Raw genomic sequence first — 103,438 nt, forward strand, 5'->3', positions numbered from 1 at the left:
CCTAACGCGCCGCCGACGGCCGTTCGGCGATGCGGTCGCGCCAGGCCTGCAGATTGGCCATGCCTTCGGCGCCCGGCTTGAACTTCATCAGCCCGCGCGCGAATTCAAGTGCGCACCAGGCGGTGATGTCGGCCACCGTGAAGCGCTCGCCGGCCACGAACGGGCGGTTGGCCAGTTCGCCGTCGAGCCAGCGCGCATGCTCGCGCATCTTCTCTCCCTGCGAGGCGCCGAACTCGGGGAACTGCGGCTGCTCCAGCATGGCCAGCCCCGGGTGCGTATGGCGCACGCAGTTGGCGATGCCCAGCAGCAGATGGAGCTCCACCCGGCGGTCGGCCATCTCGATAAAGGCGCGCTCCTCGAAACCATCGCCCATCAGGTTCGGCTCGGGATGCAGGCCTTCCAGATAGGTGCAGATGGCGCGCGTTTCGGTCAGCACGCGGCCGTCGTCGAGTTCCAGCGCGGGCACGCGCGCCAGTGGATTCTTGGCGACGAAGCTCTCGCTCTTGTGTTCATTGGTGCCCAGGTCGATCATCACCGGTTCGATTCCGGTGATGCCTTTTTCGGCGATGAACATGGTCACGCGGCGCGGATTGGGTGCGAAGTTGCTGATGTAGAGTTTCATGACATCCTTGCAGAAGGTTAGTTGTTGCGCGACTGGCCGGTTTCGAGCATGGTGCGCGCGGCGGCCGAGAATTTGGCCGCTTCCTCGTCGCTCGCGCTGGTCAGGTCGCGCGGCGATGGCGGCATCTGCAGGCCCTTTTCCACCGCCGGCCGGGCGCGGATGGCGTCGATCCAGCGTTTCAGGTGCGGCAATTCCTCGATCGAGACGCCCGACCACTTGTGCGTGCGCACCCAGGCCCAGTTGGCGATATCGGCAATCGAGTAGTCGCCGGCCAAGAATTCATGATCGCGCAGACGGCCGTCGAGCACGCGGAACAGGCGCCGGCTCTCGCCCTGGTAGCGGTCGATCGCAGGCTGGATCTTTTCCGGGAAGTAGCGGTAGAACACGTTGGCTTGCCCCATCATCGGACCGATGCCGCCCATCTGGAACATCAGCCACTGCATCACCTGCGAGCGGCCCTTGGCGTCCAGGGGCATCAGCTGGCCCGTCTTTTCCGCCAGGTAGACCAGGATGGCGCCCGACTCGAACACCGCGAAGTTATCTTCGGCGCGGTCGACAATCGCCGGAATGCGCCCGTTCGGATTGATCGCGAGGAACCAGTCTTCCTTTTGCTGGTTCTGGTGCAGGTCGAGCGTGTGCAGGGTGTACGGCAAGGCCAGTTCTTCGAGCGCGATGGAGACTTTGTGGCCGTTCGGCGTGGGCGCCGAATAGAGGTCGATCATGGCATTCCTTTCCGGTTGGATGACGAAAGAGCAAGGCGCATCATAGCGTCAATCTGGCGTGCCCGCACGCGCTGTGCCACAATCGCCGGATGACCCGCCACCGCCCTCTTCCCGCCCTGCTGCGCGCCCAGCTTTATCAACATCTGGCGGCGATGGAAAAGGCCGGCCTGCCGCCCGACCGGGCGTACGCGCTGCTCGACCTCGGCGCGGCGGGACGCGAACGCGTGGCCGCATTTCGCACACTGGCGGCGCGCCGCAGCGACCCCGCCACCGCGGGCCTGGCCAGTGGCCTGTTCACCGTTTTCGAGGCGCGCCTGGTGCGCGCCGCGCTGGCCGCCGGCAGCCCGCTGGCGACGTTTCAAAGGCTGGCCGATTTTCATGCCACCAGGGCGCAGCAACTGGCCACGCTGCGTTCGCGCATGGTGCTGCCGGTCGCGATCCTGGCCATCGCCCTGTTCGTGCAGCCGCTGCCGGCGCTGGTAAGCGGCGCGCTGTCGGCGGGCGGCTACCTGTGGCGCGTGCTTGCGCCGCTACTGGTGCTGGGCGGCGCGGCGCTGCTGGCGGCACGCGCCTTCGCCTGGTTCGGCTCGGGCAGCGAGACGCCGGCGCGCGCCGGCATCGAAGACGCCCTGCTGGCGCTACCGGTATTCGGCCCGATGCACTTGCGCCGCAATATGCGCGACTTTATCGACAGCCTCGCGCTGCTGCTGGATGCCGGCCTGCCGCTGTTCGATGCCCTGCCCGAGGCCCTGGCCACGGTCGAGAACCGCATCGTGCGCGCCGACCTGGCGGCCATGGAACCGGCCCTCAAGTCGGGGGCCACGCTGGCGCAGGCAATCGGCGCCCTGCGCCTGCCCGATACCGGCCAGCTGCACGCGCTGGTGCTGACGGGCGAACAAAGCGGCACCCTGCCCGCCATGCTGCGCCGGCACGCCGCCAGCGAGACCGAGTCGATCAACCGCTTCCAGCTCGACATGATGGCCTGGCTGCCGCGCGTGTTCTACGCGCTCGTGGCGCTGTGGATGGCGCTGGCGATCCTCGGCAGTTCGGTGAGCACGGTAGTGCCATCCTGAACCGCACCCTGCGCTGTTCCGTGCCACAATCGACCCTATGAAACCAATCCGAACTTACCTCCCGCTGCTGGTCCTCGTCGCCGGCTGCGCCACCACGCCACCGCCGGTGCCCACGCCCGCCGACAGCACGTTCGCCTGGTACCAGGATGCGGCGCGCGCGCAGCAGGTGCTGCGCATCGATACGGCCAAATCGCTCATTACCGTGACGGTGCGGCGCGGGGGCACGTTTGCGCGCATGGGGCACGACCACGTCATCGCCAGCCGCAGTATCGAAGGTTTCGTCGCGCCGGACGCCGGCCGCGCCGACTTTCGCTTCCGGCTGGACCAGATGACCGTCGACGAGACGGCATTGCGCACCAAGGCGGGCCTGACCACCCAGCCCGACGACGAGGCGATTGCCGGCACCCGTACCAACATGCTCACGCGCGTGCTGGAAGCGGAGCGCTATCCGCTGGTGACCCTGCATGCCGAACGCGCCGCCGGCAAAGGCGACACGCTGCGCCTGACCGTCAACCTGCATGGCGTGTCGCGCACGGTGGAAGTGCCGGCCACCATTGAGCGCAGCAACGGTGGCGTCACCGCGAGCGGCGCGCTGACGCTGCTCCAGAGCGACTTCGGCATCACGCCGATGTCGGTGATGGGCGGCGCCCTGACGGTGCAGGATCCGATGGAACTGGCGTTTCGGATCGTGGCGGCGCCGCTGCCACGTTAAGGGCCACCGGGTTGGCCGGGTCGGCGCTCCACTCGTACCAGCCGCCATCGTAGACGCTGATGCGCTCCCAGCCCATCAGCCACGCATAAAAGAACGCCAGCGAAGCGCGCCAGCCGGTGCCGCAGTAGAAGGCGTTGTGGCGGCCGGGATGGATGCCGCCCAGGCGCCACTGTTCGGCGATGGTGCCGCCATCGAGCATGCGCCCGTCCGCGTGCTGGAAATGGCTCATGCTGTTCACGTCGCCCTCGCGCCCCGCCCTGCCCCACAGCGCGCCGGCGATCTCGCCGCGCGCCTCGATGTAGCTGTAGCCCGAGGTGGCGCCCGTAAATTCGCTCCAGGTACGGATGCTGACCAGGGCCGCGTCGGGCCGCGTCAATAGCTGACGGGCCCGGGCCGTATCGGTGAGGTAGTCGGGACGGCCGGGGAACGGCGCGCCGAAGCTGCGCGCGGCCACGGCCACCCGGCCCGGGCCGGCGACCGGCGGCAGGCCGGCCGCGCACCAGCCGGCAAAGCCGCCGTCGAGCATGCGCACGTCAAGCACGCCCGCGTACAGCATCAGGTGCGCCGCGCGCGCCGCTGCCAGCGCGTTGCGTCCGTAGACGATGACGGTGGTGTCGTGGGCGATGCCGTGCTCCAGCAGGACCTGCAGCAGGATGGCATCGTCGACCTTATTGAACAGGGGCGGCGCTTCCAGCACCCGCGTGTCGAGCCAGGCGGCGCCGTCGATGTGGGCCGCCTCGAATGCGGCAGCGCCGGCGCAGCCCACTTCCAGCAGGCGCACGGCGCCGTCCCGCGCGAGCAGCGCCAGCTCGCCGGGCGCAACCAGCTGGCGCGCGCGCACCAACACTGTGCGGGCGGCGGCGACGGGTTGGCAGGTGGGCTGGCGGGCATTCACGGCGGACTCTTCAGGGAGCAAACCCGCTATTTTAAAGGGTCGCCGGGGCGGCAGATCAAAACAGCCCGGCCGCACATGCATCGAACACGGCAATTCGTGCTTTATTACTCATATATGATCTGCTATAACAGGCATGCATCAGGGTCCAGAATGCCACGGCGGGAGCCGCACAGTCCCGCTCAATTTTTCAAGGTGCAGTTCGATGAACCCTCTTCTTGCCAATCGCGACGAGCGCGGCATCACCTTGCTGGTGCTGAGCTTTGCCGGACTGCTTTTCGTCGGCATCATCGCCAATCTCGTGTTCGAGCTGGTGCAGGCGCGCAATCACGTCATCACCGAGAAAAGCAACAGCGCCCGCGTGCTCGTCAAGCTGCTCGAGGAGCAGGCCGTCGACAGCGTGTTCGCGGTCGACCTGGCCATGCAGACCACCATCAAGGCGGTGCAGATGGTGCCGCGCGGGCCGGCCGACAGCGCGCGCCTGGTCAATGAACTGCTCGACAGCAGCATCGACAACCTGCCGTTCATCCGCGCCATCTGGCTGCTCGATGCCGATGGCAATATGATTCACGACAGCCAGAAATTGCCGGGAGCCTACAACCTGGCGGAGCGCGCGTATTTCAAGATTCATCGCGATCATCCCGACCATGGCATGCACATCGAGGGGCCGATCATCAGCAAGCTGGGCGTGCCCTTCATCAGCTTCAGCCGCCGCATCAACCGGCGCGACGGCAGTTTTGGCGGGGTCATCGTGGCCGCGCTCGAACCGAAGTACCTGCGCCGCTTTTACGACTCGGTCAAGGTCGGCAAGGATGGGATGGTGGCCCTGGTGCGCACCGACGGCATGCTGATGCTGCGCGTGCCCGCTGCCAACATGGTTGAAGGCAAGCGCTTCACGTTTTTCCCCAATTTCCAGGCGACCCCGGCCCCGCCCGACGCCGGCAGCTATACCGCCGACAGCAGCATCGACCAGATCCGCCGCCTGTATTTCTACCAGCGCGTCAGCGGCCGCCCGCTGGCGGTGGTGGTCGGCCTGGGCGAAAAGGAATTGCTGGCCGACTGGTACGGCATGGCGCGCGCCTACATCGCCGTCTCGCTGGGGTTTCTGATGCTGCTCGGTGGCCTGAGCTTCCTGGCCCTGCGCGAACTGCACAAGCGCTATGGCTTGAACCAGGCGCTGCACAACAGCGACGATGCGCTCAAGGCGGCGCAGCAGCTGGCGCTGATCGGCAGCTGGCGGCTCGACCTGGTGGCGCGCCACGGCCAGTGGTCGCAGCAGATGTACCGGCTGCTCGGGCTGGCGCCGGCGGACCAGCCGCCCCCGCTCGACGTTTTCTTGCAGCGAATTCATCCGGACGACCGCCATCTGGTCGAATCCGCGGTGCGCCATGGCATGAACTGGTCGGGCGAACTGCGCAGCAATCCGGCGCTCGGCCCGCAACGCTATTTTCATTCGCGCAGCACGGGCGTGCATGACGCGACCGGCAATGTGACGGCGCTGATGGGCACCCTGCAGGACGTCACCGAGCGGCGCCAGGCCGACGAAAAGCTGGAGCTGGCCGCGCGCGTGTTCGCCTGCACGCGCGATGGCATCGTGGTCACCGACGCGGCCAGCACCATCGTGGCGGTGAACGCGGCGTTCGAGCGCATCACCCAGTACAGCGAGGCCGACGTGCTGGGACGCAATATCCGCGTGCTGCGCTCGAACGTGCACGATATCGATTTCTACCGGCAACTATGGGACACGATCGCGCGCGACGGCCACTGGCGCGGAGAAATCTGGAACCGGCGCAAGAATGGCGAAGTGTTTCCCGAGTGGCTGACGGTGAGCGCGGTGTCGAGCCCGGAGCACGGCACGGCCGGCTATGTCGGCGTGTTCACCGACCTGAGCGACATTACCCAAGCCAATGAACAGCTGCAATTTCTGGTCAACCACGATCCGCTCACGCGCCTGCCGAACCGCTCGCTCCTGAACGACCGGCTGGAGCAGGCGATCGAGACGGCGCACCAGGGGCAGCGCGCGATTGCCGTGCTGCTGCTCAATATCGACCGCTTGCAGCGCGTCAACGACAGCATCGGCCACGATGCCGGCGACCTGCTGCTGCGCGAAATGGCCCAGCGCCTGCTGCTGCGCCTGCATCCGGGCGACACCCTGGCGCGCATCGGCAGCGATGAATTCGTGCTGGTGCTCTCGCACGTGGACGACAACGACGACATCAACGCCACTGCCCAGCAGATGCTCGACGCAGTCGCCGCGCCCTGCCAGTTGCTGGGGCACGAGGTGGTGGTCACCGGCAGCGTGGGAATCGCGCTGTTTCCGCTCGATGGCGTCACCGCGGGCGACCTGATCAGGAATGCGGACACGGCCCTGTCGCACGTCAAGAACAGCGGCCGCAACAGCTTCCGTTATTTCACCTCAGAAATGAACACGCGCGCGCTGCACTGGATGGCGCTGGAGCACCGTTTGCGCAACGCGCTGGGCCGCGCGGAATTTTCGCTGTTCTACCAGCCGCAGGTACGCCTTGCCGACAAGCAGGTGTGTGGCGCGGAAGCGCTGATCCGCTGGCGCAGCGCCGAACTGGGCATGATTTCGCCGGCCGAATTCATTCCCCTGGCAGAAGACTCGGGCCTGATCATCGAGATCGGCGAATGGGTCATCCGCACCGCCTGCACCCAGAACAAGGCGTGGCAGGATGCCGGCCTGCGCGCGCTGCCGGTGGCGGTGAACGTGTCGGCGCACCAGATCACAGCCGGCACCTTGCCCGCGATCGTGAAAAGCGCCCTGTCCGATAGCGGCATGGAGGCGCGCTTTTTGGCCATCGAACTGACCGAAAGCGTGCTGATGCAGGAAGCGGAGCTGGCGATGGCGCAGATCGCCGAGCTGCGCGGGATGGGCGTGGCGGTGGCGCTGGACGATTTCGGCACCGGGTATTCGTCGCTCAGCTACCTGAGCCGCTTTGCGCTGGACAAGCTGAAAATCGACCAGAGTTTCGTGCGCAATATTACCGATGACGCCAAGAGCGCGGCGATCGCCAAGGCCACGATTGCGCTAGCGCATGGCCTTGGGATCACGGTGGTGGCGGAGGGAGTGGAAACCCGCGAACAGCTCGACTATCTCGACGGCGCGGGCTGCGATGAGGTGCAGGGATATTTTTTCAGCCGCCCGGTGCCGGCCGACGAATTCGTCGCCCTGCTGGTGGCGGGCGGTACGCCTTCGGATTAATTCTGCCGCGCGATGTAGCTTCTGACAGCGGCCTCCGCTTCGCCCAATGAGCTCGCTTCGATGGTGCGCTGGAGCAGGATGGCGGTGCTGATCTCGCCGGCGGCAATCTTGGCCAGGACTTTCGGATGGATGTCGTCATCACCGGACCCGGCGCCCGGAATTGAGCTGAGCATGCGCTCGAGCCGCTTGAGCCTCCTGAACTGTTCGTCCTGCTTCAGATACATCATGTACAGCCCGCACATGCACATGAGGAACATCGTTAAAGCCAGGTCTTGTGATTCCATGCTGATTCTCCGGTGTGAGTGGAACGACAATTAAGTTGCCGTAATCACAGTAAATCAAGGCACCCGCGAGGACCAGCCAAACGGCCGCATTCAGTGACAACCGTCAACAGCGTTAGGGCCGGGCAACTATGTGATCCTTGCGACACCTCCGCGCAAGCGCTGGCCGCGAGCATGAATATGTCGGCTGCGAATGCCGGCACCGGACTGGGCGCCCTGTTCGGCGGCGCGCCGATCGCGCGCCAGCCAATCTCGCGCCCGCAGGCCGGCGGCAATGTGTAAGATAAGGCCATCGCCATGTGGAGGGGACGCATGATCTGATCGGACCGATGGAAGGAGCGACTTTGTCAATGATGCAGGAAACACGTGCCTGGGTGCGCATGCCATCGGGCCGCCGTCTCGACCTGCTCAACCCCACGCCGTTCGACTGGGACGACGCCGATCTGGCCATCGGACTGGCCCGCACCTACCGCTGGGGCGGGCATTCGGTGTGGCCGCTGCCGCTGTCGGTGGCCCAGCATTCGATTGCCGTCATGCAGTTGAGAAAAAACGCAGCGCGCGGGCCGCTCGATCCGCTCACCGAGCTGCGCGAGCTGCTGCACGATGCCGAGGAAGGCTTGCTGGGATTTGACGCCATTTCAGTCATCAAGCCCTTTCTCGGCGATGCCTTCCGCAGCCTGACCCTGCGCCTGGAACAAGCCATCTTCCTGCGTTACGGCCTGCCCGGCTGGACTGCGGCGCAACATGCCTCCCACAAGCGCGCCGACCGCCTGGCCGCCGCCAGCGAAGCGGTGCATGTTGCCGGCTGGACCAGGGATGAGGTGAGAAATACCCTGAAAATTTCCACCAAGCCCCAGATCGACGATCCCCTGTTTCCCCTTTACGGCGGCACGCCGTGGGAACCCTGGGCGCCCGAGCTGGCATGCGCGCGCTTTCTCGATGAGCTGAACCGGCTCAAGGCCAGCCTCTGAACGCCAGCGCGCCAGCTTGCCCCTGCCTCGCCTAAGCCACGGATTTCACAGGTTTTTTGAGGATATCCACAAGAAGTGTGGATAACATTGTGGATAAGCCCCGGCGGGCGCCGCTTAACGCCCGGTTTTAAGCGGGTTTCAACAAAATGCCCGTTCCGCAGGCAAAAAATTAATCGAATAAAATCAGGAACTTAAAACACCCCATGCCGCCCTCGCAAACTGTCCATGTGGCAAATTCCTACATGCAGGCAAAACGGGGGATAACTCGTGTGGTCTTTGACAAAGCGCGCCGGCTGGCTTAGTGTGGAGCCATGTCCGCTTCCTCTTCCGACAACATCCAGAATGGCGACCTGATCATCGAGGACGACGACCCGTCCGACCGGTCCGCATCGCCGGCGCCGGAACCTCCTCCCTGGCGTATCCTGATCGTCGATGACGATGTCGACGTGCACGTGGTGACCAAGTTCGCCCTCAGCAATGCCCAATTTCAGGGACGGCGCCTGAGCTTCCTGCACGCCTACAGCGGCAAGGAAGCGCTCGACGCCCTGCGCGCCACGCAAGACATCGCGCTGGTGCTGCTCGACGTCATCATGGAGACGGAAGATGCCGGCCTGCGGGTGGCGCGCCAGATCCGCGAAGACCTGCACAACGAGCTCGTACGCATCGTCCTGCGCACCGGGCAGCCGGGCCAGGCGCTGGAACACAGCATCATTTGCGACTATGACATCAACGACTTCTGGTGCAAGGCCGACCTGACCACGCGCAAGCTGTTCACCACGGTCATTGCCTCGCTGCGCGCATATGCCAGCCTGCAGGCGGCAGCGGCCGAGCGCGCAGCGATGGCTGCCGAACTCGACAAAGCGCGCCAGGTGCAGGCGCTGCTCGGCCGGCAGGCGCTGGTGCTCAAGCTCGACCCCAAAGGGCACATCATCGAGGCCAGCGACCGCCTGTGCGAACTGACCGGCAGGCGCCGCGACGCACTCATCGGGCGCGACCTGCACGCCTTGCATACCGGCACGTTCCCAGAGGCGCTGGTGGACGACATCAAGCTGTCCCTGGCGCGCGATGGTGCGTGGTCGGGTGACATCCAGACCCGGGCGGCCGACGGCAGCGCCCTGCACTTGCGCTGCGCCCTGCTGGCGCTGAGCGAACCGGGCGGCGCGCCGTACGAGTACCTGGCAGTGGCCACGCTGTTCGAGCCTGCCTCCACGCCAGGCGCGTGATGACGGGCCCCGGGCGCGAACGGCTGAGCGCCGGCTCCTGGGGCTCTCAGGCGCTCAGGTTCTCCGGCTCTTAACTACTTCCACGCATTGCGCGCCCGCTCGCGCACCAGCATGCGCACGCTGTCGGGCATCGGTTTGCGGCTCTGCCGGGTGTCGGCCGTCATCCACACCGTTTCCTCGAAGTGCTTGAGCATGGCCGGGCTGATGAAGCGCGTGCGCGCCGCGTACACATGGCGGTCGCCCATCTGCGCCTGCTGCTTGATGAAAAACCGGTTCGGCACCACCAGGTGAAGATGCTCCTTGGCGCGCGTCATGGCCACGTACAGCAGGCGGCGCTCCTCCTCGATATCGGCGGCGTTGCCGGTACTCATGTCTGACGGGATGCAACCATCCACCACGTTCAGCACATGCACCGATGTCCATTCCTGTCCCTTGGAGGAATGGATGGTCGAAAGAATCAGGTAATCCTCGTCCAGAAGGGGCGGTCCGGCCCGGTCGCTGGTCGCTTCGGGCGGGTCGAGCGTGATTTCGGCCAGAAACGTTTCGCGCGAGCCATGACCGCCCGCCAGGCGCGCCAGCTGTTCCACGTCGGCCACGCGCACCTGGGCGTCGTCATGCATGCGTTCGAGGTGCGGCAGGTACCAGTTCTTGACCAGCTCGATATCGGCCGGCCAGCGCAGCCCTGGCGCGCGCAGGGCGCGAAACAGCGCGACAAACTGCTCCCACTCGCCGCCGCTCCTGGCGGGCGCGGCAAATTGCTCGACCGCGCGCAGCGGCTCGGCCGCCTCGCCGACCGCGTCCAGCAGCCGGGTGGCGGTGGCGGCGCCGATGCCCGGCACCAGTTGCACCACGCGGAAACCGGCCACCCTGCCGCTTGGATTCTGGGCAAAGCGCAGCACCGCCAGCACATCCTTGATATGGGATGCTTCCAGGAACTTGAGGCCGCCGAATTTGACGAAGGGGATGTTGCGGCGCATCAGTTCCAGCTCCAGCGCGGCGCTGTGGCTGGCCGCGCGGAACAGCACCGCCTGCGCCTTGAGCGCCATGCCGGTTTCGCGCTGCTCCAGGATGCGCTTGCAGACCCAGCGGGCCTGCTCGGCCTCGTCGGGAATGAGCACCAGTTGCGGCCGGACAGTCGACACCTTGTCGGTCCACAAGGTCTTGGCGTGGCGCTCGAGCGCGGCACCGATCACGGCGTTGGAGGCATCCAGGATCGGCTGGGTCGAGCGGTAGTTGCGGTCCAGGGTGACGATGCAGGCTTCCTGCGCGAACTGTTTCGGAAAATCGAGAATATTGCGCACCGTGGCGCCGCGGAAAGAATAGATCGATTGGGCATCGTCGCCGACCACCATCACGCCTTCGCCGCCCGGCTTCATGCCCATCAGGATCGCGGCCTGCAGGCGGTTGGTGTCCTGGTACTCATCGACAAGGACATGGTCGAACAGGCCGCCGAGGTGGGCGCCGAGGTCGGGATCGGCCGCCATCTCGGCCCAAAACAGCAGAAGATCGTCGTAATCGAGCACGTTCTGCTCCTGCTTGGCGTCGACATAGGCGCCGAACAGGGTCTTGAGCTGGGATTCCCATTCACTGCACCAGGGAAAGGTACTCTGGAGCACCAGCGCCAGCGTGTCGCGGCTGTTGACCACGCGCGAGTAGATTGCCAGGCAGGTTCCCTTGAGGGGAAAGCGTTTTTCGGTCTGGGTCAGGCCGATCTCGTGGCGCACCATGCCCATCAGGTCTTCGGCGTCGCCGCGGTCGTGGATGGTGAACGATTCTTCGAGGCCGATGCGGCCGGCGTAATCGCGCAGCAGGCGCGCGCCGATGCTGTGGAAGGTGCCGGCCCACGGCAGGCTGGCCGGTGGCTGGCCGCCGCGCACACCCATGATCCGGTGCAGTACCTTGCTGGCGCGCTGCGTCATTTCGGTGGCGGCGCGGCGCGAAAACGTGAGCAGCAGGATGCGCTGGGGATCGGCGCCGCTCATGATCAGGCGCGCCACGCGGTGCGCCAGCGTATTGGTCTTGCCGGAGCCGGCGCCGGCGATCACCAGCAGGGGCCGCGCGCTGCCCGCGGCTACGCCAATGTCATGCTCGACGGCAGCGCGCTGCGCGGGATTGAGGCTGGCGAAGGGATCGTCGGAGGAAGCGGCAAGAGGAACAGCGGTCATATCGGGCAATCAAACTGGGGTTGACATGACTGTACATTTATCCAGTATTATTGCGCAAGTAAAAAACTTGGCGCTTTCCTGACGCGCCACCGGTGCCCGCTTCATGCCAGCCATGATAGCGGCGGTCAAAAATCGCCTTATGCGCGCTAAGTAGCCGTTTCTAAAGTACTTTTTGGGATATCCACAATCGCTGTGGATAACTTTGTGGATAATCCCCTCTTGACAGTCCGCAAGCGTGTAACGATGCGGGTTTCAACAAAATGCTCATTCGTGAGGCAGAAATTATGCCTATATAAATCAAGCACTTACAAAGTCAATGGAGAAGGCGGTAAAAAATATTAAGAAATTTCCTACAAGATTTTTTTGTGCATAACCGCCTGTTTTGCACGCAGCGGGAACGGGGTGGTTCGATAACATTCTGATATGCCTGCAGCATCGGTCGCGCACCTTGCCCGGCCCTGCGTCACCACCCGGCACCACTCAGTGAGCGAGCGCCCCGCGCCGGCGCTGCGGTTCCAGCAAAACCCGTTCGATCACATCGGGGGCAATATTCTGCGCTTTGAGATACTCGATGGCAGACATCGTATTGCTGCTTTCCTGGACCGAAATGGCATGGTCGACGATGTCGCGCTGGCGCAAGTCGTGGCGTTGGTAAGGCGGTTCAGCCAGGGCGAGACCGCCGCTGTCAGGGCGTTGCTGTCGATTCATGTTGTGATTTCCTTACAGGCAGTCAGAAACGTTGCAAAGGGAACCCAGTACTGCCTAAGGAGTATCCCTCAATAAAGATCAAAGTCAATGTCAAGGTTCCATCGAAACGGCAAAAAATATGCGTGAGGCATAGTTCTATCGGTGCCATTTTTTCCGTCGGCAACGCAGCGCCCGCCCATGACGACGCGGCCTACAATGCGGCACGGGCGTAGGCACGGGCGTAGGCACGGGCATAGGCCACGCGCCTGTGCGCATATCTCACCATGCCGACCGAGGACATCATGACAATTCCAACTGAAAAGATTACGACGGAACCCACGCTCAACCCGGGTGACGAAGCCGAACCGGGTACGCCAGGCGCGGCCGAGGATATCTGCGACGCCTGCAGCGGCAAGGGCAAGCTGGCCGACGGCAGCGCCTGCACCGAATGCGGCGGCACGGGCCGCGTGATGCGCGGCATCGGCGGCGGCTGAGCCCGCATGGACAGGCGGGCGGGCCGGCGCGATAATGCGGCATGACCGATCCGTCCCTCCCCGCCCGTCCGCGCCCGCAATCGCTGACCGACCTGTTTGTTTCATTTACCTGGCTGGCGCTGCAGGGCTTCGGCGGGGTGCTCGCGGTCGTTCAGCGCGAAATTGTTGAGCGCAAGCAATGGCTGACGCATGATGAATTCCTGGAAGACTGGGCCGTCGCCCAGATCATGCCAGGGCCGAACGTGGTCAACCTGTCGATGATGATCGGCGGGCGCTATTTCGGCCTGGCCGGTGCGCTCTCGGCGCTGGCCGGCATGCTGGCCCTGCCGCTGGTGCTGGTGCTGCTGCTGGCCCTGGTCCATGCGCGCTTGATCGATCATCCGGGCGTGGCAGGCGCTCTGCGCGGCATGGCGGCGGTATCGGCCGGCATGATCGGCGCCACCGGCCTGAAACTGTCGCTGGCGCTGTCCAGGAACCCGATGCCGCAGCTGTGGTGCTGGGCCCTGTGCGTCACCGGCTTCGTGCTGGTGGCGCTGCTGCGGGTGCCGCTGGTGTACGTCCTGTTCGGCGTGGGCGGACTGGCCTGCTTCCTCACCTACCGGCGCCTGCGGCCATGAGCGCGCCGCACATCGTGCTGAGCTGGAGCGACTGGTTCAGCCTGTTCGGCCACTACCTGATGCTGTCGCTGATGTCGGTCGGCGGCGCGATCTCGACCACCTCCGACATGCATCGCTATCTGGTGGAGCAGCACCACTGGCTGACCCAGGCGCAGTTCAATAACGCCATTGCGCTGGCCCAGGCCGCGCCGGGGCCGAACGTGCTGTTCGTTGCGCTGATGGGCTGGCAGGTCGGCATGAACGCCGGCAGCACCGGCGCCGCCTTCCTGGGCGTGGCGGTGACCATGTTCGGCATTTTGATTCCCTCGACCGTGCTGACCTGGTTCGCCGCGCAATGGGGCCATCGCAACCGCGATTTGCGCGCCGTGCGCGCCTTCAAGCAAGGCATGGCGCCGGTCGTCATCGCCCTGCTGCTGTCGACCAGCTGGATCCTGGGCAGCGCGAGCCAGCGACTGGCCACCGACTGGCCGCTGTGGCTGCTGACGGTGGCAAGCGGCCTGCTGATCTGGCGTACCAAACTCCATTTGCTGTGGATACTGGCCGGCGGCGCCCTGCTCGGCTGGCTGCAACTGGTTTAGTATTACGCGACAAGGCATACTTGCGCCATCACTCACTACGTGGACGGACCGATGCTCGAACTTTTATCAGAACACGCCTGTTTCGGCGGTGTACAACGCTTTTATCGCCATGCCTCGACGGCCACCGGCCTGCCAATGCGCTTTTCCGCCTTCATCCCGGCCGTGCCCTCCGGCCAGACGCTGCCGGCGCTGTTTTACCTGGCGGGACTGACCTGCACCGAAGAGACTTTCCCGACCAAGGCCGGGGCCCAGCGCGCGGCGGCGCGCGAAGGCCTGATCCTGATCGCTCCGGACACGAGCCCGCGCGGCGCCAATATCGACGGCGAAACCGATGCCTGGGACTTCGGCGCCGGTGCGGGCTTTTATCTGGACGCAACCGAAGCGCCATGGAGCAAGCATTACCGCATGTTCAGCTACCTGCTCGAACTGCACGCGCTGGTGCTGGCCGAACTGCCCGTCAACGCCGCCAGGGTCGGCATTTTCGGACACTCGATGGGCGGCCACGGCGCCCTGGTCACGGCCCTGAAACGCCCCGACCTGTTCCGTTCGGTATCCGCCTTTGCCCCGATTGCCGCCCCTGCCCGCTGCCCGTGGGGAGAAAAAGCGTTCAGCGGCTACCTCGGCACCGACCGCGAAACCTGGAAGCAATACGACGCAAGCGAACTGATGCTGACTATGCAAGCGCCCTTCCCCGGCGGCATCCTGATCGACCAGGGCCTGGCCGACAAGTTCCTGGAGCAGCAGCTGTATCCGGAAGCCTTTGAAGCGGCTTGCGCCAAAGCGCGCCAGCCGCTCGAACTGCGCCGCCATGCCGGATACGACCACGGCTATTACTTCATTTCCACCTTCATGGACGACCATCTGCGCTTTCATCGGGCGCAACTGGGCTAAGGCCCGCCACAGCCGGCGCGCGGCCGCGCGATCATGGTCAGATCGTGCCCGCCGCCGGGCTGCTGCGTCCTGCATTGATGCGCGACCAGGAGCGCACCCGTACCGACAGGCACACCAGCAGCACACCGCTGATGAGCGCATATACCCCGATGAAGGTGGCCAGCACGACCGCGCCGGCCCCGAGCGGAAACAGCAATACGATCAGGCCGAACACGATCGACGCCACGCCGCTGACCAGCAACAGCCACTCGCCGCGGAGGAACTTGCGCACGCGGATGGCGATGACGATATCGAGCACGCCGCTGACGAGGGCATTGGCGCCCATCAGGAGGATCAAGGTCAGCAGGGTGATCGCCGGATTGAACGTGGCAAGCACGCCGACGGCCAGGCTGACCACGCCAAACAGCATCAGCATCCACCAGTGCGGATCGTCCCTGCGGTTCCTGACGGCCCCGAAAATCCAGACTGCGCCACCGAACAGCGCAAACGCGGCAAACAAGGCCGCAAGAGTCAGCAGCGTGACGGCCGGCCACGCAATGGCAAGCACGCCGAACACAATGGCGATGGCGCCGCGCGCGGCAAGCAACCACCAGTTCCGCAGAAGCGTTTCGTTCATGGCATCTTTCCTCCCTGCTGAATCAGACAGCGGGCGCGCCGTTTTGATCGGCGCGCAGGCGCCAGGCCTGTGATAGATCAATCGTGCGTCGAAAAGACAGCGCAAATACGCTGCGGCGGCATGTGCCGTTTGCGATCCGCCACGCCCATGCAATTGGCCATAAGTATTTGACAAAAATTGTGCAACCGAAGCGCACTTCGCCTGTCGAAGCTACATGGCTATCCACCGACAATTCAAGAACCGCGTGCATGCTGGCAAGCTTCTGGCGCTGGCACTGGCGCCGTATGCCGGCCGTCCTGATGCGCTGGTGCTTGCCTTGCCGCGCGGCGGCGTTCCGGTCGGCTTCGCCATCGCCAGGGCGCTCGGGCTGGCGCTCGACGTGCTGCTCGTTCGCAAGCTCGGCCTGCCCGGCCACGAAGAATTCGCCATGGGCGCGATCGCCGGCGGCGGCGTGCGCGTGCTCAACATGGCGGCCATCCGCGAACACCGCATCGGCCGCGAACAGATCGATGACGCATGCGCGCGCGAAGAGCGCGAGATTGCGCGGCGCGAGCGCCAGTACCGGGGCGCCCGCGCCGAGCCCGGGCTTGCGGGCCGCACCGCCATCCTCGTCGATGACGGCCTGGCCACCGGCTCGACCATGTGCGCGGCCGTGCGCGCGGCGCGCGAGCGCGGGGCGGCGCGCATCGTCGTCGCGGTGCCGGTTGGCGCGCCGGACAGCTGCGCGGCGCTTGCCGCGCAGGTCGACGAACTGGTCTGCCTGAGCCAGCCGGCGAACTTCGGCGCGGTCGGCCGGTGGTACCGGCAATTCGAGCAAACCGGTGACGAGGAAGTACAGGACCTGCTGGCCATCGCCTGGCGCGACCAGACGAGCGCGCGCACCATTCATCCACCAATGCAAGCGAACGGAGACAATCATGAAACACATGCCCGAACACGATCTTCACCTCGGTAAATGGCTGGGCGGGGCAGCGCTCGGCGCGCTCGCCATGTACATGATGGACCCGGACCGGGGCGGCTTGCGGCGCGCCCGGTCCGGGGAACGGCTGCGCGAGCTCGGCCACCAGAGCAGCGACATGCTCGGAAAGGTCGTGCATGACGTGGGCGAGCGCATCGGCGCCAACCCATCCGCTTCAAACCTGCTGGCGTCCGCTGGCCGGCAGGCGACCGACGTTGGGGAGCGTCGCTCGTCGCCGGTACGGTCGCTGTGGCCTTCGGCGCCACGCAATGCCGCCATGATGGGCGGCGGCACCCTTGGCCTGGCCAGCATGATGACCCGGCGCCTGCCGCTCGCCGCGCTCATGGGCGTCGCTGGCGTGGCATTGCTGATGCGCTCCGTCAGCAACGGCGCCCTGCCCGGCCTGGCCCGCCACCAGGGCCGGGGCGGCACCACGGAAATCGAAAAGACCATCCGCATCGACGCCGCGCCCGAGCAGGTGTTCGACCTGTGGGCCAACGATGAGAATTTCCCGCGCTTCATGGCCAACGTGATCGAGGTGCGCGACCTCGGCAACCGCCGCTCGCACTGGGTCGTCAAGGGACCGGCTGGCAGCGAATTCGGCTTTGATGCCGTGCTGACCGAGCAGATCCGCCCGCGCCGGCTGGCGTGGCGCAGCGAGCCGGGGGCGGAAGTCGAGCAATCGGGATCGGTCCGCTTTGAACCGTCGCGTGGCGGCACGCTGGCCACGGTCAAGCTGTGTTACCGCCCCCCGGCCGGCGCCGTGGGCGAGGCGGTAGCGACACTGTTCGGCGCCCACCCGGAACACGAACTTGAGGAAGACCTGGAGCGCATGAAGAAGCTGCTTGAGGGCACGCCGCCCCAGAAGGGAGAACAGACGAGCGAAAACAAGATGTTTCAATAGTGCACAAACCCTGATCGTTTAACGCTGCGCACCCGCCAATTGATCAGGATCGCGCGCGCCAAAGCCGGCCAGGATGGCCGATGCGCGCGCCGCTGTTGCCGGGTCGGCGGCGTCGACTATCAACACGCATTGCCCACGTTGCACGGGCCTTGCATAGTTGCGCTCGTAGACATGCTCCTCGCTTTCGATCGGCGTATTGCCCACCAAAAAATTGCCTTCCACCGGCCCCGCTTCGTCGTTATGCACCTTGAGCTCAAGGGCATCCGAACCGAAGCCGTCGGCGAGCAAGGCAGCGTGTGCCTGCTCCGCCTTCTCGAACTCATCAAACACTCCCAATACCGCATGATTGATCATTCCGTTTTCCTTCGCCTGGCTGTTCATCGGAATTCGACCGGCGCGGGGCCGAACAGTTCAGTGCAGGCCCGCCACCGGCGCTTCAGCCATCGCCGCCACCGGACCCGGCGCGCTGGCGGCGCCGCCCAGCGAGCCAACCAGCAGATTGAGTTCCTCGTCGACGATAAAGCCGGCGGCCGACGAGACCGTCAGCAGAATGTCCGGCGCCATCGACGACGCAATCACGAACCCTTGCACATAATCGACCCCGATATCGGCCAGCGTTTGCACGGTGGCGCCGTCCTCGGCCCATTCGGCAATCGTCTTCATGCCCAGGTTGACCGCCAGCTTCACGATGGCTTCGACAATAGCCACGTCGGCCGGATGCGCATTCATGTTGACGATAAAATTACCGTCGATCTTGAGTATGTCCGCCGGCAATTCCTTCAGATAAGAGAAGGAAGTATAGCCCGCGCCGAAATCGTCGAGCGCCACCTTGACGCCGAAATTGCGCACCTGGTCGATGAAGCGCCGCGTGTTGTTCAGGTCGTGCAAGGCGACGCTTTCGGTAATCTCCATGCACAGCCGGCTGGCCGCGTCGCGATGGCGGCGCAGGATATCGATGGTGTCCTGGATGAAGCGTTCGTCGTTGAGCGAGGCGCCGGACAAATTCATGCACACGAACTGGGTATTGACCAGCATGTCGGCGTGGCGCTCGATCCAGCTCAGCGTGGTCGAGAGCACCCAGCGGTCGATCACGCCCATGCGCCCGCTCTTTTCGGCGGCGGCGATGATCGGCCCGGCGGCCAGCAGGCTGCCGTCCGCTTCGCGCATGCGCAGCAAGACCTCGAAGTTCATCGAATCGTACGGCATTTTCAGCGACATGATCGGCTGCATTTCGAGCACCATGCAGGCAGTCACGTCGTTGGCCGAGAGGCGCTCGACCAGGTCCAGCTCGGCGGTGCGTTCGTTAAAGGCGGTGGAATCGCGCTCGTACACGACCAGCCCGTCGCGGTGCCCGGTCTTGGCTTCGCGGCAGGCGCGGTCGGCGGTCGACACCGCATCCTTCATCTGCATGCCGGGCTGCACTTCGATCAGCCCGATCGAGCCGCGCACGTGGAACGCCTTGTCGCCGACGCGGTAGGGCGTGTTGCCGATGCGCCCGACCAGGCAGCGGCAAATCAGCGCCGCCACCCGGATCGAGGTTTCCGGCATGATGATCACGAATTCGTCACCGCCCACGCGGCCGACCTGTTGTTCCCCGCTGAGCACGGCGCCGATCCGTTCGCATACTTGCTTGAGGACTTCATCGCCCGCGCTGTGGCCGAACAGGTCGTTGATCAGCTTGAAACGGTCCAGGTCGAGGTAGGCCAGGGTCAGCGGCTTCATGGACGCGTTCTCGAACACGCGCTCGATGCCGCGCCGGTTGAAGACCTTGGTCAGCGCATCGTTATTGGCCATGAAGCGCAATTGCTCGGTGGCTTTGTGCTGCTCGGTCGTATCCTGCAACACGCCTTCGATCTTGCCGCGCGCCAGGGTCGCGCGGACCACGAAGCAATGCGAGCCGTCGCGGTTTTCGATGCGCAGTTCGGCGTCGGCCCGGTCCTGCACCAGTGCGAACAATGTGCCCCAGACGCCATCGGCGAAGAAGTGCTGGAAGTTCATGCCGCCAGTGACGGGGCCGTCCGCGCCGACCATCCGCTGCAAGGCCGGGTTGGCACTGAGGAACTTCCCCTCCAGGTCCAGCGTGAACAGTCCGACCGGCATCGCCTCGTAGGCGTGCCGCAGTTCGGCCTGCGCCGCGATGCGCTGTTCGGTTTCCTGGCGCATCTGTTCGGCCACCGCCAGCGCCGCCAGCAGGCTGGACGCGAGCGCGGCCGTGACACTGTTGACCATGCCGGCCAGGTCGCGAACGCCGAGCGCGGCCGCAATCACTTCCACCAGCCCGGACATCATCGTGACCGCGAACGAGGCCGCGAACCAGAACGCCACCCGCGTATGCGAGCGGGACTGCGATGGCGATTGCGACATCAGGCTGACCAGCCCGAGCGTCATCAAGACCAGACCGTAGGCAACAAAGCCCCACATCACGGGCAGGAAAATATGGTACGGCAAGAGCACCGAGAGCGCCAGCAGCGGCAGGCAGCACCATTCGGCAAAGCGCAGCGGCGCACGGTAGCGCGTGGCGGCCAGACGTTCGCGGAACAGGGTCTGGTACAGGGTCAGGGTCGAGACCGCATACAGGGCAATCGTCAGCGCCCGCGACGGCAGCAGCCAGCGCTCCGGCACGATCTGGCCCAGCCACTGGATATCCCAGCCGGCCGAGAGCGCCCCCATGCGCAGGTTCAGGATCAGCCAGCCGGCCAGCAGCACGTACAGGGCCTGGCGGTTGATCAGGGCCGTGGTCAGCACGAACAAGGTCAGCACGATCATGCCGCCGTCGAGCAGGCCGGACTTGCGGTGGTACTGCTGCACCGCCACGGCGAGTTCGCCGGCCTGCCATTGCGTGGCCGACAGGCGTGCCGGGCCGATGAGCACGCTGCGGCAGAGCAGGAGCGCGGGCACGCCTGCCTGCGATGGCGCGGACTGCGCCTGGGGAAGTGCTTGTGCCTGCGTGAGCGGCGGCGCCAGGGTCAGCGCAAACCCCGCCATCAGCGGCGCCATCGCACCGGCCGAGACGGCGCGGCTGGAACTTCCCAGCGGGAGCAAGGTGTCGCTGTCCCAACAAGCAATCTCGACCATATGACGCGAAGGAAATTCGATCACGGTGCCGGCCTGCGCAGCGGGCGCCATGCTGAACCAGAGCGGATCGGGCGACATGCGCGTTTCGCGATAGGCAACTTCCGGCAATCCGGCCAGTTGCGCGCGCATCTGTGCGGGCGTGACCTCCGCCCCATCGTGCGCCATGACGCGGAACGGCAACGGCTGGCCGGCAGTTGCCCGGTATTGGTTGTTCCAGAACGCCAGCGCCACGATCGAGAGCAGCGCAATGCCCAGCGGAACGAGATAAAAGGAGAGCAGGCGCAACAGCGCTTCGAGAGCGCGCTGTACGCTGTCGGGCAGCATGCGGGACGAAGAAGTCGACGTTGACATGAGCGGCATCCGGCTACACAACTGGCGCCGCCATTCGTTTGCTGTTAGGCGGCAATCATGTCAAAGCATACATCGTAACTGTCCCGCCGTCCCGCTTGATTTCCTACGCGGCGAGCCCAACAACAACAGCGCCCGACGCCTGCTGACCGCGCGGCAAGCCATGTTTCCAGGCAGCAGGCGCCTGGCGGCCGAGATCGATGTCCGGATGGCGCGTATTGCAAAAGAAATCGAGCAAGGGATGGCGCGCCGCTTCCCAGCGCTCCTGGCCGCTGGCGATGTCGAAGTACATGATGCGATGCGGCAGGTTGCCCACATGGCGCAGGGTCACGGGGTCGCGGCTGGCGAACACATCGGTGAACAGCAGTTGCTCGTACTGGCGGTCGATCGGCGCGCGGCCGCTGACGACGGCCGTGTCGACCCCGGTCTGTTCGCAATGCTCGAAGCAGGCCTTGATCAGGGCCAGCTTGACCTGGCGGCCGATGCGTCCTTCCACGATGCCGAGCCGGGTCACCTCGGCCAGGCGCTGGGTGGCCAGCCATAGCGGCAGATCGACCGACGATTCCAGATGCAGCGGCTGGCGAAAATTGGTCTGGATGCGCGTGCTGCCGAGCGCGCTGCCATCAGCCTTCGATTCGGCCAGCAGGATCACGGTGTCGCCATCGTAGTCGGCCGCTTCGGGCTGCTCCAGCGAGCGCGCGAAATCCGGCAGGTGGCGGGCATAGGCCGCGTGACGCACGGCCACCGCCTTGCGCAGGTCAGCCTCGGTGCGCACCGGGCGCACGGTAAACGGCAGCAGTTCGATCGCGACCGGGGCACCGACTCCGGCGCGGCTGAAGATGGAATTGGCTACCGGCTGACGGGTATTGTTGAAAACGATATTGGCCATGGTCGTGCTCCTCATTCTTGTGGGAATCGATTGATTCTCTAAGGCAATTATCAGAGTTATCATCGGATTCAAAGCTGGAAGAAGAGCCATCTTTACATCACTGTTTACGAGAAGCATTGCTTCAAATCAACATGCAACTGGCCGTACAAGGCCGACACCCTGTATACTCTGGCCCTTTCAAGCCAAAACAGGACATTTCCTATGAGCGCACTTCCACCCTGCCCTAAATGCAATTCAGAATTTACTTACGAAGATGGCAGCAATCTGGTCTGCCCGGAGTGCGCCCACGAATGGAACGCCCAGGAAGGTGCAACGGCGGCCGGTGACGGCCCCAAGGTTTATCGCGATGCGGCGGGAAATGTGTTGCAGGACGGCGACACTGTCACCGTGATCAAGGATTTGAAGCTCAAGGGATCGGGCGGCACCGTCAAGATGGGCACCAAGGTCAAGAACATCCGCCTGGTCGACAGCGACCACGACATCGACTGCAAGATCGACGGTTTCGGCGCGATGAGCCTGAAGTCCGAGTTCGTCAAGAAAGTGTAATCAGTCGCCGTCCATGACATCGGCGATATCGTCCTGGATGCGATAGCCGCACATATCGTCATGGCCGCAGTCGCTACGCCGGCGGCGATTGGAGCGGTAAATCAGCAGGATGCCGCTCGCTATCAGCACCGCGCCGCCCGCTTGCCACATCCATCCGGGACGGTCGAACGTCAGCAGCACGATGAGCAGGCCGGCGATGCTGATCAGATAACCGGACCATTCCATGATGGCGACCTTGTTCATGCGACGCTCAGCATCAGAATCAAGCCGATATACAGCAGGCACACCACCACCGCCCCGGCCAGGGTGCCGAATCCAGCGTGGCCGATGGCGAATACCAGCGCGAACATGAGCGCCATGAACGACAGCGAGTACAGGGAAAACACCGCGTGGTCATACATTGTCACGCCACGCCGCCAGAAAAACAGCAGCCACAGGAACGGCAGCGAGATCGGCACCAGCAAGAAGGAAAACTTGGCGCCGCTACTCTTGAGCTTATACAAGGTCAACTCGGGATTGTCGGCCGCGTGCTCGATGGCGGCATTGACCGATGGCCAACTGGTTTCCACCTTGAACTTGTCTGACTTCAAGGTCACGCCACCCACCCGCGCGACGACGCCGGTTTTATCGAACTCGATCAGGGCATTCTCGGCGCTGGCCAGGTCGGCCGTGGCTTCCGCCAGCGCGTCCTTGCCCGGCTGGCCGGCATCGACCGTGCGCAGCGTTGCGCGCGCCGCCTCCACATCGCGCATGAGCTCTGCGCGTACCTGTGCCTTCGCTTCCGGCGAGCCGGACAGGTTCAGGTCCGACTTGCCGCTGGTCAGGGACGCAACGAAGAACAGAAAAAACACCAGGAACAGGAACAAGGCCAGCGGCGACACGAAGCGGGTGCGCTGGCCATCGATGTAGCGCCGCGTGAGCTGGCCCGGCCGGGCGACCAGCATGGGAATGGTGCGCCAGCCCTTGGCGTCGAAGTGCAGGATGCCGTGCAGTACCTCTTCGCCGAGATGCAGCAGCGACTTGTGAACGTGCGCGTGCTGCCCGCACTGATGGCAAAACGCGCCCGCCAGCGTCGCGTTGCAGTTGGCGCAGCTTGTCGCGTGTTCCTGAGCACCGTGCGCGGGCATGTGCACGCCATCCACCTCGCGCGCCACCAGCGGCGCTGCGGCCAATCCCCCCGCCGCTTCCAGTTCCATCGCCATCGTTGTGTTCCCGCAGATAAGATTGTTTTATGCGGGCAATAATATCATTCTCATCATAGCCTTGGACAACAATTTCAGGCAGCTTCGCGTGCCCAGGTTTGGATTAGCAAGACTTTGATTTCCGGCACACAGGAACCGCAATTGCCGCCGGCTTTCAGGCAGGCCGTCACTTCCGGCACCGTCTTCAGGTCGTGCGTGACGATGGCATCGCAAATCGTATTGCGGCCCACCCCGAAGCAGGAACATACGGTCGGCCCGGTGTCAAGCCGCATGCCCAGCGCCTGCCCGGCCAGCAGGCCGGCGCGGTCGAGCTGCGTCAGGGACTCGCTGGCGAACAGGCTGGCCAGCCAGGTGCGTGCCGGCAGGTCGGTACGCGGCGACAGGAAGATGCACTGTTCGATGCGCTCTCCCACCACGTGCACGGCGCGGTAGACGCCATCGCTGGCGTCCTCGTAGTCGAGCCAGTCGGCGTCATCGGTGACGCCGAGCAGCGCACGCGCCCATGCGGCCCGGTCGCGCAACTGGCCGCGCCCCGCCATTTCGTAGCGCGCAAAGCCGCGTCCCTGCACACGCGTCCAGTGCGCGACCTGGTCGAGCGCCAGTTCGCTGCGGCTGAGGACAAACGCATGCCACGCCACCCCGAAGCGCTCCACCTGCACCGGCGTGTGCTTGAATTCCGGCTCGCCCGACACCGGATCGACCACAGGGTTGACCACGGTGCCAACGCGCGCGTCGGACGCCGTCTGGCCGTTCCAGTGAATCGGCACGAACACCGACCCGCGCGCGATGCCGCCGCCGTGCTGCACCCGCGCCACCATGGCGCCCCACTGGCTCGATACGCGCGCCAGTTCCCCTTCGCGCACGCCGTACAGCAGCGCGTCTTGCGGATGCATGTCGATGAAGGCTTCGGCCGTGTGATCGGCCAGGCGCGGGGCGCGGCCGGTGCGGCTCATGGTGTGCCACTGGTCGCGCACGCGTCCCGTGTTGAGCACCAGCGGATACTCGGGATCGACCGGGTTGGCCGGTGCGCGCGGCGCCGTGGCGATGAAGCGCGCCTTGCCGTCGGCGTGGGCGAAGCGGCGGTCCGCGAACAGGCGCGCACTGCCTTCCAGGACGCCGTCGGCGCCGCGCCGCACCGGCCACTGCACCGATTCCAGTTTGTCGTATTCCGGTGCCTGCAGGCCGCACAGGCCGGACAGATTAAGCACGCGCCGCTGCGCGCCTTCGTTGCGGAACACGGTCAGGCGCGCATGTTCGTCGAATACCTCGTGCGCGCTGGCGAAATCGAAACCGTCGAAGCCCAGCCGCCGCGCCACCTCCGCCAGGATGCGCCAGTCGGCGCGCGCTTCGCCCGGCGCCGGCAGGAACGCGCGCTGGCGCGAAATCAGGCGCTCGGAATTGGTGACCGTGCCATCCTTTTCACCCCAGCCCAGTGCCGGCAGCAGCACGTCGGCAAAGGCATTCGTGTCGGTGTTCGCGATAATATCGGACACCACCACCAGCTCGCATTTTTCCAGCGCGCGCTGCACCTGGTTCGCGTCCGGCATGCTCACCATCGGATTGGTGGCGATGACCCACACCGCCTTGACGGTGCCCTCCTCGATCGCCTTGAACAGGTCGACCGCCTTCAGCCCTCCCTTGGCCGCGATGCGCGGCGACGACCAGAAGGTTTGCACGGTGTCGCGGTGCTGGGGATTGTCCAGGTCCATGTGCGCGGCCAGCATGTTGGCCAGGCCGCCCACTTCGCGCCCGCCCATCGCATTCGGCTGGCCGGTGATCGAAAACGGCCCCATGCCCGGCTGTCCGATGCGGCCCGTGAGCAGGTGGCAGTTGATGATGCTGTTGACTTTATCGGTGCCCGCCGACGACTGGTTCACGCCTTGCGAGAACGCCGTGATGACTTTCGTGGTCGCCGCGAAGCCGCCATAAAACGCCATCAGGTCGTCGGGATCGATGCGGCAGTGGCGCGCCACCGCCAGCGGATCGGCGCAATCGACTTGCGCCGCATCGAGCGCCTGTTGCAGGCCGTTGGTGTGGGCCTCGATGAAGGCGGCGTCCTGCACGCCGGTGCGCGCCAGGTAGCTGAGCAAGCCGTTGAACAGCCACACATCGGTACCGGGTTTCACCGGCAGGTGCAGGTCGGCCAGCTCGCAGGTGGCGGTGCGGCGCGGATCGATGACGACGATCCGTACTTCCGGGCGCGCTTCCTTGAGACGCGCGATGCGCTGGAACAGGATCGGATGGCACCACGCCGTGTTCGAGCCGACCAGCACCACCATGTCGGCCAGGTCGAAGTCTTCGTAGCAGCCGGGCACCAGGTCGGCCCCGAAGGCCCGCTTGTGGCCCGCCACGGCCGACGACATGCACAGGCGCGAATTGGTGTCGATGTTGGCGCTGCCGATATACCCTTTCATCAGCTTGTTGGCCACGTAGTAGTCTTCGGTCAGCAGCTGGCCGGACACATACAGCGCCACCGCATCGGGACCGTGTTCGTCGATGATGGCGCGCAGGCCGCCGGCGACGCGCTCGAGCGCTTCGTCCCAGGATGCCTGGCGCAGCACACCGTCTTCACGCACAGCCGGATGCAGCAGGCGGCCTTCAAGACCGATGGTTTCGCCCAGCGCCGCCCCCTTCACGCACAGGCGGCCCCGGTTGGCCGGGTGGCTGGCGTCGCCCGCGATGGCGATGGCGCCGTCGGGCAAGGGCGTGGCGGTCACGCCGCAGCCCACGCCGCAATAAGGACAGGTGCTGCGCACCGCGAGTGGAATAGGTCCGCCCGGGAAAGGTGAGAGGTTCAAGTCAGGCTCCGTGTCAGGCGGCTTGGGCGCACAGGGCTTCGCCGAACAGCAGGCGACTGCGCATGGCCGATATGTCGGTGCGGTTCTGGATCAGGCCGAAGTACCACGGGCCATCCTGCACGTCGCCGTACAGGACCGCGCCCGCGATGCGGTTCCCGGCCAGCACCAGGCGTTTGTAGATGCCGCGGCGCGGATCGCGCAGCACCAGGTCTTCGCTGCCCTCGCCGCCGATAAAGTCGCCCACCGAATACAGGTCGACGCCGGTCACTTTCAGCTTGGTGGGCGTGGCCTGCTGCACGTAGCGGCGGTGGCCGCTGCGCGCCAGGTGCGCGCCGCAGACCTTGGCCTGGTCCCAGATCGGGGCCACCAGGCCAAAGGTGGCGCTGCGGTGCTGCACGCACTCGCCCACGGCGTAGATGCGTGGATCGTACGTCTGCAAGGTGTCGTCGACGACGATGGCGCGCTCGCAGTGCAGGCCGGCCGATTGGGCCAGTTCGATATTCGGGCGCACGCCGGCCGCCATGACAACCAGGTCGGCCGGGATTTCGTTGCCATCCTTGAAGCGCACTGCCTTGACGCGAACGTCGCCCACGATCTCGCTGGTGTGCGCTTCAAGCAGGAAGCGCAAGCCTTTCAGTTCCAGCGCGGACTTGAGCAGCAGCGCGGCCGGCTTGTCGAGCTGCTGGTTCATCAGGCTGTCCATCACATGCACCACGGTGACCTGCATCCCGCGCCGCAGCAGCCCGTTGGCCGCCTCCAGCCCGAGCAGGCCGCCGCCGATGACGACCGCGTGGCCGCCGCTGCGGGCCGCTTCGAGCATCGTATCGACATCCTGGATGTCGCGAAAGCCGATCACCCCGGCCAGTTTGTGGCCGGGCACCGGCACGATGAACGGCTTGGAGCCGGTGGCCAGCAGCAGCCGGTCGTACCAGACTTCGCGCCCCGACTGCGAACGTACCATGCGCTTGCGGCGGTCGATGTGCACCACCGGATCGCCCGCATGCAGGGTGATACCGTTGGCGGCATACCATTCGCGCGTGTGCAGCATGATGTCGTCGATGTTCTTTTCGCCGGCCAGCAGCGGCGAAAGCAGGATGCGGTTGTAATTACCGTGCGGCTCGGCGCCGAACACCGTGATGTCGTACAGCTCCGGCGCCAGCTTGAGCATTTCCTCGACCGTGCGCATGCCGGCCATGCCATTGCCGATGACGACCAGCGATTGCCTGGCGACGGATGCTGTCGTGACCTTTGTCATGCGCAGACCCACACCTTGCCGTCCTCGACCCGCGCGCGGTAGCTGGGCACCGAGTGCTCCGGCGCTTCCAGGCATTCGCCGGTGAACAGGTCGAAGTGCTGTTTATAGATGGGCGACGCCACCACGATGCGGTCGCCCAGGCTGCCCACCAGCCCGCGCGAGAGCACCGACACGCCGCTGTTCGGATCGTAGTTCCCGATCGCGAACACGCGTTCTTCGGCGTCGAGCACGTGGAATACGGCGACCTGCTCGCCTTTCAAGAGTGCGCACACGCCGGTGTTGGGGACGATCTCGTCGAGCGAGCAAACGGCGGTCCAGTTGGTCAGTTCGATATCGCGGTGCATGAGCTTCTCCTTAGGCGGTTTTGACGATGAGTGGAATGACGCGCTTGCGTTCCTCGATCGTGGCCGGACGAATCTGGCCGCGCTCGGGCATGAAGACCACGTTCTGGTCGGCCTGGTCGCTGTTGACGAAATGGCGGAAGCGCTGGCGCGTGGCCGGATCGTTCACGGCATTCTTCCACTCGCAGGCGTAGGTGTCGACCACGTGCTGCATGTCGGCTTCCAGTTCGGCGGCCAGGTGCAGCTTGTCGTCGATGACGACCGATTTCAGGTAATCGAGGCCGCCTTCGAGATTGTCGCGCCATACGCTGGTGCGCTGCAGGCGGTCGGCCGTACGTACATAAAACATCAAAAAGCGGTCGATGTAGCGCACCACGGTTTCCTGGTCCAGGTCCGATGCAATCAGTTCCGCGTGGCGCGGCTTCATGCCGCCGTTCCCGCACACGTACAGGTTCCAGCCTTTTTCGGTGGCGATCAGGCCCACGTCCTTGCCCTGCGCTTCGGCGCATTCGCGGGTGCAGCCGGATACGCCGAACTTGATCTTGTGCGGCGTGCGCAAGCCCTTGTAGCGGTTTTCCAGCTCGATCGCGAAACCGACGCTGTCGGCCACGCCGTAGCGGCACCAGGTCGAGCCGACGCACGATTTGACGGTGCGCAGCGACTTGCCATACGCATGGCCCGACTCGAAACCGGCATCGATCAGCTCTTCCCAGATCAGCGGCAGCTGCTCGACGCGCGCGCCGAACAGGTCGACCCGCTGGCCGCCGGTGATTTTCGTGTACAAGCCATATTTTTTGGCCACCATGCCGACCGCGATCAGGCCATCGGCCGTCACTTCCCCGCCCGGCATGCGCGGCACCACCGAATAGGTGCCATCCTTCTGGATGTTACCGAGGAAGTAGTCGTTCGAATCCTGCAGGCTGGCGTGTTCGGGTTTGAGCACGAAGTCGTTCCAGGTCGAGGCCAGCACGTTGGCGGCCACCGGTTTGCAGATGTCGCAGCCGCGGCCCGTGCCATGCTGCGCCAGCAAGTGCTCGAAGGACGTGATCTTGCCGACCTTGACCAGGTGGTAGATTTCCTGGCGCGAGTACGGAAAATGTTCGCAGACGTGGTTGTTGACGGCCATGCCCTGCTTTTTCATTTCCGCCTTCATCACCTGCGTGACCAGCGCCACGCAGCCGCCGCAGGTGGAGCCGGCCTTGGTGCAGCCTTTCAGCGCGCCGATGGTGGTGGCGCCGCCGCAGACGGCGGCACACAGGTCGCCCTTGGAGACGTCGTTGCAGGAGCAGATCTGGGCCGTGTCGGGCAAGGCATCCACGCCCAGGCCTGGACGCGCCTTGCCGTCGCTTTGCGGCAGGATGAGGAATTCCGGCGACTCGGGCAGCTCGATTTTATTCAACATCATCTGCAGCAGGGTGCCGTATTCGCTGGCGTCGCCCACCATCACGCCGCCGAGCAGGAATTTGCCGCAGTCGGAAACGACGATCTTCTTGTACACCTGTTTGCGTTCGTCGGTGAACTGGTAGGAGCGGCTGCCCGGGCTGGCCGCGTGCGGATCGCCGATGCTGGCCACGTCCACGCCCATCAGTTTGAGCTTGGTGCTCATGTCGGCGCCGGTGAAGGCGGCGGCCTGTTCGCCCAGCAGGTGGCGCGCGGCCACGCGGGCCATGTCGTAGCCCGGCGCCACGAGGCCGAACAGCTGGCCGTTCCACAGCGCGCACTCGCCGATGGCGTAGACGTCCGGGTCCGAGGTCAGGCAGCTGTTATCGATGGCGATGCCGCCGCGCGCGCCGATCGTCAGGCCGCACAGGCGCGCCAGGTCGTCGCGCGGGCGAATCCCCGCAGAGAACACGATCATGTCGGTGTCCAGATGGCTGCCGTCGGCAAAGCGCATGCGGTGCGTGCCCTCTTCGCCGTCGACGATTTCCAGCGTGTTCTTCTGGGTGTGGACGGTCACGCCAAGGTCTTCGATTTTTGCGCGCAGCACGCGCGCGCCGCCATCATCGACCTGCACTGCCATCAGGCGCGGCGCGAATTCCACCACGTGGGTCTGCAGCTGCATGTCGCGCAGGGCCTTGGCGCACTCCAGGCCAAGCAGGCCGCCGCCGATCACCACGCCGGTTTTCGAGCGCTTGCCGCATTCGAGCATCGCTTCAAGGTCTTCGATGGTGCGGTAGACGAAGCAGTCCTTGCGGTCCTTGCCGGCCAGCGGCGGCACGAACGGATACGAGCCGGTGGCGAACACCAGTTTGTCGTAGGCCAGCACTTCGCCGCTGCCGACGGTCACGGTTCTGGCTTCGCGGTCGACGGCGACGGCTTTCGCGTTCAGCTTGAGCAGCATATTGCCGCCCTCGAAGAAGCCGGCCGGCACCAGCGACAGGTCGTCGGCCGATTTACCGGAGAAAAATTCCGACAGGTGCACGCGGTCGTAGGCGGCGCGCGGCTCTTCGCACAGAACCGTCACTTCCAGCCCTGGCGCGGCGGTGGCGCCGAGCGACTCGAGGAATTTGTGGCCTACCATGCCGTGGCCGATGACGATGATTTTCATGCTGGCTCTCCTTACGCAACAGCGTTGTTGACGGCGACCGGACGGTCGTCCACGGCGGCGGTGAGCCTGACCGCGATGGCGCACAGCGCCGACAGCAGCACCAGGCCACTGAGGATGGTGAGGGTTTGGGCGATGTCGCCGGTGCCTTTCATGAGAAAGCCCGCGGCGACCGCGCCCACGTTGCCGCCGGCGCCGATGATGCCGGCCACGCCGCCCAGCGCCTTGCTGTCGATGAAGGGCACCAGCGCGTAGGTGGCGCCGCAAGCCATGTGGGTGAACAGGCCGAACACCAGCATGGCGATCACCGCGAAGACAACGCCGTCGGCCTTGGCGAACCACAGCAGGCCGGCGCCTTCGCCGATCATCAGCACGAACAGCAGCGTGACGCGGCTGTTGATGGTGCCGCGCATCGCCATCTTGTCCGATACCCAGCCGCCGAGGGCACGGGCAAACAGCGCCAGCAGGCCGAAGCTGCCGGCGGCCATGCCGGCTTCCTTCAGGCTCAGTTTGAAATGGTCGACGTAGTACACGGCGGCGATGTTGTGGATGAAGATCTCGATGCCGAAGCAGGCGCCGTAGGTGACGAACAGCAGCCACACGCGGTGGTTGGTGCTGGCGGCCTTGAAGCTCTCCCAGCCGCCTTTTTTTCCACCTTCGATGGCGATACCGGCGGCGCGCATGTCGTCGTAGTTACCTTGCGGGCAATCCTGGGTGAATTTCCAGTACAAGCCAGCCATGACGACCATCAGCACGCCCGGCACCAGCAGGGCCACGCGCCAGCCGAGGGCTTCGCTCACGCCCAGCATCAGCAGCGCGCCGACCAGCAGTGGCATCAGCGCCTGCGCCGCGCCGCCGCCGGCATTGCCCCAGCCGGCGGCAGCCGCGTTGGCGGTGCCGACCACCTTGGGGCCGAACATGACGGAGGTGTGGTACTGGGTGATGACGAAGCTCGCGCCCACTGCGCCGATGCCGAGGCGGAAAAACAGGAAGCTTTCGTAGCTTTGCGACGCAGCCACGCCGAGGACGGGGATGGCGCCGAGCAGCAGCAGGCCGGTGTAGGCCTTGCGCGGGCCGAAGCGGTCGCACATGGGGCCGACGACCAGGCGGACCAGGATCGTGATGGCGACGGCGGCGATGTTGATGTTGGCGACCTGTGCGAGGGTCAGGCCGAATTCGCCTTTGATGATGGGCATCAGCGGCGCGCAGGCGAACCAGGCGAAGAAGCAGACGAAGAAAGCCATCCAGGTCAGGTGGAAGGCGCGCATCTGCGGTGTGCTGATACTGAAAAGTTCGATGGTGTTTGCTTTGGTGGCCATTGTTTATCCCGTTAAAAACAAAAAGGCGTCCGGCCAGACCCGGTTGTCAAAACCAGGCTGGACGGACGCCGTTGTCCTGCCGATCCGTCGTTAGATCAGCGCAAGTTGTTCAGGGGATCGCCATTGATCCGATAGGTACTGTTTAGCAAACGCCGTGCCAGGGTGGGTGCGGGGCGGGATGGGAGGGCTGAGGCGGGAAAAAGAGGCGAACGCTACATTGCGGTGCACAAATGCCCGAAAATGATGCGTGGGAGCGTGCGGCGCCTTGCTCCTGCTTTGTCGTTACGCCGGGGCGGGGAAAATAGGCCCTACCCCAGCTCAATCGAAAACGACTGCGCATACCCCCGCGGATCGCTGCCATCCCACGCCACGCCGTCAATCAGCGTGGAACTGCGCATCGGCGACGATGGCACCGAAGTGCCGGTCATCTCCGCCGCGCCGCGGTACAAATCGATCCGGTTGACCGCCTGCGCCTGCCCCAGATAATCGGGCTCGTCCCTGAGCAAGCCCCAGCGCCGCTGCTGCGTCATGAACCACATCCCATCGGACAGATACGGGAAATTGACCTCGCCGTCGCCATGAAAACTCAGCGCCTTTTCATCGGTCCACTGGCTGCCCGTACCGTTGTCATACCGCCCCACCAGGCGCGCCGCGATGGCTTCCCGGCCCGTATTCAGATACGCCGACCCGGCCAGCACCGTCGCCGTGTGCTGCTTGTTGGCCGTTGACGCCTCGATCCAGCGGCTGGCGTCGAGCACCGCCGCAATCATCGCGCGGCAAGTGCCCGGATCGCTCGCGGCAAACGCCGCCGTCGTTCCCAGCACCTTGCCCGGATGATCGGGCCAGATCTGCTGGCTGGTTACCGCCGTCACCCCCACGCCGTCATCGATGGCGCGCTGTCCCCACGGCTCGCCGGCGCAGAAACCATCGATCATCCCGGCGCGCAGGCTGCCCACCATCTGGGCCGGCGGCACCGTCAGCGCGCGCGCGTGGCGCAGCGGGTCGATCCCGTGCGCCGCCAGCCAGTAATACAGCAGCATTGCGTGATTGCCGGTCGGGAAAGTGTGGGCGAAGGCATAGCCGCGCGGCGCCTCCCGCATGTGCCGCGCCAGGCTCGGTCCATCCACCGCGCCCTGCTCCGCCAGCGCGCGCGACAAGGTCACGGCCTGGCCGTTACGGCTCAGGTTCATCAGCACGGCCATCGCCTGCTGCTGGCAGCCGATGCCCAACTGCACCCCGTACATCAGCCCGTACAGCACGTGGGCGGCGTCGAGCGCGCCCGAGCCCAGCTTGTCGCGCACGTTCGCCCACGAGGTTTCGCGGCTGAGCACGATCCTGATGCCATATTGGCGGTCGAAACCGCATTCGGCCGCCATCACCAGCGAGGCGCAGTCGGTCAGCGGCATGAAGCCGATCCTGACCGTGCGCAATTGCTTCACATTTATCTCTGCCATACAACTCCTTGCTTTCCTGTCGCTACGCGGCGACTCAACCGAGCAGATCCTCGACATCGAGGATGCGCTGGGCAATCTCCGCCAGCTTCAAATTCTTGTTCATCGCCATGCTGCGCAGTTTCTGATACGCCTGGTCTTCGGTCAGCCGGTGATGGGTCATCAGGATGCCCTTGGCGCGGTCGATTACCTTGCGTTCGGCCAGCTTGTGGCGCGTCTCGCTCAGCTCGGCCAGCAGCTTCTGCTCCTGGCGAAAGCGCGCCAGCGCCACGTTCAGCACCGGTTTGATGCGCTCGGACTGCAGGCCGGCCACGATGTAGGCCGACACGCCCGCGGCCATGGCCGCGTCCATGCTGCTGGTGGTGTCGTCCTCGGTGAACAGCACAATCGGGCGGCGCTCGTCGCGGGTGGCGATGACGATGTGTTCGAGCACGTCGCGCGCATCCGATTCGGCATCGATGATGATCATGTCGGGTTGAAGTTGAGCGATCCTTTCGGGTAAATAGATATCGGCGGGTAGCGAAGCGACGATGTCGTAGCCCGATTCGAGCAGGCCGATGCGCAGCGCGTTGCCGCGCATGACCTGGACGGCCAGGGCGGCATCGTGCTCGCCGCCTTCCGGTACGATCGTATTGACGACGACGATGCGCAGCTTGCGTGGGGGGTGCGCGGGGGTTTTGGACATGTTGTTGGTTGAGAGTGAGGCCATATCCTTACAAGACAAGCAAGATATGCGCCAACACGAGATGCCGCGCCAGGGCCACCTTGAACGGGATGGACGAGCGGGAACAGTTGCGCTTTCTCGCCAGGCTGGGATACATTGCTGTTTTTATACCTGAAAGTCGACCATGCGCATGCGCTCTTCCCTCCTTGGCGGCCTGTTCCTGACCGCCGCCCTGCTGGCGCCCGGCCTGGCTGTGGCCGACCCGACCATCATCTATCTGGTGCGGCATGGCGAAAAGGCAGCGGTCGAGAAAGATCCGGAGCTGACCGCCCAGGGCAAGGCGCGCGCACGCAATATCGCCGCCACCCTCAAGTCGACCGGCATCGCGCATATTTACAGCAGCACGGCGCAGCGTACGCGCCAGACCGCCCAGCCGCTCGCCACCGACTTGGGATTACAGGTGCAGGTGTATGACCCCGCGCAGAGCGCCAAATTGGTCGCGCAGGTCAAGGCGGCGGGCGGTACGGCCTTGGTGGTGGGCCATTCGAATACCGTGCCCGAACTGGTGCGCTTGTTCGGCGGCAAATCGGGGAGCGATATCGGGGATGATGAATTCGACCGGCTGTATCAGCTCATCGTCGACAAGGATGGCAGCGTGACGACGGTGTTGCTGCATTCCGTGGCGCCCTGAGGGATGGAACCGCGCTGCCGTTAGCGGATGCGAGCATGACCGCGCGTTCCGGGTGGCGCTTCCAGCGTCGCGTGGCGGCGACAGCCAGCGAGATGCGCCTTGCACCGGGACCGGCGCCACCAACCCGCTTATTTTCCGGCACGCGAGCAGTCTGAGCGCTTGAGCGGGATTGCCAGCTTCTTCTGCCGTTCCGGTTAATGCGCGCTAACGTAGCCGGGCGGCTCGCTCGGCGCCTGGCTCAGGAGCGTCTTCATCATCGCCGCCTCCTGCACCGGACTGCGGCCGAAAAAGCGCTTGAATTCGCGGCTGAACTGCGAACTGCTTTCGTAGCCGACCCGGTTCGAGGCGGACGAGGCACTCATCCCCTCCTGCACCATCAACAGCCTTGCCTTGTGCAGGCGCGTGCTCTTGAGATACTGGATCGGCGAGGTGTGTGTCACCGCCTTGAAGTTGGCGTGGAAGGCCGCCACGCTCATGCCGGCCTCGTGCGCCAGCGTAGGCACGTCCAGCTCGCCGCTGAAACCCGCATGGATGCGGCGCAGCGCCTTGCCGATCTTGCCGAACTGGCTGTGCTGGGTCAAGGCCGCACGCACGGCGCCGCCCTGCTCGCCGGTCAGGACCCGATACAGAAGTTCGCGCAGGATGCCCGGCCCCAGTACGCGCGCTTCCACCGGGCACAACAGCACTTCGAGCAGGCGCAGCACGGCGTCACCCATGGCGTCGTCCATGGCGGTCGAGCACATGCTCACCGGCGTGCTGTGGGCTGACGGCGCGGAACCGAGCGCCAGCGCGAGCTCGGCAGCGACCGCGAGGTCGATATGCATCTTGAGCGCCAGCAGCGGCTCGGCTTCGCTGGCGTCGGTCTCGCTCTCGAAAGGCAATGGCACCGACAGCACCAGAAACTGCTGGGCATCGTAAATGAAGCTTTGCTCGCCCAGATACCCCCGCTTGCGGCCCTGGCAGACGATCACGATGCATGGCTCGTACAGCACCGGTACGCGCGCCACGGCCCGGTTCGCGCGCATGAAGCGCACATCGTCGAGCGCGGACGCGGTGTAACCCTCGGATGGCGCCAGCCTGCCCAGCAAGGCGATCATGCGGTCTTGTCTGCTCGGCGGCGTTGGCATCGGCTCCTCTGTGGCGGGTTTGTCAGCCGTCAGTGTAAGCCGCGAAACGCCTGCGCGCCAAGATCGAATCCTCGCGCAGGCTTGCCTGATTCTCTTGCGACGCCGCCAGTGCGCATGCCAATGCAGCAAGTTGGCCCACGCCAGCGGCAGCACGGATGCGGCCCTCGCCCGCGCCTCGGCAGTTCTTCACCCCCTGCCTCACCGCCAGCGCTATTGGCGGGATCGGGACGGCGTGGTCCGGCTTCCTGCCGCCCGCGTCTAGTGGGCCATCCACAGCGGCAATGTCGATGACCGGAGCAAGGTCCTGGTTGCGCCGCCAAGCAAGACTTCGCGAAAGCGCGAGCGGCCGTAAGCGCCCATTACAATCAGGTCGGCGCCCGTCTCGCCCGCCACCGCCAGGAGCGCCCGCCCCGGGTCCACGTGACTGTCGACGTCACGCACCTTGACCCGGATGGCGTGCCGCGCCAGATAAGCGGCAAGGTCGGCGCCCGGCATCGCGCCGTGCACGTCGCCCTGCGCCCGCGCATCGACCACCACGATGTCGACCTGACGCGCGCGTTGCATCAGTGGTATCGCACTGGTGATCGCACGGCTGGCCGGGGCACTGCCGTTCCAGCCGACCACAATCCGCTGCCCCAGGGGCAGCCCCGATGGCGGGCCCTGCGCCGCCGCGGGCACCACCAGCACCGGTTTGGCGGAGTTGAGCAGGAGGTACTCGGGAAAATCGGCGCGCATGCCCGGCAAGGGATGCACGGCATCGTGCTGCCCGATCACGACCAGATCGCAATAGCGCGCCTGCAGACTCATGCCCAGCCCGATTTCTTCCTCCAGCCGGCGCCGTTCGACCGACAGCACGCCCAGCGCGCTAGCCCGCTGCTCAAAGGCATCGAGCGCGCTGTCGGCCAGGCGGCGCAACTCGGTCAGCGGGGCCTGCATGGGCGGCAGGCTGGGATCGAGCCCGCTCAGCGCGAGCAGGCGCGGCGGCAGGTTGGTCAGCGCGCTGCCGATCAGATGCGCATTGTGCTCGATAGCCAGCCGGGCTGCGGCGTCAATACGCACAGCGGCCTGAGGCGACTCGTCGACATGCACCACGATCGTTTTGTACTCCATGTTGGCCTCCTTTTTGACTCCGTCGCGAACGGTCGCGTCCGACAGGCAGCGCATCACCCAGCGCGCCGCAAATCCCGCAACGGTACCGAGCGTGCGCGACGCCTCGAATAGACGAACTCCTGCCGCACCGGGCAAGCACCGCACAAACCAGACTAGCCTTGTGCGCTCACCTCAATTTGCGCCATGTCAAACGCGTTCATACGATTAAACGGAACTTATCCGGGTCCGCGCAACACGCGACGGGCCGTCAGAACACATGTCGCACGCCCAGGTTGAAGGCGCTGTCGCCGCTGCCGGGATCCGTGTTGTTACCGACGGTGTAGCCAGCGCCGCGCTTGTTCTTGATGCGCGCATACGCCGTGTACAGGCTGGTGCGCCGCGACAGCGCATGGCTCGCGCCCACGCCCCACTGGTGCGCATCCTGGTTATAGGCCGTCCTGTCGTTCTTGCGGATATACGATGCCATCAGCGTGGTCATGCCGAATGGGACCGAGGCTCCCAGCAGCATGTCGCGGCTGTCGGTCGAGGCGGTGGGACGCACGCCCCCGTACGGATTGCCGCTATTGGGCAGCAGCGCGCTGTTGGTGCCCTTGTCCACGCCATACGCCGCGTAAGCGCGGGCGACGCCAAAGTCGTAGTTAGCCGCCAGCAGCGTGTTGCGCCCGATGTCGCGGTCGGCGGCAGGCAGCGGCGGCACGGCAGCCGCGCCGGCAGCCGCGGTGACGTCATTGTTGCGGTGGTTGTAGGCCAGGCGCGCATTGAGCCCGCCCTGGCTGTAACCGAGCGACACGCCGAACTGGCGTCCCGCCGTGCTGCTGCCGGGCTGCTCGCCAAGCGCGTAGGACACCTCCCCCGTCATGCCCATGATTTCCGGCATCGAATAGACGATGGCGTTGCTGGTGCGCGTGTTCTGGCCGCCGGCCGGGAACAGGTTCTTGGCAGTGCCCGCGTAGCCGCCGCCGAACGGGTCCGCCACGCCGGTCAGCGCATTATAGTAAGGCGTGTACTGGCGCCCCAGGGTCAGCCCGCCATACTCCCGATGACGCGCCCCCACGTAAGCCTGGCGGTGGAACAGCGCCCCGGCCGCCTCCTGCTCTCCGGTATCGATACGCGCGCCCGCTTCCAGCAGGAAGTTGGCGCTCCAGCCGTACCCCAGGTCTTCCGATCCGCGGAACCCGATGCGTGTCGCCGAGCCGACGCCGCTGCCGACCCGCGTGAGGTTGCCGCCGGCGCCGCCCTGCTCGCGCACGAGGCCGGCGTCGACAACGCCATAGATGGTTACGGAGGACTGCGCACAGGCCCAGCCGCTTAGCGAACCAAGCACGGCTGCTACTGCAAATGAGATGGATAGTTTCATTATCTGCTTCCCTGGTTGATGCTGCGTTTCTCCCGCCATGGCGGCGCCACCGGCAACAAACTCGTCTGCATGAACGATGCCGGCACGGTAAGATCGCCGTCATGGATAATTTAAGTCACTCGTTGGTTGGACTGGCCGTCGGCGAACTGGTTCACCGTACTTTGCCGGCCGAAGCCGATCCGGCCCGCCAGCGCACCCGGCGCCGCCTGATGCTCGTTTCGTGCTGGGCCGCCAGCAATTTTCCCGACCTCGACCTGGTGCTCACCGGGCTCTTGCCCCAGCCGCTGGGCTACCTGCTGCATCACCGCGGCCACACCCACACGCTGCTGTACGAAGTGCCGCAGGCGCTGCTGCTGATCGCGCTGCTGTGGATGCTGTGGCCCGGCGCGCGCACCCTGCTGCGCGCCAGCAAACCGGCCCGCGCCGGCCTGCTCGCGGCCGTCGGCGCCGGCTTCCTGCTGCATCTGGGAATGGATGCGCTGAACTCGTACGGCGTGCATCCGTTTTATCCGTTCGATGCGCGCTGGTTCTACGGCGACGCGGTCTTCATCCTCGAACCGGTGTTCTGGGTGGCCGGCGCCGTGCCGCTGGCGATGACATTGGGCAGCCGCGTCTGGCGTGGGCTGCTGCCGGGCGCTCTGGCCGCCGTGCTCGGCTACTTCACCATGCGCGGTTATCTGCACTGGGGTTCGCTCACGGCCCTGCTGGCATTCGGCGCCGTGCTCGCCATGCTGCAGCAGCGCGCCGGCAAGAGCGGCAAGCTGGCCTTGTGCGCCGCGCTGCTGGGCGGCGTCGGCTTCGTGGCGATCCAGGGTGCGGCGATGCAGCGTGGCAAAACCATCGTGGCCGACCACCTGCGCCAGCTCGATCCGGCCAGCACCCTGCTCGACACCGCCATGACAGCCTTTCCCGCCAACCCGGCATGCTGGATTTTCGTGTCGGCCGAGCGGGACGCCGTCGCCGGCACTTACCGGCTGCGGCGCGGCATGGTCAGCGTGGCGCCGAACGTGCTCGCGCTCGATGCCTGTCCCGCCGCGCTCGCCGAAGGCACGCGGGCCCCGAATGTGCAGCTCGTCATCAACTGGAGCCAGGAGGCGTCGCTGGCCCGCTTGCGCACGCTGCAGACCAGCAACTGCCGCTTCGACGCCTGGCTGCGCTTCGCGCGCATGCCCGCGCTGGGTCCGGATAATGCGTCCGACGCCCGCTTCAGCAACACTCCGGCGGGCAACTTCACCACCTTGCCCATCGATGACGCCAACGGCCAGCCCTGCCCCGCCGGCGTGCCGGCCTGGGGCTACCCGCGCGCGGACCTGCTGTAGCATGGGACCGTGCTATGCTTGTTTCCAAGCTAACCACAGCCGGATATCCCCGTGACAACACAGCGGTTTTCGCACATGGTCGGGCCGCGCACCTATGCGTTTCGCGACCTCAAGGACTTGATGGCACGCGCCTCGCCGGCCCGCGCGGGCGACCTGCTGGCAGGCGTGGCCGCTGCCAGCGCCGAAGAACGGGTGGCCGCCCAGATGGCGCTGGCCGACCTGCCGCTGCGCACCATCCTCGACAATCCCCTGATCCCCTACGAAGACGATGAAGTCACGCGCCTGATCGTCGACAGCCACGATGGCGCCGCGTTCGCGCCCATCGCGCACCTGACCGTCGGCGACCTGCGCAACTGGCTGCTGAGCGACGCGGCCGACAGCGCCGCCCTGGCCGCGGTCGCGCCCGGCATCACGCCCGAGATGGCGGCCGCGGTGTCAAAAATCATGCGCATCCAGGACCTGGTGCTGGTGGCGCGCAAATGCCGCGTGGTCACGGCCTTTCGCAACACGCTCGGCCTGGAAGGCCGCATGGCCACGCGCCTGCAGCCGAACCACCCGACCGACGACGCCACCGGCATCGCGGCCAGCATGCTCGACGGCCTCATGTACGGCAGCGGCGACGCCGTGATCGGCATCAACCCGGCCACCGACAACGTGGCCCAGGTCGTCACGCTGGTGGGCATGCTCGACGCCGTCATCGCCCAGTACCAGATCCCCACCCAATCGTGCGTGCTGACCCACGTCACCAACACCATCGAGGCGATCAACCGCGGCGCCCCGGTCGACCTGGTGTTCCAGTCGGTGGCCGGGACCGAGGCCGCCAACCGCGGCTTCGGCATCGACCTGGCGCTACTGGCCGAAGCGCGCAGCGCCGCCCTGTCGCTGGGGCGCGGCACGGTGGGCGACAACCTCATGTATTTTGAAACCGGCCAGGGCAGCGCGCTGTCGGCCAATGCCCACCACGGGGTCGACCAGCAGAGCTGCGAAGCGCGCGCCTACGCGGTGGCGCGCGCGTTCAAGCCGCTGCTGGTGAACTCGGTGGTTGGTTTCATCGGCCCCGAATACCTGTACGACGGCAAGCAGATCATCCGTGCCGGGCTGGAAGACCACTTCTGCGCCAAGCTGCTCGGCTTGCCGATGGGCTGCGACGTTTGCTACACCAACCATGCCGAAGCGGACCAGGACGACATGGACGTGCTGCTGACCATGCTCGGCGCGGCCGGCTGCAATTTCGTGATGGGCGTGCCGGGGTCGGACGACATCATGCTCAACTACCAGAGCACGTCCTTTCACGACGCCCTGTATGCGCGCCGTGTGCTGGGCTTGCGCGCCGCGCCCGAATTCGAAGCCTGGCTGCACCGCATGCAGATCTTTTGCGGCGATGGCGCCGCGCAACTGCCCGACGCCCTGGCGCCGGCCTTTCAGCAAGCCTTGCTGCGCTTATGAACCAACCCAAACATGTGCTGTCCAACCCCTGGCAGGCCTTGCGGGGACTGACCCAGGCGCGCATCGCGCTCGGGCGCAGCGGCGTGAGCGTGCCGACATCGGCGCAGCTCGATTTCCAGCTGGCGCATGCGCGTGCGCGCGACGCGGTGCACATGGCGCTCGATACCGGTGCGCTGGCGGCGGCATTGTCCGGAAACGGGCACGCCTGCGTCGCCGTGCACAGTGCCTGCCCGGACCGCGCCACTTACCTGCAGCGTCCGGACCTGGGCCGCGTGCTCGATGCGCCGTCGCGTGCCGCCTTGATGGCCGCGGCGCCGGCCTCGTGCGATCTGGCACTGGTCATCGGCGATGGCTTGTCGGCGCTGGCCATCGAGCAGAACGCGCAGCCGTTCCTGGCGCTACTGCTGGCGCGGCTGCAACAGGAGCAATGGAGCGTGGGTCCGATGGTGATCGCCAGCCAGGCGCGCGTGGCCATCGGTGACGAAATCGGGCAATTGCTCAACGCACGCGCGGTAGCCGTGCTGATCGGCGAGCGGCCCGGTCTCAGTTCGCCGGACAGCATGGGCATCTACATGAGCTGGGCGCCGCGCGTGGGCTTGACCGACGCCGACCGCAACTGCATTTCCAATGTGCGGCCGGCCGGGCTGGGCTATGACGAGGCGGCGTACCGGTTGCATTACCTGCTGGCGCAGGCGCGCCAGCGCGGAATGTCAGGCGTGTTGCTCAAGGACGATACGGTTGCGGATCAGGGGGTGATTACGGCAGGGAAAGGGAATTTTTTGCTGCGCTGAGGGGTGGCGATGATGACTTTTGCCTCAACGCTGTCGGCTCAGGCATTGGCGGAACCGGCTTCGCGCGGCGCTTGAAGCGCCGCGCGGCCACACGGTTTCACATGGCGACCGGCGGCCGCTGCACGGAACAACGGTGCAAAGGGGGCCGCCGCCAGCGACGAATGTTAACGCCGCGCGCAGACCAGCCGCTGACCCACGTTGAACTTGAGGATCATCTTGTCGCGCGACAGTTCTTCCATCCGCATGGTATCGGCCACGTTCGCAAACTGAATCCCCAGCTGGCCGTCGCGGTACATCCAGCGGCCTGGCGAGACCCGGTTCTCATAGCGCATTTCCAGCGTGCGGTCGTCGTGGAAGGAAATCAGCACCGAGGTCCCGCCGATCGTATCGTGGCAATGCCACTGGCCCACCACCATGTCGCCATTGCGCGCGCTCTGGGCCGGGTCGCTCTGGGCGCGTTCCGCGCTCATCTTGCCGATGAGTCCGCTGCCGCTGCGCGAACGCATGCTGCCGATCCACTCGGCCGGCGCGGCAAAATTCAGATTCTGGCCGGTACGCATCTGGAAGGTGACGATCCCGACCAGCCGGCCGGCACTGTCGAACAGCCCGCCACCGCTCGATCCGGGCGAGACCGGCGCCGTGGTCTGGATCAGCGTGCCGCCGTCGAGCGGACGCAGCGACGACACGATGCCGTCGCTGATCGTCAAATCGAGCCCGTGCGGAGCGCCAATGGCAATCACGCGCTGGCCGGTACGCATGTCGCTCGACGCACCGATCACCACTGGCGGGGCATTGAGGCCCTTGACCGAGAGCTTGCACAGGTCGCGTTCTTCGTCGGCCACGGCGACGGTCGCTTCGTAGCTGTCCTGCCCCAGCTTGACCTGCAGGCGCGTGCCGGCCAGCGCCACGTGGCAGTTGGTGATGATCGCGTCGCCGCCGAGGGCCACGCCGCTGCCGGTGCCGGTCTGGGTGCTGCCCCGGTACATATTAATACGCGCCACATACGGCGACAGTTTGGCGAACAGCTCTTCCATGCCCATCGCGCCCGACGAGCTGCCGCCAGCGGGCGCTTGCGCGGCCTGGGGCTGGGCGGCGAATGGATCGGCGCGCCCGCCGCTATCCTGCATCAGCACCGGGGCGGCGTCCTGGGTGGCGCCCTGGGTGGCAATGACCGGCGCCGGTGCCGGTGGGCGGCCCTTGGCAAAATACACCAGCCCGGCCACGAGCAGGCCGGCGGCCAGGCCATAGCGCCAGTCGAGGTTGAAACCTTGCTGCGCGGGCGCCTGCTCGACGCTGCGCGTCAGCGGCGGTGCGATCTGGCTGCGGTCGTACATGGCGCGCTTGTCGGTGTTCGACAGCACGGCATAGGCTTCGCGCACCAGGACCCAGTCGTTGCGATCGTACGAACCACTCTGGAACGCCGCATGCAAGCGCGCGTACGCGGCGGCAATCTCTTCAGAAGTGGCGAGGGGATCGACACCCAGAATGGTGTACAGCGTTCGTTTCATGTGCAGCGTCTCCGGCGGAAAAGTCGATGATAGCGTAAATATCACTCATTATCATAGCCGAGAGGAAATATTGCTTTTTCTTCGTCGCCGCCGCGACACAGCGGGCATCACTTGCCCGCTGGCCATTTTCTTATTCGCGCTGGGACGGCGGCGCACCGGAATCGGATTCGGGTGGCGGCGCGGACGGCGGCATGGGTATCGGCAAGGGCAGCTGGCCGGACGATGGATCGGCGCGATCGCCCGTCATCGGCTCTTCTCCCTCCTCTTCCATGTCGTCCGGATCGGTCGGCGGCGGAGGCGGAGGCGACACGCCTTCTTGCTGCATTTCGCCCGCTTCTTCGCCGATATCGCCCGGATCTTCTTCCTGCACCACCGGCGCCGGGCGACGTCCGCCCGCGAACACCGCAGCGGCATCGACCTTCCCATCGGCAATCGCCGCCTTGAAGAAGTCGCCGACCACCAGGATTGCATTGTGGCCCCCTTGCCCCCAGTAATTGCTGCGCATGGTGACGCGGTTGTCGTTGAAGCCGACCCAGGCGCCGGCCACCAGTTTGGGGTGCATCATGATGAACCAGCCATCGGCATTCTTCTGGGTGGTGCCAGTCTTGCCGGCAACGTCGCCATTGATGCCGAAGCGATAGCGGATCGCCGTGCCCGTACCGCGGTTGATCACGCCGCGCATCATGTCGATCAGGCTGGCCGCGTTTTCCGCCGTCATCGCCTGCTCCGACACCGGTTCGCCGAAATGCGCCACCACCTTGCCCGCCCGGTCCGTGATCTTGGTGACGAACACAGGTTTGCGGTACTGCCCCTGGGCCGCGATGCTGCTGTAGGCGTTGACCATTTCCAGCAGGGTCACCGGACTGGTGCCCAGCGCCAGCGAGGGTACCTTTTCCAGCTTGCTCTCGCGGATGCCGAGGTCGCGCGCCAGCTTGATGATGCCGGGCAGCCCGACATCCTGCATCACCTGGGCGGTAATGGTATTTTTGGAAAACACCAGGCCATCGTGCATGGTCATCTGGTTGCCGCTCGAACCGCTCATGTCGGTCGGGCGCCAGATGGTGCCGTCGCCCGCCTTGATGTTCATCACCGCGTCGCGGTACGGACGGTTCGGCGCGAAGCCTTTTTCCAGCGCGGCGCCGTAGACGATCGGCTTGAAGGTCGAGCCGGGCTGGCGCGCGGCCTGCACCACGTGGTCGTACTGTTCCTTATGAAAGTCGCGGCTGCCGATCCATGCCTTGATGTGGCCGCTATCCGGATCCATCGCCACAAAGCCGGTTTCCAGGCGCGTCTTGGCGGCGCGCAAGCGTGCGATGAAGGCGCGGTCCGACTTGAGCCGCTTGAGTGCCACAGGTCCGGTGTCGCCGCTTTCGATGGCTTTCTTGTACTCGGGCGTTTCGCGGATGAAGGCGTTGACCAGCGTCCCTTTGGAGCGCCAGAAATACTCGAACGGCGTGATCGATCCGTGCATGCCGGCGTAGGCACCGGCCGAGCCGGAACCGCCGCTGCCAGGCTGCGACCATTCGACGTCGGCAATGATCTGCAAGGCATTGCCCTGGCGCTCGACGGCCTTCATGGCCGCTTCCTGCAGGGCGTAGTCGAGCGTGGTGTGCACCACCAGGCCATCGCGCTGCACGTTGTAGTCGTTCTTGTCGGCCCATTCGATCAGCCACTTGCGCACATAGGCGGTGAAGTGGGTGTCGGTCGGGCTGCGCTCGGCCTGGCGCGAGAAGGAGACGCGCAGCGGCATTGTGCGCAGGCTCTCGTAGCGCTTCTCGTCGAGCATGCCGTGCTTGCGCATCTGGGCCAGCACCACGTTGCGGCGCTGCACCGAACGCTGGGGATTGCTCACGGGATTGTAGTAGTTGGTCCCCTTGAGCATGCCCACCAGGGTGGCGCTTTCCAGAATATCGAGCTTGGCAGCGCTGGTGTCGAAATACGTGCGCGCCGCCATTTCGATGCCGAAGGTGTTGTACAGGAAAGGCACCGTGTTCAGATAGGCTTCCAGGATCTCGTCCTTGTTGTAGGCCGATTCGATCTTGACTGCCGTAATCATTTCCTTGAGCTTGCGGTTGAGGTTACGCGAGCGGCCTATCTCTTCCGGGAACATATTGCGCGCCAGCTGCTGGGTAATGGTCGAGCCGCCCTGGGGGTCGCCGCCGAGCGTGTAAACAACCGAGGCCAGGGTGCGCTTGTAATCGATACCGTGGTGGTCCTTGAAGCGGTGATCCTCGGTGGCGATCAGCGCGGCGATCATGTGGGGTGAAATCTGCGCCAGGGTTACGCGTTCCTGCAAACCCTCTTCAAAGCTGGCCAGCTCCTTGCCGTCGGCCGAGACCAGGATCGACGCCTTGGCTGCGCGCGCCTGCTTCAGGTCGGCCACGCCCGGGGTGAATGGAATCAGGATCAGCACCCACGCCAGCAGCAGCGCCAAGGGTGCGCCAATACACCACAGCAGCGTCAGTCCGATGCGTTTATACAGCGGCTGCGCCATCAGGTACGCGCGGCCGCGGCCAAGCTGCTCGCCTGCGGCGCGCAGGCCCTGTTTCAGCCGTCCTGCCAGATTGCGTTCTTCACCCACGCTTATTTCCTTGCTTAATAGTCATTAACTTGCCTGACAGTATATCCGAGGGGATGGGGCCGCACGCATCGATCGGAGGGTCCGGAACACACGAGCATGGTTCCTGATAGACCGAGGTGGTTTTGTCCTACGCGACGGTTGCCAGTGCGCCTACTCCCTGCATTACTGAGCCCGCCTATCATGACCTTTCTGCTACAAGACAGGCAGCCAGGAAATATCCCAGCCACCCGGTAGCGCAATAGTTACCACAGAAAATATCAGGAGCACATTATGAGAACCTCATCGTCGACCACCCGTAATACGCCCAAGTCAATGCCAGGCGGCCAGGAAGCCCAGGATGCGATTGCGCTGCTGACCGAAGACCACGAGAACGTCAAGCAGATGTTCGAGCAGTTTGAAGGCCTGGGCGACCGTGCTCATGCAACGAAGAAAAAACTGGCCATGCAAATCTGCACCGAACTGAGCAAGCACGCGACGGCCGAAGAAGAAATTTTCTACCCAGCAGTGCGCGCCGCGACCAAGAAGAATGAAGATCTGGTGGACGAAGCAACTGTCGAGCACGCATCAGCCAAAGACCTGATCGCGCAGATCATGGAAATGGAAGCGACCGAAGAGCTGTTCGATGCCAAGGTAAAAGTGCTGTCCGAGATGATCGAGCATCACGTCGAGGAAGAAGAAAACGAGATGTTTCCCAAGGCGCGCGATGCCGGCCTGGATCTGGAAGCGCTGGGGCAGCAGATTGCCGAGCGCAAGGCGCAGATCACGGTATAAGTCGGATTCTCCCCGCTGAGGCGGGATAGCACACGGTTCCTCCATAGCCCGCTGGCGCACGCGCGGGTTGTCGGGGAATCGTTTGCGTTGTTGCCGTTCGTGCCGGGTGCCGCCCACGCGCGAACGGCAATGCAGGTGCAAAAGGTAAAAAAGCGCGCCGGATCGTTTTCCGGCGCGCCTCAAACCACCCTACTCCGCGTTCATCTGCAGCCAGTTCATGTTCCAGCCGCCAACGCGCGCGTAAATCGCCAGGTCCTGCTGACCGGCTTCCAGATACGCCCGCCCCGTCACCGTCTGCCAGTTCTGCCATCCACCGGTATTGGGCACGGTCACCGTGGCCAGGTCGCTGCCGTTCTTGCTCAATGCGAATTGCCCACCGTTGTAGATGCTGGCAACCCGGAACTGCAGCTTGTACCACCCGGCCCTGGGCACATTGATCGGATAGCTCATCCAGTCATTGTTATCGATATTGCTCACATTGAATCCGCCGCCCGCGTCGGTCGTCGTTTCCATGCGCATGCCGCTGTGCGTGGTGAACATTTCCGCCTCGATGCGCGCACCCACTTCCGGTTTCCAGTTCATCCAGTACGCGATGCTTTCATTGCGCACCAGCGGCTGCGTGGCGAAAGCGCGGAAATAGCTTTCGATCTGCGCGCTCGACGCCGTGCTGACGTTCAGGCTTCCCATCGCGCCGCCATTGCTGCTGTTGGTCACCATGCCCCAGCCCCAGGAATTGGTATCGCCATTCGAGCCGCCATAGGTCACGTTCTTGTACGCCCAGTTGGTCGCCGCCCAGCCGTACATATTGTAGGCATCGTAGGTCTTGCGGGTGATCTGTCCGCCGTAGCTGCCCAGCAAGGTCCAGGGCTGGAATTCGCCGATCAGGAAGGGCGTGTTCAAGCCGGTGAGCCTGGCGTTCCAGTCGCAGCTCTCGCCCGTGCCGTTGGGATTGCAGTGCAGCCAGTTGGCGTGCATATTGGCCTGGTTGGCGGCGCCCTGCACTTCGTTCCAGCCCCACAGGCCGGGATAGAAGTGCATCCAGAACGCCACGTTGGTCAGGCCGCGCGTGTTCGGATTGCCGTAGGCATCGATGCCGCTGTTGTGGCCTGGCAGCAGGATCACGTGGTTCGGGTCTTTCGCGCGCACCACGTTGAACAGTTCGTAGGCGTAATTGGCCAGGGTGGTCGCGTCCGTCCCCCACGGCTCGTTCAGCAAGTCGTAGGCGGCCACGGCGTTGCGGCCCCGGTAGCGCTCGGCGATCTTGTCCCACAGCCACTTGGTGCGGTCGCGGTAGGCCGCGTTCGACCACAGCTGCGCCGGGCCGATGCAGCCATCGTGCTGCTCCTTCTCCCCGGCCTGGCCGCCGACAGTGCCGTGCAGGTCGAGGATCACGTACATGCCGCGTTTTTCCGCCTCGTTGATGGCGAAATCGAGATGCTTCCAGGCGTCCGCGCGCAGCTTGTAAGGGCTGTATTCGTTTTCCACCAGACTGAAGTAGAACGGCACGCGGATCACGTTCATGCCCATGCCCTTGATCAGGTCGAAGTCGCGCGTGGTGATCCAGCTGTCGCGGTACACCCCCATCAGGCGTTCCTTCTCCGCATTGCCGAAGCGCCCCGCCAGCGTGCCTTCGAGCGTGCACTGGTCGTTGACCGGCCCGCTGCCGGTCGACATGCTGTTGTTCAGCATCCAGAACTCCATCTGCAGCCAGTTGCCCAGGTTGACGCCGCGCAGATTGACGCGCTTGCCGCTGCTGTCGACCCAGTAGCGTCCGTTCTGGCGGATCGCCGGCAGGGCGACCGGGGTGTTCTCGGCGGTGAAATTGATCCAGTTCAGGTTGAATCCGCCTCCCTTGGCGAACACGGCCAGGTTCTGCGGTCCGGCATTGAGGAACACGCGCGAACTGATGGTCGACCAGGTCTGCCAGCCGCCGGTGTTGGGCACGCCCACCGCCTCGCTGATGTCCTTGGCGTTCTGGCTCAGCACCAGCTGGCCGCTGCTGCCTCCCGAGGCCACCCGGTACTGCACCGTGTACCAGCCGCTGGTGGCCGGATTGACCGAATAGTTCATCCAGTCGTTGGTCTCGATCCAGCCCACGTTGGCGCCGCCGCCCGCGTCCGACGTCGCTTCGGTGGCCACGCCCTGCATCGACGCATAGCTCTCCGCTTCGAGTTTGCCGGGCAAGGCCGTCTGTGCAGCGCACGCCGCGCTGAACAAGGCGCCGGCCACGGCGCAGGCCAATCTCGGCAGCCCGATTCTCAAGTCCCTGTGAAGGGTAGGTTCCATGGAAAGTCTCCTGTTGTTTTAAGAAGCAGCCCGGTTCCAGGCCGTGCTGCCGGGGAAGACAAGGATTACGCTACTCGATATGGAAACGTTCCCATACCGTGCAGTCGATAGTATGGACTTCGCCATGCGGCGTCAACGTAAATATAAAGAGCTATAGGGAAACTTCGCTTGAAGTGGCGCCAGCATGGCTGCGCTGCGGGGAAAGTTTGTGCGGATACAGATGACTTTCCGGCGACAAATTTGGTCAGCCAATCCCGGCGGACTCTGCTTACTTTAGTCCTACACGACAGTTGCGAGTGCTCCTACTCTAATGCTCGGCCCGCTGACCTAAGATGTCTCTACTCGCTGACGAACACACAAGTACGACAGCGGAAACAAGGACGTTCTTGCAGTTCCTTTAATGAAAACATTAGGAGAAATCATCATGGCATCGAACAACAACCAAGGCGGCAACAATCAAGGTGGCAACAAAGGTAACAACCAGTCGGACAGCGGCACGCAAAGCGGCAGCAAGGGCGGCCAGGGTAACAACCAGAGCGACACCAGCAACCGCGGCTTTGCCTCGATGGATCCCGAGCAGCAGCGCGCGATCGCAGCCGAAGGCGGCCGCGCAGCCCACGCATCCGGCAATGCCCATGAGTTCACCTCCGAAGAAGCCCGCGAAGCAGGCAAGCTGAGCCACAGCGGCGGCGGCAACCAGCAAAGCGGCTCCGGCAGCAACAAGCAGAGCGATTCGGACAGCGGCTCCTCGCGCGGCGGCAACAAGCAAAGCGGTTCCTCGGACGACGATTCGTCCTCGGGCGGCAAATCGGGCGGCGCCAACAATGCCAGCTCGGGCGGTTCAAAATCGGGCTCCGGTTCCGGTTCCGGTTCGGGCTCCAGCTCGGGCAGCAAGGGCTCCAAATAAGCTAGCCGCACCCTGCCCCGTTCACGCGGGGTAGTGCAAGACGATAGCCTGCCTCGTGCAGGCTATCGTCATTGTACCGATCATCCCAGCGACGGTAACTGGTGCGGGCGAAGCGAACGCGCCAATCACGCCAATAACAATGGCGCCGCCGGCGCTTATCGGAACTTCTTGTCGTGGCGCTTGCGGGCCGCCGCATTTTGCGACTGCAGGATCGAATCGACCCGCTCCGACGCGCTGCGCGCCAGTTCCTGCGCCAGCGCGACACTGGGAAAGAAGTCCGGCGCGCGGTAAGCCAGCCAGGCGTACGCCGAATACAAGCGGCAGCTATCCTCCACCTCCTGCAGGTTCTGCCAGGCTTGCTGACCCGTATCCTCGTGCAGCTTGCAGATTTTTTTCTTCGCCAGCGACTGCGCCCACATTTCCCAGGCGCGCTGCAGGGACGGCACCTTGGTCGACACCGGCACCAGCGACAGCATGAATTTCTCGGCCACCGACAGCGGCAAGGTATCGAGCCATACGGCGCGCTCGGCCTGCTCCTCGGTAATGCGCGGATAAAAAAAGCCGTCCGGCACATCGATATTGTGGACGAAGCGCCTGAGCAGGCGCACCAGCGACGTTTCGCCGGTCACGGCCGCGATCCGGTGCAGATGCTCGAGCGATGGCGCGACCGAAAAACCGGTGGCGTTGAGCGGTGCCAGCTTTTCCTTGAGCAGCGCGCGCATGACCTCGTGCGTCTCGTCATCGTAACCGGCCACCTTGCCCTCCTCGTGCACGCCGTAGCGGCCCGCGCGGCCGGCGATCTGGCGCGCCAGCGAGGCCGAAATTTCCTCTTCCTCCACGCCGTTGTACTTGACGCTGGTGGTCATCACGATGCGCTCGATCGGCATGTTCAGGCCCATGGCCAGCGCATCGGTGCCGACCACGATATCGGCCTTGCCCTCGCGGAAGCGTTCGGCCTGGGCGCGCCGCACCTCGGGCGCCAGGTTGCCGTACACGGTCGCCACCGACAAGCCCATTTCCGTGATCATGTCGCGCCACATCAGCACCTCGCGCCGCGAAAAGCAGATCACCGCATCGCCGCGCTTGAGGTTGCGCAACTTGCGCACCGCGCTGGGCTCCATCGACAACGGCGCCATGCGCTTGAGCAAGTGCACTTCAAGCGGGCATTCGAGGCGCTCGGCCAGCGCTTCGATCGCGCGCCGCGCTTCCGGCGCGCCGACCAGGTAGACCACCGAGGCCGGCGCGCCGCAGACGGCCGCGGTCCAGGCCGAGCCGCGGTCGCGGTCGGCCAGCATCTGGATTTCATCGATGATGGCAACCTCGACCGGAGTGCGGGTATCGAGCATTTCGACCGTGCTGGCCACGTGGGTGGCATCGTCCGCAATGCGGCGCTCCTCGCCCGTGACCAGGCTGACCGCCAGCGGTTTGCCGTGCGGGCGCGCGCTTTGCAGGCGCTCGAAGTTTTCCAGCGCCAGCAGGCGCAGCGGCGCCAGATAGACCCCGCTTTTGGCCTTGGCCAGCGCTTCCATCGCGCGGTGCGTCTTGCCGGAATTGGTCGGGCCGAGCAAGGCGATGAACTTGCGCGGCAGGCGGCGCGCCACCTCGAAGGAATCGGGATACTCGGCCAGGTTGATGCTGGCGCGGGTGCGCTCGGCATGACGTTCCTCCTGGGCGCGCTCGACGGCGTGGGCGACGCGCTGCTCGATGCGCTCGAACAGATAGCTGGCCGGCTCGGACGTATCGACCTCGAACAGCGGGCCGAGGAAGGTGGCGGCATCGAGGTTATGGTCCTCGCACTCGCCGGAAATATCGCGCACGAACACGCGCACGCTCTGGTGCAGGTCATCGATGGCGCGCGGAGTGACCCGTTCACGCAGCAGGGCGCGCTTGGTCTCCTGATCCATCTTGCGCCACTTGCCCGGCTTGGCCAGCACGCCCTGGGCTGGGACAAGGTGATAAGGCACGTTCAGGCCGCCTTCATCGACCTCGCCGGAAAATTGCAGGAACACCCGGCCCTCCATCTTCACCAGGCGCACCTGTTGATGCTCGAAGCCCAGTTCGGCGATGAGGGCATCGTCGTCGCTATCGTCGGTGGTGGAAGGAGGCAATTGCTGAGTTAAGGATGCTGTCATTGGTACGGGTCAAGTTGTATAGGCGATGAACGTCAACTATATCGCGTCTGCGCCTGTTGCGTAGTTCCAATGCCTGCATCAGCACATGTGTTTCCTAACCGGGGTCAGACCTCCGAATCGAAACACTTTTATTTCTAATCGGAGGTCTGACCCCGGTTAGGAAATTAATCGTCGGGGCGCAGGAGTTTGGTGAGGGCGGCGGCGTACGGTGCGGTGGCGGCGCTGGCGGCCGCTTGCATGGCGCGGTAGTGGGTCAGCACTTCCTGGCCCATCCCGGTCACGCTGGCGCCGCCGCCCTGGCTGCCGCCAGCCGCGCTGCGCACCAGCGGCGCGCCAAAGCTGCGGTTCATCACGTCCACCAGCAGCCACGCGCGCCGGTACGACATGCCCATCGCCCGCGCCGCCGCACTGATCGATCCGGTCCGCGCAATCGCGTCGAGCAGGTCGGCCTTGCCCGGTCCCATCGCAATCTCGCCACCCTGCAGCAGCCGTACCTTGACGTCGATGCCCGCGTCCACCTGCCCCGCCCTGTCGTCGTTCCGATCGTTCATCGCGCCTCAGCCGCCCGAGAGCAGCGCCGCTGCCTTGACCTGGGCCCACACCTGCATCCCCACCTCCAGCCCCAGCTGGTCGCGCGAGCGCCGCGTGATGCGCGCCAGCAGCTGCGTGCCGCCCGCATCGAGCCGCACCATGACATGGGCTGGATCGTTGCCGGGGGTCATCTGGGCGACCGTCGCCCGCAGCTGGTTGAGGATCGAGCTGCCCGCCTGCGCCAGCAAGGTCACGCTGACGTCGCGCGCCAGCACCCGCAGCCGCAGCCGCGTGCCGGGCGCCAGCGCCGCGTGCGTAATGTACATGGCGCCGCCCGCCGCTTTCAGGCACAACAGGCCGTAGTCAGCGTCGACGGTCTCGACCACGGCGTCCACCAGCGCCCCGGCATCGTCCTGCATGGCACGCGTCACCTCGGGCCGGACCAAGGTATCGGCCGCCGGCCCGCTGGCCACCACCCGCCCGCCGTCGAGCAGCACGATGTGGTCGGCCAGGCGCGCCACTTCGTGGGTCGAGTGGCTCACGTACAGCATCGGGATGGCCAGCTCGGCCTGCACCCGCTCCAGATAGGGCAGCACTTCGTCCTTGCGCCGCCCGTCGAGCGAGGCCAGCGGTTCATCCATCAGCAGCAGTTGCGGGGCCGTGAGCATGGCGCGCGCGATCGCCACGCGCTGGCGCTCGCCGCCGGACAAGCCATCCGGCCGCCGCTCCAGCAGATGGCCGATGCCAAGCAGTGCCACCGCGTGCGCCATCACCTTGTCGCCACCGGCGGCGCGGGCGCGCTGGCGGGCAAAATCGAGATTGCCCTGGACCGACAAATGCGCGAACAGGCTCGCTTCCTGGAATACATAACCGAGCGCGCGCTGGTGCGTGGGCACGAACACGCCGGCCGCATCGTCCTGCCACAGCCGGCCGTTGACTTCGAGGTAGCCGCCCGCATGGCGCTCCAGCCCGGCAATCGCGCGCAGCAAGGTGGTTTTGCCGGAACCGGAATGGCCGAACAGCGCGCTCACGCCACGCCCCGGCAAGTCGAGCTGGACCTGCATGGCGAAGCCGCTGCGCCGGATGTCGAAACGCATGCGGATCGTGGAAGCGGCGGTCACAATGTCCTCCGCGTCGGATTGAACCGGTACAGCAGGAACAGGGCGATAAAGCTGATCACCAGCATCCCCCCGGACAACCAGTGCGCCTGGGCATATTCAATCGCTTCGACATGGCCGTAAATCTGGACCGCCACTACCCGCGTCTGCTGCGGAATGTTCCCGCCAATCATCATCACGACACCGAATTCCCCGACCGTGTGGGCGAAGCCGAGCGTGGCGGCGGTGATGAAGCCGGGCCGGGCCAGCGGCAGCACCACCGAAAAGAAGGTGTCGAGCGGACTGGCGCGCAAGGTGGCGGCCACTTCCAGCGGACGCGGACCGATGGCCTCGAAGGCATTTTGCAGCGGCTGGATGACAAAGGGCATCGAGTACAGCAGCGAGCCGATCACAAGCCCGGAAAACGTGAACGGCAACAAACCCAGCCCGAGCCACTGCGTCAGATGCCCGAGCGGGCCGTCCGGCCCCATGGCAATCAGCAGGTAAAACCCGAGCACGGACGGCGGCAGCACCAGCGGCAGCGCAACCACGGCGCCGACCACGCTCCTGGCGCGCGAGCGTGTATGCGCCAGCCACCATGCGACGGGCGTGCCCAGCAACAGCAGCAGCACGGTGACCGTGGTCGCCAGTTTCAGGGTCAGCCAGACGGCGCCCCAGTCGTCAGCGCTCAGCATGCGGCCCTACAGATCGTAGCCGTAGGAACGAATCACCGCGCGCGCCGGCTCGCTCTTGAGATAGCGCAAGAAGGCGAGCGCGGCCGGCTTGCCCTTGCCCCGCTCCAGCAGCACGGCATCTTGCCGGATGGGTGTGTACATGCCGGTCGGCACGAGCCACGCCGATCCCGATTGCAGCTTGCCGCCGCCGTACACCTGCGACATGGCGACAAACCCGAGCGTGGCGGCGCCGGAGACGACGAATTGATGGGTCTGGCCAATGCTGTCACCCTGCACCAGGCGCGGCGTCAGGCGCTCCTGCAAGCCGAGCTTGCCCAGGGTCTGCATGGCGGCCGCGCCATACGGCGCCAGCTTGGGGTTGGCGATGGCCAGATGGGCGAACCGGCCTTGCGTGAGGACCTGTCCCTGCGGGTCGACCAGGCCGGCTTGCGCGCTCCACAGCACCAGCTTGCCGATGGCGTAGGTAAAGCGGGTTTCGGCGACAGCGCTGCCCTCCTTGTCGAGGCGGGCCGGGGTCTCGTCATCGGCCGCGAGCAGCACCTCGAACGGCGCGCCATTCTTGATCTGGGCATAAAACCTGCCGGTCGCGCCGATGGTCGCAAGCACCTTGTGGCCGGTGTCGCGCTCGAAGCGGGCGCTGATGTCTTTCATCGGCGCGCTGAAATTGGCGGCCACGGCCACGTGCACGTCCTCGGCGCGGGCCATGCCCGCCACCATCAATGCGAGCCAGACGCTGGCAAATCGTTTCATGCAGGAACTCCGGTCGGGAATCGAATGCGCCGCAAACAGCGCTATATCCGATTATATACGACGCACAAGATGAGCCAGGGCAAAGTGGAACCTCAGAGGCTCGCGCAAGCGGGCGATTCAAATGTGGCGCATATACGACCAAATGTGAATTTTCGCCGGGTGGCGACTGCGCAAAACGCATAATGACTGCGGCGATGGCGAGCGGAAACGCATGGCCATGATCCCAGCGATAGCGATGTTTCACTTTTACAAGGGACCTCTGATGACACTGTCTGACATGAAAATCGGCACGCGCCTGTAAACAGGGCGCCGGCATCGAACAGGTCAACCGGGCGATTACCCAGATGGACGAGGCGACCCAGCAGAACGCGGCGCTGGTCGAGCAGGCAGCGGCAGCGTCGGCTTCCATGCAGGAACAGGCCGTGCAGCTGGCCGAAGTGGTCAGCGTGTTCAAATGCGATGGCGCCGCCACGGTGCGCCCCGCCCCCGTCGCCCGCACGTCCGCCCCGCCACCATCGGTGCGTCCGGCGGCGCCGCGCCAGAGCTTGCCGGCGGCCCAACGCGCCCCCGCCAGAGAGCCCGCACCGGCCACCAGCGGCGAGGATGTCTGGGAAGAGTTCTAGCCCCAAGAAAGCTTGGCAAGTTTGCAAGCGTATGGCAGGATGCGAAGGCGCGCGATCGCGCGTCTTCCTGCCGGTTCGCGGCGGGCTAACTTTTGCGGAGCCTTATGCCGACTTCACCCGTACGCAGCATCGTCGCCCTCCTGATCGCCACGGCGCTGGCCCTGCCCGCCTCCGCCGCCGGCCTGAACATCTCCCTCAAGCATGGCAGCGCGCACGAGCAGGACCTGCAGAAACAGCTCGAACGCCTGACGGCCGCCCATGACCTGAGTACGTGGATCCAGACCGACAAGATCCTCGTCGACGAAAAAACGATTCCGCACAGCCATCCGGTGCTGACCCTGCACACCAGGCACTACAACGACGACGGCGCGCTCGTGTCGACCTTCATCCACGAGCAGATGCACTGGTGGCTGTCGAAGCATCCGCGCCAGACGCGCCAGGCACTGCGCGAGATCAGGAAGCGCTACCCTGCCCTGCCGGTCGGCTATCCGGACGGCGCCGACAGCCTGGCCGCGTCGCAGGAACATTTGCTGGTGATCTTCCTGGAGCTCGACGGCGTGGAACGGGTGCTGGGCAAGGCCGAGCACGACCGCCTGCTCACGTTCTGGAGCAACGATCATTACAAGAAACTGTACGAGATCGTCGCCCGCGACCGCGAACACATCGGCGCCATCCTGCGCAAGCACCAGCTGATGCTGTGAACGCCTAGTAGCCATCCGAATGAGTGAACGAAATTTCGATTGGTAGGTCATAAGGCGATGAGCCGAACTGACCTAACTGAACAGCAATGGCGGCACCTGGAGCCGTATTTTCCGCCAGATCCACATCATGGCCATGCGTATGTCGAGCATCGTCACGTAACCAATGGGATCTCTTGTGACGCTTGAAAACTGGCGCGCCCTGGCGCGACATTCCACCGCACCATGGCCCGTGGCAGAGCTGCTACGCCAGGTTTGTGCGCTGGTCGAGCAATGGCACTTTGCAACACTTGCTCAAGGTAATGCAAGCGCTTGCCGAAGCGTCCGGGATATCGATTGGGATGGTGTGCGCTGGATGCGACCCACGTCAAACCGCCACGAAAGCACAGCAGCATACCCGAAGGTACCCCTGCCACCGCTGTCCATCGGAACGAGCAACGATTGACACCCAGGTAAAAACGCCGCAGCAACGTCTACGGCTTCGTTTATCGATCCGTTTACAATTTCGTCGTTTGTTACGTTTCCCCCATGCGCACCAGGTCTGCCGGTTTTGGCAGGGTGCAGGCGGCCAGCCTAAACATGAAAGGCGTCCCCTTCATGGCTTTGAAGCCGAGCTTTGCATAATGTCGCCGTGGGGTCGCCATCTTCGAGTTGTTCCTCGCTCTTGTCGACCTCAAGGCAAAAATAGTATGGTCCGATTAGCATGTGAAAATGGCCAAAAGAACTGATCGTTCAGCTCGATAAGGCTCAGCGTCCTCAGGAAAGCGGGCTTACATGCCCGCCGTCAATCAAGAGACCTTCATATTGGAGCTGAGACAAAGGACAGTCCACCAGCTGTTCAAAGGTTTGTTTTGGGACCTTGCATTGCTTCGCCATCAGGGATATCAATCCGGTTGAGATCTCGGTGTGGCTGTGGCTAGTCTTGGTGAAGACAGCCGTTTTCTTGCCTTGCGTATTGAAATAATTGAAGTAGTGATGATCGCCTTCCCGACCTCTAAAGCCCTTGTTCAGCAGGCTCTTTTCCACATCAACCCGTTTGCGCGGCATGGATTACTCCTTCAAAGGTTAGTAAGAGCCGTTGCTTCAGCCCTTGCGCCATTTGATCCAAGGAATCATTGTCCGCAAGTGCATATTCCAACCAGAGCATTGCAATCTGCTCATCAAGTTCTACTGCAACTTTCTGTCGAGTCTCGGCGAATACTTCAATCCCAAGGCTCTCGTCGCGCAAGCAAATATACTGGTGACTCTCGTCCAGTACCGGCACAAACTTCAACGGCAGCTTTGCGCTTAGCACAAGCGTCTCACGCGTCAGTCGGCTGAAAGAGAAAGGTGACAAGTCTACCTCCCGGATATCCGTGACATCATCAATAGCCTTGGGAACTCCGCTATCGTCAAGGATCATCATGCCAGTAACCTGGAGAAAGTCGCGACGATTCTTGAACAAGAGATCTTCTAATTCCTCGGGATAAAAGCAGTCCATCTCACGACCGGTTACAGGGTAGAGAATGGTCAGCTTACGCGCTGCAAAATCGATGTTTCTTAGTTGGCCTGTTACCGTCTGAGCAGCGGCCAACTCCTCAGCCGGAACCGTAAGCTCATCAATGAACGAGGCGCTCCAATCCCCTACACTGGCGACACTAACACCCGTCGAGTCGCGTACATCGAGTCGCCATCCGGACCCAAACTGGGGCAGCATTCCCTTGATACTTTCTAATACACGCTTTCTGATACTGCCGTCGGGAATGACATTCGCCATCCTATCGCGGTCCTGCCTTTGGATACAAACCATCAAATCTTTAAAGACTTGCGTTGCAGCAGCGGCTTGTTCCGGGGCAAAAAGATCAGTGGATCCGCCGCCGATGACAACTGGCATTGCATAGCATCCATGCACAGGCAATTGGCAAATCAGCTGAAACTTTTCAGCACTGGACTTTGCTAGCCTGGCTCTCGCCTTCACGGTTTTACCCTCGACTTGCATTCCAATCAGATCAAATGTCCGCTGAGCATTCTCCAAGATCTGCACGAGGACGTTCGCCGGCAGCGTATGCGCGTCGGTTAGCGGGCCCTCGATATGAAACGTTAATGCTCGGTCCGGTTCTATCATAGAGTTCTCATTATGTTCTCCATCGTAGCATACGCCACTGAAGAGAAAGCAGCCGTGCCGATACATCTCATTGATGAAATAACAATGGAAAACTGGCTTTGTTTAGACAGTCGTAAGGGTTGCAGCGGGCACTTCGAACTGCTCGCGGCGACCGCACATGGGCAATCATTTTACGCATGATAGTAAGCCGGCCAGCGATCTGCCCATCGACAAGTACTTGCGCCTGCTCGTCGCTTAACTCCTCATCCTGACTATATACGAATCGCCGGGCCACCAGTCAGCACCGCCCCCCGGTCGGCGCGCTAGCTTCCTCAGTTCGGTTCATCACCTTTGACCTACCGAGTGAAATTTCGTTCACTGAGTCAGATAGATAGACCCTAGGCGCGGTGATAGGTGAGCGCGCTGGCGATGCAGAAAGCCAGCGCATCGGCGGGCACGCTGTCCGCTTCGTCGAACACCAGCGCGCGGTTGCCTTCAAACTCGAAGTCATGCGGAAACAGGCTGCGGAAGGTGTCGACCAGGGTCGTCTTGCAGTTGAAGTAGATGGCGTAACGCGACGGCGCCGCTTTTTTCCAGGCGATGCGGATCGTGCTGCCGCTCTTGCTCTGGCTGGTGAGATAAGCCGGCTCTCCCCATTTGAGCGTTTCTTCGAGCGGGCCGACGCCGCCGGTCGACGCCGCCGTCGCAAAAATCAGTTCGCGCAGCGCCATCAGTTTGCCCCGCACGGGAGCCGGATAGGCGTCGAAGGTGTGCTGCACGGCAGCGTTGGCGAATGGCGTCATGCTCTCCCCGGTTGGATCACGACGCCGGGACGATTCCCTTCAGGCCGTGGCTTTTTTCGATACGAATCGCGCGGCGACGAGCGCACTGGCCAGCCCCACCACGATCGCCGTGGTGCTGCCGGAAAAGCCCACCGCCGTGTTGGCGGCGATCTTGCCGACCTTCGGTTTGAGCAACTCCAGCCGGCGCCTGGTCATTTGCGCACCCAGCTCGTTCAGGCGGTTCTTGTCCAGCATGCGCTCAGCTTCGGGCAGCAGCACCGTTTCTTCGTCGGCCACGTGGTGCATCACATCGCGCATCAGTTCATGCAGCAGCTGGTCGTGGCGCCGGTCGGTGGGTCCGGTTGCGCGCAGCTCCGCGATCAGGCGGCGCATTTCATCATGTTCCGGCTGGCTTTTCTGGATCACCGGCTCGGCCCCGTTCAAACGGCGCAGCACCGGATAGAACACTTCCTCTTCCAGTGTCGCATGGATTTCCAGTGCGTCGCAAATGGTTTCGGCCAGCGCCTTCTTGACGCTGGGACGCGCGGCGGTGGTGTACTGGTGGAAGGTGACCAGCACATGCGAGTGATCGAAGCGGATCATGTCGGTCACGGAAGGGCTCAATTTATTCAAAGAAAACATGATTCTTCCTCCTGAAAAGTCGTGCCCTTATATTAAAGACACCCACCTTCCGCCCGCGTAGGACGCCGCCTCATTTTCGTGTCGGCCAACTGCACGCGCCACCGTGCAACAAAGCAAGCCTAGCGCTCGTTGCGTCCGTGCAGAAACTCGCGGTACCAGCGTCCGCTGCTTTTCAGGGTGCGCTGCTGGGTCTCGAAGTCGACGTGGACAATGCCGAAGCGGCGCAGGTAACCTTCCGACCATTCGAAATTGTCGAGCAGGCTCCAGGCAAAATAGCCTTTCACTGGCACGCCCTGCTGCTGGGCGGCGCGCACGGCGGCCAGGTGGCGCACCAGGTAGTGGCGGCGCGCCTCGTCGTCGACGCTGCCGTCGGCCTGCACCACGTCCTCGTAGGAAGACCCGTTTTCGGTCACGTAGACCTCGGCCGGCTGGTATTCGTTGGCGATGCGCAGCAGCAACTCGGTCAGCCCGTCGGGCGCGACCTCCCAGCCGAAGGCGGTGCGCTCGCGGTCCTGCGGCAGGACGACCTCGGTGCGCAGGAAGCCGGCAGCGGGCGCGTCGCGCACGATTTCGGGGAAATAGTAGTTCAGGCCGACGAAATCGGTCGGCGCCGCGATGGCCTGCATATCGCCCTCCAGCACCACGGGCGCAGCCTCGCCCAGCAGCGCCAGCGTCTCTTGCGGGTAGCCGCGGCCGTACAGCGGATCGAGGAACCAGCGGTTGCGAAAGCCGTCGTGGCGCTGCAAGGCCTGCTGGTCCGCTTCGCTGTCCGAGGCGGCGCGGATCGGGTGCAGGCTGAGCGCGATGCCGACCCGCGCGTCGGGCACGTTGGCGCGGATGACCGGAGTGGCCAGGCCATGCGACAGCAGCACGTGGTGGCACACCTGCAGCGCGGTGGGCGCGTCGCGCAGGCCGGGTGCGTGCATGCCATCGAGGTTGCCGTGCATGGCGGTGCACCACGGCTCGTTGTGGGTGATCCAGTGGCGCACGCGGTCGCCCAGGCGGCGCGTGACCACGTCGGCATAGTCGACAAAGGCGGCCACGGTATCGCGCTTGGCCCAGCCGCCCTGGTCCTGGATGGATTGCGGCAGGTCCCAGTGGTACAGGGTGGCCCACGGCTGCAGGCCGCGTTCGAGCATGCCGTCGACCAGGCGCTCGTAGAAATCGAGGCCCGCTTCGTTGGGGGCGGCGCCGGTGCCGCCGAAGATGCGCGGCCACGCGATCGAGAAGCGGTAGGCGTTCAGGCCGAGCGACTGGCCGATGTCGAAGTCTTCCGGCCAGCGGTGGTAATGGTCGCAGGCGACGGCGCCGTTGGAGCCGTCGCGGATCTTGCCGGGGGTGGCGCAGAAGGTGTCCCAGATCGACGCCACGCGAGCGTCGGTGCTGCCCGCCCCTTCGATCTGGAAGGCCGAGGTGGAACAGCCCCACAGGAAGTCGTCGCCGAAACTGGCGCGTGCGAGAGGCTGGTGCGGGTCGTTTTTCTGGTTGGTCATAGGGAGATCGGTCAGTGTTAAAGTTGCTCGATGAGAAATTGGAATCGCTTCCACTTTACCACAAAAAAAAGCGCCGGCAACGGCGATGGGGGATTATTTGATTCGTTGAGTTGCGCTGTCTGGGGGGAGCTGTTTTGACCACTGGCCGTCACGCCGTGACGGCGTGACGGCGTGACGACTCGGCGGCTGCAAGGCTCCCGGTGGCGCTACCGGTACGCGCTTCTAAACGACGTTCGCCTTACCCAACGACGCCCGCAGCGCAATCGTCACCGGATATGCATGCGTCACCGGCCGGTCCATGTCATAGCAGCGATTGAGCAGGCAGTTCAAGCCATTGAGCGTCATCTCGGTCCACGGCATGTGCACCGTGGTCAGGCGCGGCGCCGTGTATTCGGCGCTGTTGGTGTCGTCGTACCCGAGCACCGACACCTGCTCGGGCACCGCAACGCCAGCCTGCTGAAAATACGACAGCGCCCCCACCGCCATGTCGTCATTGGCGCAAAACACGGCGGTAAACGGATAGCCCGATTCGGCCAGTTCCCTGGCCGCTTCCCACCCGCCCTTCGGTGCAAAGTCGCTTTCGGCCACCCACATGCCGTCGGTGTCGATACCGGCATGCGCCAGCTCGCCCAGAAAACCGTCGATGCGCTCGACGTTGTCGGGCGCGCCGCGCGGCCCGGCGATGACGGCGATGTCGCGGTGCCCCTCGCGCAACAGGGCTTGCGCCGCCAGGCGGCCGCCGTACAGATGGTCGATGGTGAAGCTCTGGCTGGCGATCGAAGGCACGCTGTGATTGAGCAGCACCAGGCGCGACTTGCGCGGCCCGAGCGCCTCGATGTCTTCGTCGCGCAGCACGTTACTCATCACCAGCACGCCATCGCAGCCGCGCTCCTTGAGAAAATCGATCCCCTGCACGGCCTGGGTGCGCTCGTCGTCGCTGCCGATGCCGAATCCGACCACCATGTTCAGCCCCGCGGCGCGCAATTCCGAATAAATCAGCTTGAGAATCGGCGTGTAGAAGGTGCCGCTCAGGTAGGGAATGTACACGCCGATCATCTGCGAGCTGCCCAGCATCAGCGAGCGGGCCGCGTACGAGGGATGGAACTCGAGTTCCTCGATCGCCTTCTGGACCCGCGCCAGCGTCTTGGGCGACACCGCCCCCTTGCCGCTAACGACACGCGATGCGGTTCCGAGGCCGACGCCGGCCCGCAGTGCTACGTCTTTGAGAGTTGCCACGCGCGCTTCTTCCGTTTAAAAATGGGGACTGCAAAAATCGCAGCATACTGCATTCGGGCGCTCTCTCACAAGCGCGCGCCGCCCGAACCCCGTCACTGCTCGTTCCTGAGGGCGGCGGCGATCAGTTTTTGCGCTTTCTCGGCCGGCATCCTGGTATTCCAGAACGATGTCAATACATCCTGCATGGCGCCATTCTGGTCCGGCGTCAGATACACCTCGCCGATGCCGACGTGGCGCGTGCGGTCCTTCATGATCGCCATGCCGGCCTTGGCGCAGGGGTCCATGCCTGACGCATCGACGTCGCCCCGGATCGGAATCGAGCCTTTGAGCTTATTGAATGCGATCTGGGTGCGCGGTGCGACGATCACGCTGGCCAGCAGCTTCTGGTACTTGATCTGCTGCGCATTGCCGGTCTTGGGGAAGACGAAGGCGTCGCCCTGGATCAAGTAGGGCGAGCGCGGGCCGAAGCCGGGGATGCAGCCGTATTCCTTGCCGGCGCTCTGGCGCGCCGCGCCGAATTCGCCCTTGGCCCAGTCGCCCATCACCTGGATGCCGGCCTTGCCGGAGATGACCAGGGCGGTGGCGTCGTTCCAGTTGCGGCCCGGCGCGCCGGCGTCCACGTACGATTGCAGGCGCTTGAAATTGAGCAGGACGCGGCGGAAGGCCTCGGAATTGATGGCCGCCGGATCGCGCTCGCGCAGCACCTTCAGATACAGGTCGGTGCCGCCCATGTGGGCCAGCATCGACAAAAACAGGATGTTTTCCTGCCACGGCTGGCCGCCGTGCGCGAGCGCGATCAATCCGGCCGCCTTGAGCTTGTCGAGCGCGGCGAACAGCTCGTCGACGCTGGCCGGCTCCTTGGCGATGCCGGCCTTCTGGAAGGCCGCCTTGGAATACCAGATCCAGGCCTGCATGTGGATGTTGACCGGGACCGCGTAGTAATGCCCCTTGACGCGGATGACGCTGAGCACCGGCTCGGGCAGGAACTTGTCCCAGCCTTCCCTGAGCGCGACATCGTCGACGTTATTGAGCATGCCCTGCTCGACCAGGTCGGTGAACTGCTTGGTGGTGTTGAACTGGGCCGCCATCGGCGCATTGCCGCCGACGATGCGGTTGATCGCCACCGCGCGCGCCTGGTCGGCGCCGGCGATCGCGGTATCGGTCCAGGCGCCGCCGGCGGCGCGGTAGGCGTCGGCGATGGTGCGCACCGCGGCCGCTTCGCTGCTGGAAGTCCACCAGTGGATCACTTCCGGTTTGGGGTCGGCGCCAAAGGCGGCGCCGGCGCTTGCCAGCGCCAGCGCGGCGGCCAGAATTCGTTGTTTCAACATGGTCTCCGGTGAAAGCAGGTCTGTGCCCGTCTTGAATTGGAAGGCTTTCCAACTTTGTCGGTTGACTATATCATTCAAAGAATTTCAGTGTCAACGCGCAAGGCTATCACGGCGCGTCGTGATATCGTTTTCGTCCTCTTGTTTTCATCCCTCTTTGCATGGAGCCGCCGTGTTCAATCCGCGCCCGCAAGTCCGTTTTATCGCCATCGCCGGGCAGGCGCCGTGCGTCGTGGTGGACGATTTCCTGCTCGATCCGCGCGCGCTGGTCGCGCAGGCAGTCGCCGCGCAGGCCCGCTTTGCCGTCGACCCGGACAACTACTATCCCGGCCCGGAACTGGACCTGGGCCAGGAGACGGCCTTCCGCCTCGACGAATTCTTCATCCAGCACGTGCGGCGCGCGCTGGGCGCCCAGCGCACCATCAGCGTGGCGGCGCGCCTGGCGCTGGCCACCCTGCCCCCGGACCGGCTGCATCCCCTGCAGCGCCTGTGCCACCGCGACTGCGCCGACCTGGCGCCGGGCGTCGGTGCGGCGGCGGCCGTGGTGTACCTGTTCGACGACGCGCGCATGGGCGGCACCAGCTTTTACCGCCCCACCCAGGCCCCCGAAGACACGGCGCGCCTCTTGTGCGCAGCCCATGCCGGCTCGCCCGCCGACGGCGGCGGCGCGGGCTACCTGACCGCCTCGAACGCCCACTTCGAGCAAATCGGCACCATTGCCGCGCGCTTCAACCGGGCCATTTTCTACGATGGCGAGATCTTCCACGCGGCCCAGATCGAGGCGCCCGCCCTGCTCCACAGCGATCCGGCGCGCGGCCGGCTCACCATGAATGGCTTCTTTCGCTTCCGCAAACGCAGCGCCTGAGCCATCGGCCGCGACGACAGGCCATCGCCGCGTTGTTTTACAGCAAATTTCAGCCAAACTGAGGCCCATAACGATACCCAGAAGCATCTTATAAGGTTGGTCGATATATAATTTCGGCTATTTTTGCCGAATGGCCACATTTGGCGATCTATTTCTACAAACAAATTACAGGATTCCACGTGAAAAACAAACTCGCTATCGCCATGCTGGCCGCCGCCACCGCTCCTATGGCAGCGCAGGCCGAAAGCTCCTACGTTGGTGTTGGCATTGGTGCTGCAGAGCAAGTTCTGAGCATCACCGAAGGCACCTACAAGGACCACGACATTGCAGCCAAGGTATTCACCGGTTACAAATTCGACAAGAACTTCGGCGTCGAAGCCGGCTTCACCCACTTCGGCACCGCCGAAACCGGTGGCAAGCGTAGCGGTTCGCGCGCGCGTTCGTACTTCGCGGCCGGCACCCTCGCCCTGCCGCTGGGCGAGAAGTTCGCCATCACCGGCAAGCTGGGTATCGCCAAGAACCGCACCATGCAGCTGCTGGTCGGCGAAGGCGACGACAAGCAGAAAAAGACCGATGCGCTGCTGGGCGTTGGCGTCACCTACGCCGTGACCAAGACCATCGCCGCGTTCGTCGAATATGAAAACTACGGCGCCGTCGCAAGAGGCCAGAATGGTTCGCTGAAAGCGACGATCCTGTCGACCGGCATGCGTTTCTCGTTCTAAGCTGCCTGCTCCACAAATAAACCGGCTGCGTGCCGGTTTTTTTACGTCCCTCGTCGCCGCGCCGACAGGCCGCGCCGTCAGGCCGCGCGGCGCAGCGCCGCCGCCTGGCAGTTGGCCTTGATGAATGCCTCATGGCTGGACATGGCGTCCACGCATTTGCGGATCACCGCCTGCGTCCCCTGCAGGAAGTCGGCGATCTCGTCCGGTGCGCGCTGGTCGACCACCGGGTTGTAGCCGCGCGCGCGCAAGCCCTGCCCGTGCATCACCTGCAGCCAGCTATCCTCGGGAAACAGCTCCTCGTTCTCGCGCAGGATGCGCCCGTGGCTGGCGTACAGGTCGAGCTTGCGCCGCAGGTTGTCCGGCACCTCCATGTCGCGGCAATAACGCCAGAACGACGAATCGTCGCGCGTGCCCGCTTTATAGTGCAGGATCAGGAAGTCGCGAATCTGCTCGTACTCCTTGTCGCACAGGCGGTTGAAGGTATCGATGTCGACCTGGTCGAAGCCGCGGTCGGGGAAAAAACTGATCAGCCGCATCAGCGCCGTCTTGACCATGTGGATGCTGGTCGACTCCAACGGTTCCATGAAGCCGCCCGACAGGCCGATCGCCACGCAGTTCTTGTTCCAGGCGCGCTTGCGCTTGCCGGTGGTGAACTTGAGCAGGCGCGGTTCGGCCAGCGGCTGGCCGTCGAGATTGTTCATGAGGATGGCCTGGGCTTCGTCGGCGCTCATGAACTTGCTCGAAAATACGTGGCCGTTGCCGGTGCGGTGCTGCAGCGGAATGCGCCACTGCCAGCCGGCCGTGTGCGCGGTCGAGCGCGTCAGCGCCGCCATGGGGCCGTGCGATTCGCAGGGCACGGCAATGGCGCGGTCGCACGGCAGCCAGCCGCTCCAGTCTTCATAGCCCGTGTGCAGGGCTTGCTCGATCAGCAAACCGGCCATGCCGGAGCAATCGAGAAAGAAGTCGCCGGCGATGCGCTCGCCGTTTTCCATCATCAGCGCGGCGATCGATCCGTCCGGATGCAGCACCGTCTCGACGATGCGGCCCTCGGTGCGCTGCACGCCGCGCGCCTCGCTGTAGCTGCGCAGGTAGCGCGCATACAGGCCGGCGTCGAAATGGAAGGCGTAGGACAGGTCCGCCAGCGGCGAATTGGGCAGGTCCGGACGTCCGCGGCTGAACTTGCCCAGGCGCGCGGCCATGCTGTTGATCGAGTACGGCTCCAGGCTGTCGGCCTGCCCGGCCTGGTGCATTTTCAGCCAGTAGTGGAAGAAATTGGCGGTCGGCTGGTCGCGCCCGACCGAGCCGAAGCCGTGGATGTAGTTGCTGCCCCGCTGCCCCCAATCGACGAATTCGATGCCGAGCTTGAAGGTGCCCTGGGTGGCGCGGATGAAGTCGTTCTCATCGATGCCCAGGTGCAGGTTGAAATTGCGGATGCTGGGAATGGTCGCCTCCCCCACTCCGATGGTGGAAATCTGGTCCGACTCGATCAGGCGGTAATGGTGGCCCACGGGCAGCAGCTGCGACAGCGCCGCGGCGCTCATCCAGCCGGCGGTGCCGCCACCGACAATCACGATCTGCTTGATGCGCTGCTCTGTCATCTGGTTCTCCGGTCGATGCTTGGACTAAGGGTGTAAGTAAATAAGTGCGCATGCAAAAAAACCGGTGTGGCCTGGGGGACAGGACACACCGGCCCACCGCGCGCCTTGCGGCACGCGGGGCTCGCCAAACGGTGGATGTCAGTAGCGCATCAGTAGTTGAATCCGGCGCGCAGGCCGAACATGCGTGGTTCGTTGTAGCTGGCGATCATCTGCCCGCCGAGGCCGCTGTTGCCGGACGTTTTCACCTTCTTGTCCGTCACGTTGCGCACATACAGTTCCGCATGCCAGTTGCCATTGGGCGCGTCGACCCGGAACGAGGCGTCGCCGACCGCATTGGCTTTCTGGAAGCGGCCGATGTGCTCGAACTCGTCGTTGCGCACGTCGAAGTAGACCTTGTCGCGCCAGTTGACCTTGAAGTACGGGGTCAGCTTGTAGCCGCCGTCGAGCACGAACGCTTGCGAAGCGTGCAGCATGAAGGTGTACTTCGGCGCGTTCGGCAGGCGGTTGTTGGTCACGTCGTACAGGCGCTTGCCGTTGTCCGGACCGGCACCGGCGTACGGCGCCGGGCAGCGTTCCTGGTTGAATTCGATGCGCTCGTCGCACAGGTAGTCGTCGCTGTAGGAACCGTAGTCGCGGATCGAGGTGTTCAGGTTGGAGAAGGCGCCGCCGACCTTGGCGCCCTTCCATGGCTTGTAATCCCACTCGACTTCGATGCCCGAGATGCGGTTGTTGCCGACGTTGATGGTGCGCCAGGTTTCGTACACATCGCACTTGGGCTGGTCGCTGGCGCACGGCTTGCCATCGTCCGGACGGTATTTCGAGACGAAGTAGGTGTTGGTCAGCTGCTGGTCCTTGTAGCGCATCATGAAGGCGACGGCCGACACGCTCAGGCGGTTTTCCAGGAACTTGCCCTTGTAGCCGAATTCCAGATTGGTGACCAGTTCCGGCTTGTACGGCAAGAAGGTTTCCACGCCCTTCTTGCCGTCGATGCAGGTATGGCCGCCGCAACTGTCGACCTTGTCGCCGAAGCCGCCGGCCTTGTAGCCGGTCGACAGCGCCGTGTAGGCCATCTGGTTGTCGGTGACCTGTTTCTGCAGGCCGAGGCGCCAGGTGACTTTTTTCCATTCTTCCTTGTGATCGTTCGGCGACGGCCGGCCGTAGCCGGAATACGCCTCGACGCTGCCGCCCATGCCCGGTTTCAGGTCATTGGCTTGTGGAAAACGGTAGCCGGGCGTGTTCGGAATGCCGCCGTTGTACTGGCCGCGGTAAAACGCCGTCTCGCCGGCCCAGCCGCCCAGGTTCAGGCCATTCTTGTCTTCCTTGGTGTCGACGCTGTAGCGCGCGCCGGCGGTGGCGGTCCAGGTCGGGATGAATTTCCAGTCGGCCTGGGCGAACACGGCCTTCGCGTCGACCTGGCGGTCCGGCTGCGAGTAAAACGCGCCGGAGGCGATGCCGTGCGGCTTGCGGAAGAAATCGACGACTTCGTAGTTGATCTGGTTTTTCTCGTGCATCCAGAACAGGCCGGCCACGTATTGCAGGGTGTCGAACTGCTGCTTGAGCTGGAGTTCCTGCACCGAGGACTTGTATTTCGAGTCCCAGGTGGCCTGGTAGCGGTCGTCCAGCGGCCAGGTGCTCCAGTTGGCCGCGTCCGGGCGGTTCGGGTAGTCGGCCGTCACCTGGAACGGCAGCGCCGCCGTCAAGCCCTTGTCGGCGTCGTACAGCTGCGAGCGCTGCTGGTTGGCCAGCATGAAGCTGTAGTCGATGCTGGTGTTCTTGCTGACGTTCCAGCTGACCCCGGCGCGCAGCGACTTGATGGTCATGTCGGTCTTGCCGGGCACGTTGATCAGGAGGTCCCACTGGCCGCCGGTGCAGGCGTAGCGCGTGCCGGCTGCCTGGTCGCAGTCGCGGAAACTGGTGTTGCCGGCGCCATTGTCCTGAAACAGCTCGTAGGCGGCGTTGAGGGTCAGGTCCGGGGTGATCTTGAACTTGGCTGCCAGGCGCGCTGCGTACTCGTCCTGGTTGGTGTAGAAATCCTTGGCGCTGACCGGGTGGTTGTAGCGCTGGTCGACGTCGGGAATGCCATCCGGAATCCAGCCCTTGGACGGCACGTTCGCTTCGCGCGTGTCCGACATCTGGTTGGCCCAGCCGTTGCGCGTGACCTTGGTGAACGAGCCGCGCAGCGCCAGCTTGTCGTTGACGGCGATGTTCTGGATCAGGTTGACCTGTTTCTTGCGGTAATTGCCGATGTCGACCTCGGCCTTGCCGTAGTTGCCCGAGAAATCAGGCTTGGCCGAAATGACGTTGACGCTGCCGCCGGTGGAATTGCGCCCGAACAGGGTGCCCTGCGGGCCGCGCAGCACTTCGACCTGGTCGACGTCGAACATGAGCGCCTGGGCGCCCTGCGGACGGGGCGAATACAGGCCGTCGATGTGAAAGCCGACGGCGGGGTCGCCGATTTCGGTGGTGTTCGAGGAGGTCACGCCGCGGATGGTGATCTGCACCGCCGAGTCGCCGGTGGCCTGGAACGTCACGTTGGGAATTTCGTTGGCCAGGTCCTTGGCGCTGGTGATGCCCATTCGGTTCAGGTTATCCTGGCTGTAGGCGGTGACCGCCAGCGGGGTTTTCAGCAACGAGGTCGAGTAGCGGGTGGCGGTGACCTTCACTTCGGGAATGAATTCCTTGTCGCTTTCGCTGGCCGGGGCCGGCGCCGGAGCCTGGGCATGGGCGGACATACCGATCAGCCCGCACGCGCTGGCAACGGCCAGGCTGACCAGGGTCCTTCTTGTCTTCGGATACAACATTGCGTCTCCTCGTTGATTTTTTTGATTATCGTTTTTAGCCCGCGGCCCGGGCCGGCGCCGCGTCTGTACTCCACTACACCCTGCCGCCGCCTCGGGCAACACATCCATGATCGGCTGTTCCGGCACCTCCACACTGATTGGAAACGCTCCCAATCGATGAGCAAAATATATCACTCAATGTTTTTCAATGTCAACGATACTTTGTGCGGAGTTAAAAAAGCAACAGCGGAGAGGCGGGCGCGTTGCCTGCGCGCCCTGCCGTGCCAAGCCGCCGGCGCGGCACTACCGGCAGACACGGGCTCGATCAGCGTCCGAACGGATACTCCAAGGTCTTGTCAATGACAATCGGCAGCGGTATATCCCTGCCGGAATCAAACGCCCTGTTCATGAGCTTGACGTCTTCTGCGGGAATGAGCATCGGCTTAGGGTCCTTGGCGGACATGCTTCTTACCGGCGTTCTCGATCGGTTCAGGTTTTGAATTCCCATGGCGATTTGCAGAGAGTAATCTGTCGGAGTTGAGCCCGCATCAAACGGCTGGCTCCCCAGGTAGTTGGCAAACCAGCGCGCCGACTCGGCTTGCGAGGGAGCAATCATGGGAGACCTCGATGGGGTTTGTGCCGTCGCATGGCAAGATATGCACGACGACCTGGGATTATCCACTGGACCGTTGAGTCTTCCATCCGCCCCCAAGTGCTGCGGCGTTCCGATCATCTTGTTAATCCATTGCTGATTTTTGGCGAGGTCGTTACCCCACATCACGCCAACCAACTGCATTCTTTCCCAAGGCGTGGCGCCGGCTGCATTGCCGTTGTAAGACAAGGTCGCAAACACCCATCCCGTCTCGAGCGCGCGCGCGTCTTTGACGGCAATGTCCACTTGCATCAACCGGACAGTTTGCGGCCGACGGACCAGCGCTCCGCTGGGACAGGTCGCACCGGAAAACACGTGGACATTTGCCCGCCATTCTATTGTATCCTTGAGATAAGAAACCTCGGAATCGGGCGCCGTCGTAAACAGTAATTTTGCAATCACTGTTCCATTGGGAAATTGCGACAATGCCGCGTCCGGAGTGCCAGGTTTGGCCCATACTCTACCGACCTGATATCCTCCCGGTGGATTATAAAACCCCACTGCCCAGTTCTGAAAACACCTTGTCTGCGTCGGACCCAATTCGCCCTTCCCCGCCGTGGCCGGAGCGGGCGTGGTCCTTTCCCGGGTCAACCCTCGAATGAACTCCCGACCGGTATCGCCATAGTGCATCCAAGGTGCGTGATACCATGTACGTACCTTATTATTCCGAACATCCCAGTCCGCCTGAATATTGCCTTCAAGGACATACGAGTACACCGTCTTTGCGTACTGCTCCGGCTCCTTCGTGGGATCGATCGCTTGCCAGGGCAGTGCATCTTGGGGGAGCGCTACCGGATAATCCTGGCTGAGCTTAAATACGGGACCTGTCCAGCCGGCGGGAATTTTATCGTTGGATGAGGGGAAATTTTGCGCTATAGCATTTCCGTTACTAACACCAGCCAGAAGCACGAAGATTATACCGGTACGCCGTATTGCAAGATTCCATATCCGGCGCGATATAATCTGACTGTTGCGCTCAATATTATTGCATGCACACATGATTTATCCTTCCGCAGTGAATCAAATTGCACGACGTCACATTTTTCAGATAAGCCGATAAAATCATCGGCCATCCGAATTACTGTATCTCCAGACGTACGGATCAGGATTGATAGATGCGGCGTTTTCGGCACATCATTGATGGTTCTGCTGTTATCGCTGAATGAATGCCCGACGTCGGTTCATCTTTCCCTGCTGCCAATCTGGCACGAAAACACGTCAAGCTGCGTGTGTGGGCGCGGACGCGTGGCAAGCGCCATGAGCGATGCTACGTGAAGGCTTTATTACTCATTGCCATGACGCAGGCATCGGAAGGTCGTCAGCGGGAGCCCGCGGCACGCAGGTCGTCCACAACATCGTGACCGAACCCGGGTGCCAGCAAATAATCGACCACGCCGGCCGCGCTCTGCTCGGGCGAGCTGAGTGCGCCATCGCGCTGCAAGGCCAGGAAGCGTTCGCGTAGCGGAAACCGGCTCTCGGGCGTGGCCCGGATGCGCGCCTGCATGGCGGTATCGATGACGCCTGGCGCAAGGCTGCAGATGCGTACGCCGGCACTCCCCGCCTGCGGAGGCAGCGGATAATCGAGCGCCACCGCGCGCGCATGGTGGTCGAGCGCGGCCTTGGTGGCCCCGTACACACTCCAGCCGGTGTAGGCATTGCGCGCGGCGCCGCTCGACACGTGCAGGATGCGGCAGTCGGCCTGCCGGGCCGCGCCGGCCACGGCCGCGGCCAGCATCACCGGCGCGGCCACGTTCAGCGCCACCGCCTGCGCGACCGCCAGCGGGTCCTGGTCGTGCAGCGCGCCGACCGGTTCCACCGTCCCTGCGTTATTGATCAGCAAAACCCGGGTGCTGGCGCCGACAAAGTCGCGCAAGGCCGGCGTGGCCAGCCAGGCGGCCAGCGCGGCGCTGTCGGCCAGGTCGGCCTGGTGCTCGCGCAAAAGCGGGCCGAAGCGTGCCGCCAGTTCCGGCGCCGTGCCGCGCGCCACTCCCAGCACGGCAATCCCGCGCGTCATCAGTTCGGCAGCCACGGCGGCGCCCAGGCCCTGGGTGTGGCCGCTGACCACGGCCGTGACGACGGGGCCGCTCATGATTCCGGTTGCTCGGCGGCCTTGCGGCGGCGGTAGTCGGCGTCGATGCCTTCGCCGCGCTTGCTCAGTACCGGCACCCGGCGCGAGAACATGAACTCGACCTTGGCGTCCGGATAGATGTGCACCGACACATAGCGCGCGTCCGATGGAATCTCGCCCATGTTGGGCGTGTTGGACGAGTTCACGACCTCGCTCGTCTCCTCGCCCTGGGTACCCGCGACGCGCCAGGTGACCTTTTGCGGGCCGTTGTTGAAGCGCGCGCCGATCTTGCTGCGGCGGCCGCTGTACGGATACGGACCGGCGCCGCCCACGCGCACGCCGCCGACGGTCACGTCGAGCAGGGTGCGGTTCGAATAATTGAAGACCACGACATCGAGCACCTTGTCGGTCTGGGCCATGGTGGCCGATGTTCCCAGCAGCCACAGCGCGGCGCCAGCCAGCAGCGTGCGGCGGGAAACGGTCTTGTTCAGCATGTCATGCTCCTGCAGAAAGTGAAGCCGTTATTGTGAAGGAAAATCACGCTGCCGACGAGGATTGTTGCACGCGGCCCGCAGGGGCCGTGCCGGGAAGCCGCGGGCGGCAAGCTCAGTCGTCCGCCGGCTGGGGTGCGCGCCGCGACTTGCACTGCGGATCATCCTTGGCGCTGCCGGCGCACAGGCGCACCAGGCATTGCTCGGCCTGGGCCGCATTGAGCTGCTTGCATTGCTTGAGCGAGGTGGGCGCGGCGGCCGTGGGCTGCTCGCCTTTTTGCGCCTTCGAGTGGGCGACCAGGGCAGCGAGCAGGCTGGCGTCGTCGGTGGGCTTGGCTGGCGCCTTGGGTGCGCCCTTGGCCGGCGGCTCGGGCTTTTTCTCGCCCGCTTTCGCCGCCACCGCCGGTCTGGCCGCAGTGCCAGCCGCCTTGGGGGCGGTGCCAGGCGCCTTGGGCGCGGCCTTTTTGCGTTCGGCCGGCGAACTGGCCAGCAGCTTGGTCAATTCTTCTTCGGGGGATTTGGGCTTGGGCTTGGATGGCGTGTTGAGTAGGTCCTTGAGCGAAGGATCTTTTGGCGGCGCGGCGGGCGCGGGCGCGCCCTGCTCCAGGATGGCGGCGGCGGACACCTCGGGCTCGGCCGGGCTGGACACGGCCGTCGGCGCGCTCGCCGACGCGCTCGCCGGCGTCACCGGATCGGCAAGCACCGGTTCGGCCGGGCCGGCCGCCACCACGGCGGGCATCGGGTCGGCGTCGAGCGCCATCCATACGCCGGCGCCGGCGCACAGGGCCACCAGCACGGCGCCGCCAGCCAGCCAGCCGGCCTTGCCGCGCCCGGCCTTGCCCGCCTCGGGCGTGGACTTGTCGGCCGCTTGCGCCGCCTGGCGTGCGTCGACGCTCGCGCGCGCCGCTTCTTCTTGCTGCTCTGTGGAAAGTAAACTGGGCCGCCTGTAGGCTGGCGGCGGCTGATCGTCATGTTGCAAAGGGTGCTCCTTGTTGATTTCTACATAACTTTACGCTATTCAAAAAAAACGTGAAGCTTTTTTACCATGTCAACAGCCCGGCGCCCCTCACAAAAGAGTGTGGAATCAGCTGTCGGATTGCTATAACAGTAAGATATACTTCCGAGCAATCCTTTATGTCAGTATCGCACTTTTTGTTTTGAATGTCTTGATGAGGTCCCTGTGCTGTTCCTTGCAGTAGCCCTGTACTTTCTGCTGGCGTGCGCGATCAGCTTTCTGGTGCTGTTTCCGGCCGGCCGCGCGTTCGTGCTGGGGATGCTGGCACGTGCCGGCGTGCGCCTGCGCGGCTGGTTCGGACAGGCGGCGCGCGTCAGGGGACAGAGTGTTGCGGCAATACGACAGTCCGGCAGCGCCTCCGCGCGCGGCACCAGCCAGTTTTTACGCCGCCATTACCTGCTGGTGATCGGCGGGCTGGTGCTGGTGTCGGTGCCGCCGCTGCTGGCCCTGTTCAGCGGCGGCACGGCGCTGGGCGGCTTCGAGGAATCGACGCGCGAAATGGATACCCAGGTCGCCGGCCTGCTCGAAGGCGAGAACCTGGTGCCGCCCGCGCCGCTGCCGCCGATGCTGTTCGCCACCGTGGAAGTGGAGCAGGAACGCCCGATGATCGTCTCGGCCAGCCGCGACTGGTCACTGATGAATCCGGCGTACACCCAGCGCCTGCTCCAAGCGTTTAAAATAATGAAAGAACGTCATGGCTACGATATGGCTATCCTGGAAGGCTACCGCAGCCCGGAACGCCAGAACAAGCTCGCCGCGATGGGCTCGTCGGTGACCAATGCGGCCGCATTCCAGAGCTGGCACCAGTACGGACTGGCGGCCGATTGCGCTTTTGTTCGTAACGGTAAAATTGTAATTTCGGAAAAAGATCCCTGGGCCATGCGCGGTTACGAGCTGTACGGCGAAGTCGCCGAATCGCTCGGGCTGACCTGGGGTGGACGCTGGAAAATGATGGATTTCGGACATACCGAGTTGCGCCTGCCCGGCGTGATGAAGCGCCGCTGATGCGCACCCGGCAGCAACTGTGCATCTCGCGCGCTGTTGCCTGAACAAGGAAGACCCCTTCCGTCGCTGCGCCGCCCTGATCCGGCCAGCTTCGGTCCCGTCGTAAATGTTTTTTAAACTGAGTTTCTGATAATGATGCAATCAATCTGGCAGTTTCTGACAAGCCGTCGCACCCTGATCGTCGTCGGGTGGGTGGCGTTTGCCGCCGTCTTGCTGATCGGGGCGGCGGTGCTGGACCTCCCGGCCGAGTACGCGTTCGCCGTGCTCGGCGTGGCGCTGTTCTTCGGCCTGCTGGTCTGGCTGTGGCGCCGCCACAAGCGCCAGCGCGCCGCCGGCAACCTGGGCGAGATGCTCGAACAGCAGGTCAATCACACGCCGGTGCGTGCCGATCCCGCCCAGCGCCAGGAACACGAGACCATCAAGAAGCGCATGCTCGATGCGATCGCCACCATCAAGGGCTCCAAGCTGGGTGAACTCTCCGGTGACGCCGCCCTGTACGAATTGCCGTGGTACATGATCATCGGCAACCCGGCGGCCGGCAAGAGCACGGCCATTGCCAGTTCCGGCCTGCAATTCCCCTTTGCTGACAGCAAGATCGTCCAGGGCGTGGGCGGCACCCGCAACTGCGACTGGTTCTTCACCACCGACGGCATCCTGCTCGACACCGCCGGGCGCTATTCGGTGGTCGACGAAGACCGCACCGAGTGGTTCGGTTTCCTGTCGCTGCTGAAGAAATACCGCAAGAAAGCCCCGATCAACGGCATCATCATCGCCGTCAGCGTGGCCGAACTGACCGGCAACCGTCCCGAATTCGCCATCAACCTGGCCAAGAATCTGCGCCAGCGCGTGCAGGAACTGACCGAACGACTCGAAGTGCACGCGCCGGTGTACGTGGTCTTTACCAAGGCCGACCTGATCGCCGGCTTCAACGAATTCTTCCAGGACACCGAACGCGCCGAACGCGACCGCGTCTGGGGCGCCACCCTGCCCTACAGCCATGCCACCGGCAGCGAACAGGTGCTGACCCAGTTCGACGCCCGCTTCGACGAGCTGTACGACGGCCTGAAAGACATGAGCGCGGCCAATATGGCGCTGCAGTGGCGCGAGCGCATGCCGCCGGGCGTGTTCACCTTCCCGCTCGAATTTTCGACCATCAAGGCGCCGCTGCGCACCTTCATCGCCACCCTGTTCGAGGAAAACCCGTTCCAGTTCAAGCCGGTGTTCCGCGGCTTCTACTTCACCAGCGCGCTGCAGGAAGGCGAATCGATCTCGGCCTCGTCGCAAAAAGTGGCGCAGCGCTTCGACATCAAGCTGCAGCCGCAGCACCACGCCGAAACCCAGAACCAGAGCGGCTTCTTCCTGCTCAACCTGTTCCGCAACGTGATCTTCGCCGACAAGGACCTGGTCGCCCAGTACGCCAGCCCGAGCAAGACGCGCATGCGCTACGCCGCCTTCTTCCTGGCCACCGCCATGGTCGGCCTGACCCTGGGCGGCTGGAGCTGGTCGTACATGAGCAACCGCAAGCTGGTCGAAAACGTCCAGGCCGACCTGGACCAGGTGGTCAAGATCCAGGCCAACAAGATCGACCTGCAATCGCGCTTCGAAGCGCTGCAGATCCTGCAGGACCGCATCGAACAGCTGGAAAAATACCGCGACAGCCGTCCGCTCTCGCTCTCGCTCGGCCTGTACCAGGGCGAACTGCTCGAACGCAAGCTGCGCGAGGAATACTTCAGCGGCGTGCGCGAAATCATGTTGAAACCGGTGGCCGGTTCGCTCGAAACCTTCCTCACGGAAGTCAACGGCAACGCCAGCGCGCTGCAGGGCGGCGTCAAGCCGGCCACCGCGGACGCCGCCACCGCCGCCGCGGGCACGCCGGCAACGCCAGCCGCCGCCCCGGCCGTGGCCGCCGCCGCGCCGGCCGCGACCCAGTTCAAGGATGCTTCGGCAACGAGCACCGAAGACGCCTACAACGCCCTCAAGACTTACCTGATGCTGGGCGATAAATCGCGCTTCGAGGGCGGCCACCTGAACGACCAGCTGACCCGCTTCTGGCGCGTCTGGCTCGACGCCAACCGCGGCGCCATGCCGCGCGAGCAGATGATCCGCAGCGCCGAACGCACCATTTCGTTCTACCTGGCGCAGGTGGAAGACGTATCCTGGCCGCAGATCGACAGCAAGCTGGCCCTGGTCGACCAGACCCGCGACACCCTGCGCCTGGTGGTGCGCGGCATGCCGGCGCGCGAACGCGTGTACGCCGACGTCAAGGCGCGCGCCGCCACCCGCTTCCCGTCGATGACGGTGGGCCGCATCGTCGGCGACCAGGACAAGGAACTGGTCCTGGGCAGCTACGCCGTACCGGGCAGCTTCACGCGCGAAGCCTGGGAAGGCTTCGTGCAGGGCGCCTTCAAGGACGCCGCCAACAAGGAACTGCAAAGCGCCGACTGGGTGCTTAAAACTGCCTCCAAGGACGACCTGACGCTCGAAGGCAGCCCGGAACAGATCCAGAAGGCGCTGGTCGAGATGTACAAGAACGACTACGCCAGGGAATGGCAAAAATTCGTGCAGGGCGTGACCATCCGCGACCTCAATGGCTTCGAAGCGGCGGCAGCGGCCATGAACCGCCTGGGCGACCCGCAAACCTCGCCCATCCAGAAGCTGATCACCACCGTCTACGAACAGACCTCGTGGGACAACCCGTCCCTGGTGGACAAGGGCATGGCCAGCGCCAAGCGCGACATGATGGGCTGGTTCCGCGAAGTGATCCTGCGCCGCAAGCCGTCGCGGCTCACCGTCGACGCGCCGCCCACCCAGAGCGGCAGCAGCATCGCGCCGCTGCCGCTGGGCCCCGTCGGACGCGAATTTTCCGGCGTGGCGCGCCTGGTGGTCGCCAAGGACAAGGATGCCTCGCTCATGCGCGGCTACATGGAGCACCTGTCGAAACTGCGCAGCCGCTTCAACACCATCAAGAACCAGGGCGATCCGGGTCCGGGCGCCAAGCAGCTGATGCAGCAAACCCTGGATGGCAGCGGTTCCGAACTGGCCGAAGCGCTCAAGTATGTCGATGAGCAGATGCTGACCGGGATGAGCGACATCCAGAAGCAGGCCATCCGTCCGATCCTGGTGCGTCCGCTGATGCAGACCTTCTCGGTGATCGTGCGTCCGACCGAGGCGGAGATCGACAAGGTCTGGACGGCCCAGGTGCTGCAGCCGTTCCGCCAGAACCTGGCCACCAAGTATCCGTTCGCGGCCGACTCGCGCTCGGAAGCGACCAACGACGAAATCGCCCAGGTGTTCGGGCCGTCGGGCGCGATCGCCAAGTTCTTCGACACCACCATCGGCCCGCTGGTCGTGCGCCGCGGCGACGTGGTGGCGGCCCGCACCTGGGCCAACATGGGCATCGGCCTGTCGCCGTCGGCGGTATCGAGCTTCCCCGGCTGGATCGCGCCGCTGTCGGCCGGCGGCGTGGCCGCCGCCGCGGCCAGCAGCGCCAGCGGAGAAGCCCAGACCCAGTTCGACCTGCAGGCGCTGGGCGCGACCGGCGCCACCGAATTCACCATCGAGATCGATGGCCAGACCTTGCGCTGGAAAGGCCAGCCGCAGCCGTGGGTGCACATGGTGTGGCCGAACCCGCAGGGCACGCCGGGCTCGCGCATCACCGCCATCACGCCGCAGGGCCAGACGGTGGTGCTGCTCAATGAACCGGGTCACTTCGGCCTGCGCAAGATGGTCGAATCGGCCCAGCGCAAGCGCAAGGATGGCGGCGTGTTCGAGTTGAGCTGGGAGACCAGCGGCGTCAAGGTCACCTCCAACCTGAAGATCATCCCGGCCGGCGCCAAGCCGGCAGCTGCGGCGGCCCCGCAGCCGGGCAGCGGCTTCAAGCGCATGCGCCTGCCCGACACGATCATCAGTTCGAGCACGCCAACGGCCGTGCCGGCGGCCGCGCCGGCCGCTGTCACGGCGGGTGCGGGAGTGCGTCCATGAGCCGCGCCGTCACGCCGATCCCGGTCGGCTATTTCGGCAAGATCCCCAGCCGGGGCGACTTCGTCAAGGGCAGCGACAACCCAGGCCTGATCAAGGTGCTGGACAACTGGCTGGCCCAGGCCATGGACTTGATGAGCGCAGACGCGCGCTGGAAACTGAGCTACGACGCGGTCGCGCCGCTGCACTTCGCCTTCATCGGCCCGCGCCGCAGGAATGCCATCGCCGGCCACATCGTGGCCAGCAGCGACCAGTCGAACCGGCGCTTTCCATTCCTGATGATGAGCGCGATGGAAGTGCCCGATCCGGCCACCTTCGTGCCGGACGCGCCGCTGGTCTTGAGCCGCCTGTGGAACCGGCTCGAAACGCTCAGCGCCGGCGTCATCGGCGCGGCCGACGCCGCCGCCCCGCTGCAGGCGGCCGCCAGCCACGTGATCGACGTCGACCTGCGCGCCTCGGCCTATGAAGCTGCGTTCGAGGACTTCCTCGACATGCAGACCGTGGGCGCGCTCGATGGCCTGTTGAACCAGGCCGGCTACGCCTGCTCGGCGCGCCAGGTGCTGCTGGCGCTGGGCATGCTGATGCAGCCGGTGATGGCCAGCAGTTCGAGCCGGCTCGAAAAGAGCCTGGTGCTGCCGCTGCCGGCCGACCCGATCTACCGCAACCTGGTGGCGGCGTTCTGGATGCACCTGATTACCCCGTTCCTGGCGCGCGCCGACTTCGAGCTGGCCCTGTTCGTGGCCCGCATCAACGAGCGCCCGGCGCTGGTGGTGGGCTTTTCCGGCGCCGCCCCGCAAACGCTGCAGGCGATCATGGACCCTGCCGCGGCACTGGAACGCCACATCACGTTCGACCATCTCGACTGGGTCGACGAACAGACCGACACGGACTACGCAGTCCAGAAACTGTCCACCTATCTGGCGCAAGCCAATTTGTCACTCAAATCCGCGCTAGAATCGTTGCGCGCGGCGTTTATCGGAAGCTGATCATGCGCCACCTCGTCGCCCTGTTAATCCTGCTTGCCGGCGCAGTCAATGCCGGCGCCCAAACCGCCGCCCCCCAGCCGGGCCAGGTGCTGGTATCCGGCACCGTGCCCGATGAAGCGAGCAAGGCGGCCGTGCTGGCCCGCCTGCGCGAAGTGTACGGCGCCGACATGGTGGTCGACCAGATCACCGTCGGCCAGGTCGCCACGCCGGCCAACTGGAACGGCTACGTGCAAAAACTGATCACGCCGGACCTCAAGTCGATCTCGCGCGGCCAGCTGAAAATCGATGGCAGCACCGTCAGCATCAAGGGCGAAGTGGCCAGCGAAGCGACACGCCAGAAAATCGCCGGCAACGTCACGGCCAGCCTGAACCCGACCTACACGGTCAACAACAGCCTGCGCGTCTCGGCCGCCGACCAGAACGTGCTCGATACCACCCTGGCCAACCGCATCGTCGAATTTGAAAGCGGCAAAGCCGCCCTGACCCCGGCCGGACGCGCGATTCTCGACGAGATGGCGGCCGCCATGATCAAGCTCAAGGACCGCAAGGTCGACATCATCGGCCACACCGATAGCCAGGGCAACAAGGCCACCAACCAGAACCTGAGCCAGGCGCGCGCCGAGGCGGTCAAGGCTTACCTGACCAGTTCCGGCATCAATGCCGAACTGCTCAGCGCTTCCGGCCAGGGCGCCGACCGCCCGGTCGCCAGCAACGACAGCGCCGACGGGCGCGCGCGCAACCGCCGCATCGAATTTAGGATGGCGCAATAAGCGCCTCCCCACCACGAGGACATCATGTTTGCAGCAGAACAGCTTTTAAACCCGATCCGGGCCGACCAGCCGGCCGGCGAGGACCTGGCCTTTTCGCCTGAACTCGACGCCATCACACTGGCGCGCAAATTCGACGACCCCTCGCTCGACCAGGGCGAGTGGGTCACCGACATCAAGGAAGCCGACTGGGATTTCGTGGTGACCCGCTGCGCCGCCCTGCTCGAACAAAAGAGCAAGGACCTGCGCCTGGGCGTGTGGCTGGCCGAGGCGGCCGCCAAGAAGCACCAGCTGCGCGGCCTGGGCGAGAGCTTTCGGGTGCTGGCCGGCCTGATCGAGCAGTACTGGGACCGCGGCCTGTATCCGGAAGCCGAAGACGACGACCACGACCAGCGCATCGGCAACCTCTCCTGGATCCTGGGCCGCACCCCTGCCCTGCTGCGCGAGATGCGCATCACCGAAGGCACGCGCGGCTACACGCTGGTCGACTTTGAAGTGGCGCGCAAGCTGGCCAACGCCAGCGGCGGCGGCGGCTACAACAACAATCCGGGCGCGCCGGCCGGCCTGAAACTGGCCGACCTGGAAAAAGCCCGCAGCGCCAACTCGGCCAGATTCCGCGAGACCTTCACCGCCGACGCCCAGTACTGCCTGGACGCGCTGCGCCAGTTCGAGCAAGCGGCCGACGCGCGCCTGGGCCACGACAGCCCTGGCTTCTCCAACGCGCGCGAAGCGGTGCAGGACATGGTGACCATGATGCCGGCGCCCGCCGCCGCGCCGGCCGAAGCGCCGGCCGCGCCGGGCGACTTTTATTACGCCGAACCGGAAAACGAGCAGGGTCCGCCAGGCGCGCCCCAGCCGGCCGGCCCGCCGGGCGTGATCCGCACCCGCGAGCAAGCCGTGACGCAGTTGCGCAACGTGGCTGAATTCTTCCGCCGCACCGAGCCGCACAGCCCGGCCTCGTACTTCGCCGACAAGGCGGCCGACGCGGCCAACACCGACCTGCATGCCTGGCTGCGTTCCGTGGTCAAGGATTCGGGCGCCATGGCCCACATCGAAGAACTGCTGGGCGTGAAACCGCCGCAGGACGATTGATGCGCGCGCCGCCCCGGCCCGGGGCGCGCACGCCGTTTGTTAATAATCGAGGTGATAAATGAGCGGAGTGCCATCGTAGTCGAACTGGCAAGCGATCTCCGGCGACTTCAGCGACTCCGTCATCCAATTGTCGCACTTCTTGACGATGTCGCCGGGCTGCTTGATCATCATCCTCTTCAACTCTGGCAGATCAACCGTAACCCACTTGTAGCTGTAGAGCGCCGGAACGGTGCTGCCTTGGGTATTGACCGTCCACACACCGCGTTGATAGGTCAGCATCGCATCGGGTATGTGCGCGATCCAGTTCAGTATTTCAGCCTTGGCCGTGGCTTGCATCGAAGTGATCATCAAGGTGCTCTTGGCCAGCTCGCGCTGCTTTGCCAGCATCTGCGCCAGCTTTAGGACGTCGCCCTTGTGCCCGGCGAAGATGTGATCGCGCGTAAATTTAACGTCGATCAGTTTCGTACTGGACTTGTTTTTTACCAGCTCAATCATTTTCTTGCGCAATTCCGGTACTGTCTTCGGTCCGTCCTCGCCGCACGGCCATGTTCTTGATGCCATTCCCACTTCCTCCTCAGATTTTCTCGATGAACGCGGTGCTCGCAGCACCGCGTGACGGGACGCGGCAGACCCCATCGGGGCCTGTCGCACTTAATTATATTGCAATATCAAAGAATAAAGGTTTTCATGCCGCACACGGCGCTTACTTGATGGTGTACTTGAACTGCCCCTTCTTGTCGGCGCTGACCTTGATCTTGGCGATCGCGGCGCCTTCGGCCATCTTGGCCAGCACCGATTCGGCGATCTCGGGCAGCAAGGTGCCGTTGAGGATATTGTCGACATTGCGCGCGCCCGAATCGACTTCGGTGCAGCGCGCCAGCACCGCTTCGACCAGCGCCTCGTCGTACGCAAATTCGGCCTTGTGGTTGGTCGCGATGCGCTGGGCGATCTTGCGCATCTTCAGTTCGATGATCTTGACCAGCGCGTCGTCGCCCAGCGGGTAGTAGGGAATCACCTTCAGGCGGCCGAGGAAAGCCGGCTTGAACTGCTTCATCAGGTGCGGACGAATCATCTCTTCCAGCGTTTCCGGGGTCGGCATCTCTTCCGGCGTCTTGTTCAGGCACGCCTGCATCATCGCGCTCGACGCCACGTTCGAGGTCAGGATGATGATGGTGTTCTTGAAGTCGATCTCGCGTCCTTCGGCGTCGTCCATCACGCCCTTGTCGAACACCTGGAAGAACAGCTCCATCACATCCGGGTGCGCCTTCTCGACTTCATCGAGCAGCACCACGCTGTACGGATTGCGGCGCACGGCCTCGGTCAGCACGCCGCCTTCGCCGTAACCCACATAGCCCGGCGGCGAGCCTTTCAGGCCGGAGACGCTGTGCGCTTCCTGGTATTCGCTCATGTTGATGGTGATCAGCTTGCGCTCGCCGCCGTACAGCACATCGGCCAGCGCCAGCGCGGTTTCGGTCTTGCCGATGCCGGACGGGCCGACGAACAGGAACACGCCTTTCGGCTTGTTCGGGTCGTCGAGGTTGGCGCGCGAGGTGCGCACGCGCTGCGCCACCGCTTCGATCGCGTACGACTGGCCCAGCACGCGCTCTTCCAGCAAGTCCTTCAGTTTCAAGACCGTCTTGATTTCATCCTTGACCATTTTACCGAGCGGGATGCCGGTCCAGCCGGCCACGATTTCGGCGACCACGTGGCCGTCGACCTGCACCGGCACCATCGGCGTTTCCCCCTGCAGGGTGCGCAGTTCGGCCATCATCGCCTGGATATCCTTGCCCTTGCTGGCGTCCTTCTGTTCGGCGTCTTCCAGGCTGCGGCGCCCGTCCATGATTTTTTCGCTCAGCTGCTTTTCCTGCTCCCAGCGCGCCGCCAGCGCGGTGTGCTGTTCGGCGGCGGCGCTGCGCTGCGCGGCCAGCTCTTTCAGGCGCGCCGCGTGCGAGCCGCCGGCGCTCTGTTCGCGGGCCAAAGCGCCGGCTTCGATGTCGATCCGTTCGAGCTTGCGCGCCAGGTTTTCGATCAGCGCCGGGGTGGCATTCTGGCCCAGGGCGACCTTGGCGCAGGCGGTATCGAGCACGCTGATGGCCTTGTCCGGCAGCTGGCGGCCCATGATATAGCGGTGCGACAGGCGCACCGCTTCGGTGATCGCTTCGTCGTAGACGCGCACGCCGAAGTGTTTTTCCATCAGCGGCGCCATGCCGCGCAACATGGCGCAGGCCAGTTCCTCGCTCGGCTCTTCGACCTTGATCACCTGGAAGCGGCGTGCCAGCGCGGCGTCCTTCTCGAAGTATTTTTTGTACTCGCCCCAGGTGGTGGCGGCGATGGTGCGCAGTTCGCCGCGCGCCAATGCGGGTTTCAACAGGTTGGCCGCGTCGTTCTGGCCGGCGGTGCCGCCCGCGCCGATCATGGTGTGCGCTTCATCGATGAAGAGGATGATCGCGTGCGGGCTCTTTTTGACTTCGTCGATGACGTTTTTCAGGCGGTTCTCGAACTCGCCCTTGACGCTGGCGCCGGCCTGCAGCAGGCCCATGTCGAGCGTGTGGATCTCGACGCCCTTGAGCACGTCGGGCACATCGTTGCTGGCGATGCGCAGCGCCAGGCCTTCGACCACGGCGGTCTTGCCGACGCCGGCTTCGCCGGTCAGGATCGGGTTGTTCTGGCGGCGCCGCATCAGGATGTCGATGGCCTGGCGGATTTCGGTATCGCGCCCGATCACCGGGTCGACCTTGCCCTCACGCGCGCGCTCGGTCAGGTTGGTGGTGAACTGGTCGAGCGACGGCGTCCTGGAGGCGGCCTTGGCGGCCATGTCGCCGACCGGATCGTTGCCTTCGCCATCGTCGGCGTCGCCGGCGGCCTGCGCGGCCACGGCTTCCTGCGAGCCGGCGGCCAGCTTGTCGAGGTTATGCTTGATCTGCTCGACGTCGAACTTGCCGAACAATTTGGAGCCGCGGAAGGCCAGCTGCGCCAGTTCCGGATCGGTCAGCAAGGCTTGCAGCAAATGGCCGCTGCGAATTTCCGCCGTGCGGCCGGCCTGGATATCGAGCGAGGCGATCAGCCAGGCATTCTCGAACAATTTGGGCAGGCGTACCGAAAACACCGGGGTGCGCGAGTTGCCGGCCTTGAGGCGCGCGACTTCGGCCTGCAGGTCCGCTTCGAGCATGCCGGCGCTGATGCCGCACTGGCGCGCGATCAGCGCAAAGTCGCTCTTGGGCTGCTCCAGCAGGGCCAGGAACAGGTGTTCGATGTCGACTTCGTACTGGCCCAGGGACACGCAAATGCCGGCCGCGCGGGTGGCGGCGGTGCGGCTGGTCTCATTGAGTTTGCCGATCAGCGTTTTCAGGTTGATGCTCATGCAGGTTCCTTTTTTTGTTGTGTCGTGTTGTCAATCACAGCGCGTGAATATCGTACCGGACATCGCTTCGGTCTTCCTGACGCGAGCCGGTCACCAGAAAACTGTCCCAGCCCAGGCGTCCGCCGGTGCGCGGTTCGTCCATGCACACGCCATGCACGTCGGAGCCGCGCAGCACCAGCTGCACTTCGTATTCGAGCGTCACGCCGGTAAACATGGTGATCATGCTCTTGAGCGCGCGCGCCGCCAGTCCGCCCGGCAGGAACGAGTCGAAGCCGGCATGGTCGAGCGGGCCGATCACGAGGCGCAGGCGCAGGTCGCGCTGCCATACGCGCTCGCCGGCCATGGCGCCGCCGCCCAGCATCGAATTGGCCGCGCCCAGCATGGTCTGCTGGCTGGCCGGCACCGCGTACCAGCAGCCGATGAACTGCTCGGCGCGGATACGCTGGTTGAAATACTCCGACAGCACGCGCGACATCTGCACCGCCGACGGCGGGCGATGGCGCATGGCCGACGCAAAGTAGCCGATCGATTCATCGAGCACGCCGCCGCCCATGTCGTCCTTGAGGCGGTGGCGCAGCGACTCGTTGCCCACGCCGGCCAGCGACAGCAGCAGCGGCAGGAAGCTGTCCTTGCCGTCGACCGCGTATTTGAGTTCGAGCCGGTACTTGCGCCAGGCCTCGAAGAACAGCGCCAGCGAGCGGTTCGAGAAGGTGTCGAGGAACGCGCGCGGCCCCTCATCCTTGTTGTAGATGATGTGGGCCGAGATGCGGTCGGTGTAATGGGCCGGCAGCGCGCCGTTCCCGCCCAGCAGGCCCATGAAGGCCGGCGTGATGCGGATGTACTTGAGCGTGTTCGATTGCAGGGCCTCGCCCAGCGACCCGGCCTGGCGCGGCACGTCGCGCGGCACCGTCTCGATGTTTTCGAGCTGGCTGGGCGGAAAAGCGAGCGAGGTCGAATTCTGGAAGCGCAGGAAGTTGGCGATCGCGCCCTGCTGCGGCGAACCGTGGCGCTTGAGCCATAGCTCGAGCATCCGCACCGCCTGGAAGAACTGGAAGCGGTACGGTTCCTCGAACAGGCGTTCGATTACAGCAGGCTCAAATCGCCGCTTCGTGGCAAGCATTTCAATAGCTCTTCTCCATTTTTATTCGATACGATCACCAGTTGGGTGAAGCTGTTGGCGTGCACGTACAGGCCCAGGAAGCGGTCGATGATGTGGGCAAAGGCGTGGATGCCGCTGCCGACAAAGGCTTCCTCGTCGACCGTCAGGCGCACTTCCATGCCGCGCACCAGGCAGGCGAACGGGTTCCCCGGCAGCCAGGTGTTGGCCGCCTTGTACGCCACCGAGGCAATGCCGCCGATCTGGCGCTGCGAGGACGGTGAACGCGGCAGGTCGTACAGGGTGAGCATCTCGCGGAAGGCATCGAGGCCGCCGTCGGCCAGCGACAGGTGGTTGAGCGACAGGTGCGAAATGAGGCGCCAGTGGGCGCCGCGGCCGCGCTCGAAGCGGTGCGAGGTGGTCGGTTTGCGCAGGAAGCTGATCTGGCGCACGGTGGAGCCGCCCTCCAGGAACAGGTCGCCGCCGCGCAGGCCGTACGTGAGCGAGGCCGGCAGGTCGCGGTTGGTGCAGGTCAGTTCCAGGCTGAGGGTATCGGTTTCGACTTCGGCCGGGTCGAAATCGATGTCGACGATCGAAATCTCGGTCTCGAAGCCGGGGCTCCTGTCGGCGATGGTTTCGTCGCGCCGCATGACCCAGTAGTGGCCCTTCTTTTCCGGCATCTGCCCGTGCTTGAGCGAATAGAACGGGCGGAAGTCGACGATCGATTCGCCCTGCGGGGTCTGGCGCACCAGTTTGACCGAATCGATCGACTGCACTTCGTAGGCGAACGCGCGGCGCGCATCGGCCAGCACCGGGTAGCTGGCGGTGGTGTGGGTCAGGCGAATCGGCTCGCCGCGCTGGCGGAACAGGTTCACCACCGGGGTGCAGCCGAGCAGCACGTTGTTGGTGGAGAGGGTACCCAGCATGCGCGCCGCGTTCGAGTCGGTGCGCATGCCCGACAGCGCCAGATGCAAGGTGATCGAGCGGCAGCCCATGGGCAGCACCGCCGTCAGCGCGGCCAGGTCGATGTCGAAGAAGTTGAATTTTTCGGGGAAGCAGAAATACTCGGTCAGCAGGCGGTAGGCCGTGTGCGAGCGCGCCGCGAAGTCGATCAGCGATTCGTCTTCGCCAAAGCCGGCCGCGTGCACCGGAATGGCCGGCAGGGCCATCCAGCGCCCGCTGCTGTCGCCTTCGGCGTAGGCGGCCACGGTGCGCATGAACAGCGCATCGCGCAGCGCCGCGCAGAACGAGGGTTCGCCATCGATGAACACGCGCAGCTTTGCCAGGCCGAGCTGGGCCAGCGACACCTGGTCCGAGGTGCTGGTGATGGTCAGGCTCACGCTCGAGGTGGCGCCGACCGGGGGCCGGATCGCTTCGGGGGTGTCGATGATCGGCGCGAACGAGGCGCCGGTCAGCGCCAGCGGCGCCACCGTCACCGGATAGGCGGTGCGGAAGGTGCAGGAAGCGCCGCGCACCGGGCGCGTGGTCAGCTGGGTGCCGCGCGGGATCGCGGTGGCGCTGGTCAGCTGCGCGGCCGCGCCCGAAAAATCCATGTGCGCGATCGAGCACGAAGGGAACGGGCGCAGATAGTGCGGGTACAGCACTTCGAACAGTGCTTCGGTAAATTCGGGATAGTCGTCGTCGAGCCGCTTGGCGATGCGCGAATTAAGCAGCGCGAACGATTCGATCATGCGTTCGATGTGCGGGTCTTCGCACACCTCGCCGGCGATCAGGAGACGCCCGGCGATCTTGGGATAGCGCTCTGAAAATTCGCGCGAATAGCGGCGCAAAAATCCCAGTTCGCGTTCGTAATACGGTAAAAGATCTTCCAAACTCAGGCTCCCCCGGACGCAAGGCGGCGCGCTTTGCTGATGGTGTAGTGCAGGCTCGATGGCTGCAAGACGGCGTCGAAATTGACGGGCTCCTGGGAACTGCTCACGACCAGCAGGGCCGTGATGGCGAAATTGAGACGGTTGACCGAATCTTCGCGGATTTCCAGCGACGCCTTGACGTTGCGCAGGCGCGGCTCATGGCGTGCGATGGCTTTTTCGAGACACAGGCAGATAAAGGCCCGGTCATCGGTGCTCGACAGCGACCGGCCCGCAAAATCATTCAGGCCGAAGGTCACGATCGAGCGACCGCATTCGGGGTACCGTTTCAGCAAGTCTTCCGGAATCACGGTGCGCGTGTTGAGCAGCGCCTCGAGATCGCGTGCGACCGAGTCTTTCAAGTCCTCGATCGACATCCGGGTGACTGTGCCGCTGGAGGAACCATTGACCGGCACATCCATCAACCGGTCAAACAAACCTGGCGTAAAACCCTTCATTGGCACCCCATTGCGTTACTGCTGTTACGCGGTTTTGTTGGTCGACAGATCCCAGCCGCCGGAGGTGTTACCGCCCGAACCGCCGCCGACTTTCTGCTGCGTGTATTTCCATTTGACTTTCGAGTACTTGAGCGACAGGTTTTCCGTCAGGATGTCGCCGGCCGAAACGGCTGGAGCGACGCTGGAGATCAGCACGTTTTCCAGTTCGATTTCGAAGTACTTGATACGCTCGCCCTGACCGTCGGCGCGCAGGAATTCCAGCTTTGCCTTGGCCAGGGTTTTGCCCGACGAGCAGTTCTGCAGCAGCAGAGGGGTGGCCAGGTCGGCCAGTTTGGCGATAACGATATCGCGGTGCTCGGTACGCTCGGCGGTATGGCCGCCGCCGGTCGATGCGGTAGCCGACTTAGGCTGCAGCACTTCCCAGCTGACGGACTGGCATTCGATCCAGTCTTTGTGGGCGGAGTCGGTCGACTCGCCTTTGATGCCGTCGATTTGGAGGTAGACGTCGATTGCCATTGTGTTCCTTTCAGTGGTTTATAGGTACTACGGGGTGCTACGATTTGGTCGATGGTGGTAGCTCCGCGACCAGACGGAGTGAAACGGAAAGCTCATCGAGCTGGAAGTGCGGACGCAGGAACGACACGGCGCGGTACACGCCCGGACGGCCCGGCACTTCCGACACTTGCACCGACGCTTCGCGCAGCGGGAACTGGGCTTTCTGTTCCTGGCTTGCGTTATCGTCGAGCAGCACGTACTGGGTCAGCCAGCGGTTCAGATGGTCTTCGACGTTCGAGGCGGCGGCGAAGCTGCCGATCTTGTCGCGCATCATTGCCTTCATGTAGTGGGCAATGCGTGAAACGGCGAAGATATACTGCAGCTGGGCCGACAGCACCGCGTTGGCGTTGGCCGAGTCGGTATTGTATTTCTTGGCTTTCTGGGCCGATTGGGCGCCGAAGAAGGCCGCGTAGTCGGTGTTCTTGCAGTGCACCAGGGAGATGAAACCGAGGTCCGACAACTCTTTTTCACGGCGGTCGGTGATCGCGATTTCGGCCGGGCACTTGAGCGCGACTTCGCCTTCATCGGTCTTGAAGGTGTGGGTCGGCAAGTCTTCGACCAGGCCGCCGCCTTCGACGCCGCGGATCGCCGCGCACCAGCCGAAGTCGTCGAACGCACCGGTCAATTTGGTCGCAAAGGCGTAGGCCGCGTTGCACCACAGGTATTTGTGGTGGTCGGTGCCGTCCACGTCTTCCACGAAATTGAAGCCTTCGGTGGTGGCGCCATCGGCCGGATGGAACGGCAGGCGGCCGAGGAAGCGCGGCAGGGTGATGCCGACGTAGCGCGAATCTTCGGATTCGCGGAACGACTTCCATTTGGCGTATTCGACCGTGTCGAAAATCTTGGCCAGGTCGCGCGGTTTGCCCAGTTCGCTGTAGCTTTCCAGGCCGAACAGCTCGGGCGAGGCCGAGGTGATGAACGGCGCGTGGGCGGCGGCGGCGATGTGCGACATCTGCTCGACGAAATACATGTCTTCCGGCTGGCGGGTGATTTCGAAGTCGCCCAGGAGCGAACCGAACGGCGCGCCACCGAAGGTACCGAATTCTTCCTCGTAGACCTTCTTGAACATCGTGCTCTGGTCGAACTCGAGCGCGCTCTGGAAGTCCTTGACCAGCTCGCGCTTGGTCGCGTTGAGCATCTTGATCTTGAGGTTGGTGCCGGTCGAGGTGTTCTTCACCAGGTAGTTCAGGCCGGTCCAGCTGCTTTCGAGCTTCTGGAATTCCGGCGCGTGCATCACGGCCGAGAGCTGGTCCGAAATCATGCGGTCCAGTTCGGCGACGCGGGCGTCGATGGTGGCCGACAGGTTGTCCGACACGATCACCGTGCCGTCCATCACCTGGTGCACCAGTTCCGAAATCAGGTCCTTGGCGCGGGCGTGCTCGACGCTCGATTTGGCCACCTTGCTCTGTTCGACGATCTGGTCGAGCAAGGCCGTTTCATGGGTCGTCGCGGCGGCGCCGGAGGCAGGGGTCAGTTGAGCGGACATGATCAGTCTTTCTTGGCGTTGGCGTGCTGGCCGAGTTCGGCCAATTTCTCGGTGTTGCTGAGCACATCGTTGAGGATGTCTTCGAGTTTGTCGTTACCGGCCAGCTTGTTGCGCAAGTCGGCCAGCTTGGTGCGCGCTTCGAGCAGCTTGCGCAGCGGCTCGACCTGCTGGACCACCGCCTCGGGACGGAAATCTTCCATCGACTTGAACTTGAGGTCGACGGCGAACTTGCCGCCTTCGCCGGTCAGGGTGTTGTTCACGCGGTAAGCGGCGCGCGGCTCGACGCCCTTCATGACTTCATCGAAATTGTCGCGGTCGATGCCGACGAAATTGCGGTCTTTCAGGCGTTTCTTCTCGACTTCGGAACTGCCGCCGAAATCGCCGACGACGCCCATCACGAACGGCAGCTCCTTGCTTTCGATCGCATCGCCGATTTCGACGTCATAGGTCATCTGCACGCGCGGTGGACGCACTTTTTGCAGACGCTTTTGGACACTTTCTTTCTTGGACATGGTGGTTCCTTCTACATGGTTGGAGCGTGAATCGCCGGCTTACTTGAGCAAGTCGAATGGGTCGGATTTGTTGCCTTCATCCTTGTCGGTCCTGGACGTCTTCTCGGCCTTGTCGCGGCGCTTGGCCGGTTCGGTGCGGCGCGCCGGGGTGGCGACGATGTTATCGCCAAGGTTTTCGCGCAGCAGCTTGGCCAGGTCCTGGGACTCGGTGCGCAGCGCCGGGGTCATGCCGTTCTGGCGGTTCAGGTCGCCCAGGGCGCGGGTCGACAGGCGCAGGCCGGCGATGGCGATGATGCTGTTGGCCGCTTTGTCGTTGGGATCACGCAACAACACTTCCTGGGCGCTGACGATCGCTTCGCCGTACTGGCCGGCGTCGTAGCGGGTCTGGGCGATGCTGGCCCACGGCGCCTTGTCGGCCGGATAGGCGGCAGCGGCTTGTTTCCACACGGTGACGGCCTGCTCCTTCTGCCCGGAACCTGCGGCCTGGGTCGCCTGGTTCAGCATATCGGCCAGCGGGGCCCGGGCCGGGGCCTTCGGCACCGAGTCACAGGCGGAGAGAGCCGCGGCGCAAGCCATGACGCCGAACACGTGCTTCAGATCGGAAAAAGTGGTCATGCGGTATCCTCGAAAGCATTGACGGGAAAGTAATGTGTATATTGTAACACTTATTACACAAGCAACGTTAGCAGAGATTGCAATTTTACATCGCGCAATTGAAAATCACACATTTTCACTTTGTAGTAAGCGTACGTTACATCAGCACGAAGACAAATCTTCTCATAAATGTTATTGTTCCGCTAATTAGTTTTTCAAATTGATGTAAAAATTGCCAAAGGTGCCTACAGCATGTCTAGTAAAGTCCTCTGGGGCGAAGGATTGTTCCTCCGGCCCCAGCACTTCCAGCAGCAGGATCAGTACCACGAGCACCGCCTGCACGAGAGCGTGAAGGCGGTCCATCCCTATGCATGGGGAGTGAACCAGTTACAGGTGGACCGCGACGCGCTGGCCAACAATGCGCTGCGCGTGCTGGAACTGTCGCTGCGCTTCCAGGACGGCGAACTGGTCGACGCACCGGGCGCCGACGCGCTGCCCGAGACGGTGGATCTGAGCCAGCTGCTGCAGTCGCAGCAGAGCGTCACCTTTTACGCCGCCCTGCCCGCCTTCAAGCCGTTCGGCGGCAACTTCGCGCCGCTCGGCCAGACCGCCAACGCGGCCCGCTTCGTGCAGGCCAATGCCGACACGCCCGACCTGTACACCCAGGCTGCGCAAGCCCAGCTGACGTACCTGAAAAAGAGCGTGCGCCTCATTTCCGAATTCGAGCCGCGCGATTCCTACACCCACTTCCCGCTGCTGCGCCTGCGCCGCGTGGCCACCGGCGGCTTCGAGATGGACCCGGCTTTCGTGCCGCCGAGCATGTCGGTGCGCAGCGCCCCGATCCTGTTCCTGCAGCTGCGCCGCCTGATCGACGCGCTGCAAGCGAAGGTGAGCGCGCTGTACGGCCACCACCGCGAGCCGAGCAAGAATGTGATCGAATTTCGTTCCGGCGACATGTCCTCGTTCTGGCTGCTGCACACGGCCAGCACCGCGTATGCCTCGCTGACGCACTACTTTCACCACCCGGGCCTGCATCCGGAACGCCTGTACGAAGCGCTGCTGGGCGTGGCGGGCGCGCTGATGACGTTTTCCAAGAGCTGGACCCTGGCCGACCTGCCGCCCTACCAGCACGCCGATCCGGGGCCCGCGTTCGCGAAACTGAACACGATCATCCGCGACCTGCTGGACACTGTAATCTCGTCAAAGTACTTCGCCATTGCGCTCGATCTAATCAAGCCGTCCTACTATCTTGGCTCGCTGGAGTCGGGCAAGATCGACGACAAGACCGCGTTTTACCTGGCGGTGTCGGCCAATTTGCCGGCCATCGAACTGGTGGACGTGGTGCCGCTGCGCTTCAAGATCGGCGCGCCGGACGACGTCGAAAAATTCGTGCTCTCGGCCATGCCGGGGGTGCGCCTGCAGCATGCGCCGCAGGTGCCGCCGGCCGTGCCGGTGCGCCCCGACACCGTCTACTTCACGATCGAGGCCAAGGGCCAGATGTACGAACGCATGATGCAGGCGCAATCGATTTCCATTTATGTTCCTGAAGGCTTGCGCGAGCTGACCCTGGAACTGATCGCCGTAACCTCCTGACCCAAGGATTTGCCCAGATGACTACCACCGCACCCTCCCTGATGGCCGGCGGCCCGGTTGCCGCCGCCGCGGGAGCCACCCCGCAAACGCTGCTGGACCTGATGTACGACGGCTTTTACGCGCTGTTCATGCTCAAGAACGGCAACGGCCCGCAGAACAATGCCGAGTTCCAGCACAAGACCACGCAGTTTCTCGAAGAATTCACGCGCGGCGCCAAGAAACAGGGCGCCTCGGCCGACGACATCGACGCCGCCAAGTATGCCTTCTGCGCGGCGGTCGACGAAATCATCCTGCGCTCGACGTTTTCGATCCGCGACGAATGGGAACGGCGCCCGCTGCAACTGGTGCTGTTCGGCGACCAGCTGGCCGGCGAGAATTTCTATCACCGCCTCGAATCGCTGCGCACGCGCGGCAGTACGCATCTTCAGGCGCTGGAAGTGTTCCATATGTGCCTGCTGCTGGGCTTCCAGGGCCGCTACATCCTGGAAGGCTCGGAAAAGCTCAACTACCTGACGGCGCGCCTGGGCGACGAAATCGCCAACATGAAGGGCAAGCGCGGGGGTTTTGCGCCGCACGCCGACCGCCCCGACCAGATCGTGCACAAGCTGCGCAGCGATTTGCCGCTGTGGGTCCTGTGCTCGGTGTTCGGCTTGATCTGCATCCTCGGCTACATCGGCCTGCGCGCGTCCCTCGGCAAGACCACCGAGGAACGCATGGCGGGCTATAACGATGTGGTCAAGCTGGCGCCGCGCGCCGCCAACCTGACCATCACGCTGCCCTGACGGCAGGCGCCGGCCGGATCGCTCCCTGAGCGTGTCCGGCGCCGGCCTGGGCGATCATCACGCATCGCCGGACCGACCGTGGTGGCGATGACCGTTGTTTGCAGCGCAGGCAGCAGCCAGCGAAGCCGGTTTGAGGAATCATGAAACAGGAAATCTACATCAGCACCGACGTCGAAACCGATGGTCCGATTCCCGGACCGCATTCGATGCTCAGCATCGGATCGGCAGCCTACCTGGCCGACAAGACGTGCATCGCGACCTTCAGCGCGAACCTGGAATGCCTGCCCGACGCGGCGGCGCATCCCGCCACCGCCGCGTGGTGGCTGACCCAGCCCGAGGCGTGGGCAGCCTGCCGCGCGGACCTGGAGACGCCACTGGCGGCCATGCAGCGCTATCTGGCATGGGTCAAGTCGCTGCCGGGCAAGCCGGTGTTCGTGGCTTACCCTGCCGGCTTCGATTTTCTGTTCGTGTACTGGTACCTGATCCGCTTTACCGGCGAAAGCCCGTTCAGCCATTCCGCGCTCGATATCAAATCGTACGCGATGGCCGTCATGCAGCGCGATTACCGCGACAGCACCAAGCGCAATATGCCCAAGCACTGGTTCGATCCCCTGCCCCATACGCATGTGGCGCTCGACGACGCCATCGAACAGGGTGCGCTGTTCTGCAATATGCTGGCCGACAACCTGGGGCGGGAACGTCAGGACGGATAAGCGGCGATCTTGGCGGCGAGCCGCTGCGCAAGGTAGCCGTTAGCCGCACCAAGCGCGGCGAGGATGACATTGGCCTCCTGGCCGTAGGCGCTGATTTTTTCCTGCGACCAGTACGACGGAGGCGCTTGCAGGTTGCTGATACGGTCGGCCAGCTTGACGCACCATATCGACTTTGGCTGGAGCCGGATTCTTGCCAAGCTGTCAGCCATCGCGTCCGCCTTGGGGAGGCCGGGCGACTTCGATAACGCAGCCACGCCGTCGGCCACGGCCAGTCCGAATTCGGCGACAAGCGTGTCGTGCGAGACGCCCTGATCTTCCATCGCATCGTGCAGGATGGCGCATTGCATGGCCGTGCCGATGCCGTCGATCGGTTCCTGTGCATGGGCGCCGAGAAGCTCCATGCTCACCATCCCCAGATGGACCAGATAGGGCATGTCGGTCCCCGGGAATTTTTGTTCGGCGTGCACCTGGGCGGCGTAACGCCAGGCCTTGAGCCATGCTTCCTGATCTGCGTAATCGATCTGCTGTGTCATTATTCCTCCGATGATCGATCTTAGCGCAGCCGGCAGAAATGCGTGCGACTGGCTACAATATCGGCACGCCGACAAGGTCGGTATCAACAGGAGAAAACATGTTCAGGGAAGTCGCGGAACTGAAGGTCGCTGCGGGAACGGAGCAGCTGTTTGAAGCAGGCGTGCAGCAAGCCATACCGCTGTTCAAGCGCGCCAAAGGATGTCATGGCATGCGCATGGAGCGGTCGGTCGAAGAACCGGGCAGCTACATGCTGTTCGTCGAGTGGGAAACCATCGAGGACCACATGGTGCATTTTCGCGAGAGCGAGGATTTTCAGGAATGGCGACGTCTGGTAGGCGGCTATTACAGCGCGCCGCCGCGCGTGTTTCATACCACCAGCGCGGTCGAGGGCTTCTGACCCCACGCACCGGCATCGTTTGAGGCAGCATTCCGGGGCCACCGGTGCGGATGATTTTAATACCGCCGGGCGAGTCGAATCGCCGGCGGCATCGAGCGAATATTGGATGACTGGCAGCGAGCCAATCGACGGCGGCTGGATAAAGACGGATGAGTTCGTCGAAACACGCGGTGATCGACGTGTTTTTTCAGCCGGTTTGTCAGTCAAAAAACACCTGGGCGTTTAATACACCGGCTTTGTCGACGCTGACGGTGCAAAAGCGGCCTACCTCCACGCTCGACGCGGAGCCTTTCATCAGTTCGACCAAATTTTTCACTTTTGCGTCGGGATAGGATGGAACGACCTTGCGCACATCCTCCGCCGTGGCACTGCCTTTTACTTCCGACGGTACATTGGCGCGTGACGCCCGCTCATTCGCGATCACGCCATGCCGTTCACCAATAATGTCGCTGAACCCGCCGTACGTATAGCCAAGGCGAAATAGAAGACATCGGGCTGCTTTATTGCTACATAAATTTTCAAAACGGCTACTTTTTATATCTACAAATTAAACGCTCTACGTTTTTCATTACCGCTCCCAAATCACTCTGAAAATAAAAGCAATACGCATCCGATGAAGCCTTTATCAGATCAACATATTCACCGATGCTTAATTTTGAGCTTTCAATATCACCGATGAAAAAAACAACCTCATCAAAAAGATCAGGACAATCCCAGTCTTGATCTAATGAATAACTCAACCCTTCATGAACAGTGCAGCCACAACCACTAGACGCATCAAAAACAAGTTGAGGAAATGTCTGTTCTTCTTCCTTTAGCATTGTTTGAAGCAAATAATAGAAATCGCCTCCACCAGCGCCTCTTGCATCAAACTCATCTTTAACAAAAAAAAGCCACCGCTCATCATTTGTCATTTTTGTTTCCCGTTAGGAGGAAGGGCAATAAATGCATTACTAACCTTCCCAGTTGCCGAATCTTTTTATAACATAAATTCCCTTATAATTTCCAGTCGATGTCGGTGGTCAGCTGGGCCATCCACTGCTCGGACAGCGCCACGCCACGCGTGAGCTAGAATTGTTTGGTGTAGTTCACCTTACAATAATTTTTCATTTTCCAACAGAACGATAACTTTATTTCCTCCGACAATATTTTTAACCATCGACACCAATTCCGGCAGCTCTTCGACGGCATTTTTTTCATTAACCCGTATCAAGAAAAGAGAGCGTGCATTCAACCCATGCTCCATTGCAATTTCATGATGAATTTGGCTTGCTTCTCTTGCCAGTGACACAATAAATTTATTGGAATAAAACTCTTCGACTTGAGCTGAAAGACCTTTAATGACTAGCCCCAACTCTTCCTTTGAATTAGACGAATAACAAAACAAATCAATAGCCATATTATCTCCCTTTAATAATTGTAATGTGGCCGGCTGCATCTATCACTATTACTTCCTGCAGCCCTTGAATTGGGTAGGTGGCAAATTGCTCTTCCAATGCTTTCATATTCACTTTACTATCAGCCAAATTCACCACAATATTATTCGCTTGACCGGATTGCACCTTGCCATCCACGGTCGTCCAAATACTCCGAGTGTTACTTGTTGCAGGGGCATAATTATCATAAATTACACCATTTATACGATAGTCCGGATTTTTTATTCCCTCAACGACAGGATTTTGCTCGACATGATATCCCTTGCCAGACAAAGTGACAGCACTCTCATTCTCTCGAATCAATGAACGTGTTGTTTCGGCGTTTGAAAGTGGTGGAATTTTCGTCGGAGGTCCAGAAAGCGATCCGGTACCTAGACCTGAAACTGCATTTTTCCCAACCAACAAGTTCGGTTCGTTTACATTAATTTGCCCGACCTTCGTCTCTCCCGCCGTATGGATCGAACACATCCCATTAATGCACTTGGCACAGGGCCCCACATTGTGCACCCAAGTCTCGAACGCTCCGACAAAAAAGGTATGACCCAGATCTACCGTAAGGTTGTGGGTACGCCCCTGTTGCTGAACAAGTTCGAGTGTTGTTACCGTCGCGCCATTTTTCGACTCGTCCCGCGCAGTCAGCCGATCGCCCGCTTTCAGATCAATCGCAGAGACAAATCCTCTCCCTGCAATGTAGAACGGATGTCCGGGCGTGACCAAGAGTGCTTCCTGCCGGGTTTGGCCGCCAGCATCATCCTGCTTCAATGTGAGCCGATAGATCGGCTGATCGTCGCGGATGTGTGTTGCGGTCACCGTCGAGGCAAACACCTCGCCGGTATTGTCGTCAAGCCGAGTCCATACCTGGTCACCCTGCTTCAGCGCCTCGATGGCGATGTAACCCGTTGGCGTTGCGACCAAGGTACCCGGAGCAAAACAGCAGGGTGCGATTTTTTGCTTGATCACCTCTAACTCAGTCATGCGAACGGCATTGACTTCTGTTCCGATGATTGGCGCAATGCCCGCGTTCTTAGGCCCCAACGTCACACCCGGCAGCAGGTCGTCGACAGCATGGGTCGCGATTCCCGGAACACCGCCCCCAATGGTTTTTACGCCTGGAGCAAATTCAGGCACAGCCGCCTTCAGCCCTGCACCACCCATAGCTGACGGATTCGGCAGCAACATGCCCAAGGCCGGCGCACCACTAACGAGGCCAGCCATCATTTCAGCCCCCTGCAGACACAACTGTGGCTTATACCTGCAATAGGAGATCGCTCCCAAAGTCGTCAGTTCCCTCATCTCCGCGGCAGCGAGCCTGCCGGTCGCTCCCAAATAAGTGATTCCAGCCTCTGCCGTCACCGCTCCAGCCCCGGCTACCCCTACAGCAATCACACCAGCGCCCAGTGCCGAAATTTTGGTAAGATCTCCCAGAGAACCACGCAGACTGAGGGTAACATCCCCGCGATCTTCACGACGGTGGGCAAGTTCGGCACATGCTCCGAGAGAGGCGTTTTGGCAACGTAATAACAACGCTTGGTCTGTTTCCTTAGAGAAGTCTTTTACGCTCATGAAATTTACAAAGTCGCCGAAGTAAGTTTGGCTCTCTGAAATCTTCTCGTACTTGTCCTCGATACGCTTCTTTTCCTCGGCTGTACAACCACCCCGCTTGGCATTACATAACCCGAACTCCTGATCTCGCTCGGCAGTCTGTCTATGTGTAAGATAGTTGTATTGCGCTGCGTCACCGGTAACGAGTCCGGCAGCGTTACCTGCGGCGGAATCGGCGCCGCCGGCTACCGCAACCGCTGTCCCGACAACGGAGGCCAACAAGGTTGTCACCGCTTTGACATCTTCTTTGTTTAGTCCTGGAATGCTCTCGATATCTTTGCCGAAAGTTTCGAGCAAAGCGGTCGTCGCGGCAGATGCCGCAGCACCCGAACTGAAATCGCCACCAACCAGCTTCGTCAGGACGCCATCGATCACCGCATGAACCGCAACCTTGGTTGCCGTGTCGGTCCCAACCAGGACATCGCCAAGCTTTGTTTCAATAAACGCTGTTGATTGCTGCACTACGCCGGACAGCGCCTTCGCATACTCCTGGTCTTCCAGCAGTTTCTTCTGATCAAAAATCTTGGCAATGGCCCCGGCGCTGTTGGCCGTATCGCGGTTGGTCGCAGCAACGGTCTCCTCCGCTGTTTTCCCCGTTGCCGCGATCTGTCCCGCGGCGTCGGTGATGACGAGCGTGCCGGCGCCGATCGCGCTCTTTGTCGTACTGGCCGCATTGCCGTTTTGCGTTGGCGTGACATTGCCGGCCATGTTCCCGGCCGCATTGCTGCCGAGGGTCTGGATCGCACTGGCACCGCTGCTGTACGACAGATTCACGCTGCTGCTGTCGCTGTCGTAGCTGGCAGCATTTTTCACGTCGATGTGCGTCAGCGTTCCCGTCGTCAGCCTGTTCCTGTCGGCACCGGCGGCACTGGCAATCACGCCACCGATCAGATCGGTGTTGTTCTTGACGGTGACATCGAAGCCCTGCGCCCCCGCATAGATGCCGGACTGCTGGTTCACGCCCGCAAACACGCTGTCGGTATTCGCCTTGGCCGCGTTCACGCTGCCCGAGCTGGCGCCATAGCAGAACGGCGGCACGCAAATGCTCACGCTCCCCCCGCTGCTCTTTTCCCGGCTCGTGTAGTTGTCGGTGTCCTGCAGACTCACAATATTCAGGTCGCCGCCAATATTGGCCACCACCTTGTCGCCCCTGACTTGCGCCCCGGCCAAGGTGGTGTCCTTGCCACTCTTGATGGTCAGGACATTGCTGGCCGTCACACTGGTGTTCTGGTTGGTGGTGGCGTCGCCATTGGCGTTGCCGCGCGACTGCCCGGCAGCCAGTTCCAAGGTAAAGCCGTTCTGCGTGCCGCCCAGGCCGAAACCGACACCCACCGACGCGTTCTGACTGCTGTTCCTGCTGTCGTTGGCACTGGTGTCCCGCGCGCTGCCCAGCGTGATATCGCGCGCGGCATCCAGCGTCACATCCTTGCCGCTCAGTACCGCGCCACGCGCCGTGATGTCACCATTCAGCGCCTTGCCGTCCGCATCCTTGCCGCCGTCGCCAGTGGCCACGATGGTCAGGCTCTGGCCGGCGTTGACGGTGCTGCCCTGGTTCTGCAAGGCGCTGTTGTCGGTGGTGCTGTCGCTGCTGTTGCCGCCGATGCTGACCGTCGCCTTGATGGACGCCTGGCTCGATGCCGGCGCCTGCGTGTTGTTGGCCGCAGGCGTTCCGCCGCCCACGCCGGTGCCGTTGGCCACCGTGATCGCCGCCTTGACCGCATAAATACCGGCCAGCTTGTCGTCGTCCTTCTGCTCGTGCGCCACGGCTGCCTGCTTGACCGCATTCGCCGCGTCCACCGCGTAGCCGGACAGCGCCACCGTCACGCCAAACTGGCTGCTCTGGCTGGTCGCTTTCGTGCTGACCTCATCCACGCCCGGGTCGAGCAGGACACTCTTGCCCTTGATGTCGATATCGCCGTCGGCGCGCAAGTCGCTGCCGCGCACGGCGACGTTGTCTTTCGCGGTAATGGCCAGGTTGCCGCCGGCGGACAGGCCGCTGCGGATCGTGTTCTGCTGATCCTTGCGCGTATCGAGCGTGTCGCTGCCGCGCTTGATGCCCACCGTGTTGGCAGTCCCGTTGCCGCCCAGGTCGCCCAACTGCATGATGTTGTGGGTTTCCTTGAGCACCGTACCGTCCTGGCCGCTGACGATGTCGATCCTGCCATCCTTTGCGGTCAGCGCAATATCGCCCTTGGCCTTGATGCCGCTGCCCTGCACCAGGATGTCGCCCTTGTTGCTGACCAGTTCGACCGTATTGCCGTTGATCAGGCTGGCCGTCTGCCTAGTGCTCGTTTCGTTGCCGCTGTCACTGCCGCGCTTCTGGTTGTATGGCGACAGGGTCACGCCGCCATTGTTCGGCCCGCCGTTGATCGAGCGCGTGATGTCGCCCAGGCTCGTGCCTGCCGTGCTGAAGGTCGACCCACTGGCTGTCGCCGCGCTGCTGTTGCTACTGCGGTCGGTGGAGGCTTCTACCGTGATGTTGCGTTCGGCGCTCAGTTTCACCGCGCCGCCGCCGTCGATTTTCGAACCGCGCACGGTGATGTCGCCATCGACCGGCTTGCCGTCCGCGCCCAACACGCCGTTGCCGCGCGCCGTCAGGCGAATGTCGCCGGCTGCGGTGATGCCGCTGCCGGACTGCGTCTGACCATCGTGCACCGAGCTGCTGCTGGTCTGGCTCTTGCCGAACGTTACCGCCACTTGCGGCGCGGTCAGGCTGCTGTCGGCCAATTCAGAGAGCGCGCCGTTGACGCGGCCGAACTTGCTCTTGTCCTTTTTAATGTCCTTCAGGTTGCGCAGCGTATCGACCGGCGTGCCGACCACGGCCACGGTGAGGCTCTTCGATGCCGTGTCGACCGAACTCGTTTCGTGCCGCTTGTCCTGGCCGGGAAGGATGTCAATGTTCTGCGCCGAGATAGCGATGTTCCCGTTCAGCACGGTGGTATCGGTCTCAAGACGTCCCGCGATCAGGTCGCTGCCGGCAATGGTTGCATTCTTGCCTGCGTTCAGGGTCACGTTGCCGCCAGTGCTGCCAAGCACGCTGCCCGTCTCGCTCTGGGTGGCAAAGCTGCCGTCGTCGCGGGTTTTCACTGTCGACGACCCGGCGCTCAAGCCAATGCCGTTCTTTGCGCCCGACAGGCCCGACTGCCTGACCGATGTCGCCTGGCTGTAGGTGCCGTTACTGGTTGCGGCCAGGACATTGATGTCCGCGCCCGCCGTCACAGTCAGGTTGGTATCGGCAAGCACCGACGAGCCGATCACATTGACGTTGCCGACCAGGTCCTTGCCGTTGCCGGCGGAAATGACAACGCTGTTGCCCGCGATGCTGCTGCCCTCGGCCTGCTTGGTGCTCGATGCACTGGACGCCGTCGTGGTCGTGCTCTTGAGCAGGTTGCCGCTCCTGCTGTAGCTGTCGTTCAGGCTGTCGTGCCGGGTGGCGACGGTCTGGATCGACACATCGTTGTTGGCCAGCAGCCCGGCCGTCCCTTTCAGGGCGGTCACGTTCGCCGCGTTGAGGACGAGGTTGCCCGTACCCACCTGGGCAATCGCCTTGCCGTCCTTGTCTTTCTGGCCCGTGGCGACACCCGTCGCGCTGATGGTGACGTTGTTGCCGGCGCTGACCACGCCGCCACTGAGGCTTTCGTCATCGTTCATGGCACGGTCGTACTGCTTGCGGCCAGCCGTTTGCACGTCGACGAGGCTGCGGTCCTTGACCGCCGAGATGGTGACGTTGGCACCAGTAATGCTCACGTCGTTGGCCGCGGCAACCTGGCTGCCGCTCAACGTGGCGTTGCCGACTGCCCTGATGGTGACGTCATTGCCGGCAGTCAGATTGCTGCCGACGTTCGATATGCTCGCCTCGTTGGTGTAGCCGGTGCGGCCCATCGTGTTGCCGCCGAGCGGCACGAACAGCGCGTGCTTTTCTTCCACGCCGGCGATGTCGATGGTCTTGCCCGCCAACACAGTCAAGTTCGCGGCCGCGTCGACCTGGGCCGCGCGCGCCGTGAAATTGCCTTTGGCACTGATGAACACGTTGCCGCCGGCAATGGTGGCGACGCGGTCGATGTTGGTGCGGCTCGACGTGCTGGTGCCGTTGTTGCCAACAGTGTCAACGCTGCGCATCTGCGTCGTGCTGGCGACGAGAATATCGCCCCCGGCATTGAGCGTGACGCGGCTGTCGTCGGTGGCGCTGCCATCGACGCCTTTGTTGGACAGGCCCGCAATGCGCCCGCCGACGTTGGCGATATCGTTCGCCGCCTTGATGTCGATCGCATTGCCGGCGACGGTGCCGCGATTGGTGACATTCTGGGCGTCGAGCGTGACCGCGCCCTGCATGTCGGTCGGCTTCGCATTGGCGTAGCCGGCCAGGATGGTGCCGCTGTTGCTGATGCT

The 103,438-nt window shown here is 63.8% G+C and carries 89 protein-coding genes; 32 read left to right on the forward strand and 57 right to left on the reverse strand.

All coding sequences use genetic code 11. The annotated features are described in order from the left end of the window. Position 1 precedes the first annotated feature (1 nt). Positions 2 to 622 (reverse strand): glutathione S-transferase family protein, encoded by a 621-nt coding sequence (locus RBA41_RS25645; RefSeq protein WP_306627063.1) that lies wholly within the window; start codon positions 620 to 622, stop codon positions 2 to 4. Between the two features lie 17 nt (positions 623 to 639). Then, positions 640 to 1,344, reverse strand: a complete 705-nt coding sequence (locus tag RBA41_RS25650; RefSeq protein WP_306627065.1) for a glutathione S-transferase family protein — start codon at positions 1,342 to 1,344, stop codon at positions 640 to 642. 89 nt (positions 1,345 to 1,433) lie between these two features. On the opposite strand from RBA41_RS25650, the gene RBA41_RS25655 reads away from it, so the two are divergent. Both RBA41_RS25655 and RBA41_RS25660 read left to right on the forward strand, forming a co-directional pair. Then, complete coding sequence (locus RBA41_RS25655; RefSeq protein ID WP_306627067.1) at positions 1,434 to 2,417, forward strand: type II secretion system F family protein; 984 nt, start codon at positions 1,434 to 1,436, stop codon at positions 2,415 to 2,417. Between the two features lie 37 nt (positions 2,418 to 2,454). Further along, positions 2,455 to 3,129 (forward strand): YceI family protein, encoded by a 675-nt coding sequence (locus RBA41_RS25660; protein WP_306627069.1) that lies wholly within the window; start codon positions 2,455 to 2,457, stop codon positions 3,127 to 3,129. On the opposite strand, the gene RBA41_RS25665 is transcribed toward RBA41_RS25660, so the two are convergent. Further along, positions 3,038 to 4,024, reverse strand: a complete 987-nt coding sequence (locus RBA41_RS25665; protein ID WP_306627071.1) for a sulfurtransferase — start codon at positions 4,022 to 4,024, stop codon at positions 3,038 to 3,040. The genes RBA41_RS25660 and RBA41_RS25665 overlap by 92 nt on opposite strands. 202 nt (positions 4,025 to 4,226) lie before the next feature. Here RBA41_RS25665 and RBA41_RS25670 point away from each other — a divergent pair, with 202 nt between their 5' ends. Next, on the forward strand, positions 4,227 to 7,244 hold the full coding sequence (locus RBA41_RS25670; protein WP_306627073.1) for a bifunctional diguanylate cyclase/phosphodiesterase: 3,018 nt from the start codon (positions 4,227 to 4,229) through the stop codon (positions 7,242 to 7,244). Here RBA41_RS25670 and RBA41_RS25675 read toward each other — a convergent pair. Then, a complete protein-coding gene (locus RBA41_RS25675; RefSeq protein WP_306627074.1) occupies positions 7,241 to 7,528 on the reverse strand; it encodes a hypothetical protein in 288 nt (95 codons plus the stop codon). The two genes, RBA41_RS25670 and RBA41_RS25675, sit on opposite strands and share 4 nt — an antisense overlap. Before the next feature lie 347 nt (positions 7,529 to 7,875). On the opposite strand from RBA41_RS25675, the gene RBA41_RS25680 reads away from it, so the two are divergent. Continuing rightward, positions 7,876 to 8,496 carry a phosphohydrolase gene (locus tag RBA41_RS25680; protein ID WP_306627076.1) on the forward strand — a complete coding sequence of 207 codons (621 nt, stop codon included), beginning with the start codon at positions 7,876 to 7,878 and terminating at the stop codon, positions 8,494 to 8,496. A gap of 311 nt (positions 8,497 to 8,807) precedes the next feature. Beyond that, entirely contained in the window at positions 8,808 to 9,719 is a 912-nt protein-coding gene (locus RBA41_RS25685) for a PAS domain-containing protein (RefSeq protein ID WP_306627078.1), read from the forward strand. 74 nt (positions 9,720 to 9,793) lie between these two features. Here RBA41_RS25685 and RBA41_RS25690 read toward each other — a convergent pair whose 3' ends face one another. Beyond that, the gene (locus RBA41_RS25690) at positions 9,794 to 11,884 is read right to left on the reverse strand and encodes an ATP-dependent helicase (protein ID WP_306627080.1); all 2,091 of its coding nucleotides are present in this window, start codon (positions 11,882 to 11,884) and stop codon (positions 9,794 to 9,796) included. A 480-nt stretch (positions 11,885 to 12,364) separates the two neighbouring features. Continuing rightward, positions 12,365 to 12,592, reverse strand: a complete 228-nt coding sequence (locus tag RBA41_RS25695) for a hypothetical protein (protein WP_306627081.1) — start codon at positions 12,590 to 12,592, stop codon at positions 12,365 to 12,367. 281 nt (positions 12,593 to 12,873) lie between these two features. Here RBA41_RS25695 and RBA41_RS25700 point away from each other — a divergent pair, with 281 nt between their 5' ends. The 4 genes from RBA41_RS25700 to fghA are packed head-to-tail and all read left to right on the forward strand — an operon-like array spanning position 12,874 to position 15,151. Continuing rightward, the gene (locus RBA41_RS25700; protein WP_306627083.1) at positions 12,874 to 13,065 is read left to right on the forward strand and encodes a hypothetical protein; all 192 of its coding nucleotides are present in this window, start codon (positions 12,874 to 12,876) and stop codon (positions 13,063 to 13,065) included. A gap of 41 nt (positions 13,066 to 13,106) precedes the next feature. Next, entirely contained in the window at positions 13,107 to 13,682 is a 576-nt protein-coding gene (locus tag RBA41_RS25705) for a chromate transporter (protein WP_306627084.1), read from the forward strand. Beyond that, the gene (locus RBA41_RS25710) at positions 13,679 to 14,260 is read left to right on the forward strand and encodes a chromate transporter (protein WP_306627085.1); all 582 of its coding nucleotides are present in this window, start codon (positions 13,679 to 13,681) and stop codon (positions 14,258 to 14,260) included. Before RBA41_RS25705 ends, RBA41_RS25710 begins: the two co-directional genes overlap by 4 nt. 51 nt (positions 14,261 to 14,311) lie before the next feature. Further along, positions 14,312 to 15,151 carry an S-formylglutathione hydrolase gene (gene fghA / locus RBA41_RS25715; protein ID WP_306627086.1) on the forward strand — a complete coding sequence of 280 codons (840 nt, stop codon included), beginning with the start codon at positions 14,312 to 14,314 and terminating at the stop codon, positions 15,149 to 15,151. Between the two features lie 37 nt (positions 15,152 to 15,188). Here fghA and RBA41_RS25720 read toward each other — a convergent pair whose 3' ends face one another. Next, complete coding sequence (locus RBA41_RS25720) at positions 15,189 to 15,767, reverse strand: HdeD family acid-resistance protein (RefSeq protein WP_306627088.1); 579 nt, start codon at positions 15,765 to 15,767, stop codon at positions 15,189 to 15,191. Positions 15,768 to 15,981: 214 nt separating this feature from the next. Here RBA41_RS25720 and RBA41_RS25725 point away from each other — a divergent pair, with 214 nt between their 5' ends. Beyond that, on the forward strand, positions 15,982 to 16,722 hold the full coding sequence (locus RBA41_RS25725; RefSeq protein ID WP_306627090.1) for a phosphoribosyltransferase: 741 nt from the start codon (positions 15,982 to 15,984) through the stop codon (positions 16,720 to 16,722). Continuing rightward, a complete protein-coding gene (locus RBA41_RS25730; RefSeq protein ID WP_306627092.1) occupies positions 16,685 to 17,629 on the forward strand; it encodes an SRPBCC family protein in 945 nt (314 codons plus the stop codon). Before RBA41_RS25725 ends, RBA41_RS25730 begins: the two co-directional genes overlap by 38 nt. Before the next feature lie 18 nt (positions 17,630 to 17,647). Here the strand turns inward: RBA41_RS25730 and RBA41_RS25735 are convergent, their stop codons facing one another. From RBA41_RS25735 to RBA41_RS25745, 3 genes are all read right to left on the reverse strand, one after another. Further along, on the reverse strand, positions 17,648 to 18,010 hold the full coding sequence (locus RBA41_RS25735) for a hypothetical protein (RefSeq protein WP_306627093.1): 363 nt from the start codon (positions 18,008 to 18,010) through the stop codon (positions 17,648 to 17,650). Positions 18,011 to 18,040: 30 nt separating this feature from the next. Continuing rightward, the gene (locus RBA41_RS25740; protein ID WP_306627094.1) at positions 18,041 to 21,055 is read right to left on the reverse strand and encodes a putative bifunctional diguanylate cyclase/phosphodiesterase; all 3,015 of its coding nucleotides are present in this window, start codon (positions 21,053 to 21,055) and stop codon (positions 18,041 to 18,043) included. Positions 21,056 to 21,158: 103 nt separating this feature from the next. Continuing rightward, positions 21,159 to 21,941, reverse strand: a complete 783-nt coding sequence (locus RBA41_RS25745) for a hypothetical protein (protein ID WP_306627096.1) — start codon at positions 21,939 to 21,941, stop codon at positions 21,159 to 21,161. Between the two features lie 201 nt (positions 21,942 to 22,142). Between RBA41_RS25745 and RBA41_RS25750 the strand changes: the two genes are divergently transcribed. Then, positions 22,143 to 22,487, forward strand: a complete 345-nt coding sequence (locus RBA41_RS25750) for a zinc ribbon domain-containing protein YjdM (protein ID WP_306627097.1) — start codon at positions 22,143 to 22,145, stop codon at positions 22,485 to 22,487. Here RBA41_RS25750 and RBA41_RS25755 read toward each other — a convergent pair whose 3' ends face one another. The 9 genes from RBA41_RS25755 to RBA41_RS25795 all read right to left on the reverse strand — a co-directional run bounded on the left by RBA41_RS25755 (position 22,488) and on the right by RBA41_RS25795 (position 34,083). Further along, positions 22,488 to 22,730 carry a hypothetical protein gene (locus RBA41_RS25755; RefSeq protein WP_306627099.1) on the reverse strand — a complete coding sequence of 81 codons (243 nt, stop codon included), beginning with the start codon at positions 22,728 to 22,730 and terminating at the stop codon, positions 22,488 to 22,490. Then, entirely contained in the window at positions 22,727 to 23,689 is a 963-nt protein-coding gene (locus RBA41_RS25760; protein WP_306627100.1) for a DUF3667 domain-containing protein, read from the reverse strand. The genes RBA41_RS25755 and RBA41_RS25760 overlap by 4 nt, the downstream gene beginning before the upstream one ends. A 74-nt stretch (positions 23,690 to 23,763) precedes the next feature. Further along, positions 23,764 to 26,487: a nitrate reductase gene (locus RBA41_RS25765; protein ID WP_306627102.1), complete on the reverse strand. Its 2,724-nt coding sequence runs from the start codon at positions 26,485 to 26,487 to the stop codon at positions 23,764 to 23,766. A 13-nt stretch (positions 26,488 to 26,500) separates the two neighbouring features. Further along, positions 26,501 to 27,742, reverse strand: coding sequence for an NAD(P)/FAD-dependent oxidoreductase (locus RBA41_RS25770; protein WP_306627104.1), 1,242 nt, complete (start codon positions 27,740 to 27,742; stop codon positions 26,501 to 26,503). After that, entirely contained in the window at positions 27,739 to 28,086 is a 348-nt protein-coding gene (gene nirD / locus RBA41_RS25775; RefSeq protein WP_306627106.1) for a nitrite reductase small subunit NirD, read from the reverse strand. Before nirD ends, RBA41_RS25770 begins: the two co-directional genes overlap by 4 nt. Positions 28,087 to 28,096: 10 nt before the next feature. After that, entirely contained in the window at positions 28,097 to 30,631 is a 2,535-nt protein-coding gene (gene nirB / locus RBA41_RS25780) for a nitrite reductase large subunit NirB (RefSeq protein ID WP_306627108.1), read from the reverse strand. A gap of 11 nt (positions 30,632 to 30,642) precedes the next feature. Further along, complete coding sequence (locus tag RBA41_RS25785; protein WP_306627109.1) at positions 30,643 to 31,947, reverse strand: MFS transporter; 1,305 nt, start codon at positions 31,945 to 31,947, stop codon at positions 30,643 to 30,645. 308 nt (positions 31,948 to 32,255) lie between these two features. Beyond that, entirely contained in the window at positions 32,256 to 33,401 is a 1,146-nt protein-coding gene (locus RBA41_RS25790; protein WP_306627111.1) for a CmpA/NrtA family ABC transporter substrate-binding protein, read from the reverse strand. 34 nt (positions 33,402 to 33,435) lie between these two features. Further along, entirely contained in the window at positions 33,436 to 34,083 is a 648-nt protein-coding gene (locus RBA41_RS25795) for an ANTAR domain-containing response regulator (protein WP_099877761.1), read from the reverse strand. A gap of 169 nt (positions 34,084 to 34,252) precedes the next feature. Between RBA41_RS25795 and RBA41_RS25800 the strand changes: the two genes are divergently transcribed. Next, positions 34,253 to 34,753 carry a SixA phosphatase family protein gene (locus tag RBA41_RS25800; RefSeq protein ID WP_306627113.1) on the forward strand — a complete coding sequence of 167 codons (501 nt, stop codon included), beginning with the start codon at positions 34,253 to 34,255 and terminating at the stop codon, positions 34,751 to 34,753. Positions 34,754 to 34,947: 194 nt separating this feature from the next. Here RBA41_RS25800 and RBA41_RS25805 read toward each other — a convergent pair whose 3' ends face one another. The 3 genes from RBA41_RS25805 to RBA41_RS25815 all read right to left on the reverse strand — a co-directional run bounded on the left by RBA41_RS25805 (position 34,948) and on the right by RBA41_RS25815 (position 38,347). Further along, positions 34,948 to 35,880: an AraC family transcriptional regulator gene (locus tag RBA41_RS25805; RefSeq protein ID WP_306627114.1), complete on the reverse strand. Its 933-nt coding sequence runs from the start codon at positions 35,878 to 35,880 to the stop codon at positions 34,948 to 34,950. Positions 35,881 to 36,138: 258 nt separating this feature from the next. Continuing rightward, a complete protein-coding gene (locus RBA41_RS25810) occupies positions 36,139 to 36,990 on the reverse strand; it encodes a universal stress protein (protein ID WP_306627116.1) in 852 nt (283 codons plus the stop codon). A 247-nt stretch (positions 36,991 to 37,237) separates the two neighbouring features. Continuing rightward, a complete protein-coding gene (locus RBA41_RS25815; protein WP_306627117.1) occupies positions 37,238 to 38,347 on the reverse strand; it encodes a porin in 1,110 nt (369 codons plus the stop codon). 101 nt (positions 38,348 to 38,448) lie between these two features. On the opposite strand from RBA41_RS25815, the gene RBA41_RS25820 reads away from it, so the two are divergent. The 3 genes from RBA41_RS25820 (at position 38,449) to eutC (ending at position 41,903) form a co-directional block, all read left to right on the forward strand. Continuing rightward, positions 38,449 to 39,666: a metal-dependent hydrolase gene (locus tag RBA41_RS25820; protein ID WP_306627118.1), complete on the forward strand. Its 1,218-nt coding sequence runs from the start codon at positions 38,449 to 38,451 to the stop codon at positions 39,664 to 39,666. Between the two features lie 75 nt (positions 39,667 to 39,741). Beyond that, positions 39,742 to 41,112: an ethanolamine ammonia-lyase subunit EutB gene (locus RBA41_RS25825; protein ID WP_306627183.1), complete on the forward strand. Its 1,371-nt coding sequence runs from the start codon at positions 39,742 to 39,744 to the stop codon at positions 41,110 to 41,112. Next, positions 41,109 to 41,903: an ethanolamine ammonia-lyase subunit EutC gene (gene eutC, locus RBA41_RS25830; protein ID WP_306627120.1), complete on the forward strand. Its 795-nt coding sequence runs from the start codon at positions 41,109 to 41,111 to the stop codon at positions 41,901 to 41,903. The genes RBA41_RS25825 and eutC overlap by 4 nt, the downstream gene beginning before the upstream one ends. A 164-nt stretch (positions 41,904 to 42,067) precedes the next feature. On the opposite strand, the gene RBA41_RS25835 is transcribed toward eutC, so the two are convergent. Both RBA41_RS25835 and RBA41_RS25840 read right to left on the reverse strand, forming a co-directional pair. Further along, the gene (locus tag RBA41_RS25835) at positions 42,068 to 43,411 is read right to left on the reverse strand and encodes a trypsin-like peptidase domain-containing protein (RefSeq protein ID WP_306627122.1); all 1,344 of its coding nucleotides are present in this window, start codon (positions 43,409 to 43,411) and stop codon (positions 42,068 to 42,070) included. A gap of 130 nt (positions 43,412 to 43,541) precedes the next feature. Then, positions 43,542 to 45,992, reverse strand: a complete 2,451-nt coding sequence (locus RBA41_RS25840; RefSeq protein ID WP_306627123.1) for a penicillin-binding protein 1A — start codon at positions 45,990 to 45,992, stop codon at positions 43,542 to 43,544. Between the two features lie 270 nt (positions 45,993 to 46,262). Here RBA41_RS25840 and RBA41_RS25845 point away from each other — a divergent pair, with 270 nt between their 5' ends. After that, positions 46,263 to 46,763 (forward strand): hemerythrin domain-containing protein, encoded by a 501-nt coding sequence (locus tag RBA41_RS25845; protein ID WP_306627124.1) that lies wholly within the window; start codon positions 46,263 to 46,265, stop codon positions 46,761 to 46,763. Between the two features lie 189 nt (positions 46,764 to 46,952). Here the strand turns inward: RBA41_RS25845 and RBA41_RS25850 are convergent, their stop codons facing one another. Next, positions 46,953 to 49,049 (reverse strand): carbohydrate-binding protein, encoded by a 2,097-nt coding sequence (locus tag RBA41_RS25850; RefSeq protein WP_306627125.1) that lies wholly within the window; start codon positions 49,047 to 49,049, stop codon positions 46,953 to 46,955. 400 nt (positions 49,050 to 49,449) lie between these two features. On the opposite strand from RBA41_RS25850, the gene RBA41_RS25855 reads away from it, so the two are divergent. Next, positions 49,450 to 49,956 (forward strand): KGG domain-containing protein, encoded by a 507-nt coding sequence (locus tag RBA41_RS25855; RefSeq protein WP_374709597.1) that lies wholly within the window; start codon positions 49,450 to 49,452, stop codon positions 49,954 to 49,956. A gap of 155 nt (positions 49,957 to 50,111) precedes the next feature. On the opposite strand, the gene RBA41_RS25860 is transcribed toward RBA41_RS25855, so the two are convergent. The 5 genes from RBA41_RS25860 to modA form a co-directional block, all read right to left on the reverse strand. Continuing rightward, positions 50,112 to 52,088 (reverse strand): helicase-related protein, encoded by a 1,977-nt coding sequence (locus RBA41_RS25860; protein WP_306627126.1) that lies wholly within the window; start codon positions 52,086 to 52,088, stop codon positions 50,112 to 50,114. Positions 52,089 to 52,252: 164 nt separating this feature from the next. After that, positions 52,253 to 52,639, reverse strand: coding sequence for a winged helix-turn-helix domain-containing protein (locus RBA41_RS25865; protein ID WP_306627127.1), 387 nt, complete (start codon positions 52,637 to 52,639; stop codon positions 52,253 to 52,255). 6 nt (positions 52,640 to 52,645) lie between these two features. Next, on the reverse strand, positions 52,646 to 53,716 hold the full coding sequence (gene modC, locus RBA41_RS25870) for a molybdenum ABC transporter ATP-binding protein (protein WP_306627187.1): 1,071 nt from the start codon (positions 53,714 to 53,716) through the stop codon (positions 52,646 to 52,648). Positions 53,717 to 53,736: 20 nt separating this feature from the next. Beyond that, positions 53,737 to 54,411, reverse strand: coding sequence for a molybdate ABC transporter permease subunit (gene modB, locus RBA41_RS25875; RefSeq protein WP_306627128.1), 675 nt, complete (start codon positions 54,409 to 54,411; stop codon positions 53,737 to 53,739). A gap of 6 nt (positions 54,412 to 54,417) precedes the next feature. Beyond that, positions 54,418 to 55,161 (reverse strand): molybdate ABC transporter substrate-binding protein, encoded by a 744-nt coding sequence (modA, locus tag RBA41_RS25880; RefSeq protein WP_306627129.1) that lies wholly within the window; start codon positions 55,159 to 55,161, stop codon positions 54,418 to 54,420. 344 nt (positions 55,162 to 55,505) lie between these two features. On the opposite strand from modA, the gene RBA41_RS25885 reads away from it, so the two are divergent. The 3 genes from RBA41_RS25885 to RBA41_RS33510 all read left to right on the forward strand — a co-directional run bounded on the left by RBA41_RS25885 (position 55,506) and on the right by RBA41_RS33510 (position 57,210). Further along, positions 55,506 to 55,784: a hypothetical protein gene (locus RBA41_RS25885; protein WP_306627130.1), complete on the forward strand. Its 279-nt coding sequence runs from the start codon at positions 55,506 to 55,508 to the stop codon at positions 55,782 to 55,784. A 104-nt stretch (positions 55,785 to 55,888) separates the two neighbouring features. Further along, complete coding sequence (locus RBA41_RS25890; RefSeq protein ID WP_306627132.1) at positions 55,889 to 56,485, forward strand: hypothetical protein; 597 nt, start codon at positions 55,889 to 55,891, stop codon at positions 56,483 to 56,485. Between the two features lie 182 nt (positions 56,486 to 56,667). Next, positions 56,668 to 57,210 carry a transposase gene (locus tag RBA41_RS33510; protein WP_374709598.1) on the forward strand — a complete coding sequence of 181 codons (543 nt, stop codon included), beginning with the start codon at positions 56,668 to 56,670 and terminating at the stop codon, positions 57,208 to 57,210. Positions 57,211 to 57,238: 28 nt separating this feature from the next. Here the strand turns inward: RBA41_RS33510 and RBA41_RS25895 are convergent, their stop codons facing one another. The 7 genes from RBA41_RS25895 to RBA41_RS25925 form a co-directional block, all read right to left on the reverse strand. After that, positions 57,239 to 57,529 carry a hypothetical protein gene (locus tag RBA41_RS25895; RefSeq protein WP_306627134.1) on the reverse strand — a complete coding sequence of 97 codons (291 nt, stop codon included), beginning with the start codon at positions 57,527 to 57,529 and terminating at the stop codon, positions 57,239 to 57,241. Continuing rightward, the gene (locus RBA41_RS25900) at positions 57,510 to 58,586 is read right to left on the reverse strand and encodes a hypothetical protein (RefSeq protein ID WP_306627135.1); all 1,077 of its coding nucleotides are present in this window, start codon (positions 58,584 to 58,586) and stop codon (positions 57,510 to 57,512) included. The genes RBA41_RS25895 and RBA41_RS25900 overlap by 20 nt, the downstream gene beginning before the upstream one ends. 377 nt (positions 58,587 to 58,963) lie before the next feature. Continuing rightward, positions 58,964 to 59,368, reverse strand: coding sequence for a DUF1801 domain-containing protein (locus RBA41_RS25905; protein ID WP_306627137.1), 405 nt, complete (start codon positions 59,366 to 59,368; stop codon positions 58,964 to 58,966). Between the two features lie 39 nt (positions 59,369 to 59,407). Then, the gene (locus RBA41_RS25910; RefSeq protein ID WP_306627139.1) at positions 59,408 to 59,989 is read right to left on the reverse strand and encodes a hemerythrin domain-containing protein; all 582 of its coding nucleotides are present in this window, start codon (positions 59,987 to 59,989) and stop codon (positions 59,408 to 59,410) included. A gap of 119 nt (positions 59,990 to 60,108) precedes the next feature. After that, positions 60,109 to 61,482 carry a GH1 family beta-glucosidase gene (locus RBA41_RS25915; RefSeq protein ID WP_306627141.1) on the reverse strand — a complete coding sequence of 458 codons (1,374 nt, stop codon included), beginning with the start codon at positions 61,480 to 61,482 and terminating at the stop codon, positions 60,109 to 60,111. Between the two features lie 222 nt (positions 61,483 to 61,704). Continuing rightward, positions 61,705 to 62,718: a LacI family DNA-binding transcriptional regulator gene (locus RBA41_RS25920; RefSeq protein WP_306627142.1), complete on the reverse strand. Its 1,014-nt coding sequence runs from the start codon at positions 62,716 to 62,718 to the stop codon at positions 61,705 to 61,707. A gap of 92 nt (positions 62,719 to 62,810) precedes the next feature. After that, on the reverse strand, positions 62,811 to 64,046 hold the full coding sequence (locus RBA41_RS25925) for an ABC transporter substrate-binding protein (protein ID WP_306627144.1): 1,236 nt from the start codon (positions 64,044 to 64,046) through the stop codon (positions 62,811 to 62,813). A gap of 169 nt (positions 64,047 to 64,215) precedes the next feature. Between RBA41_RS25925 and RBA41_RS25930 the strand changes: the two genes are divergently transcribed. Both RBA41_RS25930 and RBA41_RS25935 read left to right on the forward strand, forming a co-directional pair. Beyond that, positions 64,216 to 64,908, forward strand: coding sequence for a DUF6445 family protein (locus RBA41_RS25930; RefSeq protein WP_306627145.1), 693 nt, complete (start codon positions 64,216 to 64,218; stop codon positions 64,906 to 64,908). 179 nt (positions 64,909 to 65,087) lie between these two features. Further along, positions 65,088 to 65,630: an outer membrane beta-barrel protein gene (locus tag RBA41_RS25935; protein ID WP_306627147.1), complete on the forward strand. Its 543-nt coding sequence runs from the start codon at positions 65,088 to 65,090 to the stop codon at positions 65,628 to 65,630. 77 nt (positions 65,631 to 65,707) lie between these two features. On the opposite strand, the gene RBA41_RS25940 is transcribed toward RBA41_RS25935, so the two are convergent. From RBA41_RS25940 to RBA41_RS25965, 6 genes are all read right to left on the reverse strand, one after another. Then, entirely contained in the window at positions 65,708 to 67,228 is a 1,521-nt protein-coding gene (locus tag RBA41_RS25940; protein ID WP_306627148.1) for a tryptophan halogenase family protein, read from the reverse strand. A gap of 149 nt (positions 67,229 to 67,377) precedes the next feature. Further along, positions 67,378 to 70,029, reverse strand: coding sequence for a TonB-dependent receptor (locus RBA41_RS25945; protein WP_306627150.1), 2,652 nt, complete (start codon positions 70,027 to 70,029; stop codon positions 67,378 to 67,380). A 304-nt stretch (positions 70,030 to 70,333) separates the two neighbouring features. Then, positions 70,334 to 71,659 carry a hypothetical protein gene (locus RBA41_RS25950; protein WP_306627151.1) on the reverse strand — a complete coding sequence of 442 codons (1,326 nt, stop codon included), beginning with the start codon at positions 71,657 to 71,659 and terminating at the stop codon, positions 70,334 to 70,336. Positions 71,660 to 71,978: 319 nt separating this feature from the next. Then, the gene (locus RBA41_RS25955; protein ID WP_306627153.1) at positions 71,979 to 72,749 is read right to left on the reverse strand and encodes an SDR family oxidoreductase; all 771 of its coding nucleotides are present in this window, start codon (positions 72,747 to 72,749) and stop codon (positions 71,979 to 71,981) included. Next, on the reverse strand, positions 72,746 to 73,222 hold the full coding sequence (locus RBA41_RS25960) for a hypothetical protein (protein ID WP_306627154.1): 477 nt from the start codon (positions 73,220 to 73,222) through the stop codon (positions 72,746 to 72,748). Before RBA41_RS25960 ends, RBA41_RS25955 begins: the two co-directional genes overlap by 4 nt. A 112-nt stretch (positions 73,223 to 73,334) precedes the next feature. Beyond that, positions 73,335 to 74,198 carry a hypothetical protein gene (locus RBA41_RS25965; protein WP_306627155.1) on the reverse strand — a complete coding sequence of 288 codons (864 nt, stop codon included), beginning with the start codon at positions 74,196 to 74,198 and terminating at the stop codon, positions 73,335 to 73,337. 201 nt (positions 74,199 to 74,399) lie between these two features. Here RBA41_RS25965 and RBA41_RS25970 point away from each other — a divergent pair, with 201 nt between their 5' ends. The 5 genes from RBA41_RS25970 to tssA all read left to right on the forward strand — a co-directional run bounded on the left by RBA41_RS25970 (position 74,400) and on the right by tssA (position 82,062). Beyond that, complete coding sequence (locus RBA41_RS25970) at positions 74,400 to 75,239, forward strand: M15 family metallopeptidase (protein WP_306627156.1); 840 nt, start codon at positions 74,400 to 74,402, stop codon at positions 75,237 to 75,239. 135 nt (positions 75,240 to 75,374) lie between these two features. Continuing rightward, the gene (gene tssM / locus RBA41_RS25975) at positions 75,375 to 79,220 is read left to right on the forward strand and encodes a type VI secretion system membrane subunit TssM (protein ID WP_306627189.1); all 3,846 of its coding nucleotides are present in this window, start codon (positions 75,375 to 75,377) and stop codon (positions 79,218 to 79,220) included. Further along, positions 79,217 to 80,203, forward strand: coding sequence for a type VI secretion system-associated protein TagF (gene tagF / locus RBA41_RS25980; RefSeq protein ID WP_306627157.1), 987 nt, complete (start codon positions 79,217 to 79,219; stop codon positions 80,201 to 80,203). The genes tssM and tagF overlap by 4 nt, the downstream gene beginning before the upstream one ends. Before the next feature lie 2 nt (positions 80,204 to 80,205). Beyond that, positions 80,206 to 80,973, forward strand: a complete 768-nt coding sequence (locus RBA41_RS25985; protein WP_306627158.1) for an OmpA family protein — start codon at positions 80,206 to 80,208, stop codon at positions 80,971 to 80,973. Between the two features lie 24 nt (positions 80,974 to 80,997). Further along, positions 80,998 to 82,062, forward strand: a complete 1,065-nt coding sequence (tssA, locus tag RBA41_RS25990; RefSeq protein WP_306627159.1) for a type VI secretion system protein TssA — start codon at positions 80,998 to 81,000, stop codon at positions 82,060 to 82,062. Positions 82,063 to 82,101: 39 nt separating this feature from the next. Here the strand turns inward: tssA and RBA41_RS25995 are convergent, their stop codons facing one another. From RBA41_RS25995 to RBA41_RS26035, 9 genes are all read right to left on the reverse strand, one after another. Further along, on the reverse strand, positions 82,102 to 82,623 hold the full coding sequence (locus tag RBA41_RS25995) for a hypothetical protein (protein ID WP_306627160.1): 522 nt from the start codon (positions 82,621 to 82,623) through the stop codon (positions 82,102 to 82,104). Positions 82,624 to 82,765: 142 nt separating this feature from the next. Then, positions 82,766 to 85,423 (reverse strand): type VI secretion system ATPase TssH, encoded by a 2,658-nt coding sequence (gene tssH, locus RBA41_RS26000; protein ID WP_306627161.1) that lies wholly within the window; start codon positions 85,421 to 85,423, stop codon positions 82,766 to 82,768. A gap of 34 nt (positions 85,424 to 85,457) precedes the next feature. Continuing rightward, complete coding sequence (tssG, locus tag RBA41_RS26005; protein ID WP_306627162.1) at positions 85,458 to 86,543, reverse strand: type VI secretion system baseplate subunit TssG; 1,086 nt, start codon at positions 86,541 to 86,543, stop codon at positions 85,458 to 85,460. Then, positions 86,507 to 88,351, reverse strand: a complete 1,845-nt coding sequence (tssF, locus tag RBA41_RS26010) for a type VI secretion system baseplate subunit TssF (protein WP_306627163.1) — start codon at positions 88,349 to 88,351, stop codon at positions 86,507 to 86,509. The genes tssG and tssF overlap by 37 nt, the downstream gene beginning before the upstream one ends. 2 nt (positions 88,352 to 88,353) lie before the next feature. Further along, positions 88,354 to 88,845: a type VI secretion system baseplate subunit TssE gene (tssE, locus tag RBA41_RS26015; protein ID WP_289310127.1), complete on the reverse strand. Its 492-nt coding sequence runs from the start codon at positions 88,843 to 88,845 to the stop codon at positions 88,354 to 88,356. A gap of 24 nt (positions 88,846 to 88,869) precedes the next feature. Next, the gene (locus tag RBA41_RS26020) at positions 88,870 to 89,361 is read right to left on the reverse strand and encodes an Hcp family type VI secretion system effector (protein ID WP_306627164.1); all 492 of its coding nucleotides are present in this window, start codon (positions 89,359 to 89,361) and stop codon (positions 88,870 to 88,872) included. A gap of 37 nt (positions 89,362 to 89,398) precedes the next feature. Next, positions 89,399 to 90,886: a type VI secretion system contractile sheath large subunit gene (gene tssC / locus RBA41_RS26025; protein WP_099877646.1), complete on the reverse strand. Its 1,488-nt coding sequence runs from the start codon at positions 90,884 to 90,886 to the stop codon at positions 89,399 to 89,401. A gap of 2 nt (positions 90,887 to 90,888) precedes the next feature. Further along, positions 90,889 to 91,398, reverse strand: coding sequence for a type VI secretion system contractile sheath small subunit (tssB, locus tag RBA41_RS26030; protein WP_306627167.1), 510 nt, complete (start codon positions 91,396 to 91,398; stop codon positions 90,889 to 90,891). 39 nt (positions 91,399 to 91,437) lie between these two features. Next, entirely contained in the window at positions 91,438 to 92,013 is a 576-nt protein-coding gene (locus RBA41_RS26035; protein WP_306627168.1) for a tetratricopeptide repeat protein, read from the reverse strand. A 231-nt stretch (positions 92,014 to 92,244) separates the two neighbouring features. On the opposite strand from RBA41_RS26035, the gene tssK reads away from it, so the two are divergent. The 3 genes from tssK (at position 92,245) to RBA41_RS26050 (ending at position 95,080) form a co-directional block, all read left to right on the forward strand. Beyond that, on the forward strand, positions 92,245 to 93,585 hold the full coding sequence (gene tssK / locus RBA41_RS26040; protein WP_306627170.1) for a type VI secretion system baseplate subunit TssK: 1,341 nt from the start codon (positions 92,245 to 92,247) through the stop codon (positions 93,583 to 93,585). Between the two features lie 17 nt (positions 93,586 to 93,602). Next, positions 93,603 to 94,367 (forward strand): type IVB secretion system protein IcmH/DotU, encoded by a 765-nt coding sequence (gene icmH / locus RBA41_RS26045; RefSeq protein ID WP_306627171.1) that lies wholly within the window; start codon positions 93,603 to 93,605, stop codon positions 94,365 to 94,367. A gap of 140 nt (positions 94,368 to 94,507) precedes the next feature. Then, positions 94,508 to 95,080 carry a 3'-5' exonuclease family protein gene (locus tag RBA41_RS26050; RefSeq protein ID WP_306627172.1) on the forward strand — a complete coding sequence of 191 codons (573 nt, stop codon included), beginning with the start codon at positions 94,508 to 94,510 and terminating at the stop codon, positions 95,078 to 95,080. On the opposite strand, the gene RBA41_RS26055 is transcribed toward RBA41_RS26050, so the two are convergent. Then, on the reverse strand, positions 95,068 to 95,613 hold the full coding sequence (locus tag RBA41_RS26055) for an HD domain-containing protein (protein WP_306627173.1): 546 nt from the start codon (positions 95,611 to 95,613) through the stop codon (positions 95,068 to 95,070). The two genes, RBA41_RS26050 and RBA41_RS26055, sit on opposite strands and share 13 nt — an antisense overlap. A 98-nt stretch (positions 95,614 to 95,711) precedes the next feature. On the opposite strand from RBA41_RS26055, the gene RBA41_RS26060 reads away from it, so the two are divergent. Beyond that, positions 95,712 to 96,011, forward strand: coding sequence for an antibiotic biosynthesis monooxygenase family protein (locus tag RBA41_RS26060; RefSeq protein ID WP_306627174.1), 300 nt, complete (start codon positions 95,712 to 95,714; stop codon positions 96,009 to 96,011). Positions 96,012 to 96,210: 199 nt separating this feature from the next. On the opposite strand, the gene RBA41_RS26065 is transcribed toward RBA41_RS26060, so the two are convergent. The 4 genes from RBA41_RS26065 to RBA41_RS26080 all read right to left on the reverse strand — a co-directional run bounded on the left by RBA41_RS26065 (position 96,211) and on the right by RBA41_RS26080 (position 103,381). Continuing rightward, positions 96,211 to 96,435, reverse strand: coding sequence for a hypothetical protein (locus RBA41_RS26065; RefSeq protein WP_306627175.1), 225 nt, complete (start codon positions 96,433 to 96,435; stop codon positions 96,211 to 96,213). Positions 96,436 to 96,538: 103 nt separating this feature from the next. After that, on the reverse strand, positions 96,539 to 96,925 hold the full coding sequence (locus tag RBA41_RS26070) for a hypothetical protein (protein ID WP_306627177.1): 387 nt from the start codon (positions 96,923 to 96,925) through the stop codon (positions 96,539 to 96,541). Between the two features lie 179 nt (positions 96,926 to 97,104). Beyond that, a complete protein-coding gene (locus RBA41_RS26075) occupies positions 97,105 to 97,410 on the reverse strand; it encodes a CDI system immunity component (RefSeq protein ID WP_306627179.1) in 306 nt (101 codons plus the stop codon). A 1-nt stretch (position 97,411) separates the two neighbouring features. Further along, positions 97,412 to 103,381 carry a hemagglutinin repeat-containing protein gene (locus tag RBA41_RS26080; RefSeq protein WP_306627181.1) on the reverse strand — a complete coding sequence of 1,990 codons (5,970 nt, stop codon included), beginning with the start codon at positions 103,379 to 103,381 and terminating at the stop codon, positions 97,412 to 97,414. Between the last annotated feature and the right edge of the window lie 57 nt (positions 103,382 to 103,438).

This window comes from Massilia scottii (assembly GCF_030846495.1).
Classification (GTDB): domain Bacteria; phylum Pseudomonadota; class Gammaproteobacteria; order Burkholderiales; family Burkholderiaceae_D; genus Telluria_A; species Telluria_A violaceinigra.

Excerpts from the sequence above, each read along its gene's own strand:
- RBA41_RS26035 (WP_306627168.1), bottom strand. The coding sequence starts at position 92,013 with ATGACCACTTTTTCCGATCTGAAGCACGTGTTCGGCGTCATGGCTTGC.
- RBA41_RS25705 (WP_306627084.1), top strand. The coding sequence starts at position 13,107 with ATGACCGATCCGTCCCTCCCCGCCCGTCCGCGCCCGCAATCGCTGACC.
- tssE (WP_289310127.1), bottom strand. The coding sequence starts at position 88,845 with ATGAAGGGTTTTACGCCAGGTTTGTTTGACCGGTTGATGGATGTGCCG.
- RBA41_RS25740 (WP_306627094.1), bottom strand. The coding sequence starts at position 21,055 with ATGTCAACGTCGACTTCTTCGTCCCGCATGCTGCCCGACAGCGTACAG.
- tssA (WP_306627159.1), top strand. The coding sequence starts at position 80,998 with ATGTTTGCAGCAGAACAGCTTTTAAACCCGATCCGGGCCGACCAGCCG.
- RBA41_RS25710 (WP_306627085.1), top strand. The coding sequence starts at position 13,679 with ATGAGCGCGCCGCACATCGTGCTGAGCTGGAGCGACTGGTTCAGCCTG.
- RBA41_RS25720 (WP_306627088.1), bottom strand. The coding sequence starts at position 15,767 with ATGAACGAAACGCTTCTGCGGAACTGGTGGTTGCTTGCCGCGCGCGGC.
- RBA41_RS25650 (WP_306627065.1), bottom strand. The coding sequence starts at position 1,344 with ATGATCGACCTCTATTCGGCGCCCACGCCGAACGGCCACAAAGTCTCC.
- modC (WP_306627187.1), bottom strand. The coding sequence starts at position 53,716 with ATGCGTTTCGACATCCGGCGCAGCGGCTTCGCCATGCAGGTCCAGCTC.
- RBA41_RS25905 (WP_306627137.1), bottom strand. The coding sequence starts at position 59,368 with ATGACGCCATTCGCCAACGCTGCCGTGCAGCACACCTTCGACGCCTAT.
- RBA41_RS25800 (WP_306627113.1), top strand. The coding sequence starts at position 34,253 with ATGCGCTCTTCCCTCCTTGGCGGCCTGTTCCTGACCGCCGCCCTGCTG.
- RBA41_RS25995 (WP_306627160.1), bottom strand. The coding sequence starts at position 82,623 with ATGGCATCAAGAACATGGCCGTGCGGCGAGGACGGACCGAAGACAGTA.
- modA (WP_306627129.1), bottom strand. The coding sequence starts at position 55,161 with ATGAAACGATTTGCCAGCGTCTGGCTCGCATTGATGGTGGCGGGCATG.
- RBA41_RS25655 (WP_306627067.1), top strand. The coding sequence starts at position 1,434 with ATGACCCGCCACCGCCCTCTTCCCGCCCTGCTGCGCGCCCAGCTTTAT.
- RBA41_RS25955 (WP_306627153.1), bottom strand. The coding sequence starts at position 72,749 with ATGAGCGGCCCCGTCGTCACGGCCGTGGTCAGCGGCCACACCCAGGGC.
- tssK (WP_306627170.1), top strand. The coding sequence starts at position 92,245 with ATGTCTAGTAAAGTCCTCTGGGGCGAAGGATTGTTCCTCCGGCCCCAG.
- RBA41_RS25680 (WP_306627076.1), top strand. The coding sequence starts at position 7,876 with ATGATGCAGGAAACACGTGCCTGGGTGCGCATGCCATCGGGCCGCCGT.
- RBA41_RS25890 (WP_306627132.1), top strand. The coding sequence starts at position 55,889 with ATGCCGACTTCACCCGTACGCAGCATCGTCGCCCTCCTGATCGCCACG.
- RBA41_RS26070 (WP_306627177.1), bottom strand. The coding sequence starts at position 96,925 with ATGACAAATGATGAGCGGTGGCTTTTTTTTGTTAAAGATGAGTTTGAT.
- nirD (WP_306627106.1), bottom strand. The coding sequence starts at position 28,086 with ATGCACCGCGATATCGAACTGACCAACTGGACCGCCGTTTGCTCGCTC.
- nirB (WP_306627108.1), bottom strand. The coding sequence starts at position 30,631 with ATGAAAATCATCGTCATCGGCCACGGCATGGTAGGCCACAAATTCCTC.
- RBA41_RS25895 (WP_306627134.1), bottom strand. The coding sequence starts at position 57,529 with ATGCCGCGCAAACGGGTTGATGTGGAAAAGAGCCTGCTGAACAAGGGC.
- RBA41_RS26050 (WP_306627172.1), top strand. The coding sequence starts at position 94,508 with ATGAAACAGGAAATCTACATCAGCACCGACGTCGAAACCGATGGTCCG.
- RBA41_RS25845 (WP_306627124.1), top strand. The coding sequence starts at position 46,263 with ATGAGAACCTCATCGTCGACCACCCGTAATACGCCCAAGTCAATGCCA.
- tssG (WP_306627162.1), bottom strand. The coding sequence starts at position 86,543 with ATGCTTGCCACGAAGCGGCGATTTGAGCCTGCTGTAATCGAACGCCTG.
- RBA41_RS25850 (WP_306627125.1), bottom strand. The coding sequence starts at position 49,049 with ATGGAACCTACCCTTCACAGGGACTTGAGAATCGGGCTGCCGAGATTG.
- RBA41_RS25910 (WP_306627139.1), bottom strand. The coding sequence starts at position 59,989 with ATGTTTTCTTTGAATAAATTGAGCCCTTCCGTGACCGACATGATCCGC.
- RBA41_RS25685 (WP_306627078.1), top strand. The coding sequence starts at position 8,808 with ATGTCCGCTTCCTCTTCCGACAACATCCAGAATGGCGACCTGATCATC.
- RBA41_RS25835 (WP_306627122.1), bottom strand. The coding sequence starts at position 43,411 with ATGAAACGAACGCTGTACACCATTCTGGGTGTCGATCCCCTCGCCACT.
- RBA41_RS25810 (WP_306627116.1), bottom strand. The coding sequence starts at position 36,990 with ATGGAGTACAAAACGATCGTGGTGCATGTCGACGAGTCGCCTCAGGCC.
- RBA41_RS25960 (WP_306627154.1), bottom strand. The coding sequence starts at position 73,222 with ATGCTGAACAAGACCGTTTCCCGCCGCACGCTGCTGGCTGGCGCCGCG.
- RBA41_RS25925 (WP_306627144.1), bottom strand. The coding sequence starts at position 64,046 with ATGTTGAAACAACGAATTCTGGCCGCCGCGCTGGCGCTGGCAAGCGCC.
- fghA (WP_306627086.1), top strand. The coding sequence starts at position 14,312 with ATGCTCGAACTTTTATCAGAACACGCCTGTTTCGGCGGTGTACAACGC.
- RBA41_RS25670 (WP_306627073.1), top strand. The coding sequence starts at position 4,227 with ATGAACCCTCTTCTTGCCAATCGCGACGAGCGCGGCATCACCTTGCTG.
- RBA41_RS25730 (WP_306627092.1), top strand. The coding sequence starts at position 16,685 with ATGAAACACATGCCCGAACACGATCTTCACCTCGGTAAATGGCTGGGC.
- tagF (WP_306627157.1), top strand. The coding sequence starts at position 79,217 with ATGAGCCGCGCCGTCACGCCGATCCCGGTCGGCTATTTCGGCAAGATC.
- RBA41_RS26080 (WP_306627181.1), bottom strand. The coding sequence starts at position 103,381 with ATGCAGGGCGCGGTCACGCTCGACGCCCAGAATGTCACCAATCGCGGC.
- RBA41_RS26020 (WP_306627164.1), bottom strand. The coding sequence starts at position 89,361 with ATGGCAATCGACGTCTACCTCCAAATCGACGGCATCAAAGGCGAGTCG.
- RBA41_RS25790 (WP_306627111.1), bottom strand. The coding sequence starts at position 33,401 with ATGGCAGAGATAAATGTGAAGCAATTGCGCACGGTCAGGATCGGCTTC.
- tssC (WP_099877646.1), bottom strand. The coding sequence starts at position 90,886 with ATGTCCGCTCAACTGACCCCTGCCTCCGGCGCCGCCGCGACGACCCAT.
- RBA41_RS25805 (WP_306627114.1), bottom strand. The coding sequence starts at position 35,880 with ATGCCAACGCCGCCGAGCAGACAAGACCGCATGATCGCCTTGCTGGGC.
- RBA41_RS25900 (WP_306627135.1), bottom strand. The coding sequence starts at position 58,586 with ATGATAGAACCGGACCGAGCATTAACGTTTCATATCGAGGGCCCGCTA.
- RBA41_RS26060 (WP_306627174.1), top strand. The coding sequence starts at position 95,712 with ATGTTCAGGGAAGTCGCGGAACTGAAGGTCGCTGCGGGAACGGAGCAG.
- RBA41_RS25785 (WP_306627109.1), bottom strand. The coding sequence starts at position 31,947 with ATGGCCACCAAAGCAAACACCATCGAACTTTTCAGTATCAGCACACCG.
- tssH (WP_306627161.1), bottom strand. The coding sequence starts at position 85,423 with ATGAGCATCAACCTGAAAACGCTGATCGGCAAACTCAATGAGACCAGC.
- RBA41_RS25700 (WP_306627083.1), top strand. The coding sequence starts at position 12,874 with ATGACAATTCCAACTGAAAAGATTACGACGGAACCCACGCTCAACCCG.
- RBA41_RS25690 (WP_306627080.1), bottom strand. The coding sequence starts at position 11,884 with ATGACCGCTGTTCCTCTTGCCGCTTCCTCCGACGATCCCTTCGCCAGC.
- RBA41_RS25660 (WP_306627069.1), top strand. The coding sequence starts at position 2,455 with ATGAAACCAATCCGAACTTACCTCCCGCTGCTGGTCCTCGTCGCCGGC.
- RBA41_RS25985 (WP_306627158.1), top strand. The coding sequence starts at position 80,206 with ATGCGCCACCTCGTCGCCCTGTTAATCCTGCTTGCCGGCGCAGTCAAT.
- RBA41_RS25745 (WP_306627096.1), bottom strand. The coding sequence starts at position 21,941 with ATGGCCAATATCGTTTTCAACAATACCCGTCAGCCGGTAGCCAATTCC.
- icmH (WP_306627171.1), top strand. The coding sequence starts at position 93,603 with ATGACTACCACCGCACCCTCCCTGATGGCCGGCGGCCCGGTTGCCGCC.
- RBA41_RS25770 (WP_306627104.1), bottom strand. The coding sequence starts at position 27,742 with ATGACAAAGGTCACGACAGCATCCGTCGCCAGGCAATCGCTGGTCGTC.
- RBA41_RS25725 (WP_306627090.1), top strand. The coding sequence starts at position 15,982 with ATGGCTATCCACCGACAATTCAAGAACCGCGTGCATGCTGGCAAGCTT.
- RBA41_RS25675 (WP_306627074.1), bottom strand. The coding sequence starts at position 7,528 with ATGGAATCACAAGACCTGGCTTTAACGATGTTCCTCATGTGCATGTGC.
- RBA41_RS25820 (WP_306627118.1), top strand. The coding sequence starts at position 38,449 with ATGGATAATTTAAGTCACTCGTTGGTTGGACTGGCCGTCGGCGAACTG.
- RBA41_RS25915 (WP_306627141.1), bottom strand. The coding sequence starts at position 61,482 with ATGACCAACCAGAAAAACGACCCGCACCAGCCTCTCGCACGCGCCAGT.
- RBA41_RS25885 (WP_306627130.1), top strand. The coding sequence starts at position 55,506 with ATGGACGAGGCGACCCAGCAGAACGCGGCGCTGGTCGAGCAGGCAGCG.
- RBA41_RS25950 (WP_306627151.1), bottom strand. The coding sequence starts at position 71,659 with ATGTGTGCATGCAATAATATTGAGCGCAACAGTCAGATTATATCGCGC.
- eutC (WP_306627120.1), top strand. The coding sequence starts at position 41,109 with ATGAACCAACCCAAACATGTGCTGTCCAACCCCTGGCAGGCCTTGCGG.
- RBA41_RS25815 (WP_306627117.1), bottom strand. The coding sequence starts at position 38,347 with ATGAAACTATCCATCTCATTTGCAGTAGCAGCCGTGCTTGGTTCGCTA.
- RBA41_RS26055 (WP_306627173.1), bottom strand. The coding sequence starts at position 95,613 with ATGACACAGCAGATCGATTACGCAGATCAGGAAGCATGGCTCAAGGCC.
- modB (WP_306627128.1), bottom strand. The coding sequence starts at position 54,411 with ATGCTGAGCGCTGACGACTGGGGCGCCGTCTGGCTGACCCTGAAACTG.
- RBA41_RS25855 (WP_374709597.1), top strand. The coding sequence starts at position 49,450 with ATGAAAACATTAGGAGAAATCATCATGGCATCGAACAACAACCAAGGC.
- RBA41_RS25860 (WP_306627126.1), bottom strand. The coding sequence starts at position 52,088 with ATGACAGCATCCTTAACTCAGCAATTGCCTCCTTCCACCACCGACGAT.
- RBA41_RS25645 (WP_306627063.1), bottom strand. The coding sequence starts at position 622 with ATGAAACTCTACATCAGCAACTTCGCACCCAATCCGCGCCGCGTGACC.
- RBA41_RS25695 (WP_306627081.1), bottom strand. The coding sequence starts at position 12,592 with ATGAATCGACAGCAACGCCCTGACAGCGGCGGTCTCGCCCTGGCTGAA.
- RBA41_RS25755 (WP_306627099.1), bottom strand. The coding sequence starts at position 22,730 with ATGAACAAGGTCGCCATCATGGAATGGTCCGGTTATCTGATCAGCATC.
- RBA41_RS25760 (WP_306627100.1), bottom strand. The coding sequence starts at position 23,689 with ATGGCGATGGAACTGGAAGCGGCGGGGGGATTGGCCGCAGCGCCGCTG.
- RBA41_RS26075 (WP_306627179.1), bottom strand. The coding sequence starts at position 97,410 with ATGGCTATTGATTTGTTTTGTTATTCGTCTAATTCAAAGGAAGAGTTG.
- RBA41_RS25940 (WP_306627148.1), bottom strand. The coding sequence starts at position 67,228 with ATGACAGAGCAGCGCATCAAGCAGATCGTGATTGTCGGTGGCGGCACC.
- RBA41_RS25945 (WP_306627150.1), bottom strand. The coding sequence starts at position 70,029 with ATGTTGTATCCGAAGACAAGAAGGACCCTGGTCAGCCTGGCCGTTGCC.
- tssM (WP_306627189.1), top strand. The coding sequence starts at position 75,375 with ATGCAATCAATCTGGCAGTTTCTGACAAGCCGTCGCACCCTGATCGTC.
- RBA41_RS25735 (WP_306627093.1), bottom strand. The coding sequence starts at position 18,010 with ATGAACAGCCAGGCGAAGGAAAACGGAATGATCAATCATGCGGTATTG.
- RBA41_RS25750 (WP_306627097.1), top strand. The coding sequence starts at position 22,143 with ATGAGCGCACTTCCACCCTGCCCTAAATGCAATTCAGAATTTACTTAC.
- RBA41_RS25795 (WP_099877761.1), bottom strand. The coding sequence starts at position 34,083 with ATGTCCAAAACCCCCGCGCACCCCCCACGCAAGCTGCGCATCGTCGTC.
- tssB (WP_306627167.1), bottom strand. The coding sequence starts at position 91,398 with ATGTCCAAGAAAGAAAGTGTCCAAAAGCGTCTGCAAAAAGTGCGTCCA.
- RBA41_RS25825 (WP_306627183.1), top strand. The coding sequence starts at position 39,742 with ATGGTCGGGCCGCGCACCTATGCGTTTCGCGACCTCAAGGACTTGATG.
- RBA41_RS25865 (WP_306627127.1), bottom strand. The coding sequence starts at position 52,639 with ATGAACGATCGGAACGACGACAGGGCGGGGCAGGTGGACGCGGGCATC.